The sequence below is a fragment of the Paenibacillus pectinilyticus genome, assembly GCF_001700435.1.
Lineage (GTDB): Bacteria > Bacillota > Bacilli > Paenibacillales > NBRC-103111 > Paenibacillus_E > Paenibacillus_E pectinilyticus.
This window is the reverse complement of the sequence record NZ_LYPC01000027.1, coordinates 461,750-577,092: the sequence shown is the minus strand read 5'-3', so window position 1 is coordinate 577,092 and position 115,343 is coordinate 461,750. Positions and strand designations below refer to the sequence as shown.

General features: G+C 44.7%; 98 protein-coding genes (1 of these 98 cut by a window edge). 25 read left to right on the top strand and 73 right to left on the bottom strand.

Going from position 1 to position 115,343, the window contains the following annotated elements; genetic code table 11:
* From A8709_RS24310 to A8709_RS24295, 4 genes are all read right to left on the bottom strand, one after another.
* Window positions 1-2,072, bottom strand: the beginning of a protein-coding gene (locus A8709_RS24310; RefSeq protein WP_065856014.1) for an Ig-like domain-containing protein. 4,663 nt of this gene lie to the left of the window's left edge; 2,072 of the gene's 6,735 nt are visible here — the first part of the coding sequence; it begins with the start codon at window positions 2,070-2,072; the stop codon falls past the left edge of the window.
* A gap of 94 nt (window positions 2,073-2,166) precedes the next feature.
* On the bottom strand, window positions 2,167-3,720 hold the full coding sequence (locus A8709_RS24305) for a DUF3502 domain-containing protein (protein WP_065856013.1): 1,554 nt from the start codon (window positions 3,718-3,720) through the stop codon (window positions 2,167-2,169).
* A gap of 72 nt (window positions 3,721-3,792) precedes the next feature.
* Window positions 3,793-4,701, bottom strand: a complete 909-nt coding sequence (locus A8709_RS24300; RefSeq protein WP_065856011.1) for a carbohydrate ABC transporter permease — start codon at window positions 4,699-4,701, stop codon at window positions 3,793-3,795.
* A 12-nt stretch (window positions 4,702-4,713) separates the two neighbouring features.
* Entirely contained in the window at window positions 4,714-5,616 is a 903-nt protein-coding gene (locus A8709_RS24295) for an ABC transporter permease (protein WP_065856009.1), read from the bottom strand.
* Window positions 5,617-5,885: 269 nt separating this feature from the next.
* On the opposite strand from A8709_RS24295, the gene A8709_RS24290 reads away from it, so the two are divergent.
* Complete coding sequence (locus A8709_RS24290; RefSeq protein ID WP_065856007.1) at window positions 5,886-6,737, top strand: helix-turn-helix transcriptional regulator; 852 nt, start codon at window positions 5,886-5,888, stop codon at window positions 6,735-6,737.
* A gap of 30 nt (window positions 6,738-6,767) precedes the next feature.
* On the opposite strand, the gene A8709_RS24285 is transcribed toward A8709_RS24290, so the two are convergent.
* The gene (locus A8709_RS24285) at window positions 6,768-7,805 is read right to left on the bottom strand and encodes an SGNH/GDSL hydrolase family protein (protein ID WP_065856005.1); all 1,038 of its coding nucleotides are present in this window, start codon (window positions 7,803-7,805) and stop codon (window positions 6,768-6,770) included.
* A 249-nt stretch (window positions 7,806-8,054) separates the two neighbouring features.
* Here A8709_RS24285 and A8709_RS24280 point away from each other — a divergent pair, with 249 nt between their 5' ends.
* From A8709_RS24280 to A8709_RS24270, 3 genes are read left to right on the top strand one after another with little or no spacing between them, the layout of a single operon-like run.
* Complete coding sequence (locus tag A8709_RS24280; RefSeq protein ID WP_065856002.1) at window positions 8,055-10,388, top strand: glycoside hydrolase family 2 protein; 2,334 nt, start codon at window positions 8,055-8,057, stop codon at window positions 10,386-10,388.
* A 12-nt stretch (window positions 10,389-10,400) separates the two neighbouring features.
* Window positions 10,401-11,051: a D-sedoheptulose-7-phosphate isomerase gene (locus A8709_RS24275; protein WP_065856001.1), complete on the top strand. Its 651-nt coding sequence runs from the start codon at window positions 10,401-10,403 to the stop codon at window positions 11,049-11,051.
* The gene (locus A8709_RS24270; RefSeq protein WP_065855999.1) at window positions 11,048-12,010 is read left to right on the top strand and encodes an ROK family protein; all 963 of its coding nucleotides are present in this window, start codon (window positions 11,048-11,050) and stop codon (window positions 12,008-12,010) included. Before A8709_RS24275 ends, A8709_RS24270 begins: the two co-directional genes overlap by 4 nt.
* 23 nt (window positions 12,011-12,033) lie before the next feature.
* Here the strand turns inward: A8709_RS24270 and A8709_RS24265 are convergent, their stop codons facing one another.
* The 5 genes from A8709_RS24265 to A8709_RS24240 all read right to left on the bottom strand — a co-directional run bounded on the left by A8709_RS24265 (window position 12,034) and on the right by A8709_RS24240 (window position 17,821).
* The gene (locus tag A8709_RS24265; RefSeq protein WP_065855996.1) at window positions 12,034-14,385 is read right to left on the bottom strand and encodes an AraC family transcriptional regulator; all 2,352 of its coding nucleotides are present in this window, start codon (window positions 14,383-14,385) and stop codon (window positions 12,034-12,036) included.
* Between the two features lie 165 nt (window positions 14,386-14,550).
* Window positions 14,551-14,880, bottom strand: coding sequence for a hypothetical protein (locus A8709_RS24255; protein ID WP_065855992.1), 330 nt, complete (start codon window positions 14,878-14,880; stop codon window positions 14,551-14,553).
* Window positions 14,881-14,974: 94 nt separating this feature from the next.
* Entirely contained in the window at window positions 14,975-15,769 is a 795-nt protein-coding gene (locus A8709_RS24250; RefSeq protein WP_065855990.1) for an SDR family NAD(P)-dependent oxidoreductase, read from the bottom strand.
* A 63-nt stretch (window positions 15,770-15,832) separates the two neighbouring features.
* Window positions 15,833-16,861: a helix-turn-helix transcriptional regulator gene (locus tag A8709_RS24245; RefSeq protein WP_065855988.1), complete on the bottom strand. Its 1,029-nt coding sequence runs from the start codon at window positions 16,859-16,861 to the stop codon at window positions 15,833-15,835.
* A 564-nt stretch (window positions 16,862-17,425) separates the two neighbouring features.
* Window positions 17,426-17,821, bottom strand: coding sequence for a (R)-mandelonitrile lyase (locus tag A8709_RS24240; protein WP_065855986.1), 396 nt, complete (start codon window positions 17,819-17,821; stop codon window positions 17,426-17,428).
* A 165-nt stretch (window positions 17,822-17,986) separates the two neighbouring features.
* On the opposite strand from A8709_RS24240, the gene A8709_RS24235 reads away from it, so the two are divergent.
* Genes A8709_RS24235 through A8709_RS24220 form a run of 4 tightly spaced genes read left to right on the top strand, consistent with a single transcriptional unit; the run spans window position 17,987 to window position 21,423 of the window.
* On the top strand, window positions 17,987-18,901 hold the full coding sequence (locus tag A8709_RS24235) for a decaprenyl-phosphate phosphoribosyltransferase (RefSeq protein ID WP_065855984.1): 915 nt from the start codon (window positions 17,987-17,989) through the stop codon (window positions 18,899-18,901).
* Window positions 18,902-18,924: 23 nt separating this feature from the next.
* The gene (locus A8709_RS24230) at window positions 18,925-19,284 is read left to right on the top strand and encodes an SMR family transporter (RefSeq protein WP_065855982.1); all 360 of its coding nucleotides are present in this window, start codon (window positions 18,925-18,927) and stop codon (window positions 19,282-19,284) included.
* Entirely contained in the window at window positions 19,271-21,028 is a 1,758-nt protein-coding gene (locus tag A8709_RS24225; protein ID WP_065855981.1) for a hypothetical protein, read from the top strand. The genes A8709_RS24230 and A8709_RS24225 overlap by 14 nt, the downstream gene beginning before the upstream one ends.
* Before the next feature lie 5 nt (window positions 21,029-21,033).
* Window positions 21,034-21,423, top strand: coding sequence for a divergent PAP2 family protein (locus A8709_RS24220; protein ID WP_065855980.1), 390 nt, complete (start codon window positions 21,034-21,036; stop codon window positions 21,421-21,423).
* Window positions 21,424-21,466: 43 nt separating this feature from the next.
* Here A8709_RS24220 and A8709_RS24215 read toward each other — a convergent pair whose 3' ends face one another.
* Window positions 21,467-22,348, bottom strand: a complete 882-nt coding sequence (locus A8709_RS24215) for a hypothetical protein (RefSeq protein WP_141692636.1) — start codon at window positions 22,346-22,348, stop codon at window positions 21,467-21,469.
* A 194-nt stretch (window positions 22,349-22,542) separates the two neighbouring features.
* Here A8709_RS24215 and A8709_RS33815 point away from each other — a divergent pair, with 194 nt between their 5' ends.
* The gene (locus A8709_RS33815) at window positions 22,543-22,653 is read left to right on the top strand and encodes a YjcZ family sporulation protein (protein ID WP_079412561.1); all 111 of its coding nucleotides are present in this window, start codon (window positions 22,543-22,545) and stop codon (window positions 22,651-22,653) included.
* 212 nt (window positions 22,654-22,865) lie between these two features.
* Window positions 22,866-22,976 carry a YjcZ family sporulation protein gene (locus A8709_RS33810; RefSeq protein WP_079412561.1) on the top strand — a complete coding sequence of 37 codons (111 nt, stop codon included), beginning with the start codon at window positions 22,866-22,868 and terminating at the stop codon, window positions 22,974-22,976.
* An 82-nt stretch (window positions 22,977-23,058) separates the two neighbouring features.
* Here the strand turns inward: A8709_RS33810 and A8709_RS24210 are convergent, their stop codons facing one another.
* Window positions 23,059-24,723: a bacteriocin maturation protein gene (locus tag A8709_RS24210; RefSeq protein ID WP_065855976.1), complete on the bottom strand. Its 1,665-nt coding sequence runs from the start codon at window positions 24,721-24,723 to the stop codon at window positions 23,059-23,061.
* A gap of 182 nt (window positions 24,724-24,905) precedes the next feature.
* Between A8709_RS24210 and A8709_RS24205 the strand changes: the two genes are divergently transcribed.
* On the top strand, window positions 24,906-26,804 hold the full coding sequence (locus tag A8709_RS24205) for a TOMM precursor leader peptide-binding protein (RefSeq protein WP_065855974.1): 1,899 nt from the start codon (window positions 24,906-24,908) through the stop codon (window positions 26,802-26,804).
* 112 nt (window positions 26,805-26,916) lie between these two features.
* On the opposite strand, the gene A8709_RS24200 is transcribed toward A8709_RS24205, so the two are convergent.
* From A8709_RS24200 to A8709_RS24185, 4 genes are read right to left on the bottom strand one after another with little or no spacing between them, the layout of a single operon-like run.
* Window positions 26,917-27,363, bottom strand: coding sequence for a hypothetical protein (locus A8709_RS24200; protein ID WP_065855972.1), 447 nt, complete (start codon window positions 27,361-27,363; stop codon window positions 26,917-26,919).
* 30 nt (window positions 27,364-27,393) lie between these two features.
* Window positions 27,394-28,770, bottom strand: a complete 1,377-nt coding sequence (locus A8709_RS24195) for an FAD-dependent oxidoreductase (RefSeq protein ID WP_141692635.1) — start codon at window positions 28,768-28,770, stop codon at window positions 27,394-27,396.
* A 26-nt stretch (window positions 28,771-28,796) separates the two neighbouring features.
* On the bottom strand, window positions 28,797-29,801 hold the full coding sequence (locus tag A8709_RS24190) for a 2-hydroxyacid dehydrogenase (RefSeq protein WP_065855968.1): 1,005 nt from the start codon (window positions 29,799-29,801) through the stop codon (window positions 28,797-28,799).
* Window positions 29,798-30,967, bottom strand: coding sequence for a glycerate kinase (locus A8709_RS24185; RefSeq protein ID WP_065855966.1), 1,170 nt, complete (start codon window positions 30,965-30,967; stop codon window positions 29,798-29,800). The genes A8709_RS24190 and A8709_RS24185 overlap by 4 nt, the downstream gene beginning before the upstream one ends.
* Window positions 30,968-31,119: 152 nt before the next feature.
* On the opposite strand from A8709_RS24185, the gene A8709_RS24180 reads away from it, so the two are divergent.
* Window positions 31,120-32,217: a CdaR family transcriptional regulator gene (locus tag A8709_RS24180; protein ID WP_084225383.1), complete on the top strand. Its 1,098-nt coding sequence runs from the start codon at window positions 31,120-31,122 to the stop codon at window positions 32,215-32,217.
* Between the two features lie 24 nt (window positions 32,218-32,241).
* Here the strand turns inward: A8709_RS24180 and A8709_RS24175 are convergent, their stop codons facing one another.
* The 10 genes from A8709_RS24175 to fucU all read right to left on the bottom strand — a co-directional run bounded on the left by A8709_RS24175 (window position 32,242) and on the right by fucU (window position 41,583).
* Window positions 32,242-32,574, bottom strand: a complete 333-nt coding sequence (locus tag A8709_RS24175; RefSeq protein ID WP_065855962.1) for a hypothetical protein — start codon at window positions 32,572-32,574, stop codon at window positions 32,242-32,244.
* A 170-nt stretch (window positions 32,575-32,744) separates the two neighbouring features.
* Complete coding sequence (locus A8709_RS24170; protein ID WP_065855960.1) at window positions 32,745-33,524, bottom strand: SDR family oxidoreductase; 780 nt, start codon at window positions 33,522-33,524, stop codon at window positions 32,745-32,747.
* Window positions 33,525-33,605: 81 nt separating this feature from the next.
* On the bottom strand, window positions 33,606-34,220 hold the full coding sequence (locus tag A8709_RS24165; protein WP_065855958.1) for a polysaccharide deacetylase family protein: 615 nt from the start codon (window positions 34,218-34,220) through the stop codon (window positions 33,606-33,608).
* 31 nt (window positions 34,221-34,251) lie between these two features.
* On the bottom strand, window positions 34,252-34,482 hold the full coding sequence (locus A8709_RS24160) for a hypothetical protein (protein ID WP_065855957.1): 231 nt from the start codon (window positions 34,480-34,482) through the stop codon (window positions 34,252-34,254).
* Between the two features lie 366 nt (window positions 34,483-34,848).
* Window positions 34,849-35,067, bottom strand: a complete 219-nt coding sequence (locus tag A8709_RS24155) for a hypothetical protein (protein ID WP_065855955.1) — start codon at window positions 35,065-35,067, stop codon at window positions 34,849-34,851.
* 81 nt (window positions 35,068-35,148) lie between these two features.
* Window positions 35,149-35,577, bottom strand: a complete 429-nt coding sequence (locus A8709_RS24150; RefSeq protein WP_065855953.1) for a GNAT family N-acetyltransferase — start codon at window positions 35,575-35,577, stop codon at window positions 35,149-35,151.
* Window positions 35,578-35,606: 29 nt separating this feature from the next.
* A complete protein-coding gene (locus A8709_RS24145) occupies window positions 35,607-37,133 on the bottom strand; it encodes a TolB family protein (protein WP_065855951.1) in 1,527 nt (508 codons plus the stop codon).
* A gap of 232 nt (window positions 37,134-37,365) precedes the next feature.
* Window positions 37,366-40,068 (bottom strand): UxaA family hydrolase, encoded by a 2,703-nt coding sequence (locus tag A8709_RS24140; protein WP_065855949.1) that lies wholly within the window; start codon window positions 40,066-40,068, stop codon window positions 37,366-37,368.
* A 60-nt stretch (window positions 40,069-40,128) separates the two neighbouring features.
* Window positions 40,129-41,106, bottom strand: coding sequence for an aldo/keto reductase (locus tag A8709_RS24135; protein WP_065855947.1), 978 nt, complete (start codon window positions 41,104-41,106; stop codon window positions 40,129-40,131).
* Window positions 41,107-41,163: 57 nt separating this feature from the next.
* Window positions 41,164-41,583 (bottom strand): L-fucose mutarotase, encoded by a 420-nt coding sequence (gene fucU, locus A8709_RS24130; RefSeq protein ID WP_065855945.1) that lies wholly within the window; start codon window positions 41,581-41,583, stop codon window positions 41,164-41,166.
* Between the two features lie 146 nt (window positions 41,584-41,729).
* Between fucU and A8709_RS24125 the strand changes: the two genes are divergently transcribed.
* Window positions 41,730-42,749 (top strand): LacI family DNA-binding transcriptional regulator, encoded by a 1,020-nt coding sequence (locus A8709_RS24125; protein ID WP_065855942.1) that lies wholly within the window; start codon window positions 41,730-41,732, stop codon window positions 42,747-42,749.
* Window positions 42,750-42,828: 79 nt separating this feature from the next.
* On the opposite strand, the gene bshB2 is transcribed toward A8709_RS24125, so the two are convergent.
* The 4 genes from bshB2 to A8709_RS24105 form a co-directional block, all read right to left on the bottom strand.
* Window positions 42,829-43,485, bottom strand: a complete 657-nt coding sequence (gene bshB2 / locus A8709_RS24120; RefSeq protein WP_065857324.1) for a bacillithiol biosynthesis deacetylase BshB2 — start codon at window positions 43,483-43,485, stop codon at window positions 42,829-42,831.
* A 23-nt stretch (window positions 43,486-43,508) separates the two neighbouring features.
* Complete coding sequence (locus A8709_RS24115; RefSeq protein ID WP_065855940.1) at window positions 43,509-43,853, bottom strand: YojF family protein; 345 nt, start codon at window positions 43,851-43,853, stop codon at window positions 43,509-43,511.
* 121 nt (window positions 43,854-43,974) lie between these two features.
* On the bottom strand, window positions 43,975-44,646 hold the full coding sequence (locus tag A8709_RS24110) for a GDSL-type esterase/lipase family protein (RefSeq protein WP_065855938.1): 672 nt from the start codon (window positions 44,644-44,646) through the stop codon (window positions 43,975-43,977).
* Window positions 44,643-45,326 (bottom strand): TetR/AcrR family transcriptional regulator, encoded by a 684-nt coding sequence (locus A8709_RS24105; protein WP_065855935.1) that lies wholly within the window; start codon window positions 45,324-45,326, stop codon window positions 44,643-44,645. Before A8709_RS24105 ends, A8709_RS24110 begins: the two co-directional genes overlap by 4 nt.
* Window positions 45,327-45,468: 142 nt before the next feature.
* On the opposite strand from A8709_RS24105, the gene A8709_RS24100 reads away from it, so the two are divergent.
* Both A8709_RS24100 and A8709_RS24095 read left to right on the top strand, forming a co-directional pair.
* The gene (locus A8709_RS24100) at window positions 45,469-46,821 is read left to right on the top strand and encodes an MATE family efflux transporter (RefSeq protein ID WP_065855933.1); all 1,353 of its coding nucleotides are present in this window, start codon (window positions 45,469-45,471) and stop codon (window positions 46,819-46,821) included.
* Between the two features lie 98 nt (window positions 46,822-46,919).
* On the top strand, window positions 46,920-48,125 hold the full coding sequence (locus A8709_RS24095) for an FAD-dependent oxidoreductase (RefSeq protein WP_084225381.1): 1,206 nt from the start codon (window positions 46,920-46,922) through the stop codon (window positions 48,123-48,125).
* Window positions 48,126-48,377: 252 nt separating this feature from the next.
* Here A8709_RS24095 and A8709_RS24090 read toward each other — a convergent pair whose 3' ends face one another.
* On the bottom strand, window positions 48,378-48,596 hold the full coding sequence (locus A8709_RS24090) for a helix-turn-helix domain-containing protein (RefSeq protein ID WP_244163299.1): 219 nt from the start codon (window positions 48,594-48,596) through the stop codon (window positions 48,378-48,380).
* Window positions 48,597-48,840: 244 nt separating this feature from the next.
* Between A8709_RS24090 and A8709_RS24085 the strand changes: the two genes are divergently transcribed.
* The gene (locus A8709_RS24085; protein ID WP_244163298.1) at window positions 48,841-49,200 is read left to right on the top strand and encodes a helix-turn-helix domain-containing protein; all 360 of its coding nucleotides are present in this window, start codon (window positions 48,841-48,843) and stop codon (window positions 49,198-49,200) included.
* 3 nt (window positions 49,201-49,203) lie between these two features.
* Here A8709_RS24085 and A8709_RS24080 read toward each other — a convergent pair whose 3' ends face one another.
* The 8 genes from A8709_RS24080 to A8709_RS24045 form a co-directional block, all read right to left on the bottom strand.
* The gene (locus A8709_RS24080; RefSeq protein WP_065855929.1) at window positions 49,204-49,893 is read right to left on the bottom strand and encodes a metal-dependent hydrolase; all 690 of its coding nucleotides are present in this window, start codon (window positions 49,891-49,893) and stop codon (window positions 49,204-49,206) included.
* Window positions 49,894-50,018: 125 nt separating this feature from the next.
* Window positions 50,019-51,314 carry an ABC transporter substrate-binding protein gene (locus tag A8709_RS24075; protein ID WP_065855927.1) on the bottom strand — a complete coding sequence of 432 codons (1,296 nt, stop codon included), beginning with the start codon at window positions 51,312-51,314 and terminating at the stop codon, window positions 50,019-50,021.
* Between the two features lie 83 nt (window positions 51,315-51,397).
* Entirely contained in the window at window positions 51,398-52,987 is a 1,590-nt protein-coding gene (locus A8709_RS24070; RefSeq protein WP_244163332.1) for a response regulator, read from the bottom strand.
* A gap of 18 nt (window positions 52,988-53,005) precedes the next feature.
* The gene (locus A8709_RS24065; RefSeq protein ID WP_065855923.1) at window positions 53,006-54,847 is read right to left on the bottom strand and encodes a sensor histidine kinase; all 1,842 of its coding nucleotides are present in this window, start codon (window positions 54,845-54,847) and stop codon (window positions 53,006-53,008) included.
* A gap of 51 nt (window positions 54,848-54,898) precedes the next feature.
* The gene (locus A8709_RS24060) at window positions 54,899-55,711 is read right to left on the bottom strand and encodes a carbohydrate ABC transporter permease (protein WP_065855921.1); all 813 of its coding nucleotides are present in this window, start codon (window positions 55,709-55,711) and stop codon (window positions 54,899-54,901) included.
* 12 nt (window positions 55,712-55,723) lie between these two features.
* Window positions 55,724-56,644, bottom strand: a complete 921-nt coding sequence (locus A8709_RS24055; protein ID WP_084225377.1) for a carbohydrate ABC transporter permease — start codon at window positions 56,642-56,644, stop codon at window positions 55,724-55,726.
* Between the two features lie 82 nt (window positions 56,645-56,726).
* Window positions 56,727-58,043 (bottom strand): ABC transporter substrate-binding protein, encoded by a 1,317-nt coding sequence (locus A8709_RS24050; RefSeq protein WP_065855919.1) that lies wholly within the window; start codon window positions 58,041-58,043, stop codon window positions 56,727-56,729.
* Window positions 58,044-58,322: 279 nt separating this feature from the next.
* Window positions 58,323-59,963, bottom strand: coding sequence for a 3-keto-alpha-glucoside-1,2-lyase-like domain-containing protein (locus A8709_RS24045; RefSeq protein WP_065855917.1), 1,641 nt, complete (start codon window positions 59,961-59,963; stop codon window positions 58,323-58,325).
* Between the two features lie 401 nt (window positions 59,964-60,364).
* On the opposite strand from A8709_RS24045, the gene A8709_RS24040 reads away from it, so the two are divergent.
* Window positions 60,365-61,714 (top strand): MATE family efflux transporter, encoded by a 1,350-nt coding sequence (locus A8709_RS24040; protein ID WP_065855915.1) that lies wholly within the window; start codon window positions 60,365-60,367, stop codon window positions 61,712-61,714.
* Window positions 61,715-61,815: 101 nt separating this feature from the next.
* On the opposite strand, the gene A8709_RS24035 is transcribed toward A8709_RS24040, so the two are convergent.
* On the bottom strand, window positions 61,816-62,910 hold the full coding sequence (locus tag A8709_RS24035) for a threonine aldolase family protein (RefSeq protein ID WP_065855913.1): 1,095 nt from the start codon (window positions 62,908-62,910) through the stop codon (window positions 61,816-61,818).
* Between the two features lie 79 nt (window positions 62,911-62,989).
* On the opposite strand from A8709_RS24035, the gene A8709_RS24030 reads away from it, so the two are divergent.
* The 3 genes from A8709_RS24030 (at window position 62,990) to A8709_RS24020 (ending at window position 65,545) form a co-directional block, all read left to right on the top strand.
* Window positions 62,990-63,301 (top strand): Rieske (2Fe-2S) protein, encoded by a 312-nt coding sequence (locus tag A8709_RS24030; protein ID WP_244163297.1) that lies wholly within the window; start codon window positions 62,990-62,992, stop codon window positions 63,299-63,301.
* A gap of 80 nt (window positions 63,302-63,381) precedes the next feature.
* On the top strand, window positions 63,382-64,734 hold the full coding sequence (locus A8709_RS24025; RefSeq protein ID WP_065855911.1) for an amino acid permease: 1,353 nt from the start codon (window positions 63,382-63,384) through the stop codon (window positions 64,732-64,734).
* 49 nt (window positions 64,735-64,783) lie between these two features.
* Window positions 64,784-65,545, top strand: a complete 762-nt coding sequence (locus A8709_RS24020) for a MerR family transcriptional regulator (protein ID WP_065855909.1) — start codon at window positions 64,784-64,786, stop codon at window positions 65,543-65,545.
* A gap of 171 nt (window positions 65,546-65,716) precedes the next feature.
* Here A8709_RS24020 and A8709_RS24015 read toward each other — a convergent pair whose 3' ends face one another.
* The 3 genes from A8709_RS24015 to A8709_RS24005 form a co-directional block, all read right to left on the bottom strand.
* A complete protein-coding gene (locus A8709_RS24015; protein ID WP_065855907.1) occupies window positions 65,717-67,099 on the bottom strand; it encodes an MATE family efflux transporter in 1,383 nt (460 codons plus the stop codon).
* Between the two features lie 79 nt (window positions 67,100-67,178).
* The gene (locus A8709_RS24010) at window positions 67,179-68,198 is read right to left on the bottom strand and encodes a Gfo/Idh/MocA family protein (protein WP_065855905.1); all 1,020 of its coding nucleotides are present in this window, start codon (window positions 68,196-68,198) and stop codon (window positions 67,179-67,181) included.
* 1 nt (window position 68,199) lies between these two features.
* The gene (locus A8709_RS24005) at window positions 68,200-69,042 is read right to left on the bottom strand and encodes a sugar phosphate isomerase/epimerase family protein (protein WP_065855903.1); all 843 of its coding nucleotides are present in this window, start codon (window positions 69,040-69,042) and stop codon (window positions 68,200-68,202) included.
* Between the two features lie 151 nt (window positions 69,043-69,193).
* On the opposite strand from A8709_RS24005, the gene A8709_RS24000 reads away from it, so the two are divergent.
* Complete coding sequence (locus A8709_RS24000; RefSeq protein ID WP_065855901.1) at window positions 69,194-70,102, top strand: AraC family transcriptional regulator; 909 nt, start codon at window positions 69,194-69,196, stop codon at window positions 70,100-70,102.
* A gap of 603 nt (window positions 70,103-70,705) precedes the next feature.
* Here A8709_RS24000 and A8709_RS34200 read toward each other — a convergent pair.
* The 10 genes from A8709_RS34200 to A8709_RS23950 all read right to left on the bottom strand — a co-directional run bounded on the left by A8709_RS34200 (window position 70,706) and on the right by A8709_RS23950 (window position 81,767).
* On the bottom strand, window positions 70,706-70,972 hold the full coding sequence (locus A8709_RS34200; RefSeq protein WP_141692634.1) for a hypothetical protein: 267 nt from the start codon (window positions 70,970-70,972) through the stop codon (window positions 70,706-70,708).
* A 64-nt stretch (window positions 70,973-71,036) separates the two neighbouring features.
* Complete coding sequence (locus A8709_RS23990) at window positions 71,037-72,746, bottom strand: hypothetical protein (RefSeq protein WP_065855897.1); 1,710 nt, start codon at window positions 72,744-72,746, stop codon at window positions 71,037-71,039.
* 46 nt (window positions 72,747-72,792) lie between these two features.
* Window positions 72,793-74,103 (bottom strand): efflux RND transporter periplasmic adaptor subunit, encoded by a 1,311-nt coding sequence (locus A8709_RS23985; RefSeq protein ID WP_065855895.1) that lies wholly within the window; start codon window positions 74,101-74,103, stop codon window positions 72,793-72,795.
* Between the two features lie 12 nt (window positions 74,104-74,115).
* A complete protein-coding gene (locus tag A8709_RS23980) occupies window positions 74,116-77,229 on the bottom strand; it encodes an efflux RND transporter permease subunit (protein ID WP_065855893.1) in 3,114 nt (1,037 codons plus the stop codon).
* Window positions 77,230-77,335: 106 nt separating this feature from the next.
* Entirely contained in the window at window positions 77,336-78,730 is a 1,395-nt protein-coding gene (locus A8709_RS23975) for a HAMP domain-containing sensor histidine kinase (RefSeq protein WP_065855891.1), read from the bottom strand.
* The gene (locus tag A8709_RS23970; protein WP_065855889.1) at window positions 78,727-79,404 is read right to left on the bottom strand and encodes a response regulator transcription factor; all 678 of its coding nucleotides are present in this window, start codon (window positions 79,402-79,404) and stop codon (window positions 78,727-78,729) included. The genes A8709_RS23975 and A8709_RS23970 overlap by 4 nt, the downstream gene beginning before the upstream one ends.
* A gap of 37 nt (window positions 79,405-79,441) precedes the next feature.
* The gene (queC, locus tag A8709_RS23965) at window positions 79,442-80,137 is read right to left on the bottom strand and encodes a 7-cyano-7-deazaguanine synthase QueC (RefSeq protein ID WP_065855886.1); all 696 of its coding nucleotides are present in this window, start codon (window positions 80,135-80,137) and stop codon (window positions 79,442-79,444) included.
* 120 nt (window positions 80,138-80,257) lie between these two features.
* Window positions 80,258-80,938, bottom strand: coding sequence for a 7-carboxy-7-deazaguanine synthase QueE (locus A8709_RS23960; protein WP_065855885.1), 681 nt, complete (start codon window positions 80,936-80,938; stop codon window positions 80,258-80,260).
* Window positions 80,938-81,411, bottom strand: coding sequence for a 6-carboxytetrahydropterin synthase QueD (gene queD / locus A8709_RS23955; RefSeq protein WP_065855883.1), 474 nt, complete (start codon window positions 81,409-81,411; stop codon window positions 80,938-80,940). The genes A8709_RS23960 and queD overlap by 1 nt, the downstream gene beginning before the upstream one ends.
* Before the next feature lie 74 nt (window positions 81,412-81,485).
* Window positions 81,486-81,767, bottom strand: coding sequence for a hypothetical protein (locus A8709_RS23950; RefSeq protein ID WP_065855881.1), 282 nt, complete (start codon window positions 81,765-81,767; stop codon window positions 81,486-81,488).
* Between the two features lie 213 nt (window positions 81,768-81,980).
* Here A8709_RS23950 and A8709_RS23945 point away from each other — a divergent pair, with 213 nt between their 5' ends.
* A complete protein-coding gene (locus A8709_RS23945) occupies window positions 81,981-82,610 on the top strand; it encodes a nitroreductase family protein (protein WP_065855880.1) in 630 nt (209 codons plus the stop codon).
* Window positions 82,611-82,680: 70 nt separating this feature from the next.
* Here A8709_RS23945 and A8709_RS23940 read toward each other — a convergent pair whose 3' ends face one another.
* Window positions 82,681-83,772 carry a hypothetical protein gene (locus tag A8709_RS23940; RefSeq protein WP_065855878.1) on the bottom strand — a complete coding sequence of 364 codons (1,092 nt, stop codon included), beginning with the start codon at window positions 83,770-83,772 and terminating at the stop codon, window positions 82,681-82,683.
* Between the two features lie 149 nt (window positions 83,773-83,921).
* Between A8709_RS23940 and A8709_RS34195 the strand changes: the two genes are divergently transcribed.
* The gene (locus A8709_RS34195; RefSeq protein WP_208607738.1) at window positions 83,922-84,014 is read left to right on the top strand and encodes a YjcZ family sporulation protein; all 93 of its coding nucleotides are present in this window, start codon (window positions 83,922-83,924) and stop codon (window positions 84,012-84,014) included.
* Window positions 84,015-84,079: 65 nt separating this feature from the next.
* Here A8709_RS34195 and A8709_RS23935 read toward each other — a convergent pair whose 3' ends face one another.
* The 7 genes from A8709_RS23935 to A8709_RS23905 form a co-directional block, all read right to left on the bottom strand.
* Window positions 84,080-85,516, bottom strand: a complete 1,437-nt coding sequence (locus A8709_RS23935; protein WP_065855876.1) for a glycosyltransferase — start codon at window positions 85,514-85,516, stop codon at window positions 84,080-84,082.
* A complete protein-coding gene (locus tag A8709_RS23930) occupies window positions 85,513-87,300 on the bottom strand; it encodes a hypothetical protein (protein ID WP_065855874.1) in 1,788 nt (595 codons plus the stop codon). The genes A8709_RS23935 and A8709_RS23930 overlap by 4 nt, the downstream gene beginning before the upstream one ends.
* A 128-nt stretch (window positions 87,301-87,428) precedes the next feature.
* Window positions 87,429-88,229 (bottom strand): Cof-type HAD-IIB family hydrolase, encoded by an 801-nt coding sequence (locus tag A8709_RS23925; protein WP_065855872.1) that lies wholly within the window; start codon window positions 88,227-88,229, stop codon window positions 87,429-87,431.
* A 114-nt stretch (window positions 88,230-88,343) separates the two neighbouring features.
* Window positions 88,344-94,838, bottom strand: coding sequence for a PKD domain-containing protein (locus A8709_RS23920; protein ID WP_065855870.1), 6,495 nt, complete (start codon window positions 94,836-94,838; stop codon window positions 88,344-88,346).
* A gap of 35 nt (window positions 94,839-94,873) precedes the next feature.
* Window positions 94,874-96,085 carry an S-layer homology domain-containing protein gene (locus A8709_RS23915; RefSeq protein ID WP_065855868.1) on the bottom strand — a complete coding sequence of 404 codons (1,212 nt, stop codon included), beginning with the start codon at window positions 96,083-96,085 and terminating at the stop codon, window positions 94,874-94,876.
* Between the two features lie 232 nt (window positions 96,086-96,317).
* Complete coding sequence (locus tag A8709_RS23910; RefSeq protein ID WP_065855866.1) at window positions 96,318-97,070, bottom strand: pseudouridine synthase; 753 nt, start codon at window positions 97,068-97,070, stop codon at window positions 96,318-96,320.
* Window positions 97,071-97,075: 5 nt separating this feature from the next.
* Window positions 97,076-98,605, bottom strand: a complete 1,530-nt coding sequence (locus A8709_RS23905; protein ID WP_065855864.1) for an RsmB/NOP family class I SAM-dependent RNA methyltransferase — start codon at window positions 98,603-98,605, stop codon at window positions 97,076-97,078.
* 175 nt (window positions 98,606-98,780) lie between these two features.
* Between A8709_RS23905 and A8709_RS23900 the strand changes: the two genes are divergently transcribed.
* Complete coding sequence (locus A8709_RS23900; RefSeq protein ID WP_065855862.1) at window positions 98,781-99,290, top strand: thioredoxin family protein; 510 nt, start codon at window positions 98,781-98,783, stop codon at window positions 99,288-99,290.
* A 66-nt stretch (window positions 99,291-99,356) separates the two neighbouring features.
* On the opposite strand, the gene A8709_RS23895 is transcribed toward A8709_RS23900, so the two are convergent.
* From A8709_RS23895 to A8709_RS23860, 8 genes are all read right to left on the bottom strand, one after another.
* Window positions 99,357-99,776: a DUF309 domain-containing protein gene (locus A8709_RS23895; RefSeq protein ID WP_065855860.1), complete on the bottom strand. Its 420-nt coding sequence runs from the start codon at window positions 99,774-99,776 to the stop codon at window positions 99,357-99,359.
* 3 nt (window positions 99,777-99,779) lie between these two features.
* The gene (gene yjbM, locus A8709_RS23890; RefSeq protein WP_065855858.1) at window positions 99,780-100,577 is read right to left on the bottom strand and encodes a GTP diphosphokinase; all 798 of its coding nucleotides are present in this window, start codon (window positions 100,575-100,577) and stop codon (window positions 99,780-99,782) included.
* Between the two features lie 26 nt (window positions 100,578-100,603).
* On the bottom strand, window positions 100,604-101,701 hold the full coding sequence (locus tag A8709_RS23885) for a quinone-dependent dihydroorotate dehydrogenase (protein WP_065855856.1): 1,098 nt from the start codon (window positions 101,699-101,701) through the stop codon (window positions 100,604-100,606).
* 157 nt (window positions 101,702-101,858) lie between these two features.
* Window positions 101,859-102,692, bottom strand: a complete 834-nt coding sequence (locus tag A8709_RS23880) for a PRD domain-containing protein (protein ID WP_065855854.1) — start codon at window positions 102,690-102,692, stop codon at window positions 101,859-101,861.
* A gap of 37 nt (window positions 102,693-102,729) precedes the next feature.
* Complete coding sequence (locus tag A8709_RS23875) at window positions 102,730-104,148, bottom strand: PTS transporter subunit EIIC (protein WP_141692675.1); 1,419 nt, start codon at window positions 104,146-104,148, stop codon at window positions 102,730-102,732.
* Between the two features lie 146 nt (window positions 104,149-104,294).
* Entirely contained in the window at window positions 104,295-105,134 is an 840-nt protein-coding gene (locus tag A8709_RS23870) for a carbohydrate ABC transporter permease (RefSeq protein WP_065855850.1), read from the bottom strand.
* Between the two features lie 40 nt (window positions 105,135-105,174).
* A complete protein-coding gene (locus tag A8709_RS23865; protein ID WP_065855848.1) occupies window positions 105,175-106,080 on the bottom strand; it encodes a carbohydrate ABC transporter permease in 906 nt (301 codons plus the stop codon).
* Window positions 106,081-106,167: 87 nt separating this feature from the next.
* Window positions 106,168-107,523, bottom strand: coding sequence for an ABC transporter substrate-binding protein (locus A8709_RS23860; RefSeq protein ID WP_065855846.1), 1,356 nt, complete (start codon window positions 107,521-107,523; stop codon window positions 106,168-106,170).
* Between the two features lie 368 nt (window positions 107,524-107,891).
* Here A8709_RS23860 and A8709_RS35500 point away from each other — a divergent pair, with 368 nt between their 5' ends.
* On the top strand, window positions 107,892-108,026 hold the full coding sequence (locus A8709_RS35500; protein ID WP_279615892.1) for a hypothetical protein: 135 nt from the start codon (window positions 107,892-107,894) through the stop codon (window positions 108,024-108,026).
* A 173-nt stretch (window positions 108,027-108,199) separates the two neighbouring features.
* Here A8709_RS35500 and A8709_RS23855 read toward each other — a convergent pair whose 3' ends face one another.
* The 4 genes from A8709_RS23855 to A8709_RS23840 form a co-directional block, all read right to left on the bottom strand.
* A complete protein-coding gene (locus A8709_RS23855) occupies window positions 108,200-109,729 on the bottom strand; it encodes a L,D-transpeptidase family protein (protein WP_065855844.1) in 1,530 nt (509 codons plus the stop codon).
* Window positions 109,730-109,859: 130 nt separating this feature from the next.
* Window positions 109,860-111,482 carry an NHL domain-containing protein gene (locus A8709_RS23850; protein WP_244163296.1) on the bottom strand — a complete coding sequence of 541 codons (1,623 nt, stop codon included), beginning with the start codon at window positions 111,480-111,482 and terminating at the stop codon, window positions 109,860-109,862.
* A gap of 28 nt (window positions 111,483-111,510) precedes the next feature.
* Complete coding sequence (locus A8709_RS23845; RefSeq protein ID WP_065855840.1) at window positions 111,511-113,310, bottom strand: FecR family protein; 1,800 nt, start codon at window positions 113,308-113,310, stop codon at window positions 111,511-111,513.
* Between the two features lie 26 nt (window positions 113,311-113,336).
* A complete protein-coding gene (locus tag A8709_RS23840) occupies window positions 113,337-115,184 on the bottom strand; it encodes a CHASE2 domain-containing protein (protein ID WP_084225375.1) in 1,848 nt (615 codons plus the stop codon).
* Between the last annotated feature and the right edge of the window lie 159 nt (window positions 115,185-115,343).

Sequence of the window (115,343 nt, the reverse complement as noted above, 5' to 3'; positions counted from 1 at the left end):
AAGGACTGGAATTCCGACGGCGTCGCATAATAACCGAAGTTCAGGCCCCAAGCTGTATCATCTCTGCCCATGCTCAAACCAGGGATAATATCGATGGCGCCGGCATCCTTCTCCTGCGTCATTTTTAGTTTCTGAAACTCCGGATGGCCGCCGAAGGAGCCCCAGGAATACGCATACACGCCATCAAAACCGACAGCCTTGCGGTTCAACAACTGCTGTGGGTCTGTTCCGTTATAAACATTGAGCAGGATTATATCCGCAAACCCCGCTTTTTTCACTTCGCTTCGCAAGTAGTCCAGTTCCGTCTTAGCGGTCGAAATGCTGTTACCAAAAGCTTTTATCATCTCCTCATAGTTATAAATGGTGAAGACTGGTTTGTTATCAATCTTCAAATAACGCGGATCTTTAAAATAATATTCAATCCAGTACGGAATCAGATTCGTTCGGAAATCTTCAGCATCCTTGACCTTGGAATTGAGGTTTTCAAACATAATTGCGAATTTGGTTTGATCGCTATACGCACCATTAAAATAACCGTTATCCAAAGCATGGGATAAATACGAATCTTTTATCGGCATCCGATTGGTGTCTCCACCAAGTGGCCTGAACCAACAGGACATCTGGAAATCGATCCCGTGCTCTTCCAGCCATTTCGACTCCCAATCCGCCGTTTCCGGGTTGCCTTCATCATAAAAACCAAGAAGAGGTGTCCGATCTGGGTACGGCTGAATCATATCCCACCCCAGATGATGCCCTTCCCGCCACATCGGGCAGCTTTGGACGCCCACAAGCGGAGCATCCACGCTCTTACTGACCGCAACAGGAGCCGGCACATAGTCGGCTGGGAGGGGAACTGTTTTATACAAGAGAATGTCATCCAGCCACATCTCCCCCCGATACGCAGAGGAGGTCGTGAACTTGAGGGTGTCGACGGAAACCGCGCCCGGAGCCAGTGCTACAACTTCATCGCTGCGCTTATCGTTGATATAGATATCCGCTGTAGCCGTCGCCCAGTTCACTTTGATCTGAATGTGCGTCCACAGATTCGCTAAATACTTGTATTTCAGCGAGACAGTTTGCCCGCTGCTGTTGACATAAGCCAAGTCATCGCCCGCAGTCGTTAGTTTGATGACGCTCGTCGTTCCGCTTTTTAGCTCAGCTTCTAATCCATCCGCCTTCTGCTTGTAAAGAACCTTGAAGTCGTAGGTAAAATTATCCGCTATTTGCGATATCGACTTCGACAGACTCATACTGCCGGTGCTACTAGCCGCACTCAGCTTCATGCTGTTGATATCTGGCTGCGGGGAACTAAGCATACTGCCCACAGTGATTGCGCCGCCTGACGTAACCGCAGTCCAATCCTGCGGAATCGCGCCACCGTCAACGACCGAAATGAGCCTTTCATTGACGACGTACCCTTTGTAGATTTTCAATGGACCAAAGTAGAAATCCCCCATGGAGGCGTCGCCTGTTTGCACTTGAAACTGGTTTAGTGATGTTACCGCATTTTTGAACGATGCTCCGTTTGCCTTCTTTACACCATTGATGTACACATCCGTTGTATGCGCGTTCAAGTTGATGACAACCTTAATTCCATACTCTATGTTCGCTGCATAGGTTTGCAAGGGCAGCACGGTGTTTGCGGAAGTCTCCAGACTAAGCGTGTTATTTTGCGTTATTAGGCTCACGCCTGCAACATCGTTACTGAGCAGCTGCCATTTCAAACCGTCAATGATCGACATAGGCTTTATCCGGAATTCCATGGTTAGTGTACCTTCGTTTTGCGCAACAAATTTCTTTTTCATAGAAACGGGCAGCACCGTGCTCGTATCGCTGATTTTGAAATTTGTGTTATACAGGCTGACCAAAGCCCCTCCTGCAGCGCGAACATCCCACCCGGACGGCTGACTATTCCCTGGTGTCAAGGAGGATAAGAACGAGAAATCCTCATCGATTACATAAGCTGTATCAGGTCTGGTGGCTTCCGCGCTAACATCCGCTGACTGAAAAACAAATATGAAAGCGCACACAATAAATGAGGTAAGGAGAATACCTAATCGCTTTCTAACCATCATTACACTCCCTTTTCCAATGGATTTGCTTTTTGGAAACAATGACACTGCCCTCAGTCAGCAGTGTCATTGTGTCATAAGATCATGTCATTATTTAATTTCCAGCTTTCCAAGCATCATATTGCTTCTGAATCTCTGCCATTATTTTATCTATACCTGCATCAACCAGTTTCTTCTTCGTATCCTCAACATACTTCGCGTAGTCCGGCATGGATCCCGTTGTAAAGATCGGATTCGCCTCTTTATTAACAGCACCGATTTGAGCAATCTCCGTTTTGACAGGTTCATTATTAAAGACAAATCCGAGCAGACCAGATGCCTTGCCGTTTTCATTCGTTTTTCTCATCGCTTCCAAAGCTTTCGTTGAATTCCAGTTGGAATCCCATTGATCCCAAAGAGGCCCGAGCCAGTTATGCCAAATCGCCCATGTTTGTTCAGCACCGGTTTTGGCTTCGATCGTTGGGTTAGGATCTTTAACCGTACCCGATTTAACCGTGTAATTTTTACCTTCCACGCCATAAGCAAGTGTATTCAATAAGTACTTATCACTCCAAATATAATCGAGCAGCATCATAGCTCTTTCTGGATTCTTCGAAGTTGCACTAATCGCTGTCGCAGCAGCCGTCATGGAAGCCGTTGAAATGGTCGGCTGTGAGCTGAATGTTTCAACGGTTGGGAATCCATACGTGCTTGTCGATTTCGACCCATCCTCGGTATAACCGCCTGAATCACGAAGTACGGCATATTTCCCTGATTTCGCTTCAGCCAGATAATCCGTCTTGATTGCGGCATCTTTGGCAATATAGCCTTTCTTATAGAAATCATTCATGATTCTATAATTTTCATAGTTTTGCGGGATATCAAGGGTTTTGACGAATTTCCCTTCCTTCTCGCTGAAAGATATGCCACCTACGACGGTTGTATAGTCGGGTAACCCTACGCCAGAAGTCGCTCCATTGGCCGTTGCAATGACTGGAATCATGTTCGGCTCATTTTCCTTAATCGTTTTTAAGAATGGCTCTAAGTCGCTGAGACTCTTGACATTCTTATAATCGAATTTATATTTCTCAACTAAATCTTTCTTAAATACATACGCAGATGCCGGACTGTAAGGTGTCTGAGCAGGAATCGCCATGATCTTCCCTTTGTACGTAACAGCTTTCCAAGCACGCGGATCTACTTTCTTCAAAATATTTTGCCCATACTTCTGCAGTAAGTCATCAAGCGGCATAAAGGCGCCTTTTTGCACATTCGCATTTAAATTATTAGATGTGTTTGAGGTAAATACGAGATCGTAGGGCTCGCCAGCAGCTGACTTCAGCTTGATCTTATCTTCCCAGCCCGCGTTATCAATTAAGTTAAAGTGCACATTTGCATTAATTTTTTCCTTGATCAGTTTGTTCGCTACCGCTTCAACCGCTTCTTGATCCTTCATGTTGTCGATCGGTTTTGGCATGAACCAGCTAATATCAACGAAATCTTTCGTCGGATTCGTAGTTGCCGCCGCCGTACTAGCAACTGGGCTAGCGCTAGCGCTTTCATTCTTTTTCTCAGTTGTGCTGCAACCGCTAATTACAATCGTTGTTGCAAGCAAGACGGATGTTCCTGGTCCAAACCATTTTGAAGCTTTTACTTTTTGACCTTTCACGTGGATGCCTCCCTTATATCGTCTTTATATATAATTTACAGACGCAGCGTGTTTTTCCTGCATCTGAAACTATCAACCCTTTACCGAACCTACCGTTATCCCCTGCACAAAATACTTCTGAAACAGTGGGAACACAAGCAGCATCGGTCCTGCAGCCAAAATACACATCGCCATGCGAGCACTCAAGGAAGGCACTTGCATACCTGGTTTCACCAGTCCATATTGAATGGCCTCGCTCGAGTTCAAATACTCCATATTTTTGAGAACACGAATTAGTAAATATTGCAGCTTCATCAAGCTATTCTGATCCATATAGAGCAAGGTCAGCCACCAATCATTCCAATACTGGAGTGCAAAGAACAGACCTAATGTAGCCAAGGCTGGTTTGGATATCTGCAGCACAATTTGCGTGAAAATCCTGAGCTCCCCTGCGCCATCCATTTTCGCTGACTCAATGATCGCATCCGGTATGGTCTGCAAGAAGCCTTTCATCAGCAGCACGAACCAACCGCTAATCAAATATGGCAAGATGAGTGCCAGGATATTATTTCTGAGGCCCAGCCATTTCACCATGAGGATATAGGAAGGAACCATCCCGCCATGGAAGAGCATGGTGAAAAATATGAAAAAGGCAAGGAACGAACGGTAGGAATAGTCTTTGCGCGAAAGCGCATATGCGTAGGTCGTGGTTACCCACATCCCGATTAAAGAACCTACGACTGTCGTACCGATCGTAACCAGATAAGAATTCAGCAGAACCTTAGGATCGTGCAGGATCACCTTATAGGCATCGAATGTAAAATTTTTAGGAATCATGGAATAGCCATATTTAATAATGTCATTTTCCGTTTGAAAGGAGGTTCCTATAATGACAAGAAAGGGAAACACACAAACTGCGCATAACAAGATAAATAGGATATGAATGACTAATTTTCCCGCTGTAATTGGCGGCCGTACACGAATTGATCTTTGAGGATTCATAGACGATTCTCCTTAGAAAAGTGAGTTTTCTGGATTGATCCTTCTTACGATGAAATTGGTTATCAGTACTAAGCAGAATCCAACAATCGATTGGAAAAAACCTGCTGCTGAAGCCATGCCAATATCACCAATATCAATAAGAGATCTATACACGAATGTATCAATGACATCTGTTGTCTGATAGATCAAGGATGAATTCAACGTCACATTGTAAAACAAACCGAAATCACTGTAGCAGATACTTCCTATTTGAAGAATAACCAACATAATGATCATCGGTTTAATCATAGGCACGGATATGGAAAACGCCTGCCGAATTTTACTGGCTCCATCAATTTTGGCTGCATCATAATACTCAGAATCAATGCCCATGAGAGCAGCGTAGTAGATCACTGATCCATAACCAAGTCCCTTCCAAACCGCTGCAGCCACTAGAATGTAAGGCCAATACTGCGGCTCGCTATACCAAAGGATCGGCGCTTTACCCACTGCAACTAAGACACTGTTGATAACGCCATGCTCCATATCAAACAACGCCCTAAACGCAAAGCCAGCAACCACCCAAGAAATAAAATAAGGAATGAACAGGATCGTTTGATACACCTTCACAAATTTACGGCTGAGCTCAAATAATAATAAGGCAATAATAATGGAGAGGAACGTCCCCAATATAATGAAAACAGCGTTATACAGAAGCGTATTACGCAGAACGCGATACAGCACATTCCCATTAAATAAGAAGCCGAAATTGTCTAACCCGACCCAAGGACTGTTCCAAATGCCAAGATTGTACTTATAATTCTTAAAAGGAAGCAGCAATCCGTAAAGTGGTACATAATTAAAAAGTAAAATCAACAGGAATCCAGGCAGTGCCAGCAGGGTCACTCCGAAATTTTTCTTGAAAATCCTTACCATCCATTCAACACATCCTAGCCTTTAATTTTGACTGCCATCTTTGTTAATAACCCAACTTTAGGCGATGGCTTAGGGATTGTATATTGTAATCTAGGTATTTTCCTTCAAAAATGTGTAGGTAACTGCTTTACCATGAAGTTTAAAAACTATAATTCTAAGTAGTTACTCTAACCTATGTGTTTATCATGGAAAAACCAAGCTGCATCCTCCACCGAATTCACTTGATATTGTATACTGGACAAGAAGAATACACGGAGAGGAGCGTAGTCATGCGAAGAGTGCAAATGCCCTATCGATATATGATCGATGAATTCCTCTCCCCATCCTTCCATTTCAGTATCTCTGAGTATGAGGTAAGTCGAATTCACGAATTGCACGGCCATGAATTTTTCGAGATGGAGATTATATTATCTGGTAGTGGCACACAAATAATGAACGGAGAGTCATCCCTGCTTCTCGCAGGATCGGTATATCTTTTGACCCCCGTCGACTTCCATACGATTATTCCTGATCCAGGCCACCCGCTTCGTCTCATCAATATGAAATTTACCGAGGAATGGCTCGATGAGGAACTGCGACTCTTGCTCTTCCAACAGCCGGATCGCTTGTCGATCCGCTGTGATAACTCGTTACTGGCTTACATGGAATTGGAATGCCGCAGGTTAATGAAGGAAAGCTCGGAATCACGAATAGGTACAAAACAAGCCATCCGTGCCACGTTAGATAGGATGCTTGTCGATATCCTGCGTATGATTCCAACGGAACCTCAAGTGACGTTAGATACATCACTTAGCGAAGCGCCTGAACGAATAAAGCTGCGTAAAGCTTTGAACTATATCGATTTCCATTTTCGCGAACCCATAACACTCCAACAGGCTGCAGCGCATTCCTCATGGAGCCCCAATTATTTCAGCGAAAAATTCAGTCATATCATGGGCCAATCGTTTCAGCACTATGTCCAGGAGCACCGACTTCAATTTGCGCATAGGCTGCTGTTCAATTCCAACTTACCTGTTACGGAAATAGCCTTGGCTTCCGGCTTTAATTCCTTACCATATTTCATCCGTTGTTTTAAAAGAAAGTACGGGTTGTCACCCCACGCAGGACGGCGGGTTTTATGAAGGCGTTGAATGACAAAAAAGCTTGATTTCTCAAGCTTTTTCCGTTTCGGTTATCTTTTGGTTTTCCTTCAGCAGCGGGATGAAAGCTTGGAAATAAAGCCAGTGGCCATAATCATTCGGATGATTGATGTTATTCAGGAGCAGACTTTCCGCCGATTTGCCTGCGGCCAGTTCCTGCTCCCAAATCGCAGTGACGTCAGCTACGCCGATACCGTATTCCCGGCCCAGCCGGCGAATGATTTCCGCATACGTGCCCGTCGATCCGCTGGCATACCACCATTTCGGATTTGGCATACAAGGCGTCACGAGCACAAGATCGCTGTTGTCCAACTCCTTGACAGCCTCAATCATTTGACGTAGATTGCTTTCAAAATCCACCGGCGAAACGCCAACCCCTTCCCCATATTTGTTCTGATCGTTCATACCGAATCCGATGATCACGAGATCTGGTTGCAAAGGAATGACATCGCGCTGTATGCGATTCTTTCCAGCTGTGCTCGTTTCACCACCGACTGATTTGTTTATCAGACGGATTCGGCTGTTCGGGTAGTAGTCATTGAGAAATTGATGAACCCGATTGAAGTACATAAACTTTTCTTCGCTCGCTTCCCCTCCTGCACTAATGCTGTCACCAAAAACAACGATGGAACGCTCCTCGCTGGTTTGCAATTTGGAAAGCCATCGCTCCACCCCAGCTCCTTTTCCGCTATCATGGGCAACGAAGCTGTCCGTAAATGGATCGTTATCATACACATAATCCCCATACACCGTAAATTCACGATTACTGCAATTTTTGAACACTGTATGATCAAACACCGTTTGACCGTATAATTCGTGACGGGACCAATCTGGAATCAGGCTTTGTTTCGTCCGGCGTACGACACCGCGATCGTAATCGACAACATAGTCTATTCCCTCTGCGTAAATGATATTGTTTGGATGATTCTCATCCGCATGACTCCTTACTACCATAACCTCCTTGGCTAAAGGACGGTATCGGATAGACATGTTCTCTTCTTTTACAAAAATGAATGCTTCCGCAGTCTGTCGGCGGCTCTTTGGATTCATGGGCACGCAACTCCTTCCATTATAAAAACTTGTCACACTTCAACATTAGGCCATGGTAACGATAAAGTATATTGCACATTAGGCATTTTTCTTCAAAAATGGATAGCCTCCTAACTTTCTACTCACTCTGAGTTATCAGAATTTACGATTATCCGAAAATCGTGCAACTCGTCTGAACATACGATAAGTTTTAATACGAACTCCTTTATACAATAGGTGCAGTATGTACCATTACAAGGAGGTTTCTCTATGACAAATGAATTGTGCCTAGACGGACAATGGAAGCTTTTTTATTTTCCGCAAGGAGAACGGCATATTCACTATCCAGATGAGTTGAGTCGTTTGCAAATACCTTGGATTCATGCTTCTGTACCGGGGAATGTGGAGCTGGATTTGGTCCGTGATGGTCTTCTTCCCGAACCTTTCGTGGGAACGAATATCAATGAACTCCGTCCCTTCGAGTTATATGAATGGTGGTACAGCCTAGAGTTTACTGTACCGTCAACGATGGAAGGCAAACGAACTGAGTTGCTCTTCATGGGGGTGGACTGCTACGCAACCTATTGGCTGAATGGCGAAGAAATTGGCTCGAGCGACAATATGTTTATTGAAGTTAAGCTCGCGACAACGAATTCTTTGATACAGCATGGGGTGAATAAGCTATTCGTCAGGTTGCGTTCCCCCATCATAGAAGCTATGGAACGCAGCACGGATGCGATTTGTTATGGTCCCATTACCAACGGAGAGCAATTATTCGTAAGAAAGGCTGCTCATAGCTTTGGCTGGGATATTATGCCCCGTGCGGTTTCGGCAGGTATTTGGCGATCCGTCTCTCTGGTCGTATGTGAGGATCATGCTTTGACCGATCTTTATTTCTACACCTTATCTGTAGATAAGAATCTTCAGGCCGCACAGATCGGACTGTTTTACAGAGTGGCAACAGATCCCGCGTATTTTTATCATGGATTGGAGATTAGGGTAACCGGTAAGTCGGGAGCATCCGAGTTCCAAATGAGTAAGCCAGTCTTATTTCATGTTGGCAACCTGACAATCTCCCTTGAGAATCCTCATCTCTGGTGGCCGAATGGGTATGGAGAATCTCCTCTATACGAGGTTACAACTGAATTGATCCATCAGGGATGTGTCCTGGCTTCGCGTACAGAGCGGGTAGGCATTCGTCACGTCCAATTCATTCGTACCGAAACGACAACCGCGGAATCGGGAGGTGAATTTCTTTTCAAAATTAACCATACTCCGATTATGTGCAAAGGCTCCAATTGGGTGCCAATGGATGCATTTCATAGCCGAGATGTCAGTCGATACGAACGTGCACTTCAGCTGTTCTGTGAAACAGGGTGCAATATGGTCCGCTGCTGGGGAGGAAATGTTTACGAGGACCATGCGTTTTTCAATTTTTGCGACAGTCACGGGTTGATGGTTTGGCAGGATTTTGCAATGGCCTGTGCGGTCTATCCACAAACACCCGAATTCAGCGAAGCCATGAGAAGCGAAGCCAGCTCCGTTGTGCGCAAACTACGGAACCATCCCTCTCTTGTCCTATGGTGCGGCGATAACGAATGTGACGAGGCGTATCAGTGGTTTGGTCTGCCTGACCCTAACGTAAATCGGATCACCCGAACCGTGCTTCCGCAAGTTATCCAGCAATATGATCCTCACCGGGCATATTTGCCAAGCTCGCCCTATCTGTCACCTGAAGTTATCCAATCAGGGAACATGAACTTAGCTCCCGAACGACATCTATGGGGGCCGCGCGATTATTATAAAAGCAGCTTTTATAAGACGAGTACAGATCATTTTATCAGTGAAATCGGTTATCATGGCTGTCCTAATTTATCTTCTATCCAGACATTCATCGAACCCGAGTATCTATGGCCATTCGATAGCCAGAACGAACAATGGATTACTCACGCAACTGAAGTTAGTGGTTCACAAGGGCATAACGCGACGCGCATTCAATTAATGGCGAATCAAATAAAGGAACTATTCGGCGCTATTCCTGAATCTATGGAGGACTTCATCCTCGCTTCGCAAATTTCCCAAGCTGAGGCCAAAAAATTTTTCATCGAGACGGCCCGACTCAAAAAATGGCGAAAAACAGGGATTATCTGGTGGAATATGATCGACGGGTGGCCGCAATTCTCAGATAGCGTTGTCGATTATTACTACGGAAAGAAGCTCGCCTTTCACTATATTAAGCGTGTTCAGCTCCCTGTCTGCATCATGATCGACGAACCTGCGAATTGGCATGTCAGGGTAGCAGCAGGTAATGATTCTAGAGAATTCGTTGCTGGTACCTTTCGTATCTGGGAGGCAGATTCGAATGAAGCGCTGTTAGAAGGGAAGTTTGATGTGGAGGCTAATGGAACTTCCGAGTTAGGCCAAATTCCTATTTCTCATGCCAAGCAGCAACTATTTCTTATGGAATGGAACATTGATGGACACACCTATGGGAATCACTACCTTCTTGGTTTCCCTGCCTTCTCTTTGGATACTTATAAACGTTGGCTGCCTCAAATTGCTGCCATTACTAACGATTTTCAAGCCGATGCGATTGGTCGATAGGGGGATTTTACAATGGACAAACATGTATTGGAAAACTATATGCATCAACTCGTAGAGCGTTATCCAGAATTGGAAGCATGTACTTCTGATATTCGTAAGGCGTTCCAATTATGCGCAGATACTTACCATTTATCTGGAAAAATACTATTGTGCGGTAATGGGGGCAGTGCCTCCGATTGTGATCATATTGTCGGGGAGCTTATGAAGGGTTTTCTATCCAAAAGGCCTGTCTCCTTATCATTCCGCGATACCTTAGTCGAACAATGGGATCATAAAGTGGGAACTTACTTAGCTGATCATCTGCAGCAGGCGCTTCCTGCCATCTCCCTAACCAATCACTCCGCATTGATAACCGCCTTTGCCAATGATGTAGAACCGGAGATGATATTTGCTCAACAAGTGTATGGTTATGGTCAAAAGGGGGACGTCCTTATGGTTCTCACGACTTCTGGGAATTCCACGAATGTGCTTCGCGCTGTTCAGACTGCGAGAGCGCTGGGTATGCACACGATTGGATTGACCGGAAAACACGGTGGCCATGTAAAAGCGTTATGCGACGTGACCATCACGGTGCCCTGGGAGCGAACGCCGGATATTCAGGAGCGTCACTTACCGATTTATCACATCCTCTGTACGATGCTGGAAAAGGAGTTTTTCGGATGAGTATGCTTGCCGGCCTCGATATTGGAGGAACCAAATGTGCCGTAACAATCGGAACAAAGTTGGATCAGGGAATTCGAATACTTAGTAAAGTTCAATTCCCGACACCCAAAGACCCGCATGAGACCATTCAGCATCTGATATCTACCTTAGAACAATTATTGGCAGAGCAAGAAGGTTTACTTGCAGCGATTGGCATCAGCTGCGGTGGGCCGCTGGACAGTAAACACGGCATTATCCTTTCACCGCCGAATTTGCCTGGTTGGGATCATGTCCCTATTGTTACATCAATTAGGGAACGATTTGGTGTTCCTGTTGGCTTACAGAATGATGCCAATGCCTGCGCCTTGGCGGAATGGCGGTGGGGAGCTGGCATCGGAACGCGCAATATGATATTCCTAACTTTTGGTACGGCCATGGGCGCCGGTCTTATTTTGGATGGCAAACTATACGCGGGGACGAATGATATGGCTGGTGAAATCGGTCATATCCGACTTGAGCCTGCTGGACCCATCGGTTACGGCAAGGAAGGGTCCTTTGAAGGATTCTGTAGTGGAGGCGGCATTGCCCAATGGGGACGAATGAAAGCGATGGAGGCTTTGACGCGCGGGCAGCCTCCAAGCTTTTGCCAATCGGAGTCGCACTTGGAATTAATCACCGCTCAGAAAATTGCGGAGGCTGCTCAATCAGGGGATCTTACAGCTCTACAGATGTTTCAAATTGTCGGAGTTCAGCTTGGGAGAGGTTTAGCTATTCTGGTAGACCTTCTGAATCCAGAGCTGATTGTCATTGGCAGCATTTATGCCAGGCAGCGCGACCTGCTTGAAGCTTATACCCTACAGGAATTTCAAAAGGAGGCGCTTCCTCACGCTTACCGCGTATGCCAGATAGTTCCTTCTGCATTAGGAGATCAAGTTGGCGATTACGCCAGTCTGTCCGTTGCCGACTATCAGATTATGTGAATTAGCTGACGGCTTTCCCCCTTTCACTTAGGATTCAAATTAGTCATATTTCTTCGCAAGGCATACTCTTTCGGTGTGACCTTGTATTTTTTTTTGAACATGCTGAAGAAATAGGTTTCATTCAAGATTCCGACTTTTTCCGTAATTTCATAAACACTTAGATTATCTTGAATTAGAAGCTCTGCCGCTCTAGCTAATCTATATTCGTTGATAAAATCAGGGATCGATATGTGCGTTGCTTCCTTATATATTTTGCTTAAATTTCTTGTGGAAATTTTCATAATAGAAGCGATCGAAGTCAGACTCAAAGAAGGATCATGAAAATGGTTATGAATGTATTCCGTGACCGCGTCAACCAAAAAGTAGTTCAGTTTATTGGCATTTCCCTCGTAATCTTTTTTGAACGAATCTTGAAGCGCAGCTAAAATAATGCTATGAATATCGACAATCGTCTCCTTCTCTAGCATATTGCGGCTGATGGAAGAAAGATGCAAGGATGGTACAACCGTAACTTTCATCGCTTCCAGCTTCTCTATAACAGCATCGACGAGCCTAATGATCGAGACTAAGGCATTGTGATAATTTAGCGTGGCCACCTCCTCGAAAATGTTCGCCAATACCCCCTCCATCGCTGTAATGTCGCTCGACTTCATGGTTTCTAGCAACAAATCCTCCAGATTTTTGGGATATCCTGTTTTTTTGCTTTCCATATTCTTCTTCACCGTTTCGTACGTAATGACAGAGGCATGCCCTAACACTAAGCGATACATTGCTTGATCGAGCGCCTTATTATATAAACTGTGAAGACCCGTCATTTGATTCGTCTGATCACTGATGGATGCCGTGAAGGACACCTTGAAAAATCTGGAAACATTCTCTTGCGCTTCTTGAATAAGCGGAACAATATGAGAAGGAAATTGGTCGTCGTCATCTGGAATACTTACGATTAATACGACATGATCATCCTTCATATCAAGTCCTTCATTCGCATACTTTCTGCCCATTATTTCAGAAGCAATGTTGATTAAAGCAAAGCGAATCGTATCTTTATCCTTGGCATGGAACGTATGTTGAAATTCCTTATAGTTATCAATCTTCAATAAACATATCGCATAGGAGCCGTTCAAAGATAAAGAAATCCTCATTTCTTTAAAAATGCTTTCTAACTCAGATCTGCCAATAGATAAACTCTCCGTAAGCAGCCGACTTAACCAGTAATGCTTCATGACATCTTTATATTGGACCTTTTCCTTATCAAAATGATCGAGCATCTCCATAGATTGTCTGTATACCGTGTTTAAATAAGAGATCTCATCGACGACCTCGTCTTTATCCGATCTACGGATCCGATCCAACATGATCGAGTTCACAAGTTTCCCTACTGGCTGATATATTTTCCGGGAAATACCTACGGACATCACTACAGCCATGACTAGGAAAATCAGTGTGATGAGGATAATACTTGTTTTTAAACTGTTGATATATTTATAGATCTCAAGGACTGGCTGCGTTTTTAACAGCGTCATCCCAGCGCTATTGACATTGGTATACGTGACTAAGTATTGCGTTCCATTGTGCTTGCTCTGAAAAAAACCATCTCGATCTGCCTGTGGATGCTCCTTTTTATATGACAAAAAATCAGCTTTCAGCCAATCCTTAATAGCAGGGTCATTCGTTCCATCATCCAAGTATTCGCCATTCTGGTCCAGAATAAAGACATTATCTCCCTTTCGCTTATCAATCATATTAATTTGGTTAATATTCTCAATCAACCACTGTGGTTTTACGTTAATGACGACGACACCATCTGGCTTCATCTCATTCGATGTGGTTTCGTAGATGAAATAAGAGAAAACATACTCAGACTCGGTTACGCCATTAACTAGTTTTTTGATATCACGAAAAATTGGTTTCAGTTTAGGCAGTGCTTGATTCGAATTAATAAAATCGTAAAGCATCTGATCTTTGAAAAAGAGTGGAAATCCCAAGCTGTACGATTGATCCAAATTCCGATTATAAATGCCAATAGAATGAATATATGGATTCGCTGAGGTTACAGAACTGACGAGTTTCGTCATGTGGCCTGAAACGGCAACCATATCTTCTGATTTTGCATACATGATAGCGGTTACATCACTATTTAGATAAAGGAATTTAGATAAGTTGGAGATCGTCTGATCCATGAATTCCATATTGTACTTGACTTGATAAAGTATCTTTTGATTGGACGCATATTCATTTTTGACCAACAGATTCTGTGAATTGATATACACCACAGTGGAAAGAACGACAACAAGAATGAGAATGGCCATACTTATCCATAGCACCATTTTAATAAAATAAGCCTTAGCTCCTAAAAGAGATCTTAGATTCATGTATGTATGTTCTCCTTTATTCGGAATGAAAGAGACTGGCTTGCACCAGTCCCTGTTGATCCAGAGGCTTCTGGAAAATGACGGTAGGAAATCAATCAAATTTCTAACTTATATTTATACTCTAAATGTAGTTCTTCTCAGCTCTAAAGTAAACTGTAATATCGGTCATTTCCTATAAATACGGTACGCTTGTAGTGGGTTGGGGTCAACCTCCCCATAATCCCGAGAGATATTAATGAATTTCAGTTGTTTCATCCCATTGAGGAAATGAGGCTTCCGATCGATCATACACATGCCCAAGTTCAAAATTCGTAAATGCTTTAGCTTCTCTAGCTCGAGCGGCAGCTCATTAATCGAGGTGTATTGAATGATAAGCTGGTCCAATTGCTCCAACTCGCCAATCTCAGGTGGAATACGGTTTAAGCTAATCTCTTCCTTCGGCTTAGCTCGCCAAACGGGTGTCGGCCGATCTGAGCTCGCACATTGGATGGACATCACTCAAGAAATCCCACCATGCAGGTTGCATGATGGGATTTCTTTCATTCCGCGCGATACTGGATACTTTTTCAATAACTAAATCTAAAAAATATTAAAAAATAGTTGGTACCATGCCCCCATCCATTCGGATTGGAGAACCTTTAAAGGCGGATGCATAAGGACTACACACAAATGTAGCTAATCTGCCAATTTCACTAGGTTTGATAAACCGCTGTATTTCAGACTGAGGTAGGTTTGTCGTCATAAATCTTTTCTCTTTTTCTGCAAAAGTCATATCTTCGTCAGAGTACATACTCTCAATGATTTGATACACATTTTCAGAGAGTGTTGGTCCTGGCATGATCGTATTGATAGTAACCTCTGTTCCTATGGTTAATTTTGATAAGCTTTTTGACAAGGATAATAGCATAGATTTGGTCATCCCATACTGAGGCATTAATCCTGAAGGCATGACAGCTTCCTCACTCGCAATAAAAATCATGCGGCCATACTTATTTTTCAACATATGAGGTAAATAATATTTAGATAATCCATTTGCAGTAAGCACATTCGTGCGGAAGTATTTTTCCCACGTGTTATCGTCAATATTCTCATACTGCATTATTTCATAAATCCCCATATTGTTAACCAAAATATCAATCGAAGGAAATTTCTCAAACAAAGCTTCTCTTTGCTCAATATCTACCAGATCGGCTGTAGCATTTTGAGGAGATGTAGCCGGAAAATCCGACTTTATTTCATTTAGAATGCGTTCTACCTCTTCATAGTTTCGTCCATTAATAAGGACATGAACACCCTCTTTGGCAAGTTCAATGGCGATAGCTTTGCCAATACCTTTCGTTGATCCTGTAACTAATGCTGTTTTATTCTTTAATCCCATATCCATAACATTTCTCCTTTTCTCAAAGCGCCTTGTGCTCCGGATAGAGATCATATTACCTTGTCTGGATCAGTCAGTAACTAGCCTATTGCGCCAAATTTCTTGTTTAACACGCCAAGTTGAAGGCGTATCACCTTCCCATAGGCGAAAGGCGCGGTAGAACGAATTCTGGTCTTCATATCCAATCAAGAAAGCCACTTCTTTAATATCAAGCGAAGGGTCTGCCAAGTACTCTCTTGCCTGCTCATGTCTAACTTGTGTTAGCAGATGCTTGAAGCTTGTGTTTTCGTCAGTGAGTCGGCGTTGCAAAGTACGATCGCTCATACCTAATTCCTTCGCTACAGACTGAATGTCGGGGTGCCCTCCGGTAAGACTGCGTTTCATGATCCATTTGACCGCCTCGACAATTGAGGTACTGCGATACTGTTCATCCAACGATCGGTCCATAATGGGCGTCAGGATCTCCAGCAATTCTTCGTTGTATGTGACAAAGGGTCGGTCCAGATCTCTTCGATTCAGCGTCAATCGGTTACATTCTGCACCAATGCGGACACGACAACCAAAGTAATCTTCAAGAGCTTGCACATCGCCCATTGCACTTGAAAATTCGACGGACCGTGCCGTCAAAGATTGACCTGTGCCCCGACGGCCAAGCTCCAGAAGAAACGCCAGTGTGATACCAATCAAAATCGGTGGAACCGGTCTCACGGTATTCAGAAACTCCAGTTCGATTGTACAGTGCTCACTCTCCTCGATGATTCGCAAGCTTTCAGGGGGGCACATTTGTTTGTAACGAGCCATCCTGTGTAAAGCGTCGCGGTAGTCACGAGCGTGGTAAGTTGCTAAAACAGCCGGTGGGTACTTCGCTGTTTCAAAGACGGTCGCAAGCTTGATGATTCCTGTGGCTATCTCACCAATTAGCTCCGAATAAGCCTGCCAGATCGCGAAATATTGCGCGGTGGTGATTACGGGTTCCGTAATTATTGTGAGTGGCAATCGTGCTTTACGAGCTACATCGTGGGCTGCTATCCCTAATTGAAGTAATCCTGTCCAAAACCCAGGAGGGATTTTTATTCGGTCAGAGGTATAAGACTTCATACATACATGCCTCCTTTAGGAAGGTATTTTCTCATAAATTATTTTATAAGTATACGCAAATAACGTAATTTGTTTTATCTATATAACGGCCGTACAATAACACCTGTAACTAGAAGATCAGTATACAGGAGGCCAAATACATGGAGAAACACATTTTAATTGTTGTCATCGATCATGCAGTGTGTTATGTCCCATAGAAGTCGACGGAAACTTGTTTATCAAGTAAGACCATCAATCTGCACCTGCTGTCACATATGCATTATTAGATAAATTAGGTGAATAATACAAGTAAAACTGATTGGAGGGCTCATCATGACCACCGCAACAAAAAATTTGGCCCCTCACACTGGTCCGTACCTGGCGTACCAAATGAAAAGCCGAAATTCGCCTCATCTGAAGATATGGATTGATAAACTGAAAACAACAGTTTGAGCCTCTCACTTGTTCATACGTTAGATGGAAAATCCCATAAATTCCACATAAAAAACTGCACCTTCGTTGTTAGTTAAGACTAACAATTGAGGTGCAGTTTTTCATTCTACACTTTTGCCATACCCGCGTTGCTTAAGATTGGTATTGATCCTCGCTGACTTGTTCCATCCATTCGACTGCCTTGCCGTCAAGACGTTCTTGAATGGCTATATGTGTCATAGCAGTTGTGGGCGAGGCCCCATGCCAGTGCTTCTCGCCAGGCGGAAACCAAACCACATCTCCAGGACTAATCTCCTCGATCTGACCTCCCCAGCGTCGAACCCGTCCTTTGCCCGCCGTTACGATCAGCGTTTGACCCAGTGGATGTGTATGCCATGCTGTCCGTGCACCTGGCTCGAACGTAACGCTGGCTCCAGCTACGCGTGCAGGTTCGGCTGCTTCAAACAATGGATCGATTCTAACTGTGCCGGTAAAATAGTCAGACGAACCTATGCCTGAAGGTTGAGATCCAATTCTCTTAATTTCCATTATTAAATGCCTCCATTCGTGTTGCGTATTTGATTTCGTGGTTTATTGCCATCATTTATAGTTTCGTTTACAAAACCATATTATTATTCATCCTAAAATTAATATTGGCATTACAATTATGAAGTAATGTTAAATAATCCCAATCCTACTAAGGAGTTGATTAACATGCTTCCCACTCAAGAAACACTGCCTGTTCGAACTTCAACATCGACCTTAGAAAATATGAAACTAGTGTTTTTGCAGCTTCGCCCCAAACAATGGAGCAAGAACTCACTTGTCTTTGCCGCTTTGATTTTTTCCATTGATAAAATAAATCTTATGAATCTACAGCTTACTTTCAGTGCATTCCTCCTTTTTTGTCTAGTCTCGGGATGCGTGTATATTTTGAATGATTTTATGGATCGAGAAGCTGATCGGCAGCATCCAGAAAAACGTACACGCCCTATGGCTTCAGGACAGTTACATCCGGTTGTTGCGCTCACTGTTGGAGCTATTCTCTTCCTAAGTTCCATGATTATTGCTTTTAGGATGCAGCCCTTGTTTATGTTATTGCTTCTCATTTACTTTGGCATGAATGTCGCCTATTCCATTCGGCTTAAGCATATCGTAATCCTTGATTTAATGATTCTTGCTTCGGGATTTGTGATTCGCGCCATCTGTGGAGGCGTTGTAGTCGGCACGAAATTCACGCCGTGGTTCCTACTTTGCGTGTTTCTATTATCTTTGTTTCTTGCGATTGGCAAGCGCCGGCACGAACTCCTACTTCTGCAGAATAACAAAGGCTCGCATCGCAAAGTGCTCGATTCTTATTCAGAGCCGTTGCTGAATCAAATGTCAATGATCGTAACAACGATGGCCATTATGTGTTATTCCATGTTTACGTTTTTATCAGGTCATTCAATCTATTTGATGTGGACAATACCGCTGGTTATTTACGGCATTTTCCGCTATTTGTATTTAATACACGTACTTGGCAAAGGCGGTAAGCCTGATGCACTTATTTTTGAAGATAAAGGTATTTTGGCTTGCGTTGTGCTTTTCGGCATTACAGTTATCGTCGTTTTGCAGATGTTTGGGTGATCATCTAGAGAGGAGCATGACTGATGCAAGCTTATATATTCGTCTCTTCATCGATTGTTCTCGGCGCGATCGGGCAAGTTCTGATGAAGCTTGGTGCTACGAAATTGAACACAACAGCTTCAACGACACTTTTCACAAAACTGCTAATGATGTTTACACAACCTTTCATTATTGAGGGGCTGGTTTGCTATGGTTTATCCGCTATCTTTTGGATTTTCGGGTTGACCCGTCTCCCGCTTTCACAAGCATATCCGATGGTAGCGATTGGCTATATCCTTGTTTTTATTCTTGCTGTGCTCATTTTCAAAGAAACCGTTTCATTGGCAAAAATAAGCGGCTTAATGATCATCGTGGTGGGAGTGATTGTTCTTGCCAAATCCTAACGCTGCATTATACAAAGAACCTGTTCGATCTTTAAGTATCCTGATGACAGGGTTAGAGGAATGGGCAGTCAACGTTTCGTTAGGATTGATAGGTAGTCTTGGAATCTTGTATATGGCCGCTTATACCATTCTTCTTGTCCATCTACCTTTTCAGTCCATCACCATAATCTCCTTCTTTGCCCTATTATCAATTTTGCTGCTTTTATTTATTAAATTCGCTAAGTTTGATCGTTGGCGCTCTCTTTGGTTAAACCTTTTCCTTGTCGGAGCGGTGATTCTAGTATCTATCTATTGTGCTGGATCTATTTACGATACATCTTTCGATGGGCAAGGTTATCATCAACTAGCAGCATTTAGCATACATAATGGCTGGAACCCACTCTATCAAACTAATTTTTCAGATTCCCTATGGGTCGAGGATTATCCGAAAGGAGCTTGGCTGTTATCAGCGGCCATCTATACGTTAACTGGTCATTTGGAATCGGGCAAAGCTATTAATCTGATTCTTATGGTCGCTGCCTTCTGCTCAACCTTAGGTGCATTATTACAAATCTGTAGCACTTTCGGAACGAAAACATTAAGTAGAAAACCATGGATCACGCATATCCTGCGTACCATTCTAGTAATCCTTATAGCCGCTTGTGCAGCTTGCAATCCGATAACCATTGTACAATTGTTTACGAACTACAATGACGGTCTCATCGCAAGTCTTTTGCTAACGTTAATTAGCACGGGTGTTTACTACGTATTAACTCATGAACGTAGAGTACTTGTCCAATCTGCCGTGGCCATCGTCCTTCTGGTCAATATTAAATTCACAGCCATTGCCTATGCCGGATTAATTTGCGGTTGGCTTGTCATAGCTATGATGCTTATTCAGTTAAAAACGGGCGAAGCAAAAATGTGGAAATCCCCTCACATTACTCGTGCCATACTCGTTTTTCTTGGAAGCGCATTTATCGGCATTCTTCTATTCGGTTGGAATCCCTATGTAGTTAATACATATAAACATGGACATCCTTTTTATCCACTCGCTGGGAAAGATGCCATTGATATTATGACCCTAAACTCTCCGGATAACTTCATTGGAAAAAACCGTCTAGAAACGTTTCTGATCTCCTATACATCCAAAACGGAAGATGCCGTAACGCCTATGCACTCAACTCCAGCTGAGTTATGGCCGATAGCTTGGAAGGACTATCGCAATGTGAATGTCGATACCCGTGTGAATGGATTCGGACCCTTATCACCTTGGATATTCATCCTGTCTGTATGTCTCTGGGTCATGCTCCTCATTTGGCGTTGGAGAATTGGCCTTCTTTCAACTTTACTGATTTTAGCGCTCTTATCGACCGTGTTCATCAATCCCGAGCCCTGGTGGGCTCGATATGTGCCACAATTGTGGCTTGTGCCACTTCTTCTAGTGACAGTAGGCTGGTTAACACACCGACGTCTTGTTCAAATGCTTGCCATATTGGTATTGATCGTCTGTGGAATAGGTGTGTTTAAAACCGCTGATTCCATCATTCTACTGCAAGTTGAGCACAGCGAATTAGTGAAAACTCAGTTTTCGGAGCTTTATGGCAAACAATTGAGCATAGACCCTCAAGGATTTATTTCTCCGCTCGTGCATTTGGCGGAAAGAGGAATTACATACAAGCTAGCGGACAAAGAGGCGCTTTGCAGCTCCACCGTACAATTTGCCTTTACTCCAGCTCAATATTGCATACGAACAGGAGAGTGAGAACAATGTATGCTGTAGCCCCTTTTCTTGCTTGGTTAATAGCAGGAGTATTCAAATTTGCAGTTAACCACATTCGTTACGGAGACGCCAAAGCACGAATTGGCAATGGTGGTTTCCCTAGCAATCACACAACAATTCTGACAACGACCACCATGCTGATCGGTTTCGACGAAGGCTTCGGAAGCGCACTATTTGGCCTTGGAACGGCGATCACTTTTATCGTCATCATCGATGCAATGGGACTGCGTCGTCATGTTGGCCGCCATGCTGAACGTATTAATACCATCCGTCCGGAAGGCGAGAAATTACGCGAAAGTATGGGACATACGCGACTTGAAGTTACAGGTGGGTTAGTGCTTGGTAGTTTACTGGGGTATGTGTTATCACAGCTATAAAAATTAGCAGTACTAGGCATTTGATTACACATGCACCATCGAGTTATTTGGTTTTTCTTTCTTCCCCATCATCTTCTTTAACCTGCTCAGCTTTATATGTTTTAACCAGTTCCTCCAACTTAGATGAGGTTATTTCATGGCCTTTGACTTGATCACGTATGATATTTCGAATCCTACCGATATGTATCATTGCACTTGGTTTGTTTACATCAAAGTCATTTTCTGAAATGTACTTGGTAATAATTCCTTTTACTTTTTGATCAATTCCTAGCTTCTCTTCGTCCTCTTTCGAGGTGATTACATCCTCATACGTTTGCGCTTCCTTATCCGAGTAAATCTTCGCATTACTAATATGAAGCATGAACTTTCCGGCTAATTCATTAAAAGAATCATCCACGGTTCCTTGGTCAGCACCGATTTTAGCTCCGCTATCAATATCATAGAATCTTCTGCCTAATACAGTAGTTCCGCTGTACTTGGTTACGTGAAATTCGGATGCAAATTTATCACTAACAAATTCATGACCTCTAGGATTATAATCATTGTCATCTGAATAAATCGTCACATGGAAATTTGGATCCCCATCGTGCCATTGTCCGGCGTGACCACTTCCTATATTTTTAATGTCCGACTTCAATCTTTTTGGCTGAATAACATTTTCTGTTGTTTCTAGCGCATTGCGTTTTTGAATTAACTGTTGCACGGCTCGGTTACCAATCGTTCTTTGTAGTTGAAGTATTTGAGAGGAATTTGAACTTCTGTTTTGCAAAACCTCTACATTGTTCAGTTGCCCTTCAGGCTTATTTTTGTTCTTATACCGTTTTTCCAAATGCTTATTCGCACCTCTTTCAAGAAAAATCAAAATTTCTGAAGAAATTCCGTGTGCATTCCGTATCCATGCATCGCATTCTTTATTAACAGACATTTAGTTCTAGTATAGAAGAGTAATTGTTAAATGGGAATATTTATATATTGCCCTTTGTTTAAAGCAAAAGAACTCTTTTTTAAACAAATGCTTGTTATTCCAATTCCAAAAATAGGGCATACGTCCAATCAATCACTACTCAACAGACATATTTTATACCGTAGTGACAAATCACCAGAGGGGAATGAGTGCACATGGGAGCAGTAGGTTACGGTGGAAGTTGTGCAGGTTACGGTAACAGCGCAGCAGCAATTTTGGTTCTTTTTATTCTTTTGGTTATCATCACATCCGCTTTCGTATGGTAATTTCTTAATCTAACCCATAAGAAACAATGAGAAAAACGGCCGTGAAATACAATGCGGACCGTTTTTTTCGTTGAACTATGAGTTGAGTTAATTATTTTTTTCCGAGTGCGGGCTAGTCCAACAATAAATGTGGGGCAAACGTCCAATCAATCCCTGTATAACCAACATATTTTATACCGTAATAACAAATCACCTGAGGGGAATGAGTGAACATGGGAGCAGTTGGATACGGCGGTAGTTGTGCAGGTTATGGTAACAGTGCAGCAGCAATTTTAGTTCTTTTTATTCTTTTAGTTATCATCACATCGGCTTTTGTTTGGTAATTTCTTAATCCAACACAAAGTAATACAAGAAAAAAGTCACCCTTCATCTTAGGGTGGCTTTTTTCTGATACATGAAGGATATTCACTGGGACTCCACATCTCGTAACAACACGCCAAACACGCCTGCTATTTCTTCTTTCAAAAACGGTACTACGGCTAGATCCACGACCACTAGTCGCTTAGCGTTCTGTTTCAAGACCTGCAAAGCGGACTGAAGAACATTCGATTCTAACGTCACTTCACATGAAGGGATTTCAACGCACAGCGGTAACTGTTCAGCTATATGCACGGACGAAACTTCGAACACTTTCGATGTAAGATGCGCCGATACGTTTTGTACCTCGAATAAAGCCTGCTGCAAAGCATTCCGCAAGGCCAGGGTCACATTCAAGCCGACACCGCCGTACCAGCGACCACTTGTGCCGACCCAAATCACAGGGAATCCGGATATTTCCTCCCCTAAACCAATCATTGGTGCACCCTTCATCGTCGTCAGAGCCTGCAAATAAAACTGGCAGTGATTGTCTTCAATTGTAGACAACTGTACTTGAATAACAGAAGGCAACTGACATTCAAGTCGCTTACCTAGTAACTCCGCCAAATTTCGTTGTAACCCTCGACCAATGCCTTCGGCAACTGTTTCTCCCGCTCCAACACCGATATATGCATGCGGGTCTATCTTGCTGTCCTCTGATTCCTCGTAGGATGGAAGCGTTGAAAGGAGCAGGCTGGCCATTCGCGATACATACGCTTCAATCCCTACCAACCCCGCTTCCCGCCTTGCTCCCTCATGTGTTAAATCTGTACAAACAATGTCTGGCAGAAGCCTAGCCGGCCCTTCCGATAGCGGATTGACTGCCTGAACCCGGCACTGAGCGAGCGGTAACTGCTTTAAATCCCCCTCCTCCCAAATATGAAAAATTCCCGATTCAGCCGATGTCAATTGGTTAAAGTAAGTAAACAATCCGTTCTCACTTTTGCTTGATCTCCGTTCGAGTTGAAGCTCGAAATCGTGGATCCACTCAACTGCGGTATGCCCAGTCACAAGCGGATGGGGCAAGAACGAATGCCATTTCCCTTCCAATGTATTCAGATCAAGCAGGAAGAATGGATTACTTTGATCCGACTCGTTCGCGCCCGTCATCTTTTTAAACAATTGGAACACGATCACATTCGCTAACAACGCTCCCGCACTGGTAGAAAAGGTGTGCAGTTGAGGGTCTTTGCTAATCGCGACTTCGTGAATACTGCGAAACGCTGACTCCCAACAGCCCTCAGCGTCTGGATGCACTAGCGGCCCCGCCAGCCCCACCTGTTGCAGACATACTGCGGGAAGAAACAGCTTTCCCTCCTCCCTACAAACCGTGTGAAGACCCCGCAGTTGCTCGACATCCCCATCCTGTGACACATACACAATGGAATCAAACGGCCTCACAACCTCCCCCCAACTACGAACGCCTTCCTTCTGCAGGGTAACTTCGTCTATTGTCACCTCAGGGTCTATTTTACGAGCATCTGCCGCCAGTTCTAGCATTCGTTGCCGATCAGTCGTCCCTGAGCCAGAGACTAGCACGTGAATCTTGGACATACCAGATACAAGCAGCGCAGAAATGACCGAGATTAAAAACGGGCCAGAGCCGACCGTCAATACTTTAGCCTGACGATAGGACTGAAACAAGTCAGCACCCGAATTCCCGCCATTGTCCAAAAAGGCATTCAGTCGCATCGAACGGTTCAAATTTGTCATTTTATCCTCCCCTGTAATTCCCGATCTGTCTCGACTCTTCATAAGTCATTTTATGTGCCGCTCTTTGTCCCTCATGTCTTATACTTCAGGATCCGTGCATATACTAGTCATCACTCCTATATAATGGAACCATCTTATAAGTAGGTAGATATGGCATATTGCAACAAGATGAGGTGACCTGCGTGAATGAAATCATATCCGTTGTCGGGGAAGGTAATTTGGCCGACTTCGTATGCAGTGAGTTATTGGACCGTTATCAGCTCGTTCGACAAACAGATTTCACTACAGACATACCGAAGACGGCGAAATTGGTTTTGGTCCTGGACGATGACTGGCCTCCCTCTGGCTACTTCGAGGCTGAAGAGGTTCTGCAACTGGCTGGCATTCCGTGGTTGCGCGGCTTTATATCGATGGGTGAGGGCATAGTCGGGCCTTTGGTTCGTCCGGGTACGCCAGGATGCTCCCAGTGCGCGGATAACCGTCGTTTCACAGCATCCCCTGGACACATACAAAATGTAAGAACTTCGCCCTCTGGACTTTGGCATACAGCTCACCTACTGATTGCCGAAACGCAGCGCATACTGCAAGGCACCCGAGCTCATACGCAGGAGCATATATATATCGTTAACCTAAACACACTGAATAGCTCGCTCCATTCCATCCTGCCTGACCCCCTCTGTGAGGTGTGCGGCCCTTTGCCCGATGATTCATTGGAAGCGGCCAACATTTCGCTCAAGTCTAGACCAAAGTTAAGCGCAGACAGTTATCGCTGCCGTCCGTTAGACGATCTGAAACAACATTTGGTCATAGACTATATGGATTCCCGTACCGGCCTTTTTAATGCTAAGATGCTTGATCTCACTTCTACGTTTGCAGGGGTAGGTGTCAACCTGCCGTCGTTTCTGTTGGGAGACGAGGTAACGGGAGGCCACAGTTTCTCATATGCGGAAAGCGAATTAACTGCGTTATTAGAAGGATTGGAGCGTCACTGCGGTATAACCCCACGCGGCAAACGGACCATCGTTCATGACAGTTTCAACCGTGTTGCGGATCATGCGCTCGACCCCTCCAAGGTTGGATTATATGCAAAAGAACAATACGCGCAGCCAGATTTCACATTCGAACCGTTTGATCCCGACCTCCCGATTGATTGGGTATGGGGCTATTCGCTAATGCAAGAGCGTCCAATCCTTGTTCCGGAGAGTCTCGCTTATTACAGTTCGGGATTCGGCAGCAGTTTTGTTCAGGAAGGCTCCAACGGATGCGCGTTAGGCGGAAGCTTGGAAGAAGCTATCTTCCACGGAATTTTGGAAGTTGCGGAGCGCGATTCGTTCCTGATGACTTGGTACGCGCAGTTGCCTCTCCCGCGCCTGGACCCCTATTCCGCTAACGATCAGGAACTGCTGCTCATGCTCGAAAGGCTGCGGGCAATCGCCGGTTACGAGGTACATTTGTTTAACATGACCATGGAGAATGGGATTCCGGGCATTTGGGCGCTCGCGAAAAGCTTAAGCCCTGAAAAGATGAATCTTATCTGTGCGGCGGGAGCGCATCTAGATCCGATACGGGCCGCAAAAAGCGCTATTCACGAGTTAGCCGGCAGGTTGAACTTTCTACAAGAGCAATATGAGGAAAACGTGGAACATGTGAAGCAAATGCTCGACGATCCGTTTCTCGTCATGCAAATGGAGGATCATGCCCTACTATACGGTTTACCGCAAGCCGAAGAACGGCTGCAATTTTTGCTAGACGGACAGCGTCCCCTCAGAACATTTGACGAGGAGTTCGAACGTAAGGCAAGTCATGCGGATCTGACCGATGATCTGAAAGAGTTGATCGAGGTGTTTCGCCGCTTAAACCTCGATGTGATCGTCGTGGATCAGACGTCGCTGGAAACGCTGCGAAACGGGTTGCATTGCGTAAAAGTTCTGATTCCTGGTATGCTTCCGATGACGTTCGGACATCACTTACAACGCTTAACGGGGCTTCAGAGAGTACTTCAGGTGCCGACTGAGCTTAACTATACGGATACGTCACTGACGGCCGGGCAACTCAATCCGCATCCGCATCCGTTTCTGTAAAGCATGATGGGGATAGACAATAGCTCGCTTTGTCATTTTTCACAGAAATAAACCGGATTCCTTTTTGCTTAGGAATCCGGTTTATTTGATGAGCGATTTTGTTCCAATTTTTCTATTCCTGATCGAAATCCAAATCCATATTACCTAATTCTTCATGAAAATAGCAAACCCCATTGCTGCATCCATATGTAATTTTATTACCAAAATCATGATAAAAAACGATCTCTTCATAATCACTTGGCTTCGTCTTTTTAATCTCGTCTATCAAAGCTGCAGCTACCTTCTCAGTTTCCTTATCGCCTATACCGTTATAACCAATTGCTGTTCCGCTAGGCCCTTCGTAAATCGTGAAAATCCATGAATTTTGACTATTATCTTTAACTTGAATCACATATGTATAAGCATTGGAAGCATCATCTGTTTGATAGACTGGTGCTGCAAATAAAGTAATTAATGATCCCCTAAACTTTGCACTTTCGTTGCCATATTCAACTCCAGCATGTGTAAAGAATGAACTGTTTAACAAGTTTTGATCATTAAGTGCGATATAAGTATACATATTATTCCTCCTACTCTGTCTTACATCGATTTATGAACGTGTCATCTCCGAACTAAGTGTCGTCTGAGGCAGGAAAGCATTTTCTTTTCGCAGCGTATCCACCAATTCTTCCGTATCCAGTGTACAAGCTGTTTGTCCTGTATGTATCGCTTGGACTGCTGCTGTGCCTGCGGCTTGTCCCATCATGGAACACGCAGGCTGCACACGGATAGAACCATGCACCAAAACATCGCTCGACACACAACGTCCGGCAACCCACAGATTTTTCCACCCTTTAGGCACTAAAATCCCGTATGGAATGCCGAAGTACTCTCCTTCCTTCAACTTGAAGCTGTTTTCTTTCTCAATTAAATGGCGTTGATAGGATTCTTCCGAATAATCGTATGGATGGACATCTACAAATTTGTTAAAAACAGCGATCTGGTCTGGAAATTCCCTTTTAGCCATATAGTCCTCGATGTTCAGCTCATACTCACCGACAATACGCCTCGATTCACGAACTCCGATCAGCGAGGCGGTCGTTACGTGCTCCAGATTCTCGCATCCTGGTATATAGGTACGATAAAAGTCCAAGTACTCCTCGGCAATTTTTCTGCCAAACATCATGCCTTGGGTCAGATCCTCAACACGTAAGGCATTTAAATTAAATAAATGACCACCGTTCAAATAGCCAACGTTATGACCAACCTTTGACATTCCGACCAAAAACGGATCCGGTTGAGTAAAATGGCCATCCTTAATCGCCTGACGCACTTCAATGCCTAGCTGCTCGTTGATTTTCCGTTTCTTCTCCCAATCAATACCAACGAACAACGACGCCAGCGTAGCCGGCATAATGTTAGGCGTATCCCTTCCCGCTTCACGACAAGCGGCACCACTTAGGTCAGCCAAGATAGCGTCCCCCGTACAATCTATAAATGCCTTCGCTTTAATAAAACGGTAACCTTCAATATTATGGATGACGACGCCATTTACCATTCGATCTTGAGCTGAGACGTCCACATCGATCAGACGAGTAAAAAACCGTACCTCCACTCCCGCTTGAATAACCAATTCATCAAGTATACGTTTATAGCCTTCCACTCGGAAAGGTGACCAAGTGTGGTACTTTTTTCGCCAACAATTGGGGTCGATTCCCGGGCTCATATAACCACGCGTATACATAGTCTCGACAATTTCTCTCATTATGCCGCCAACCAGCATTTGTTCACCATTCGCCATTGGATCAAAAGCGGTCACTAGACCTGAAGTTCCCATTCCCCCCATACATCCAGTGGCTTCAATTAACAACACTTTAGCGCCTAGTCTTGCTGAGCTTATTGCCGCCCCAACTCCCGCTGGACCGCCCCCTGCTACAACTAAATCATAGTGATCCTCAATAGGTACCATTCTTTCCAATTTATACATTGTTGTATCCGCTTTCATTCTGCTGATCATTCCTTCCCTTGTCCCGTGTTCACATCTGACCATGCCGTTGGGTTCACCACAAAGTTCGGACGCTCACCGGCCAGCCCCTTCATTAGATTCTGCGCAGCAATCAATGCCATTTGCATACGGGTCTGTATGCTAGCACTGCCAATATGCGGAAGTGTCACTACGTTTGTTAGTGTAAGCAGTGGATGATCCAATGGCACTGGCTCAGTGTCAAATACATCGAGTCCCGCCGCCCAGATCGTCCCCTTTTGCAGAGCATCATACAAATCAGTCTCGTTTACAATACCTCCACGCGCTACGTTGATCAGGATTGCACTTGGTTTCATCAGTTGCAGCTGCTCTTTGCGTATCATGTCTGCCGTTTCCTGTGTGTACGGTGCCAAAACGACAACGAAGTCAGATGCTTGGAGAAGTTCTTCCAGTCCAGCGTACGCCATGCCGAGGCGCATTTCCGCTTCTGGCTTCTGGTTCCGATTATGATACAGTATCTTCATATCAAATCCGCTAGCTCGCCGTGCGACCGCTTCACCGATCCGCCCCATTCCGATAATGCCTAACGTGGCACCATAGACTTCCTGGCCAGTCATCAGCATCGGTGACCATGTTTTCCACTGTCCCTCTCTCAAAAAAACGGATGCTTCCACCAAACGGCGCGCCGTAGCTAGTATAAGTGCGAATGCCAGATCCGCCGTAGTCTCGGTCAGCACCTCGGGTGTATGGGTCACTAGGATACCTCGTTTACTAGCAGCGGCTACATCAATATGGTTGAAACCGACGGCCATCGTGCTGATTACTTTTAGCCGGTTAGATCGAGCGATCAAGCTTTCATCAATTTTATCTGTAAGTAAGCAGTACAAACCGTCCACTTCACCAATCCATTTCTCGAGAAAAGATCGAGGGGCCGGTTCCTCCTCTTCCATCCATTCGATTAATTCAAACGCTTCCTGTAGGAGCGCGCGAGCGATTTCCGGCACTTTGCGAGTAATCAAAACGATTGGTTTCATCTCGAGACCTCCTCACTACTTTTCAGCGTGTGCATTGCGTTTAACATCCTGATGATGTTTCTTGTGCAATCAAATAAATTCTGTTCTGCTTCCGCTATGCATAGCTCCAAAGTCGATGGACCCTGAATGATTGAGAAACATGCGGTAAACATATCATAGAGTTCCTCATGAGCTTCTCCAATACTGCCAGAGATCAGCAGCACCTTCTTATCCGCTTCCTTCGCCCACTGTGCTACGCAATAAGGGAGCTTTCCAAACAGAGTTTGATTATCGCTTTTTCCTTCCCCAGTCAGCACCCAATCTGTCGCCCGAATGTGATCCTTCAGTTTGGTCATTTCCCCGACGAGTTGGGCACCCGGAACGATCTGAGCGCCGATCGCAAGCAACGCGAATCCAAGACCTCCAGCAGCACCTGCTCCAGGGGAATGGCGAAACTCGTTTACAAGCACGGTCTCCACCACCTCTGCATAACGACTCATAGCTTCATCTAGGGCAACTACCATTTCCGACGTTGCGCCTTTCTGCGGACCATATACGTATGTAGCACCATTTATACCGCAAAGCGGATTAATCACGTCACTTGCCACGATGATTTCACATTCAGTCAGACGTGTATCTAGACCACTAAAATCCGCGAATGCTACCTGTTCCAAATCTCGACCGAATCCAGGGAGTAGCTGACCCTGCTGGTCTTTAAACTGGACGCCGAGGGCTGCCAACATCCCCAAGCCGCCGTCATTCGTTGAGCTCCCTCCGAGTCCGATCACCAGACTCCGAATACCCTGATCCAGCACATGCCGAATAACTTGGCCCATGCCTATTGTTGTCGTATGTAACGGATTTCTGTGCTCCATTGGCACCATCGTCAGACCGAAAATATTCGCCGCCTCTATAATCGCCTTTGACTTCCCATCAGACTCGCTATCGATAAGACCGTAGTATGTTTCGGTAAGTTCCCCAAGCGGTCCGGTTACTTCCAAGGGAACAAACTTCCCGTTACAGGCGGAAACAAGCGTCTCTACCGTACCTTCCCCGCCATCAGCCATTGGAACGACCTTCACACTCGCATCAGGCATTTCCAACAGTATCGCACGCGTCATAACTTCTCCAGCCTTGGCTGCCGACAGGCTCCCTTTAAAGGAGTCCGGTGCAACTACAAATCTCATTATGGAGTCTCCCTCATTTAAAAAAGTAATTTCTTTTTCCATTATAACCGCATTTGGAAAGATTAACTTCGTTTTAAATATCTATAATTCAATTGAAATTCAAGCTAATATTTGTGTAAAATATACAATTATGCACCTTGGAGGGGATAGCCTTGCTTACATCTGATTTGGCTGGGGAAATCGTGAACGAAACGATGCAGCGTCTGAATCGAAATATCAATATGATGAATGCTTCCGGCATTATCATTGCAAGTGGCAATCCTTCTCGTATAGGGCAATTTCACGCTGGTGCCGCAGAGGCCATCCGTACGAACAGCATCTTCATCGTTACAGAGGGAAACCGACAGGATTGGAGCGGAGCGCAAAACGGCATTAATCTACCCGTCCGTTTTCACAATCAAGTTGTTGGCGCCATTGGTATTACGGGAGACCCCGTTGAAGTAGTTCCGTTTGGCAATTTGGTACAAATGACCACAGAGCTCATGATCCGTCAATCACAGCTCAAGCTTCAGGCCGAATGGAAGCAAATGACCGCGGATTTGATCGTTGAAGAGTTGGTCCAGCCAACACCTGATTTTGCCCTCATTGAGCAGCGCTTAGCCGCACTACCTATACGCTTACAATCCCCGTTTCAAGTCGCTGTCATTACTTATCAGGAGAAGGGCCATGAATCAGGGAGCCTTATTAATCGGATTCAAAATCTCCCAGATATGAACGGTGTATTAGTCAGTAAGTACCGTCCGCAGAAACTACTCCTCTTATTTTCGCTTGCATCCGAGGACAAAACGAACCAAAAACTCCACCGTTTAGCGGAGCTACTCGAACCGCATGCTGTGTCGCTTTGTATCGGCATCAGTTCACCGGTTCGTGAGTTAACTGGTATCCGTCTCGCTTATCTGGAAGCTAAACTCGCGCTAGAGCTGAGAGAAGCCGGCAGCGGTCCCGTCATATTCTTTCCCTCCGTGGAGGGCAAAGCACTCGTCCATCAGATTCCGCTTGAACATCGCGACCGCCTTATCGGCAAGCTGCTCCCGTATTGGAATGCTCGGACACACGAAACGTTGAAAGCCTTATTCGCATGCGACCTCAATATGGCAGAAGCAATTAAAACGTTATCGATCCACCGCAACACGCTCATTTATCGGTTGGAACAATTCAAAAAGCGTTCTGGCTACGACCCGTTTCGCTTTCGAGACGCTATGTTATTACAATTCATGATTTGGTTCATGGAATCGGAGTTTGGCGGTTGATGCGTACTATCATCCCTAATTTCATCAGAGAGGTCCAATTAGGTATGCTTTAAAATACGTATCATTCACTTTATATGCGATTACGTCTTTTGAGTCTTTCCCTGTAATTTCAAACAGTAAACTCCCCACTGGCTTATCGTTGGAATCCCCATTTTGCGACGGCCTCGGAGTCTTTTTTCGTTTTATTTCCCCAATTTCTTTGCCAATGTTACTAGGGGGAACTTCCTCTGCGGAAGAACCATAAAGTTTGTCATTCCAAGCGATAGCACTCGGATAGTCAGAGATTGTTTTCTTATGAGTTATAGTGCAACCAGTTAAAACTGCGATGAAGAACACAATGATAAGTAAGTACTTCATGTGCAATCCCCCTCTCAATGATCCTAATAAAAGACAGTCACATTTCAACTGTGATTCTCTTCCAATAAAAGACGTAATTGGAATTACATTTGTTGCGTTAACAAAATGTAGAACCGCCATAACAACAAAAAACACCAACCAACTCGTGGTGGTGTCTGATAACTTTAGTGCTATTTGCTCTGGTTCAACATATTGTCCACAGTTTTACTGAGCTGGCCAAAAATAAAACTCGGTGCTATCCGGTTCATCATTTTTAAAGCGTTGCTTTGACCCGGGCGGATTTCGTATTGGTCACTCTTCATTCTTTTAATCGCAAAACTCACCATATCAGTGACTGGCATCGCCTTTGAACCTGCCATATCTGCAGAGTCAAATGTATCCACCAGCGGAGTTTCTGTCAACGGTGGAGCCAACTCAAATACTTTGATATTGGTTTTTTTCAACTGTGCTCGGAGCGAAAGCGTATAGGAATGAAGGCCTGCCTTCGCTGCGCAATAAATTGGCGAGATTGGAAGAGGCACGAACGCAAGACCTGATGAGACATTGAGGATCGCAGCCGATTCTTGCATTTTCAAATGCGATAAAAATTGCTGCACCATCCAGATCGGACCACTGAGGTTCGTTTCGATCTCGCTGTTCAAATCCGCCAGGTCGTTACCTGCAGCATGGAGATTTATTCTTCGCATAAAGCCAGCGTTGTTAATCAGGACATTGAGCTTGGGAAATTGCTTCACCACCGCAGTATACAGGGTTGCAATGGCCCCAGGATCTCCTGCATCGCTCTGAAACGTATGTATCGTTGGCAGTTTTTTCTTAGCCGCATCCAGCCTCGCTTGATCCCGCCCCGTGATAATAACGGTATTCCCCAGCTTCAACAACTGACTTGCAAATTCGAAGCCAATGCCGGATGACCCACCCGTAATAAGAACCGTATTGCCGCTTATTTTCATCAGATTCTACCTGACCTTTCCATCTCCATAAGTATGTTACTTTCTACCAATATGTGTAGTATCATGAACACTATTTATGGACTATGACTCTGCCATTTGCAAGAGCTCACTAACCGTTACAAGCTGATAACCTTCTTCTGCTAATTCCTTGGTCAAAATCCGAACAGCTTCGATGGTTTGGGACCGATCCCCGAAACCGTCATGAAAGAGAAGAATGCTCCCGCATCCAATCTGCTTTCGGTTTACCTCAAGAATATGTTCCACGCCAGGCATCTCCCAATCCCTTGCATCTCCGTTGAGAGCACCTATGACAGGATACGCAAATTTGGCCGTAATGGAGTGAACTTCCAGGTTGTAATCCATGTAAGGAGGACGCATGACAACTGGCCGGGTTCCTGTTACCTGGGTAATTATTCTGTCCGTATCGAGAAGTTCTCGCTCGCATTCTTCCAAGCTAATTCGGGTCATAAATGGATGGGAGTAAGTATGATTCCCTATTTCGTGTTTCCTGACATGGACATCTAGAACGGTCTCGGGGTAGAGTTCAATTTGTTTCCCCATCATAAAAAAAGTAGCACGACCGGAAACCTCATCGAAAATATCTAACAATTGCGGCGTATATACGGGGTTAGGGCCATCATCGAATGTAAAAGCGATAGCTTTCTGTGTTGTAGAAACGTGACGAATAATTTCCATATTTTAACCACCTTTTCTCAACGATTTAATCTTAAATCAATCTCTTCATACCCCGCAACCACTCATAAAAGCCATCATCGAAAAAGAGATCGGGGATGTACGTCTGCGTGTAATTGCAATTAGGGCAAAGAAGAACTAATCCTTGCTCAAGAATCTTTGGGTATAATTTCTCGTGTTTACTGTCGAGACCGCAAGTAAGCGGGTGTACACCATCTGCCTGCTGGTAATCTTTAATACGTTGCTTAACATCCTCTTGGTTCATTGTAATCCCCTTTATTTGTTCAGGTCAGCATTATTCCAACATCTAGCGTTTCAACTCATCCAACCATGTACATTTTCAAATCGTATTTCACATCATACGCTAATTATTATACAAGATGTCCTCATCTACAACACCAAATTTACTTGAATGAACAAATAGAGGAACTTCTGCGATACCATAAACAAAAGCCCAGAAATGGCAACCCATTCCCGAGCTTTTTATCAAGCAATATGAATATTTAAATCTCCAATTATTAGTAACGGAACCAAGACAAACATCGCTTTAAAAATAAACGGAGGTCCATCCATCCCCATCGACATATCAGCAGCGCTCCTCAAACTGTAAAATTTTTGTGTGAACTATATGCTAATTTGTTATCTTATTAATCTGATCTTGGGTTAATTCGACATCCCATTTTTGGAACTTAGCAAAATTGGTAAGTGTCTCAGAAACAGCTGTCCCCTCCATATCATATTCCAGCGTATTTGGAACGATAATACTCACCTCATATTTGCCAGGTATAACCGGTAGACCGTTTTGATCCTTAAGATCCCAAGCAGGAAGGTACGCTTGATACCATGACATTGCAGGTATTTCACCCTTAACGCGGATAGTTAAGCTTGAGGATTTTCACCTAATTTACTATGGGCTAACAGAGCTACTTATTTAAAAAATAGTTTTTTTGAAATAGAAATGGCTACTCCCTATTGGTGCGTCTTCTAAAACCGCTACTTCAATGTAACCATTCTTGCGATAAAAATCTGGTGCTTGAAAACTGAAAGTGTTTAGCTTTATAAATGTACAGTTTTTCTCCTTGGCAATATTCTCAATTTGCCCTAACAATTGACTTCCGTAACCCATACCTCTTAGTGATTCATCAATCCAAAGAATATCAACTTCAACCCAATTCCAACAAAGAATAGCAAGCAATCCTCCAACAACTTGCCCCTCACCATTCTTTATTGCTAGATTAATTTCTTCATAACGTGAACTCATATTTTTGGGGACATGCCTTGAATTAAATTCAATCAATCTTCTTCTGATATATTCACTCTCTTCCTTGCTTCCGCTATCGATATACATTTCAATGCTCATAATTTCCTCCTAAATGGAATTCCTCATCGCTACTCATTTAGCTCATACTCTGCAATCTCTTCTTCATTAGTTTGAAAATTAATCTTTTGATAAACCAATTTTCGCTCACCAGACCAACCCAAAGGGACGTAATCCAATTTATCGTCTGGATGGAACAGTACCTTTATCTCTTTCGTATCGAGATTGAGCAATGAGACATTATGAGAATTTCCAGTTTCCGTCATTTTGTACATGGACTGAATCTTCTCTACCCCGCTAAAAAGTAAGTAGTGTGAATCTGCCGAAAAATAGGGCAGCGATACATTAGATTTGCGTTGTATACAGAAACAATGGACGGACTCCATTTTCCCTGTCTGGGTATCAACAAAATAAATATCTTCTTCAGAGGACATCCCATCGTTAAACATAAAATACCGACTATTATTTGACCAGACAATCTGATTAAACATTCGCTCTTCGAATACCTGAGCAGGCTTATCCTCGCCTACCTTCCACATCCAGACGGAGCCGTGACCTTCTTTTTTATTGCCCTTTGCATATGCTACGCTTTGTCCATCAGGTGACCAAACATCACCAAATACATCTTTTTCATTATAAATTGATAATCGAATATGACTGTATTGATCATCTGTTGTAGGGGATTTCTGAGTAGGGTCAACTTTAGTCAGTTGATTGCTTAAATCATACGTGTATTTTACTACTTGATCGCGTAGATTTTTATTCTCCGCACTGTACGTAGTTAATCGATAACTAATCGTATTATCGTTTAACCAACCGATTGCGATATAATCTTGCGTTTTTGTTCCTTTAAACAGGACTGTATTTTGATGAGTCTCCATATTATAAAGGACTAAATCAAATGGCTCCGGAGGGTCAACGTATTCACTTTTAATGGTTTGGATAGGAGAATCATACATTCCATCCGAATAAACGATATATTTACCGTTCGGGGAAAAATAGACATGTTCGAGATAACCGAAAGTTTGCACAACTTCCAGCGTTTTAGCCGAATACAAACTTCCACTGCGAGTTACGTAAGTACCGACATCGACAAAAACATAGTCACTATTCGGTGACCAAAACACATCACCAACTGTAGGTAATGCTTCTCCTGTTGCAGCTCTTGGTCTACTCCCCCCTACATTCCAAATGTACAATGTCATGGGATCATAGTCTGTACCTGTTTTGCTCACCATGTAAGCGACTGCTTTCTTATTAGGGGACTCAATAACATCGAAAACATTTTTATCGTCTTTTAAGACCCCTTCGATTTTGTCCAGCGAATATTGGCTTAATGTTCGTTGGTTAGTCATGTCAATGGGTGTAGGTGAAGCCTGGGTATCTACTTGTGATTTTACAGGCTGCGTAGAAGCTTTTGAGGATTCAGTGGGAGTTGCTGTGCTAACTAACGAAGGCTGTTTTTCTAATTGACTTGGTAATGGTGTTTGAGCGATTTGAGGTGTTGGCTGTACTTCTACTATTTTTTGGTTGCTTTCGCAACCCGAAAACACGAGCATTCCGAAAAGAATTACGCATAATGCTTTTTGTTTTCTCAAAAAAAATCCCCCTAATACTCAGAGATAAATAGTAAGTATATATCTTCCATATTTTAACACAAAAGAATAGTCTTTTGTTTCATAATATTGTGTTATCATCCACCTTTGGTCGGATTCAGAAGATCTATCATTTGATTCGTATTCTTTAACATGGATGAAATTAATAAGCGTAAAAAAAGAAGAGTGATCAGGGAATTAACCCTGCCCACTCTTCTTTCAATAGAAATAAAAATCACAACGAAACACCCAAGAAGCCACGCGTTAATTGGAAATCAACATTTCCCTGCTGGTAGAGACGAGGTGTATACGTATGCTCAATGACTTGTTTGACGCGCTCGAGAATCCTGTTCGTCCAAGCACTCGGATCTCCAATGAGCATCAAATCCAGATCATTCTCATAGTTTTGCAACATTTCCGTTTCCGATGCTATTTGCAGCATAGGAACGAACGGATGCGTCTGCATCGGACGATTGCCGACCAATGCGATAATTACCTCTACACCCGTGGCAGCTAGGCCTGTAACCGTCTCCACCCAATGCTCAGTTGGGGTCTCCATGATGTGGAAGCCATTGCGGCGGACATGCTCACCATAGGCAATTGATGGCAGGACCTTATTTGAAGTTAATATATTTTGGCTATAAGAAGCTGTGGAAAGTAGACCGCTGTTCTCGGGAACAACCACTAAACCGCCTGCGCTCACAATCATTTTGGACAGCTTCACTAGCTGCTCCCCTACATCCTCGGAGATGTAACCATCGCTTAAGATGCCAATACGCAGCCCTTCCAGACCGACTGTCTCTTTCTCAGTTGTTCCAGCTGCTGCTAACTGATCAGCAAACCAGGTTTCCACCTTCTGCGTCACCTTCGTAATTCCGCCGTCAAGCTGAATGCTGGCAAAACCAAGATGGCTCGTTTCAACACCCATCTCTTCCATCAGATGTCGCATATAGTCATTGTGGGTTTTCTCACAGCCATGCTCCAGCAGTAGACAATGTTTCACCATCGGATGCGTAATATAGCCGATCATCGTTCGACCAAGCATTTGTTCGGCTTGCCCTCCCGAATTCCCGCAACCTTCCGTGTGAGCCAATGCCACAAATCGCGAGACCTCGGGTTGCCCTGCATCCTGGTTATTCAACTGATTCGTAATCATATTGGCCACCTGTCCGGCGCAAAGACTTGTCGGTATGATCAAGCCGATGTTATCGCTGGCCACGCGGTCTCGATGACGAGTCAGATTGAATTGGATAGAGCTAACCGCCGCTTCAGTGTCCTCTTGGATTTCAATAGGCTCTCCCGCCGGCACAGGGGGATGAAGCAATGTCTCCAGCTGGCTCGCATCATTTTGCTGCCAGTTGCGCCAAATCTGCACCTGGGCATGCCCCGCTTTCTCCCCTACACTTCGCTGACCGGAGGCAATTTGGATGGTAAGATCGAAAACCTCTTTGCCGAGCTCATCCATAGATTTGCCTTCCAAATACTGCCCTGCGTTGACATCCATATCATTGGACAATAATTGAAAACGGCGTGAAGTCGTAACAACCTTGACCGTCGGCAAGTAAGGGAAATTCGTGATCGAGCCGTTGCCGGTGGTAAAGAAAATCATATTGCATCCTGCAGCTACCTGTCCGGCGATGCTCTCGAGGTCATTGCCTGGACTGTCCATGAAATAAAATCCGCCATCTTTCATGAGTTCCCCATACTCAGTGGCGTAATCGAGGCGAGTGATCGGATCTTTCTTCTGGGCAGCGCCAATGGATTTGAGATAAATGTTATAAAGGCCACGATAGATGTTGCCACCGGATGGATTGCCTTCCGCACTAGTACCATGCCAAGACGTGCGTTCCCTGAATCGTTGCACAAGCTCCAAAAACTTACGAGCAGTTTCCACGTTGCGCACCTTCGAGAGGACAAACGCTTCTGCGCCAATCAATTCATCGGTTTCAGCCAGACTGGCTGCACCGCCGTAGCGTACTAATTCTTCTGAGATCCAGCCTAGAAGCGGATTCGCGGAAATGCCGGAAAAAGCGTCCGAACCGCCGCACTGCAGCCCGATCTTAAGGTGGCTGATAGATTCAGGCGTCCGTTGCATCGCATTGACCGTGGGTAGCCACTCTCGTACAATCGCTTCGCATTGTATCAGATTTTCTTCAAAGCTGCTCTGGAGCGACACAAACTTGTGCAGCACTTCATCGATCGGGTAGCCATGTTCGCGCAAATAGGCTTCAACCATCTGGTTGGTTACCGGTTCATTGCCATAATCGACAGCCAATACCGCACCCACGTTAGGGTTTACCATAAATCCGGAGAGCGTCCGCAACAGCAAGTCCAAGTTATTCGGATTTTCCGTGCTTCCCTCCGTGTGAGCTACTGGAACAATCCCTTCCACATGAGGGTAGTTCTTCAGTTCGCCTTGCAAACGAGCAGCAAGCTGCTTCACATAGCTACCTGTTCGGGAGGTGGTCCCAAGCAGGACGATGTGGTTGCGGGTACCTACGCCGCGTGATTCATGACGGCGATACCCCATAAAAGTACGAGTTTCCGAATAAACCGGCGATGCCGGGGCAGGCTGGAACTTTTCCTCATCTAGCACATAAGGATGAACTTGATCCGCAAAATTAGGCGCCTTCGGCAGAGCGAATTTCAAATGACGCACGCTAAGTGCGTCCAATACCGCCTCATTGATCACATAGTGACCGGGCTGAATCGCCTGCAGAGCCACGCCAAACGGCATTTCCCAAGAAAGCAGCTCTACACCTGGATCAATTGTCTTCACCGCAAACCGATGACCTTCCATAACCGTATAATCTATGATCAAGGTTTGCCCTTCATAATGAATGGCGGTCCCAGCGTCTAAATTCCGAGTCGCAACGGCGCAGTTATCCCCAGGTAATGGGAGTCTAGCAACTTCATCAAATTGGTAAATTTCGTCCATTGATATCTATCCCCTTTTTGAACATTACTCATGAAATACGAATCGTCGGAAAAGAGAACATTAAGCATGTTTTTCGAATCTCTCTGATTCGGGATCCTCTGTAAAAAATTCAATCTCGTCAAGTGCAGACCAAAGCTCTGAAGGAATTGGATAGTTAGCAAGCTCCAACGTCTGTGCTACGCGTTCCGGCTTGCTCATGCCAACAACCGTACTCGCGACGCGGGGGTCACGCATGGAGAATTGGAGTGCAGCAGCAGCTAGGGGCACATTCCATGCCTGGCATGCTTTCATTAAGGAATGTGCACGTTCAAGCAATAATGGCGGAGCATCACTATACGCATATCGTGCGTAAGCATCCGGACCTTTTGCCAAAATACCGCTGCCATAAGGAGCTGCATTAATGACGGCAACTCCCAATTGATTAGCGATGTCAAGCAATGGCTCTGCTGATCGATTAAGCAATGTATAGCGGTTGTGGGTCTCAACGGCGCTAAACTCCCCAGTCTCTACATATCGAATAAGCATGTCGATAGGCCCGCCAGATATGCCAATGTGATCGATGACCCCCTGATCCTTGAAATTTTTCAACACCTCAAGGGGCCCGCCTGCTCCCATAATATTTTCAAAGGTGGAATGTTCCGGATCATGGATATAAACATATTGTAGACGATCTAGCCCTAACCTAGTTAGACTTCCTTCGATGGATCGTTTTATTTGCTCCCCACTGAAGTCACCAGTCTGTAAACACCGGTCTGCTTTGGTGGCGAGCACATAACCCGATGGGAGTCCGCCGTTCTCTTTAATGACCTTACCAATGCGGCGCTCACTCTCGCCATCCCCATAGGCAGCAGCAGTATCAAGGAAGTTAATCGGACTTGCGAAGGCAGCGCGAATTGTTTCCAGCGCGGTTGCTTCTGGTGCACTGAAAGTAAAGATTTCCGGCATATCACCGAATGGAGCTCCACCAACACAAAGCGGAGATACAAGCAGGCCTGTTTTGCCAATTGGCCGATTCGAGTAAAGGGATTCAGTTGTCATAAGGTTTCCTCGATTCTTTTGGAGTATTAACTAGAGTTATCGATAAATTAATTCGAATTAAATTACGCCTTTTTTCAAAATAATATTAGCATAAAGCGCCTTTTCACTCGTTGCTACGATCGCATATGCCTTCTTCGCCCGCTCATAGAAAGCGAACCGTTCTACGTACTCAATAGCTGGTGTTTCGTATTCACTAATTAATCCCTCATACTCCCCCCAAATTGGTGTTGCAACAGGATCCCCAGGAACGACAGCCATAAGCGCAACAGGTCGGTCGCTGTAACTATCTAGTGGAAACAGGGATAAAACCGCTTTCAACAACTCAGGTATGCCATGACCATCACAGCGCAGCAGTCGGTTCGCATGACTGGCAGCTGGGAAATTGCCATCTGCTAAGATGATTTCATCGCCATGCCCCATCTCCATCAACACCTTAAGAAGCTCAGGGGAAAGAACCGAAGGTATCCCTTTTAACATCATCAACATCTCCTATTTCAATATATGTTATCGGTAACTCAAAATTAACAATTATATGTCTTGCTGTCAATCCTTTATTTCTATACAATACAAAATAAACGACTACACATTGAACAACGACTTGTCATATAAAAGGAGAATATCACGTGATAACAATCTATGACATCGCCGAAAAGGCCGGTGTTTCCGCTATGACGGTTTCCAGAGTCATTAATAACACAGGCCGGATCAGTGAAGAGACACGTAAGCGAGTGCGGAAAGTCATGGAAGAGCTCCACTACATCCCGAATGCTTTGGCACGCAGCTTAGTTTCACAGAAGACGAACCTTCTGTCCCTGCTTATTACGGATATCACGAATCCATTCTATACAACTTTAGCGCGTGGCGCCGAGGATGCTGCGAAAAAGGCAGGTTATCGCTTACTTTTTGCCAATAGTGATGAGGATTATGTGAAAGAAAAGGATTACGTCGATATGATTCTCTCCACACGCGTGGACGGCGTTTTATTCGCACCTGCAGGTGATCGTTCCCTCGAAAATTTACAGCAGCTGCAAAAACATCAAATCCCATTCGTTGTCTTAGATCGTGAAATTCCAGGCATTGATGCAGATGTCGTGCTGGGTGACAGTAAAGAAGGTGCACGCAATCTGGTTGAACACTTGTTCGCATTAGGACATCAACGCATAGCCTTAGTAAATGGATCGCTAGACGTTTCGACAGCACGCCTGCGGTACACAGGCTATAGCGAGGCACTTCGGCTAAATAGCCTGACTGTGGACGATTCCCTGGTTATACATCTAGGTTTTCGCGACTTCCATGATGACTCTGCCTTGGATGAATTGCTTGCGCTTGAAGATCCGCCTACGGCTATTTTCGCAGCAAACAATATGTTAGCTCTTGGGGTCATTCAATCCCTGAGAAAGCGTGGTTTACAAGTACCAGGCGATATTTCTGTTGTTTGCTTCGACGACTTCGGACCTGCTGGTGCGATTAACCCGTTCCTCACGGTTGCTGCCCAGCCTGCGTATCAATTCGGCCAGCTTGGGATGCAGCTTCTAATCGACCGCATAGAAGGAAACGCTAGCAACGAATCTCGCAGAATAATGCTGCCATCGGAACTCATTATTCGTTCTTCCACACAATCCATTTCGACCCCCGTGTCCTAGCAATCAAGTTATGCCTGTGAATAATCGGAATGCTAAAGAGCCACCCCGCAATGAGGTGGCCGTTCATGCATTTTACTATTTATGCGAATCTATAGGTCCAAAATCGTTCCGTTCCGAAGCGTGCCTGGATTTCCTGCTCCGATAATTTCTTGCTGCCTAACAATTCGGCGGCTTGGAACTGGGACTTATGGGATTGAATCGATGCCATCTTCTGTTTCAGAAAACCTTTAACGTCATTCATGATATCAGGCTTGCCGATCTCTTCCTCGTGATTTTTGGCAAATGCCAAGCAATGCACGGTTGGCCTTCGGTCGGCAGGCATTCTACCTATCGTTCGGATTACAGCCGCCCCGCATGCGTTGTGATCGGGATGCACACTTAGCGTCGGGTGAAAAGTAATGACCAACGAAGGATTCAATTCTTTCATGAGCGCTTCGATGCTTCCGTCCAACTGCGCTTTATCCTCGAATTCGATCATTTTATCATGAAATCCGAGCATTCTGAGATCCCGGATACCGATGGCAGCGCATGAAGCTTCCAGTTCCTGTTTGCGTATCGAAGGTAAAGTGACCCGATTGGCGAAAGGCGGTATGCCCATGTTCCGGCCCATTTCTCCTAGAGTCAAACAAGCGTAAGTAACTTCCGATCCTTGGCGGAGATGCATGGCAAGCGTCCCTGACGAGCTGAATGCTTCATCGTCTGGATGCGGTAGCACAACCAGGATATGGCGTTCCATTTTCATTCGAATCCCCCTTTATCTTAGAATAGTTCCCGGCTCAGTTGCAACGCCACGACGAGTTTTCCCGCCGTATCGTGACCTGCAAGGATGAGCCTATCGGAATCCGTCTCTTCATGGTGGGTAAGTCCCTCGGAATAAATCCAGCCTTGCTCCGTTTTCAAGCCTACGCGATAAGGTCCGTCCCCAGTAATTAAGCCGTGAGTATAACGAATAACGGCGTTCGAAATAAAGGTCGCGGCTGGATGTTTCGTTTGATCCAGATGCGCGGCGTAAGCACCCGTCGTCATCTCGAGATGGATATATAAATCCCGATCGATAAGGATATCGATCGATTGCTGGACTTTCGTTTTGTCGATGAGCTGCATATTCTTACCTCCAATCGCGTTAATTCTATCGTCCAGATCGGCTTGTCCGATATGACATCATTTTAGCATATCTGAACATCGAATCCACGTTATTACGTGCCGCAGCTACCAAATATATGATTCATAAATATTTTTTCATATTCCCAAGCACAACTTCATACCCAGCAGGTAACATGTGACCCCCATCAAATGTAAGCTCTTGCCGCAAATTCCCGTCAGCGTCGGATAGGCCTGCATTGACATTGATAAATTCGAAATGATACTTTTGCGCCAGCTGCGCCACCTTGTTACTTGCTGATTCAAGTATTTCATTGGTTCTCCTCGCAAAAAGCGATTCATGCTCAGCTTCTGACTCACCGAAATCCTCCACCGGATTGACCGGATAATAAGCCATCACAAACACCTGTGCATTGGGCAATTTCCCCTTTATTTGCTGCAAGATTTCGTCATAATTTCCTAGAAAAGTGGCTTCAGGAACGCCGAAGCCCAAGTCATTTGTGCCAATATTGATAAAAATCTTGCTCGGCGCTAAATCAAAAATGCAAAGATCCATCGACGTCAGCAGATCTGCCGTCGTCGTTGCGCGAATCCCCCGATTATAGATCAGCATTTCCAAGCCAAGGCTTTGTTGCATTTTTTCAATCGGGAAAATTTCCATGGTGGAAGATCCGACGAAAACAATTTGTCCCTTTTTGGCCGTTTTATTCTGCTCTTCATAACTTGCTCGAATGGTGCTTTGCACTTGCTTGATGGCGGGGTTCATACTCGTTAGTGATGTTGATTGTTCTGTCATAAATTCTCCTTTTCTTTTATCACTTGCTCAATACCTAATAGGATCAGCTTCAAGCCGAACTCAAACGATCGGTCGGTCCCCATTAGCTCGAATAGCCCACTCTTGAACATCCTTCGGAATAGTCCCGCATCCGCCTCACTCATGGCGTCCAGAAGGCGATCCATCTCCCCAATTGGAAGCTCTCCCTGCTCTTTAAGGATAGCGGATACATTCCGCTGATGCTCATAATCATCCAGAACAAAGTAGAAAACATAGTTCATAATTGTAATGATCGCTTGTAATTGATGCTCTTGTTCAAGCGGCGTCGATTCCATGCAGAGCAGCATACGGTTGGTGAACCGGATAATATCCGGCTCGTGGGGAAGCGTAAGCATCATGAGCTGCGTGGAACAAGGGTGCCTGCGCAGCACACTCCGTGTTGTTATTGCAAATCCGGTTAACTGCTCCTTCCAATCTCCCTCGGACTCGAATTCCTCCAGGGTGATTTTTGATATCTGGTTGGCCAGACGTTGGTAAAGGTCTTGCTTGCTCTTGAAGTACCAATACAGAGAGGGAGCCTGAATGCCTAGTCTATCGGCCAATCGTCTCATGCTGAATTTCTCGATGCCCTCCTCCCCTAGAAGCTCCCACGATGCATTCAAAATTTTTTCCTCAGAAATCTGTGGCTGCTGCTTTTTCATCGATATCTATCCTCTCCATCTAACAGTGTAAGTTTTATCTTTACAGGTTCATAGATTCATGATATCATCTAACACTGTAAGGCACAACCTTACACCGTTAGATTTGGATCGAAATAAACGAGGAAAGTAGTGAGAATACGGTATGGATACAGAAAATCTTCATTACTTTGAAAAAGCACCTATCGCAAAAGCTGTAGCTCATTTCGCAGTACCCATGATGTTAGGTACTTCAATGAGTGTTATCTATTCTATCTTGAACGCCTATTTCCTGGGCACGCTCCACAATACGGCTATGTTAACTGCACTCGCACTAACCTTGCCGTTATTCGCGGTCATTATGGCATTAGGCAACTTGATTGGGATGGGAAGCGGTACATTTATTTCCCGTTTGTTAGGGGAGAAAAAATACGATGATGTTAAGCATGTGTCTTCATTCGCCTTTTACAGCAGTTTAATTCTCGGTCTTATCGTGATGGCTGTCAGCCTTCCGTTGATCGATTCAATCGTTCATGGTTTGGGAGCAACACCTGAATCCTTCGAATTCACAAAGGACTATGTCACGATAATGCTTATTGGTTCGCCAATCGTCGTATTATTCTTCACGTTAGAGAATATCATTCGCTCGGAGGGTGCCGCAATCACGTCGATGACGGGGATGATTCTCAGTGTTGTCGTGAATATTATTCTTGATGCGTTGGTTATCTTCGTGTTCCATTGGGGAGTGAGTGGCGTTGCTTCTGCTACTGTCATTTCAAACTTGATTGCGATTGTATTCTACGCCTTTCACATGAGAAATAAGAGCCAATTTTTAACGATCTCCGTTAAATGGTTCAAGGCTACCAAGGAGATTTTGAGTAATGTATTCAAAATCGGAGTTCCCGTCTTTATTATGAGCATCTTCTTGGGAGCGATGTCGCTCATCTTTAACCATTTTCTTGTTGAATATGGGGATCAGGCCGTAGCGGCTTACGGAATTTCGTCGCGTCTATTGCAATTCCCCGAATTTATTCTAATGGGATTATGCGAGGGCGTCGTGCCCCTTATTGCCTTCTCTTATACGGCGAATAAATTACGCATGAAGCATACGATAGGATTTACGATTAAAGTGATCGTGGCGTTGGCCACCGTGTTCGGCATCTTCGTCTATCTAATCTCCAACCACTTAATCGGATTATTCACGAATGACCCCCAATTAATCGAGATGGGTAGTTACATCTTACATGTAACGTTCTTATCTCTATTCATTACGGGAATGACCACGTTGTTTACGGGGATCTTTCAAGCAACGGCACAAGGAACCGCCGCATTCATTATGTCGATTATTCAAGGCATTACTCTAAGTCCTGTGCTCTATTTCGCCAATCGAATGAACGGCTTCTCGGGTGTAGTCTGGTCGCTCGTCATCGCGGATGCCGTCGCGTTCCTTGTTGGTGCCATTATGTTGTATGTTTTGCGGAACAAATTGCAGCCGGATTTAGAGAGTTTAGTACAGTAAAATAACGAAGGAAAGTTTCTGCAAATTATGCCGATCAATTACTTCCGGTAGGTTCCGTTTTTTTTACAAATTCAAATTCAACGAGCGAGGTTCTAATCATGATAAATCAACTGAATCCATTAAACAGCACAACAAGTCATCTACAGAAAATGAACCGTATTGCCATTATAGGAGGCGGCCCCGGAGGGCTAACCCTCGCGCTAATCCTGCAACGCCATGGCATCGATTCCGTCATCTACGAGCGTGAATCTGCTGAATCTATTCGAGATCGTGGAGGATCACTAGATCTCCATAAAGATTCCGGCCAGCTGGCTCTTAAGGAAGCCGGACTGCTTGAAGCATTTCATAAGATAGCAAGATACGAAGGAGAAGACCTTCTGCTTGTTGACAAACATGGAACCGTGTATCGCAAAGAAGTGGACGAAACCGGCAAAGAGGGAGACCGTCCGGAGATCGATCGTGGAGATTTGTGCGAACTCCTGCTTCATGCATTGGATCCACAACGGATCCGTTTTGGTTATAAATTTATAGAAGCGATTCCTCTGGCGGACGGCAAGCATGAGCTCCATTTTGAGAACGGGCATGTCGATACAGTCGACCTTGTCGTCGGAGCTGATGGGGCATTTTCAAAGCTTCGCCCACTTCTCACAGATGCTTCGGTCGAGTATTCGGGACTAAGCATGGTGGAACTAAACATTGAGGATGCGGCTAATCGACACCCTGATCTATTCTCGTTTAATGGCCGCGGCTCAATGATTGCTTTGTCCGACAACAAGGGAATTTTGGCACAAGTGAATGGTGACGGGCGAATTAGAGTTTATTTAAGCTTCCGTGCCGATCGGGATTGGGTAGACACGAATGGCATCCCGCTCGATAAGCCTCAAGTGGCGAAGCAAGCGTTCTTGAAATTATTTGATGACTGGGACGAAATGTTGAAAAATTACATTCGATACGCTGAAGACAAAATGGTAACAAGAAGAATCTATATGCTTCCCATAGGGCTTACGTGGGAATCTCGAATAGGGATTACACTCCTTGGGGACGCGGCCCATCTCATGTCTCCTTTTATGGGGGAAGGCGTAAATCTCGCCATGTTAGACGCATCAGTACTTGCGTTGTCCCTTGTCCAAAACGGTGACCTCGAAGAATCTATTCGCTCCTATGAGCAAAAGATGTTCGAGTATTCGTCGCCTATGGCGGAAATGTCGGACGACAATCTAAAGCTCTTCTTTGCTGATACCGGTGCATCGGGAGTCCGCGATTGGTTCGATCAATTTGAGCAAGGCCACCAAGAAGAAGATTAAGTGATCACTACCCAAGTTGGTTTAAAACTAGCGAGATTTGCTTTATTCAGCTTTAGTTTATTAGATGTGCGTTAACGGACACGTTTATTTGATAAACCAGCAGCAGTCTAGGACGTTATTTTCTCGTCCATAACTGCTGCTGTTTCATTTTTCGGGTCTACTCTTGTTATGTCATCCGAAAGCCCAACGTCAGGGTCCACCCATCTAATAAACAAAAGCCCAGAAATGGCACCCCATTCCCAAGCTTTCTGATCAAGCAATATTAATATTAAAAATCTCTTCCAATTCCTTCTCTAGCACTTCACTCAATCGCTTCGCTGTGGACGGTCCAACAGATTTGATGGAACGTTCCAGCAAGCTTATGTACGCATGACTTAATCCAGAGTGCCTTGCCAATTCACGCTGAGAGTAGCCCTTCGTCACCCTCGCTTTGATGAATTCATCTGTTTTGGCCATAATTTTAATATGCATATCGTCGTTCTCAGCCCCCGTTCTCACATGCCCAATATCTGCATTATAACAGGAAGTCATTCACTTAAGCAACTATAAATGTTTACTATAGCAATCACCAATGTGAATGACGATTACCTGTAAGCACTGACGTAATTGGAGATTGTAATTACATTAGTAAACTGTTAGTATTAAATCGTTTACTAATGTTTACTACACAATGTGAGGATGAACAGGTATGTACTTCTACGATAAATTAAAAGATATGCGCAAGTTGAAAGGTTTCACCATTCGTGAATTGGCTGACCGCTCCGGTGTTTCCGCCGCTTATATTTCGCAATTGGAGAATGGCAACCGCGGCATCCCTTCCCCCGACGTACTAATGAAGTTGTCGGAAGGACTGAATACGTCGTATTCCGAACTGATGGATATCGCGGGCTACCTCGAGTCCTCTCAAACAAACCAAAATTTCCAAAGCAACCCGGTGAATCTTCGTCGTTTTCTGCGCGAGAATGAGTTGATGTTCGACGGCTTCGTCTTAACTGCCGAGGATAAGGAATGGGTCGAGCGTATGCTCACGGTCCTCTTTTGGAAGGATCGTCAGGCTAACAAAGGGGCTGAGTAAACCTTACAGCTCGATATTTTGCCCAGGCGCCATAACAAGTCCAGTAATGCCTTCTGCCGCCAAGCTCGCTACGAACGCGTTCGGATCCTGCTTAATCACAGGGAAGGTATTGTAGTGCATAGGAACAACCGTCTTCGCTTGTAAATACTGCGCAGCAATCACGGCATCTTCCGGACCCATGGTGAAGTTATCGCCAATCGGCAGGAACGCAAGGTCAATCTTGTTTAATTTGCCGATCAATTGCATGTCGCTGAATAGCCCTGTATCCCCTGCGTGATAGATGGTTTTGCCCTCAACCGTTATCAGGAAGCCGCTCGCCATCCCTGTATATATGTTTTCTTCTGTTCCATGCGGATTATACGAGGAATCGTGAAGCGCCAGTGTCATTTTCACCTTGCCAAAAGGAAACTCGAACGCCCCGCCAATCCCCATCCCGTGTGTTTTAGCCCCTTGAAAGCCGAGATACCGGCTCAGATCATTCGGTGCAATCACCGTCGCATCGTTGCGCTTAGCAATGGGCAACGTATCGCCAACGTGGTCATCATGACCATGCGTGACAAGGATGTAATCAGCCTTAATGTCTTCTTCTTTGACTGTCGCTTGCGGGTTATGTGTTAAGAACGGGTCGATAATCAAGGTATGTTCTTTCAATTGAATTTCGACACAGCTTTGTCCGTGGAAAATAATGTTCATTTGTTTTTTTAGCTCCTTTTCGTTGTAATGCGATCATTTTAACACACCTAACTAGCCAAATTGAAATCCTGCGCTAAACGCAAAATCCCCCTCCGAAATTCAACGGAAAGGGATACGAATACTGCCTAATTGGCTAAGATGCTGTTCATTTTTTTCTCAAGTAGAGCAAGTCCCTCATCCGGATCTAGCCCTCCCATGACGATGCTTTGAAGATCTTCCGACAGGGTCGTGAAAATGGTCGCATACTTATCGGTTTGCGGTGCAAATTTGACGTTATGCTGGGCCGCGATGAACAATTTCCTATACGGAAGCTGTTGGTATTCCTTGCTTTGCACGACCGCGCGATTCGTTGGCACATGTCCAGCCTGCCCCCACACCATCGAGCCGACTTTGGAGAAATACGCCATGAAAGTCATGGCTGCAAGCTGCTTCTCCTTCGTCACGTATGAGGGAATCACAAGTGTATGTGAGCTGCCCCACTGTGCCGAGCTGCCGAACAGCGCGGGAAGCGCCATAATCCCGACCGGAAGTGACGCCTCGCCTAAATGATAGCCCGCCTCCCACACGCCGCCAAACCATAGTGCGGCTTTACCATTGTGGAAGCTGTCCCACGGCGTTTTGTCATTCACATCGGCCAGTTTGCCCGCATACAGCTGCTGATAAAACTTCAACACGCGCAGCGCTTTGTCATTATGGATCGCAGCCTTCGTCAAGCTGCTATCCAACAAATCACCGCCCGCTTCATAGTACATATTCAGGAATGGCTCCTGAAAATAGGGCGTATTCACCGCCAAAGGCTGTACATTCGGTACCTTGGATTGAATTTGCTGCAGCATACGAATAAAGCCTTCAGGTGTCGCTTCCCCCAGTTTAGGCGTCTCATCTTCGTTCAATAGATCCGCTTGCTTCAGAATAGCTTTATTATAATACATCATGTGAAAATGCGTATCTAGCGGCAGTGCGTACGGCTTACTATAGTAACTCACACTCTGCACATTACTCTCTTCCACGTCTTTGAAGTCAAATCCAATCTCCTTAGCCAAGTCATCGAGCGGCATAATCTGTTTGGCCTTCACGAATGGCGACATCCGATCCACATGCGCAACAGCTACATCAGGACCTTTGCCGGACGAAAGGGCTGTGCTCAGCTTCACATAATATTCGTTCGATTCTAATCGAAGCTGCTTTACAAAAATCGCCTTCTGCGAATTGTTAAAGCCCTGCACAATCCGTTCGACGAATTCCCCTTCCCCGCCGCCGAACGGATTCCAGAATGAAATTTCCACAGGAGCTACAGCGCCAGCTGGACTTTTCGTCACGTTATCTTTAGAACTACTAGGTGTGAGCGAGCATCCCGTCAACACGACGATAAGCACACAACCCAAGCCACGGATGAGGTTTTTCCCTTTTTTAACCAACAACCTGACCCCCTCCTTCTGTCTCCCTTACCAATCCAACCACCACGAAATGTAAAGCGTTTACAATTCTAGGTAGAAGACATGAACTAATTGTCTCCTCGTACACGGTTCCGATATTCGGACGGGGAAGAACCTGTAATCTTTTTGAACACCTTCGAGAAATATTTAGGGTCAGGAATGCCGACCAAATGCCCGATATCCGCAGTCTTGAGTTCACTCGTCAAAAGCGCTTTCGCTTTCTCAATACGAATCCGTGTCAAATGCTCCAGGAAGCTTTCACCCATTTCTTTCTTGAACAAGTTGGCAAAATAGTTCTTACTTAAATGTACCAAGTTGCTGATCGATTGCAGCGAAATTTCTTGTTGGTAGTACTGCTGCATGTATTGTGCTGCCTTAATAATCCCGTTACGATCGCTGTTATAAATGCCTACCATATGGGCAATGAGCGCCTCAAAAGCTTGCAAAAACCATGATTTACTCATCTGAATCGTCTCTAATTTAGATAACTGCTCATAATATTGCTTCTTCAACTGGAGAATACGCTGCTGATCGCTTGCTACCTCAGACCATAGCGTCGTGAGCAAAATAAGCAGCTCCAATGAAATAATTTCCACGATATCATAGTCCTTGCGCGCCGTAAGCTGCTCGAAAATATCCTCCAAATACGCATGTAATTCTTTCGTCTGAAACGCATACACCATCGAATGGATGTGCGTTGTGCTCACTTTAATATTATCGGCCAACTGACTACTGGCAGGCACATAATCCACGCCATAGAGAATCGGTCGCTCACTGCCAATAAACATTTTATATTTAGCCGCAGCTGTCGCTTGCTCATAGGCCTGATGCAGTTCCGAACAGCTTGATGTAGGGCTGCTGACGCCAATTGTGCACGATATGCTGTAATGATTCTTGAGATACTGACGCACCGCCTGTGCCATTAATCTTACCTCATCTTTACCAGGAACAGCCATCCTACGCTCAAAAAGAAGGACATTCATTTCCCCTTGCCGATCTGGAAAAGCTTCATAGACATCCTCCGACTCTGATGATGCCGTCATCACTTCACCAAGTGCTGTTCGGATCAGCGCCTGACCTTCCTCGACACTTAGCGCCCACTCATTCTTGGCAATATGAAGCATATACAAGGGCAGCTTAACGTCAGCCAACCCAAGACTCTCTAGAATTTCCTGCCTGCGCACAGGGTCAAGCTGTTTCCCTTCAACAAGCTCCAGCCATCGCTTTTCTCTGACGATTGGCTCCACAACGACGCTTTGCATCAGCTTGTTTTCACTGCTGGGAGCTCCCTCGACAATGGCTTCCTTGACCCGCAATAAAGTTGCTTCCAAGTCACGCGGCATCATATCCGATTTGATCATATATTCGGATACCCCGTTACGAATCGCTTCTTTGGCATACTGGAAATCTTCCAGATTACTGAGAATGACGATTTTCATATGAGGGCGAAATTTACGAACTTCTGTAATTAAGGTGATGCCGTCCATAATCGGCATTTTGATATCGGTAATGAGAATATCTGGCGGGCTCTCGCGAATAAGATCCAGTGCTTCCTGCCCATTCGCTGCTTCCCCACTCACCATCAAGCCCAGCGATTCCCAATCGATCATCGAGCGAATGCCGAACCTAACAATATATTCATCTTCTACAATGACCACACGAAACAAGATCCTCACCTACTTCATTTCTGGAAGTCGAATCCGAATGCACGTACCCACTCCGGATTCACTTTGAATGTCTAATCCATACGGCTTCCCGCAAATTAATTTGATCCGCTCATCCACATTCGCTAAGCCGATCCCACTGACTTTATCCGCGGAAGGAGCCTCATGGCGATTTAAACTCTGCACCACAGCCGGTTCCATCCCACGACCATTATCCTGAACCTCGAAGCGAATTCCCCCATCCGGATGCAGGCCGCAACGAATATGAATTTCCCCCGTCTCACGCTCGGTAAACGCATGGAGTATCGCATTCTCCACAATGGGCTGAAGGATCAGTTTCGGCGTGCGATAGGTTCGAACCTCTTCATCCATATGGACAAATGTCTCAATATTAAAATTAAAACGGAACTTCTGAATACCGAGATAGCACTGAACATGCTCAATTTCTTCTTCAACCGTGACCGTTTCTTCCCCTTTACCTAAGCTAATACGAAGTAAACGCGACAGCAGGCTGACCATTTCAGCCGCATGGTTCGCTTTCTGAAGCAATGCCGTCCATTTGATGATATCCAAGGTATTATAGAGGAAATGGGGGTTTATTTGCGCTTGTAATGCCTTCAACTCGGCTACACGCTTATGATTTTGTTCCTCATAGACGGTTTCGAGGAGTCCATCAATACGAGTCACCATATAATTAAAATTTTCGCCTAAAATATCAAATTCATCATTCCGCCGTTTCGCTTTGAAACGGACCGTCAGGTCACCTGACATGACTTGTCGCATCAATCGAATCATCCCTAGAATCGGCTTCGAAATCGAGTTAGCGAGCAGCATCGCCGTCACGATGGAGAATAAGATACAAATGAAAGCGATCACCAAAATAATTTGCAGCAAGCGATTCGAATCTTTATACAGAGAGGCTTCCGAGATGACATTCACAACGATCCAGTCGTTCGTATGAAGCTTTTTATAATTCACAATCAATCTTTCGCCTTGATATTTCAGAGGGAACACCGATTCCTCCGAAGCCCCACGAAACATATCCGTATACCCATCTTCGCCTAGTACTTCCTTCACGCTTTGTCCTAAGAAACGATTGTCCGGATAAGATATGATCTGACCACGGCCATCAATGACAAAGCTTTGGATATCCATGTGACTCTTGGTCGTTCGCGCACCGATTTCTTTCAGCACATCCTCCCGAATATCGAGAACCGCAACGATCCCAACAGGACTATCGTCCGACATCTTATAAATTTGCTTCGCAAGGGAGAACACAGGAACCGTTTGGGTGTTTAAGCTATCTACATAGGTGCCTATGCGCGTGGAAAACCAACGAAAGTTACTGCCATCTTCTAACGTTTGCAGGAACGGGGATACCTTCTCATTAGAACGATCGTTCCACCGATAAATTCCTTTGATAAAATGATCAGGAGAAATAAATGAAATCGATTGCAAATCCTGATTGATCGCGATAATCGTAGACAGCTTCGTCGTTAATGAGAGACTATCGAGATCATATTGGGCAGGATCGGTGCGATCCAAAGCTCGCAGCATTGAGACAATATCGTTGTTGTTCACAACCTGCATCATCATATCTTTATAAATCCCAAGCCTCGTGTCAATATTCTCTGCAGTCTGCTTCAAGAGCTGTTCCGAGTATTCCGTCACTTTGTTGTTGATCGTTGATTTCGATATCGAATAAGAAATAAACCCCAATGCAAGCAGGGGTGTTAAGGAAAAGAGGAAAAGCAGCAGCATCCACTTGTAGCGAATGCTGCTGGTCCATTTATACATCCATGAAGGGAATCGTTTCCGGTGCTTGGGACTAGCTGCTTCTGATGTCTGGGTCATACGTTACAACCCTTTCTGGGAGAGAATCGAATGTCAACAAGTCCTAGTGTCTTAACCTTTAATACCGGACATCGCTACACCTTGCACGATTTGACGCTGCAGGAGAGCAAACACGAGAATCGTCGGAATCGCCGCAATCGCACTGGCAGCCATGATTAGATTCAAGGACATCGTATTATTCGACAAAAAGGTCGGTAGTCCTGCCGAAAGGATCATGTTCTCTTGAGAAGTGATGGAGAGATACGGCCATAAGAAGTTATTCCACGAGAGAATAAAGTAGAAAATACCGACGGAGAACATCGCTGATCGAGTTAGCGGTAAACAAATGCGGTACCACAAGCCGAAGTTGCGGCAACCGTCAATCTGAGCAGCTTCAATATAATCTTTCGGGACGCCGTCCATGAACTGCTTCAGAAGCAGAATCCCGATAGGATTCGTTAAGCCAGGTAAAATAATGGCCCAGATGTTATCAATCAGCTTCAGATGAAGCGTTGTTTCATAAAGCGGAATGAGTATCGCTTCCGTTGGAATTAACAAACCTGATACGATCAGCAGATAGAAAACACCTCTAGACTTGAAGGGCAGCTTCGAGAAGGAAAACGCTGCTAGAGAGCTGATCATGAGCGAAATGATCGTGGTCAGAAAACCTATCACTGCACTATTCCAGGTCCATCGCAAAATCTGCGAATCCTTGATCACTTTCGTATAGTTGTGCAATTGTAGATCCGAGAATTTCACCCAGTCGCTTAAACCGACGACATAGACACCATCGGGCTTGAGAGACACGAGCAGCATCCAAATCAGTGGGAATATAAATATGAGGGCAAGTATCACCGCGATGATGTTAATCGTAAACCGTTTCATGGTCAACCTCCGTCACTCTTTTCTATCTGATAATTTAAACTGAATGACTGCGATGAGCAGCATGATGAGGCAGAATACGATAGACTGTGCTGAAGCAAGTCCGAACATATCCTTTTTAAACCCCGTCACATAAATGTAGCGAATCATGGTATTCGTGGAGTCCCCTGGACCTCCGCCCGTCATAATCTGAACTTGCCCAAACAGCTTCAAACACGAAATAATTTGATAAAATACTTGTATTTGCATGACCCTCGACAATCCTGGGAGCGTGATATGAATGAATTGCTTCCACGTGCCAGCGCCATCTATTTTCGCAGCTTCGTAATGATCCGTTGGAATTTCTTGAAGACCAGCTAAGAACAACACCATAACAAAACCTACCGACCACCAATCGGTCGTCATTGTAATGGCCCACCATGCGAAATGTTTATCGGTCAGCCAGTGAATATCCCCTGGTAAACCAACTAGGTGCATCAAGGCATTGATTGGACCGTGTTTTGAGTCGAACAGGCGCAGCCAGATGAAACTGATCACCGATACGGACAGCACATATGGCAGAAAAAACATCGAACGAATGAACGTTCGGAAACGAAGCTTCTGGTTAATTAAAAGGGCTAACCCTAGGCCTAACGCAATAATGGTCGGTGTACAAATGAGAACAAAATAGATCGAATGCCACAAATACAGATAAAAATCGGTATCGCTGAAAATCTTTTTATAATTCGCCAAGCCTACATATTTCTGCATCCCTTGAATGTTCCAAACGTGCAAGCTCATCCAAGCCCCTCGCCCAACTGGCCACAGATAGAAGATGGCAAAAGGGATCAAAAACGGCAACAGGTACAGAATCGCCTTCAATTCCAAAGCTATGCGTAACGGTTTACGTTCGCGGAGGACCCAAGTCCGATCACGTTCACTCACTTTCGTCTCCATGTGTTCCTCTCCTTGTTTCTCTATATAGGTGGGTGAAGCCTCACCGTTATGGTGAAAGCTTCACCCGTTAGAGCGTGTAGAATTAGTTCGCTAACACATCGTTAATTTGCTTATCGAGTGATTTCAAGCCTTCTTCTGGCGTTTGTTTACCGAAAAGGATGTTCTGCAACGACTCAGAAACGGTTGTAATGATCGTTGTGTATTTATCTGTTTTCGGTGCGAATTTCACTGTTTTTTGAGCTTCAATAAAGAAATTGCGGTAAGGCAGCTTCTTGTATTCGTCGCTTGTCGTTACTACGCTGTTCGCTGGCACGTGACCTGCTTGACCCCATGTTTTGCCGCCAACCTCAGAGAAATACTTCATGAATTTCGCTGCAGCTTCTTGCTTCTCAGCTGTGACGTAAGACGGTACAACGAGTGTGTGTGAGCTCGCCCAGTGTGTTTGTGACCCAAAGATTGCAGGCAGCGGCATTGCGCCGATATTCAAGGATTTATCTCCAAGGAGTAATCCTGCTTCCCACACGCCCCCGAACCATAGCGCCGCTTTCCCATTGTGGAAGGAATCCCATGGTGTTTTGTCGTTTAGGTCACTGTATTTTTTCTTATATAGATCCATGTAGAAGTTCAATACGCTCAGTGCTTTATCGTTGTTGATCGCCGATTTATTCAAATCCGCGTTGAGCAGGTCGCCGCCCGCTTCATAGTACATGTTCAGGAACGGTTCTTGGAAATAAGGTGTATTAACCGCAAGTGCTTGCACATCCGGTACTTTCGCTTGAATTTGTGCCAATGTTTTCTCGAAGCCAGCTGGTGTTAACTCACCCAACTTCGGCGTGCCATCATCATTAAGTAAGTCTGCTTTCTTCAGCAAATCCTTGTTGTAATAGAACATATGGAAGTGAGTGTCTAACGGAACAGCGTATGGTTTGCCATCGTAGGTTACACTTTTGATATTCGAGTCCGAGATTTGTTTCAGATCGAAGCCTACTTTGCTTGCCAGTTGATCGATGGGTACGAGCTGCTTCGCCTTCACAAAAGGTGAAATGCGATCCACGTGAGCGACAGCTACGTCTGGTCCTTTGGAGGAAGAGAGTGCCGTACTCAGCTTCGCATAGTACTCATTGGATTCAAGGCGAAGCTGTTTCACGACGACTTCCTTCTGAGAGTCGTTATAGCCTTTGATGATTTGATCGACGAAATCGCCTTCGCCGCCGCCAAACATATTCCAGAAGGTGATCTCAACCGGACTTGTGGATTTCGCAGTCGCTGCAGCTTTCGCTGTTTCCGTCGCAGATGCCCCTGCTGTTTTGGTATCGCTTTCTTTTGTGCTCGAGCAGCCTGTTGCTACCATGGCAAGTGCAATACTTGCAGTTAGTAAGCTAGTTAATTTCTTTTTCATTGTGATGAACAACCCTCTCTCTTCATGATTAATGGTTTTTGCGAAAGCCCTTTCACTCCGATGTAAGGGCTTTCCTTGGTTCTAACTTTACAGGGATTCCCCTCGCGTCATAACCGATAAAAACCTCAACTTTAGGGAACAAACGTAAGAACTCCACGGAACACGTTGATGGCAAAAGGGGAAGATCTTACGATTGGGGAACAATCGTATGGTGGGCGTGGAGCCCTGAACAACGCAAAAAAGAGCCCGAAGGCTCTTTTTCTACACACATCTATGCATTTAATTCACTGTTATATTATCAAAGCTCACGCTATTGCTGAAGCCACCGCGCACCCCAATGGTACCATTCGCATACGTCGTATCGGTGTAATTGATCTTCGGAGTCGTCATGTCGCCAACGTAGACCTTGATGTTCCCCTCATTCACGACAACTTTCATGTGATACCAGGTGTTTGTGCTTATTGTCGTGTTGACAAGACTCAGCTGTGTCCAGCTGTTGTTAAAACGTCCCAGCCACACTTGCCCCGCCGAATCAATGCCTGCGCCATAGCCTGTTTGAGCATCGGCGCCCGTTCCAGGGTTCGTAACATTGAAAATAAGACTGCCTTGCCCGCCAGTAGTAAGCTTAATATCCCCTTCGAGGGTATAGTTACGTTTAGATGGATACGGGGTAAGAATGGATTTGTCCGCACTAGTTGAAGTTACATTGTACGTGCCGCCAGTCAGATTCCAAGTGCCACCATAGTGCACCCATCCATTCTCATTGGCAGCAAAATCATTCCCATAACTAGACGTCAACGTTCCGAATTTCACTTGTACATTATGGCCACCGCTAGTGCGGTTCACAGAATCAATGAAAGCTACTTCATTCGTGCCGGTTTGATAAATAGATGACCATAACGAGTTACCAAACGCGGTAGAATCATTCGTGTACCACGTATTTCCGTAATCATTTGAAATCGACATGACATTGGCATTCGAGGTTAACAGGATTCTGCCGTCCGTTAACGAAAGCAGGTACGGTCCGCCTTGCTGGCTTGGTACTTGTGTACCAATGCCGCTCGCCCATGTTTTACCATCCGAACTCTTCTTGGTAAAAATATTACAACTCTGCGTGCCGCACACTTCGAACGTTACAATGTACTGGCCGTTGGCCATTTTCTGCCATACTGGCATTCCTGGACGTGCACCTGAGTTCGAAGGATCCCAAGCCACATAGATTTCACTTCCCCAGCTAGCGCCACCGTTGGTCGACAGCTTCTCCGAAACGATCTGGCTGTAGGATGGACTTTCGGTAACATGCTTCTCATTGGCATACATCACCGCTAACGTACCATCGCTCAAAATTTGCATATGCGGCTCATATACGCCTTTATCCGGATTCCCCAATGCGCCTGGCGCACCATTGTTCTCATCAATCGTACTCAAATAACTCCAATTCGATCCACCGTTGGTGCTTTTATACACCTTTAACTGATAAGACTCCTGCCAACGAACCGAACGCATCGCAAGCAAAATGTCCCCATTAGCCATTTGCGCAAATTGACCGTTATCTAGATCACGTCCATCTTCCCAAAGCGTCGCTGCCAAGGACCATGTCCGGCAATTATCCGTGCTTAGGAATACCTGCAGACGAGTTCCGCCCCAAGACACCTTCGTGTAGCCGTTATTATCATAAATAGCTGCTACTGCCAGCCAGTTCCCATTCGCCAGCTTAATCATTCGCGGATACTCCGAGCCAAATGTGCCTGGACTAATACCCCGCGCGTCCGTCCCCGCATCCGTAAATGTGTTGATATTCGTTACGGTGACCGATGATCCCCACGTGATCGGCCCGTTCGCTGCAAAAGCCGGAAGTACCCCGAACATCATTATGATGCAAATCATACTGAGTAACGTAGCTAGACTCTTTTTAAACATGTCATTTCCCTCCAATAGTATGTAAAATAACGTCCTTTTCACTCACTTGCAACAGTTCTGTAACCGTGGCCTGCTTGCTCCATCCCTCCTTCTGACCAGTGGTTATCACTCACAAATGTAAGGGCTTACTTTTTGAAGTATACCGATTCTTCCACTTCACCAACACCTACAATCTGACGAACTGAGGTGAACAATCGTACGATTTCATGTGAATGACGGTGAATTACACAAACAGAGGTGTCAAAGTTAAGATTTGGCACGTGCCTATCGATCAGAAAACTCCAATCATTGGAGTCAATATACGCAATCATTTGCCCACATTTTGCAATGAAAACGGTTTCGTTATGCCCCAAGATAAAGAGGAGATCCATATCGAGTCGTATCGAAGGAGTTCTTTCCCCATGACAGTTCCTAAGAATCTAGGTTTATTTGCCATTACATGGCCTTTATTTATTGAATCATCACTCCAAGTGTTTATGCGAACCTCGGATACATTCATCGTGAGTCATGTGTCGGATGAAGCCGTTGCAGCGGTTGGTGTTAGCAACCAACTCATCATTTTTTTATTCTTGCTGCTTCAAGTGGTTTCAACGGGTTCGGCGATCGTCATTTCTCAACATATAGGCGCGAATAAAAGCAGAGATGTCAAGAAATTTGCGGCTGGAGCCATCTCGCTAAATTTTGTTTTCGGTTTCTTGATAAGCATATGTATCGTTTGCTTTAGCAAACAGCTGCTTCAACCCTTCGGCTTGGAACCAAATACACTGGATCAGGCGCGCATTTTCCTAACTATCGTTGGCAGCGCCTTATTTATTCAAGCCATCAATCTGACCATTGCGGCCATAACGCAGGTGCATGGGTATACAAGGTATACCATGACGGTCAGCTTGGGCATTAATCTCGTAAATTTGACCGGCAGTATTGTAAGCATTTTCGGTCCTTTCGGGCTGCCCAAGCTCGGCATTCCCGGTGTTGCTCTATCGGCGGTATTCAGCCAACTACTCGGGCTAGTCATATACAGCATCCTTTTATCAAAAGTCGTTCGATTGAACTTATCTTTCAGCGACTTTTACAAGGCAAGATTTGCAGATTTGAAGAAAATATTGACGATCGGTATTCCCACAGCCGGAAGTCAGCTCGTATACGCTATAAGTCAACTGATGACGACCTATTTTATCACGCAGCTTGGCGCTGAGATGCTTTCTACACGGATTTATACCCAAAATATCATGACATTCATCATGGTGTTGGCCATCTCTTTGGGACGTGGGACTCAAATCATCATTGGTCGACTGGTGGGGGCAGGTAAAAAGGAGGAAGCCTACAAGCAATTGTTTCGCAGTTTGTTCCTTAGCTTATTACTTTCCATTGCCGCGGTCACAATGACCTTTTTATTTAGAAAGCAATTGATCGGAATGTTTACGGATAACGTCGAGATCATTACTTTAGGGGCTTTTTTACTGACGTTTGGTTTCCTTCTAGAACCAGTTCGCTGCTTAAACATTGTTATCGGAGAAGCTCTTCGAGCTGCAGGTGACGCGCGATTCATTCTTATCATAGGCGCATGTGCCATAATGGGGTTGTGTGTCCCGCTCACTTATTGGATAGGCGTACACATGGGGTACGGGTTGGTAGGAATGTGGGGCGTGTTCATCATGGATGAAGGCTTGCGAGGGATTATTTTATTATTCCGCTGGAGAAGTAGAGCATGGGAGAAGAAAGTGTTGGTGAACAGTGAGGAAATGGCCTAATTTGATCTGAACAAAAAAATCAGGGGCATCCCGCATTTCTACCCCAGCGGAATATCCCTGATCTTGTCATCTCACTGTCACCTACTTACGCCATTTCTACCTTACTTCGCCTCGCTCAAAACCGCATCCAACCGCTCGAACGCATGCTTCAGCACATCCTTCGGTATTTTCGCATAGGCATCGCCGATACTCACTTCAAAGGAACAAACCCCTTCGCTCGACTCTCTCAGATAGTGAATCAATCCCACGCCTGTTTCTGCATATAGAGCGGTCAGGATGGGTTCCAGCTTCTCCTTCGGCAGCGCAATGTGCACGTGGAACATGTTCGTCACAGGGACGTGCGGCAAAGTCGTCACAAGATGACAGCTATTAAATAACGCTGCAAGCTCAATCGCTTCCCCATAATATTGCCCCATCTTATGCGCGCGTTGCTTGAAATAGTAGCTCGCGCTCAGGAAATACGGATAGAGGCTGATTAAATCGCCACCGTGGCGTCTTTTCCACACCTTCGACTTCGCTATGAAGGCTTCATCCCCTGCTAAGATAGCACCAGCGACCCCGCCAATTCCTTTGTAGAACGATATGTAGACACTATCGAATAAGGCACACAACTCCGCCGCGGTCTTCTGATAAAAGGGAAGCACCTCGTACAACCGAGCTCCATCCAAATGTAATTTAATCCCCTTGGCTCGGCAATGCGCCGAGATCGCCACAAGCTCTTCATACGGCGGCAGCTGCCCGCCAATTTCCCGCTGAGGGAGCTCAATCAGCAGACATGCGATGTCTGCCTGCATCTCCAGAATTTCATCCAAACGAATCAGGCGGTCCTTCTCACCTAACAAAATCGATTCAATCTGATGAAGCTCCTTCAAGCCATCCTCTTCATGAATTTCCAAATGACTTAACGGATGATAGGCAACCTTCCGGATTCCCTTTTCATCGCACCAGATCCGTAAAGCTATTTGCTGCGCCATCGTACCGCTGGGGAAGAAAATAGCCTTGTCCTTGCCTAAAAAGGCAGCCATTTCTGCTTGAAAGCTCTCGATGCCTTCACCTGTTCCATAGTTATCGCTCTCAAGCTTGTCATCAAGCTCATTCAAAACCTCTTTTAAAACCTGCATATTCCTGCGGCCATGCCCGCCAATTGGATAAGCCGCCTGGCGAAAAGCTGCCACGAATGGGGAAAGTGTACTCATGTGCGTTATGCTCCTTCGTTTTTTGCCATCTGAGTGGAGATCGTGTTGTGATTTGGATTATAATTTAGAAGAATACCCTATGAAACGGAGCGTCCTTATGAATGAAATCCTAATTGGTTCTAAAGATCAGTTTACTGCAAGTCCCGCCGAAGTGAAAGTGAACGGCAAACGATTTTTTCTAACCGAAGAAGATGGCGTATATACGCTTCTGTCCAGCCGCTGCCCTCACGCAGGCTTTGCAGTTGAGCTTGAGAATGGCGAACTTGAATGCCCGATGCACGGCTGGACCTTTGAACTGCATACAGGACGCTGTCATAATGTCCCTAGCGCAAAGCTGCAATCCTACGAGGTTAAGGATCGGGAAGGCCAATTATTCGTACAGATGGACTAGCGTGACTCAGTATATTTTACCAATGGACAAGCGATACTATATGGGCTGTTGTTTAACTCTTTTGCATCTTAGGAGGCGGCATGCCCACCAAAGCAACCAAAACAGACCCACTCACAACCGGCACAATGAACCTATGGCAGCTATCACTGCTCGGCGTCGCTTGTACGCTCGGAACCGGCTACTTCCTCGGTGCAGGCATTGGACTCACCATGGGTGGCGCTTCCATGCTCATCTTATTTCTGCTCGCCGCTGTTGGTACCTACTTCGTTCTTGACGCTTTGATTCAAATGACAAATGCCAATCCCCAGCAAGGCTCTTTCCGAGCTTACGCGCAATTAGCCTACGGCCGTTGGGCCGGCTTCAGCTGCGGTTGGATTTATTGGGGCTCACAGTTAATGATCATGGGGAGTCAGTTGGCGGCACTTTCGCTTTTTACCCGCTTCTGGTTCCCTGCGGTTCCTATGTGGCTGTTCGCTGTCATCTATGCCAGTCTCGGCGTTGGTGTGATTCTGCTTGGGGCCAAAGCATTTGAGCGGTCTGAGCATTTTTTCGCCCTCATTAAAGTCTCGGCGCTGTTGATGTTCCTCTTAATTGCCGCTGCCGCGATAGTAGGCTGGATCTCAGGGGGCTTACATCCACTTGCCTTTCCAATTACGCATGCAACCTTTTTGCCATCAGGGCTCAAGGGATCTTGGTCATCCTTCATTTATGCCTTCTACGCCTTCGGCGGTACGGAAATGATGGGTCTATTCGCTATGCGTTTAAAGAAACCCAGCGAAGCTTCCAAGGCGGGCACCCTCATGATCCTGCTTTTAGCCATCCTCTACATCATTTCCCTTTTCCTCGTCCTAACCCTGCTTCCTCTACATGCCCTACATGAGAAAAAAAGCCCCTTCCAAGTCAGCTTGGAAAGCTATCCACTGCCTTTTGTACCGCATGTGTTCAATGCGATCCTCATTATTGCGGCCTTTTCGACGATGGTCGCGTCCCTCTTCGCGGTTACCGCCATTCTCGTTGCACTCGCGCAAGATCACGATGCGCCGCTGATTTTCGCCCGCAAAACCAAAGGAGTGAGGCAAATCCCTTATGCGGCTCTGGCTTTTACAACCGGTGGCATGGCTGCTGCCGTGGTGTTAGCACTCATTTTGCCAGAGAATCTATATACGTTTATATCCACAGCTGCTGGACTCACTTTACTCTTCATTTGGCTGTTTATCCTGCTTTCTTCGGGACGCCTTCTACCGCGCTCTTCATCACTTAGCTTCAAAAGATGGTCAGGCATTCTCCTTATTCTCTGCGCGATATCCGGTGCTGCTTGTCACCCGACGACACGTCCGGGATTCTGGATTAGTTTGCTTTTTATCCTGCTTATTGCCCTAATCACATACGTCTTACATCTCACTTGGCGTCCTAACTCCAAAAAAAGATATTGACATTCACGCTACGTAAAGCTTTACAGTTAAGGTGTCAGGAGGTGAACAGATGGAATATACGGTACAGCATCTGGGAAAGTTGGCAGGGGTCAGTACACGAACACTTCGGTATTATGATGAGATTGAGCTTCTTACGCCGGCAAGAATCAACTCATCTGGCTATCGCATCTATGGTCAACATGAAGTGGATCGCCTGCAGCAAATTTTATTTTATCGCGAGCTGGGGGTACCTTTAGATCAAATTAAAGATATCATGACATCTCCTTCTTACGACGGAACCAATGCGCTGAGAAACCATCGGGACCAACTCCTCGACAAGCGAAGACAACTGGATCAGTTGATCGCGAATGTGGAACAAACGATTGCCTCCAAAGAAGGGAGAATGACGATGACAGATCAACAGAAATTCGAGGGCTTCAAACAAAAGCTTATTGACGATAATGAAGCGAAGTACGGCAAAGAGATCCGCGAGAAATACGGCGATGCGTCTATCAATCAAAGTAATCAAAAAGTGAAAAATATGACGCAAGAACAGCACGATGAGGTTACTCGACTAGCCCAAGAGGTTGCCGATACGCTGGCCGAAGCTTTTAAGCAAGGTGATCCGGGGAGTGATCTAGCTCAAAAAGCTGCAGACCTTCATAAACAATGGCTATGTTTCTATTGGACTACTTACAGCAAAGAAGCCCACGCAGGGCTTGCCGATATGTATGTGGCTGATGAGCGATTCAAAGCTTACTATGATGTGAATCAACCAGGCACGGCTGAATTTCTACGAGATGCTATTCATATCTATACAGGGGGACACTAGCACTTTTTCTATGATGACTACCAAACATCCAATTCTTCTGTAAAGTTCTGAATATAGTAAGATTACCAGCCGCCAGCAGCATGACTCATGTCACCTCTTTAAACATAAGAAGCACAAGCCCCTCTGAGAGAGTCTTGTGCTTCTTCGTTTTTCGTAAACATGATGAATACATTAACCCGCGCTCGCCAGCTTCTCTACGTTGTGAGTAACCAGTGATTTACTTTGCCACACGCGGCTTCTCCAGCGTAAATACATGAGCAAACCTCTCGTCCATTCATCCACTGTAAAGGCAATCCATACACCTAGCAAGCCCATGCCCATATGAATTCCGAGCCAATAGGCTAGTGGAACAGCGATCCCCCACATGGAGACAACGCCCATCATAACGGGGAATCTAGCATCCCCCGCAGCCCGCAAGGAATTGATTACAACAAGGTTGAAGGTCCGCCCTGGTTCAAGAATAATAGAAAGCAATAGAATGGTCGATCCCATCGCGATAATATCCGGATTATCTGTGAAGAGCCCGAGGAGTTCTCTACGGAAGATGGAGGTTATACCGACAACAACGAAGGTAAGTACAAAGGTAATTTTCAAGCTTCGTATCAATTTATCATACGCCTCTTTAAAAGCACCCGCTCCAACCATATGGCCTACGATAATTTCCGTCCCCATCCCGATCGCCATGCCCAAAGCCATGAAATAATTGGTCACATTCATCACGTACACGTGGGCACTCAACGCCGTAGCGCCAATAAGATTAATAAAGCCGAAGATCATAAGATATTGGGACTGCCAAGAGATGTGCTCACCCGCAGACGGCAATCCTATACTTAGTATTTGTTTCACGATGCGTCGATTGAAGCTCACATAATGTTTCAATAGAATCGGCACTTGTAAACGTCGATACAGAATAACGACAAGCACAATTAGACCAAGAAGACGACTAAGTACGGTTGAAACCGCAGCTCCGGTCACGCCTAACTCAGGGAAGCCGAGATTACCGAAGATTAAGAGACTGTTACCTACAATATGGATCACATTGACTCCTAGTGTCACGTACATAACATCCCGCGTATGACCATTTGAGCGCAAAACTGATGAAATCGCATACGATAACGCTTCAATCCAAATAAAGCCGGAAATTAAGTTTAAATATTTCTTGGCTATTCCGATTTGTTCTGGAGCCAAATTCATGAGATGCATCAGCGGTTCGCCGAAAGCTACGAGTGCAATGCTCACGACAATTCCGAAAATTAAGTTGATCGTGATCGCTAGCGCGGAGATCCGACTAGCTTCCTTCACCTTGCCTGCACCCAAATGCTGCGCGACAGCTACACTAGTTCCGATTCCAACGAATCCGAACATCAGGATACAAAACACGATTATTTCATTGGCCAAGCCGACTGCCCCGGTCACTTCATCTGAAATTCGGCTTAGCATAAACACATCTGCGGTTCCCAACATCATACGTAACACAGAGTCGATAAAAATAGGCCATGTGACTGCGAATAGACGAAGCTTTTGCCAAGATGCTGTTGAATCTTTGTCTTTCATTCGTATTCACCTCTAGTTGCAAATGCTATAAGTGTAGAATACGAAAGCGATTGCAGTCAATTGATAATACTGGATGTAATTACTTTACTTGTACCCAAGCACCTTTTTGATCCGCAGATGCGATTTCAGCCACTGCAATATCAATCGTATCCTTCGTGCTCTCAGGCGCTGCAGTTGTAATGGTTCCGCCGGCAAGCAGTGTCTCGATAAAATATTTCAACTCTAGGTAATAGCCCATCTCAGCTGAAATCTCAGGACGGAATCCCGCTCCAACGTTCGGGTTCACTTGTAAACCATTCGCGTTGAAAATTAAGTTTGCCTTCTCAAAGTTGACCCGATACAGCATTTCGAAGCCGTAATCGCCTTCTAGCGTCCAATCTGCTTGGGCATTGATGACTTTGCCATCCTCAAACAAATAGTTCGTGGACACCACATCGTAGCCGCTGCCAGGAACAACATTGCGAGCCAAACAGGAAACAGAATCCGGTTTACCGAACAACCAGTTCACCATATCGATATCATGCACATGCATGTCGAGCAAAGCTCCGCCGCTCAACTCTTTTTGTGTAAGCCAAGGTCCCCAAGTCGGTGTTGCGCCGCCGCGGTAGAAATAACCGCCCGTCACTTGACCATAGGTACCGTTCTCCACCACTTCTTTTAAATACACATACGCTGGCCAAAAACGTAGACATTGACCAATCATCAATTGCTTGCCATTCGCTTCAGCAGCTGCAATCATTTCTGCACATTCTTGCGGATTCGATGCCATTGGCTTCTCACAAAGCACATGAAGCCCTTTATTTAAACATTCGATCGTGATGTCACGATGAAGATACGTCGGAAGAGCCAAGTCCACATAATCCAGCTGTTCCTTTTCGATCATTTCGGTCACGCTGGTGTATTTCTTATATTTACTGAAATCGATGGCCGAGTCGCCAGTATCGATATTACCTGCAACCGCGTTGCCTTCAAGCTTGTCAGGGTCAATATCACATAAAGCCACAACTTGAATGGCAACACCTTCATTTTCCATGCGAACGTAATTCTCCAAATGTGTTCTACCCATGAAGCCTAAACCAACGAGTCCAATTCTTAACATGTTATTTCCTCCCCAAGATCGCATCCATCGAACCGGATGTGTTATAAACAATTTGTTCACCGTGATGCGTATAGCCTGGAATCATTTCAGCGATAACGTAGTCATCATAGCCAATCGCTTGTAGGGCGCTCACAACGGCTGGATAATTGACATCACCTGCAAGCAGATCAACGAAACCATGTAAACCGCCTGCTGCGCGGCGATAATCTTTGAAATGTACTTTTTTGATACGATGGCTCAAAATAGAAATCCAATGCTCCGGGTACCCCGAGAATAACACGTTCCCTACATCGAAAAACGCACCAACGTATGGAGAATTTACTTTGTCTATGAAATCACGCATTTCTAGCGGCGATAATAAGAATTTGTTCCACACATTCTCGATCCCAATCGAAACTTTCAAAGCTTCAGCTTCCTTCGAAAGCTCTTGAAAAGCCTCTAAAGAATAGTCATAAGCTTGATCATAGGGAACGACTTCGGAATCAGGGATAAAATCAACACCGACTGCTCCTGGTACAACCAGAATCGTATCAACACCTAGCGTCGCAGCGTGTTCCAGCTGCTTCTTCACGATGTCTTTGGCCTTCTGACGCGTTTGCGGTGCAGAGCTTGTCAACGAATAAGACCAATATAAGCCACTAGCTAAGCTGCTTAGCTCGATGCCTGTCTCATCCGCATGCTGACGATACGCGCGTACTTCCTTTTCTGAACTCTCCAGACTAAGTTCACCTGTTTCATTCAAAGCCAATTCTATACCGTCAAAGCCTGCTTTTTTCGCAATTGTAATCGTTTCATTTACTGGCATGGAGCCTGGGAATGACCAAATATTGATCCCTTTTTTCATTGTTATCTCCTCCGTCTCTTTCCTTTATTATAGAAGAAGGGCATGGGATATGATTTATCTAATCAGCCGAATTATTTGCACTTTTCCCAAAATGGATATGGTAAAATAGACGGTAATAGAGCCAACATTCACCTTAGAGAGGACGGACAGCATGGAATTCCCTCGGATTTACTTACAGGAATCACTTACAATCGAGCACCTGATGTCCTTTCATTATTTTGAATATGCCAAGGGGTATGTATTTGATGGTGAACAACATGACTTCTGGGAAATTCTCTATGTGGACAAAGGGGAAGTCGAGGTACGTGCAGACGATATCGTGCACACGCTCCAACAAGGGAGCATGATTTTTCATAAACCAGAGGAGTTTCACACCGTTCACGTCAGACACGAGCATAAGCCGCCTAATCTCATTGTAATCGCTTTCGAATGTCATTCTGAGGCGATGTCGCACTTGGAGAATAAGGTCGTATCCTTAGGTGATAGAGAACGCAATATCCTATCGATCATTATGCAAGAGGGATTTCATGCGTTTCTCCCACCATTCGATTTGCCATCTGTTCATCTGCTAGATCGAAATCAGGAAGCCCCTTTTGCTAGTGAACAGCTCATCCGAGCTTATCTGGAAATTCTTTTCATCACGATCATTCGCAAACAAGCGGGGACTGCAACTCCGGAGCCGAATAAACTCAAGCAATCCTCCCTGCAAAAAGAGAAAGCGGAGCATCTGCTGGTCCAGCAAATTAATAACTATTTAAGGGATCATCTGGCTGATTCCTTTACCTTAGATCACCTCTGCCAAACTTTCCATCTCGGCAAAAGCCGTATGAAAGAGCTGTTCCAATCCCAGAAGGGAATGGGCGTGATGGAAGCTTTCAAATCCCTCAAAATCGAACAAGCCAAAACGTATATGCGCGAGGGTTCCCATAATATTACTGAAGTTGCAAGCCTGCTTGGCTATACGAGCATTCATTATTTTTCGAGAGACTTTAAGAAGACCGTTGGCATGTCCCCCTCCGACTATGCGAAATCGGTTAAAGCGCGGGTGCAGAGTTCTTAGTCGCGAAACAATTTAGGTAGGGGCGGGGGGTTCGGTTAAATCCAAGTGGAAGGGTTGGGAGCGCTAGAAATTAGTCGGGTTTTCTGGTTAAAAGGTTACCGGGAGGTCCGTTTAGTCAAGAGTTAATCGGGTTTTCTGGCTAAAATCCAGACGAAGGGCTTGTTTCGTCAAGAGTTAGTCGGGTTTTCCGACAATAAACCAAACGAAGGGCCTGATTCGTCGTGACTTAGTCGGGTTTTCCGACTATTAACCAGACGAAGGGCCTGTTTCGTCATGACTTAGTCGGGTTTTCCGACTAACAGCCTGTCGAAGGGCCTGTTTCGCCATGACTTAGTCGGGTTTACCGGCTAAAAACCAGACGAAGGGCCTGTTTCGCCATGAGTTAGTCTGGTTTTCCGACTATAAACCAGACGAAGGGCCTGTTTCGTCAAGACTTAGCCGGTTCTTCCGGCTAAGTCTTGTTGTCGTGCCCATTCTCCTGCGTATGTCCATTTCTTCGACTTACGTCCTCCTCTAGCTTCCGATTCACCTCTGTATATCGATTTCTTCGACTTGCGCCCCCCTGCAGAGTCCAATTCTCCTGTGTATGTCGATTTCTTCGACTTACGCCCTCCCTAGCTTCCGATTCTCCTGCATATGTCGATTTCTTCGACTTACGCCCTCCTCTAGCTTCCAATTTTCCTGTGTATGTCGACTTCTTCGACTTACGCCCTCCTGCAGCGTCCGATTCTCCTGCGTATGTCGATTTTTTCGAATTACTCCCTCCTGCAGCTTTCGATTCTCCTGTGTATGTCGATTTCTTCGACTTACGCCCACCTGCAGCACGACCCACAGCGCCTTATTCGCCTTGGCACTCCGTTTTCGCCCCACATGAAAAGGCTATCCCTCAGGTCAAACACCTGTGAAATAGCCTCATTCATACATATTTACGTTTTTATTTAATCACTTTCACTAGACGCTTAGCAGTACCCGTAGGCGTATCTACCGTCTCATACACATTTACGGTATACGGAGAGGTGAATTGATCCGCGCTGACACTGGATGCGTCCAACGACGTTTTACCGCTGGTTAATTTATTGACCCCAGTGAGAGCAGCATCTTTGGAACCGACGACTCGTCCTAAACCATCCACAACTTCGAAGCGTAGTTTGGAGAAGTTATTGTCCACAACGACATTTTCCTTCTGTGTAATCGTCAAATCGAGCTTAAGTCTATACGTGTAGGCCCCCGCAGCATATTGCATATTCGTTGTGATATCATTAAACGTCACATCAAATGGATACAAAGAGATCGTAGACGATGAGCCTTCCGTTTGCACATCCGTTTTCAGCGCAGCAATTGTTGTTGTATATGGTGCTGCCGCTTGTGCATCTAAGAGGTTCAATGCGAAACTATCGCTATCCTCGGATTGTGGAACGATATAGGAATAGCTAACCACATAGCTCAATCCAGGGTTCATCATCGAAGTCACGTTCGTTTGACGCGCGCCTTGATAAGATACGCCTTGTTTATCTACGAGTTCGGAGAGAAATGCCGGTGTTGCAATAGGCGTTGTTCCTGTGTTCGTAACTTTGAACTTGGCAACCGCCGTTTTGTAACCATCTCCTGCATTATCATGTACATGTAGTTCCATGAGGGACACTTGAGCTGATTTATCAATCACCTTGGTCAAAGGATCGAAAGCGATCGGCTGACCAATCGTGTAGGTTGTCGCCGCTACATTGCCCTGCTCTTTGGGCCATTGAATAGCCAATTTCGCTGTTGCTAAGTCGGTAGCTGCGCCACCTTCTTTGGGCACAAAAGTATCTGTCGAGAGAACAAGCAGATTAGTTAACGACACGCTGCTGTCAACAGGAATCGCGTAGTGGATGTAAGCTTTCTCCCCTGCTCCCAGAATCACTGGAGCCACTTCCGTACGTTTGCCTTCGAAGTTCTTCTGTTCCGACTGAACGTCCACACGGAACGCCGGTACTGTTTCTCGACCCGCTCCTGGGTTCGTCGCCAGCAACGTGACCACCGCAACGCGGCCAGTCGCCGTGTTCTGGATCGAAGATTCTACCGTCGTATAGGTTAGGCCTGAATTCACACCTGGAATTGTGAATGCTTGACCCCATTGCGAGCTAGCGATGCTTTGCATAGCGGCACTGCCTGTGCCGCCATACCAGACATTATTGGCTGGCATCGTCAGCAGTGTCGTTTCCACTTTAGGGTAGCTGTACACATCCACATTGACAAAAGAAAGCCCTGCAATGGTTCCGATTTCCTTCGAATCGATCGAAGCCAAATATACGAGCTCTGTAATTTCCTTCGGCTGCAGCGAAGCTTTATTGCTTGCGCTCGGTTTCAACGTATACGTGAGGCCATCCGTGTTTTGTACACGCAGCTCATGCTCAGGCACACGGTTCGGCGTAGCCCCGCCGTTGTACAAACGGACCGTTACAGCCACCTGTGTCCCGGACGCCGTTGGCGTCACAGCAACACTTTTGACAGCTGCGCGAATGTCTGAGGTCAAACCATAATTAACAGATGGTGCCGCTACCGTCGGTGTAGAAGGCTCCGCAGCCCATGCCGCGGTCCCTCCTTGTACGATCATTGCGCCTAACATGATGGCTGTCAGGCTTGATTTCCATGGTCTTCTTTTCATATATCATGATCTCCCTCATAATGAATTTCACTGTTGATTAATCCCTTTATTTCGCTGCTGGTGTTGGTGTCGCTGTTGCTGCAGCCTGCGTTGAAGCCGCTGGAGCAGTGACCTTCTGGCCATCCTTCAATGTGCTTTGTCCAGAAACGACCAGTTGTTCGCCCTCTTTAATGCCTTCCAACACTTCTTGGAACTCACCGCTGATGCGTCCAAGTTTCACTTTCCGTTTCACGTATTGATCGCCTTGTTGAACGAATACAAACGTATTGGATTCCTCACGAATCACACTTAAAGTTGGCACAACAGTCACTTTTTCCTCGGACTCCGTCGTCAATTGAACCATATAACGATTTCCAGGCGAAAGCTGATGATCCGGATTTGGAACCTCAAGTTCCAACGTGTACGTTTTCGTTGCTGCACTCATGATTGGTGCTAAATAACTAATCTTAGCCTTCCCTTTCTTGTCTGGGGAGTCCGGGTTATAATACACGAGCTCTTGTTTACCTTTTACCAGCTGATAATTGGTTTCCGTAAGCTCTGTTTTAATTTTGATAGGATCGATCTGCTGAATTTGTCCAACTTTCCCTGCAGCTGCAGAAACCGTTTGACCAACAACGACATTAAAATCTGTCAAAACGCCATTCCCAGCCGCTTTCACTTGATAATTATCCAACGAGCGTGTTGCATCATCTAAGGTTAGCGTCGCGGATTCTGCTTGCGTCACAGCAGCTGAAATCGAATCCGTGTTGTCGAATGCTGCTAATTTATTTTGCGCGGAATCCAAGCTCATCTGAGCATTGTCCATGGCCTGCTTTAATTGATCAACCTGATGCTGTGTGACTGTGCCCGCTTCAAAATCATTCCGAATTTTGTTGTAATCCTGCTGAGCATTCTTCAATGCCGTTTGGGCACGTGTCACGCTATCAGCCAAATCCTTCCGATTGTTCACTTTATTATCTCTGGCTTGCTGCAAAGCATCTTGTGCACTCTTCACTTGAAGTTGACTTTTGCGTTGCGCGGACAAGGCATCCTTATTATCAATAACGAAAAGTACATCGCCTTTCGTGACATACTCGCCGCGATTCTTCAAGACCTCGGTAACTTCACCGTTGGCTTTGGAGATCACATCAAGTGTTGTTCCCGCTGCAACATCTGCCACTTGCTCGATCGGATTACTTATCGTTTGCAGCTTAATTGCTTCCGTTTTAATCGCTTTCGGTGTTAATTGTACCGTTGCCGCCCCTTTAGCTCCTGGAGCTGAACAAGCTGTAGCCAGAACAGTCGCTACCGTTATCATCGTAATGACACCCATTAGGCGGTGCGTGCTCTTCTTTCTGCGTGAACCCTGGTTAATCATTCGTGTGCCTCCTTATATATCTAACGAACTTGTAGTCATTTTTTCGTTGCCCTTTTTGCGGTTAAATAGGCGACTAACCCTGTTTTTCATGCTTTCAATTAACTCATAAACAATCGGAACCACTACAAGCGTTAAGACCGTTGACGTGATTAACCCACCGATAACAACGACGCCAAGACCTTTCCCGATTAAGCCGCCTTCTCCCGAAATCCCTAGAGCTAAGGGAACCAGTGCCATAATCGTCGCACCCGCTGTCATGATAATCGGACGAAGTCTCACTTTTCCTGCCTCAATGAGGGCATGACGTACCGTGTATCCTTCATCGCGCATTTGCTGCGCACGGTCGATTAAGACAATCGCATTCGTAACAACGATACCGATAAGCATGAGGAACCCAATCATTGATGTTACCGTTAATGGTTCCCTCGAGATTGCGAGACCTAGGAGTCCACCGATGACGGCAAGTGGCAATGAGAACAGAATTGCAAATGGTGCGCTCGCATTACCAAACGCCAATACCATGATTAAGTACACTACGAAAACCGCCGCCGCCATAGCAACGAATAGCTGTTTAAAGCTGTCATTCACGTCCGAGGAAACACCTGTAACTTGCGGTGTAACACCTTCGGGAAGCTCGATGTCTTTCAAAGCTGATGACAGCTTTTTGCTCACACCGGTTTTATTATCCGAATTGATTTTGGCTGTGACTTTGACAAGCTGTGCCTGATTCTCACGCGCAAGTGAGGCTGCGCCTTGTACCTCGCTGATCTTCGCAACTTCCTTCAACAGAACAGCTGATCCGTTGGAGGCAGTCAATGGAATATTGCCTAGCTTTTCAAGTGAATCTTTATCAGTTTTATCTAGAGATACGGTTGTTGTGTAAACAACATTGTCGAATTTCATATCCCCGAGACTTTGCTTTTGAATCCATGCTCGAGCTGTATCTCGAACTGTTGATGCACTTAAGCCGTATGCTCGTGCTTTATTCTGATCAACAGCAATTTCAATTTCGGTCTTCGCATCACTTAAATTATCAGCAATTTCAGCAAGTTCTGGGAAGGTTTTGAGTTTATCTTTCACAATACCTGCTGCCTTAGCTAATTGAAGTTGATCGTCACCTTTCAATGTGTAAGCAAAGTCAGTGCTTGAGACGCCGAAGCCGCCTCCCATTTCCTTCGGTTCAACTTCAGAACCACTTGGTAAATCGGATAAAATATACGCTTTCGTCTGTTCTTGGACTTGCTTCACATCCACGTTATCATTCACTTGCACGAAAATCTGTGAAGCGTAAGGCGTCTGTGCATCATCCTTGCCTGCATACCCGACAAGAGCTTCTACGAATTTAAAGACAGGCTCGCCTTTGGAATCCTTTAAATCTAACAATACATTCTCAATTTCCTTCGTTTTGGCATCTGTCGCCTCAAAAGAAGTGGCATATGGCAATTTCAATTGGAAATACATCGTTGTCGCTGCTTTCGAACTTGGCAAGAAAGCAACAGAAAGGTAAGGAATCGTACAAACCATAGTCACGATGAGCATAATCAGAGAAAGGAGCAGCGTTTTAATCCGATTTTTCAAGCTCCATGTCAACACTTTTTCATAGAACATCGTAAGTTTCGTAGGTTTCGTCTCATCATGCTGCACTTTGCCTGGCTTACTGCGTAAAACAAGCAATTTGGATAGCATTGGAATAACCGTTAACGCAACGATTAATGAAGATAGAAGTGCACAAGCAATCGTTAAAGCGAATGGTCGGAAGAATCCACCAACGATACCTGTTACCAAGGCTAAAGGAGCAAATACACCTACGGTTGCCAACGTGGATGACGTGATCGCCATCGATACCTGTTTCGTTGCGAGCGCAATAACGGATTCTTTGCGTTCTTGTGCTTTTTCTAATGAAGCGTAAATGTTCTCAATAACAACAATCGAATCATCGACGACGCGCCCGACGGCTATAAATATACCGCCCAATGTCATCGTATTAAGTGTAAGTCCTAGTTGGGACATTAGTAATAATGTGATTAGAATGGAGAGTGGGATAGATACGAGAACGATTAATGTCATTCGTACGTTACGTAAGAAGATCAAGATCATTAAGGATGCTAGAATCGCCCCTACGATCCCCTCACGGACAAGCCCTGAGATCGATTTCTTAATTTCATCTGAACTATCGAACGTGTTCTTGAAGGTGACGTTTGGTAGTTCCGCTTTCCATGTCTTGATTTGATTCTGAATGTCATCGGAGAAATCCACCGCATTTGCACTGCCAGCTTTATATAAAATCATCCCAATCGCTGGTTTGCCATCTAGACGTCCATTGAAATCAGATTCCGATATCGCTTTAATGTTAGAAATCTGACTTAGTTTAACAATGGCTCCCTTAGGCGTTGTAATCTCTAAATTTTGCAGTTCATACAAGCTGCTTAAGTCGCCTGTTACACGTGTCATCTTGTTATTACCTTCAATTTCAACAGCACCGATTGGCGTTTTGGTTGCAGCCGCATTAATGGCTTGGCTCACTTGACCTGGTGACAATCCATAGACGTTAAGCGCAGATGCATCCAGCTCAATATCGAGTGATGTATCCCGAGCGCCGATCACATCCATGTGGTCAATCCCTTTGATGCTTTCAAGACCTGGCTTAATGGTATCTTTGAACGATTTATCAAGCTCTGTTTGGCTTACACCTTCATTTGCATACGCAACTAAATAATTGGACGGCATGGATGCTGCACCAAATGTGGATGCCTTAGGTGCACTCGCTGTTGCTGGTAACGTAACACCCGACAGGATGTCCTGCACCGCTTGCTTCTTTTTGTCGACATCGACATTTTGCTTAAATAAAATAATAATCGTGGAGAAATTGTCCGCTGATGTAGACTGTATCGAATCCAGATCCTCTAAATTCGCCATTTTCTTCTCAATCGGTACGGTTACTTCGTCCATAACATCCTTAGGTGCGCCTGTATAGGTTGTTGTCACGACAACAACGGGGAAGGACACGTTCGGCATGTTCTCTTCTTTGAGCCCGCCTGCTGAATACAAGCCGCCAACGAAAAGCATGATCATGATAATGAATAACGCGGAAACGTTTTTCATCGAAAACTGTGTGAGTCGATTCATTCCTGTACTCCCCTCAACTATTGAATATGAGATAAAGATACAGGGTCAATATGAACCCAATATGAACAAAAATAAAAAACTTGGCGAATATCACCAAGTTTCATCATTAACTCTTTTTAGGTAAGGAAGGTGTGCTTGGCAAGGTGATGAGAAAAGCGGTTCCCTTCCCTTGCTCACTCTGTACCTCAATGGTGCCCTCATGCATTTCAATGATTTTCCGAACGATCGCAAGTCCCAAACCGCTTCCACTATCTCGCAGCCTGGCTTGATCTACTTTATAGAACCGATCAAAGATGCGACTTTGCTCTTCTTCAGGAATCCCTATTCCGTTATCCTGTATCCATATTTGAACCCGATCACGTAAGGAAACAAGTTTAATATGAATATCACCCTGTTTTGGTGTGAATTTGATCGCATTGCCAATGACATTCATCCACACTTGATTAAGCTGATCGGCATCCGCATTGATTTTCACGCGCGGCAGTGCCAAATCCATCTCCAATTCCTTAACGGACCATAATGGCTCAAAGAACACAACCACGCGTCGTAACTGTTCGTCCAAGTCATACGTAGACGGATGGAAAGGATGATGCTCCGATTCCAAGGATGCTAATTTCAATAAATTATCACTTAGGCGTGATAGCCGCTCGCTCTCCCGTTCAATGATTTCCAAATACTTCGTGCGATCAATCTCACTCAGCTCGGAATCCCTTAAAGCTTTGGAAAAACCCCGGATCGAGGTGAGGGGCGATTGAATCTCATGGGACACATTAGAAACGAAATCCTGCCGCATTTGCTCTAGCTGCTTCAGTTCTCCAGCCATGTGGTTGAAGCTCGCGGCTAATTTGCCTAATTCATCCTTGTTATTGACACTCACATTCACATTGAAATTACCGCGAGCAAGCTTCTCTGTCGCCAATGTCAGCTTTTTCAAAGGATTCACCAGATAACGCGAGGCAATTAGAATAAACATACTGCCTACAGCAAGAACAATGACGAGTACGCAGATGATGATGGTTTCAACTTGCCTTTTTCCGGTCTCTGTAAAATTCGTATGTATAAATAACGCATAATTCTTGCCATGCACCGTTAGCGGTATGCCGATTTTAATCGTATTAATCGCATTGATCGGAAGATGGATATTTTCACTCTTATAAATGTGGCCCTGTAAGACTTCTGCAACTTCAGCAGGTTCAATTCGCCGCTTTCCCATTTTGTTCGTCGGGATGTCTTCCTGCGTATCACCGTTCGCATCAAATAGTGTGAATTTGTAACTTTCATTCAGCCTGTTGCTGCCGACAATAAACGCATCCAGGTTTTTGGGTTGAAATTCCGTGCTTAGCGCGACGATTTGATTGCCAACGGCCAGCATCTCGGATTGAAATTGCGTCGAAATGAGGTTGGTAAAGAAGTACATTGACAGTGGAAACGCAACGCCTACACTGACAAGAACGATTGTTAGGAACGTAACAACGACACGCAAATATAGCGTTTTGATCATATTTTAACCTCAAACCTGTAGCCCAACCCACGTATCGTCGTTATCATAAAAATATGGGAATACGCCTCGAATCGTTCTCGCAATCGTTTGATATGGACGTCCACTGTGCGTTCGTCGCCTTCGTAATCCATTCCCCATATTTGTTCGATAAGTTGTGTACGGGTGAAGATTTGTCCTACATGACTCGCGAACTTATATAAGAGCTCAAACTCCTTCAACGGTAGCGTCAACTTCTGATCTTGGCCTCGCACTTCATAAGTCGTCCGATCAATAGCCAGTCCGCCAATCAGAATCACTTGAGAAGAATTGATTCGATACCGCTTGAGCAGTGCCTTAACCCTCATCACCAGTTCCACAGGATCAAAAGGCTTCACTAAATAATCATCGGTTCCTAGCTGGAAGCCTTTCACCTTATGGACCGACTCACTCTTGGCCGTCACCATCAGCAAGGGAAGGTCTGGATAGTGCTTGCGCAACTCGCGGCACAGCTCCCAGCCATCCATCAGAGGCATCATGACATCTAACACAACTAAGTCAGCAGGAGTGGCTTCCATCAAATGCAGGGCCTCTTGCCCATTACTTGCTTGTACAACCATGAGGCCTTCCCCTGCCAAATAAACACGAATCAACTCTCTGATATCCGCGTCATCATCTACAACTAAGATGCGGGTCATGCCAGCACCGCCTTTCTAATGGGCGATAAACGTTCTGTTATAGATAAGCGATCGGATCCTTGGAGCCCGCTTCTTCAAACCCTTTCAAACGCAACCGACAGCTGTCACATTCTCCGCAAGCTTCCGCTTTTCCATTATAGCAAGATGTTGTTAGCTCGTAAGGCACTCCAATTTTCAAGCCTTCCTCTACAATCTTCGCTTTCGACCATGAAATCAAAGGTGTTTCAATCGTGATGCCTTTGCCTTCTACACCAACCTTAGTAGCTAGCGCAATAACCTCTTCCACTTTATGAATAAACTCTGGACGGCAATCCGGATAGCCACTGTAATCCAAGGCATTCACTCCGATATAAATCGCTTGAGAGCCCGTTACTTCTGCATAGGATGTTGCAATGGATAAGAAGAGTAGATTACGCCCCGGCACATACGTCACTGGGATTTCTTCAGACTCAGGTCCATTCACCACATTCGGAACATCAATCGTATCGTCCGTGAGGGCACTTCCACCGAAATCGCGCAGGAAATCCAGCTTAATAATTTTGTGACGCGCGCTTACCCCATAATGCTCAGCAACTTGCTTGGCATTCTCGATCTCAATCTTATGTCTTTGTCCATAGTCAAAAGAAATCGGGAACAAGTCATAGCCAGCCTCTTGGGCTAGTCCCATGCACGTTGTGCTATCTAATCCGCCGCTTAGAATAATGACGGCTCTTTTTTTATTGTTTTCACTCATATTTAGCACCTCTTTATTAAAATAGTAAATCACAATGGTCGTTCATAAATTATCGACTTTCATGCATTTCTTGTGCAAAATGGCATTGTACACAAAGCGTACAATGCCTATGCCCGCTGGCTAGACGCCCCGCATCGCTGGATCCCAAATGATTTTGTGCAGCTGCATATTCAGCTTCACCTTCGATAGACCTGCTGCTAGCATCAGGTCTACTAGCTTGCGCGGCGGCATCGTTTCCCACACCGGGCTAAACATCGGCAGCGCCTTTGTCGGGTTCTGCGCGAGGACATCAACCGCGGTTTGGAAGTCGAGATCGCTTCCGATCACGAACTTCAACTCATCCTGTTCACGCAGCAACGGGAAATTGCTGTAGATCATCTGATCCATTTCTCCGGAATCCGGCAGCTTAAAGTCCATGATATAGCGCACCTTCGGTGATGAGACCTGCGCGATGAACGGTGCGAGGTCGATCGCGCCGTTCGTCTCGATGTGCAGGTCATCGATCTGCTCCAGCGCCGCGAGCGCCTCGATCAGCGCAAGCGATTTGTCGCCGTACAGAAGCGGCTCGCCGCCTGTTAGGCAAATATGTCGGGAGCGGAACGACTGAACTTTGCTGACAATTTCAGCAATGGTCATGACGTTCTCCGCTTCCGCTGGAGGGTAGCTGTACTTGGTGTCACACCAAGTGCAGCGCAGGTTGCAACCAAAAAGACGGACGAAGATGGTCGGGAATCCGGCACGGGTTCCTTCCCCTTCAACCGTCTCGAAGATCTCAACCATAGGAATGCGGATGTCTCGCATTACACGTCCTCCTCCATCATCGAGCGCGTGATGGCTGCGTAACTGGTCGGCGTTTCCCATAGGCGAATCTCTTCTAGCGCAATCGCAGGATAAAGCTTCTCCTCCAGCAACGCTTGGTGAATTTCTTCATAGATCCAAACCACCATATTCTCAGCCGTTGTATTCATTGGCGGCAAAACATCGTTCAAATATTTATGATCCAAACGATCAATGACACGCTCTTTCGTAATCCTCTTAATATCTCCAAAATCAATCGAGATTCCTCGGCTATCCACTTTTCCACGCATAATCACTTGCAGTTTATACGTATGACCGTGTAGACTTTTACATTTTCCCTCATAACAATGCAGATGATGTGCACTGTCAAACGTAAATTCTTTGGAAACCAAAACGGATTTATGGTGATATTTCAATTGGTTCTCTTGGATGTCACGCCCCAATTCTTGCACGTCTCTTGGGATTTCATAGCTCATTATTTATCACCTCATAGATTCAAAAAAAAACAGTACTCTACATTATATCATAAATAGACGGTTTGTCACTCTACTTACATTGGCATGGAAGAATTTCGTTCTTTCTTTTGCATCCAATCCAAATGACCCCGAATTTCTTGCATTCGTTCATTCTCATCACGAAGATCACCTTCAATTAAAGCAGTAAGCCGCTCGATCTGTCCAACAACAGATTCAGGAAGTTCGATTTCTTCGAGGGATTTCACAATATAAAGAAGGCACTGCAGCGTTTCGTCCATGAGACTCTTCTTCTTCCCTGTCAGTACGACTTCGCTCAAAAAAACAAGGTGATTCAACTCTTTTTGTGTTAATTTCAAGAGGAACAACCCCTTTCTTTTTCCATTATCCAACATTTTACGACATGGCGAAAGACTCTCTTGACAATCACAACTATAACATTTATGATTACAGTATATTGTTACAAAGTTGTTTACAGTTCATCGTTCGTTTACCAATGACTTACTCACATGTTTTTTTGCAGATGAACAACAATAAAGAGAACTTATTCTAATCCTCGGAGGGATACCGTAATGAGCACACAAGTACAAAATGAAGTTTTGAAAGTAATCGAAGATCGTCATTCCGTTAAGCAATACCAAGCTGGTCACCAATTACCAAAAGAAGATCTTGAGCAAATTTTGAGCGCAGCAGCCCAAGCTCCATCTTCTTGGAATCTTCAACATTGGAAACTAGTTGTCATCGACGACCAAGCACAAAAAGAAAAATTGCTTCCAATCGCTTACGGTCAAAAGCAAATCGTTGAGAGCTCCGTCGTTATCGCTGTTCTTGGTGATCTTGAAGCGAACAAAAATGCACAAGCGGTATTCGGCCCTGCAGTTGCTGGCGGTTTCTTGCCACAAGCGGTAATGGACCAACTAGTTGGCCAAATCGAAGGCGCGTACCAATACCCGCAAGTTGCTCGTGATGAAGCGATCCGTAACGCTTCCTTGGCAGCTATGAACTTGATGCTTGCTGCAAAATCCCTTGGCTACGATACATGCCCAATGGGTGGTTATGATGCTGCTAAATTCGTTGAAGCATTCAACGTTCCAGCGCGTTATGTACCTGTTATGTTGATCAGCCTTGGTTTGGCTGCTACGCCTGCTCGTTCAGCTGGCCGTCTTCCTTTGGATCAAGTTACAGTATCTAACTCTTTCTAATATACAAATAAGACCAAAAGGCATGTCTCTCATTCTAAATGAGGGATCATGCCTTTTTTGTGTGCTCAGCCTAGTGATAATGCTCCGTTTCGAACATAATTTCATCAATCAGCTTATTCCGATAAAGCATAGAGACATTAAACGTTTCGTATTCCTTCTCTTTATCCAACTCTTCCAGCAACAGCGTGGCAATCAATTCCCTGTCATCGGAATCCCCCAGTTCACGAAAGTCAATGAAGCCTGTAACCTGCCGTGAGCTAATGTCCACCGTCGCTGTACCGATTGGCAAACCGCCGTGTGTTTGTTGATAAATCTCATACGATAACGTATCTGGATCATCTCTCACTAGAACGATGTCGTAGTCATCTCGTCTCGGTATCCACATGTCGGATTCCGACTGGATGTCATCCATCAAATCCAACATATCAATATGCGTTAATTCCACCGTGTCAACCGTTTCGCCATTATAGATCATATGAAATACAAACGAATCTGTTTGTTCTTCATTGAAATCGGCCACAATTAACTCCGTAACGATATCCATTTCCTCATCAAACGGATCAAACTTCCACGAGATGTCGCCAATGACCTCTGATCCATAAATATGCAGTGAAGCCTCGGCAATCAATTCTGATTCCTTATCATACACATGATACTCTACACTGCTGCGCGTTTCGCTAACAATGACTAACTCATACCCATGTTGTTGCTTTAGCTCCTCCACCATATTTAACGGCTCAGTAGCTACGGGGAGATAGGTATCCTCATCCTGCAAAGAAATATCTTCTCTCAGCCACGAATAGTCCAACTCATCATCATGTAGAAGATCCACATTCGAGATAAAATCTTCTTCAAACGTAGTAGGCGCTATCGCATGATCTGTCGCAATGACAAAATCATAATCACTATAGCTCACCGTCACCTCACACTCAATGATCCCAAGTGCATCAATGGCATCTTGAATGTAAGATTGCGCATAATCGTAAACCGCCTGCTTGTTCACCGTCGTGATAGACTGTTTTTCCAGATGAATCGCGCCTTTGAGACGATCCGATTCTCTGTAGACTAGCGTTAACGTACCGACAAACTCCCCATTGTACATAATATCGCAGACTTCACCGCCTGCTGTTTTCAGGTCGGGTCTTAGCATAATATCGGCCATGACTTAGTCGCCTCCTCTACAGATCTTGTGTCATTCTTCTGTAGGATGCCCAACATTGTCCAAAATATGTATACCCCCGGGTAAACGTCTATACACTTCTGCCCCTACTTACATATCTTATCTTATAACATTCACCACGAAAGGAGGGAATGTCCATGTCAGGAGTTGTTGGTTCCTCATCGGCTGCGATTTTAGTTCTTTTCATCCTTCTTGTTATTATCACTAGCGCATTTTTCATCTAATATTTGATTTAAAAAGCAAAAGACGATCTCTTCGCCCTTGAGGCCTGGAGATCGTCTTTATTTATCTAGGATGGCTTGGCTTGGTTAAGCCGCTGTCGTTCCTCTTCAATGACTGTGAGCTTTGCCGTCAACATTTCCGTAGCACCAGGCTTATTCTGAAGCTGCGAGAAAATCTCTCTTGCCCTTGCCAGCTTCCCAGAACGCATCGCCAGTTCACCAAGTGACGTCGCTGCTTTCCACTCGCCAATGTGGTAATCCGCGCTAACACTACCGCGGTAATTAGGCAAGCTGGTCAGGGATTGCTTGATGCTGGTTTCCGCTAACTTCAGTAGCTCATCTGCTTGTCTCATTCGCACTTGTGCTAATAAGTAATGGGCATCTGGAAAATCAGGTGCTTGGGCCAAGGCTTTATGGCAAAAGACTTCCGCTTCCGAATAATCTTTACGTTGCATCATGATTTGAATGAGAAGCCTGTAAATCTCGGACATTCGGCCGAATAGAGAGGTTTGCAACCCTAGACTCTCTGCTTCAAGCAAGGCCTCTAGTGCTTGGTCTTCATAGCCAAGTCCAAGGGATTCACGCCCGTAAAACAGCCAATGGCCCGGATTCTCCGGTTCTTCTTCCAGCATGAGCTTCAATAAGCGAAGATTCCGTTCGAGCTTGCCTTTGCTTTGTAGAACCGTTGGTTCATAACCATGATGATCCAGTCTGATCTTGACCGCTCGACGATACGTATCGCGTTGGTAAATACCTTGATCTGTACCGATTTGCTCATGGATACGTCCGTAGTAACGCAGACCTCTTTGTGCTGGGAACATGCGCACTTGGGAGAAGTCGTGTTGGATGGTGCCGTTCATCCTATTTAATTGCCATATAATCAGGACCGGTATTATTTCTAATGGATTAAAAATACTTGCAATATCCCTTATTGCTTTGACATCCTCTGGAATTAGCACCTCGTCTGCATCAATCCAAATGACCCAATCTGTTTGTACATGTTGGAGGCCTACGTTTCGAGCAGCTCCGAAATTATCTTCCCACTCAATAGGAACAACCCTTACCTTCGGATATTGCAGTGCAATCCTACGAGTCTCATCCGTCGATGAATCCACAAGTAGGATTTCATCGACCGCACCTTGTAGAGCAACGATACAACTCGCTATGTTCTCCGCTTCATTATGCGATAAAATCGCCGCGGTCACCGTCACCTTAGGAACATACAGAAGATCCTCAATATCTGGCCGTTGATCCCCTTGTGGCATCTGCTCTATTCGCTTGTACATATGGTTGACCCACTTCGCCTGCGGATCTAGCAGCCACGCACGGTCGAAGACCCGCTTCGCTGCTCCTGCTTGTTGTTGCAGGAGCAACGTTTCACCGAGCATCACCCAGAGCTGTGCTTCCAAAGGAGCTACGCGGATGGCTTTCAGGAGTTCCTTTTCGGCTTCTTGAAGTTTGTTTGATTGGATGAGGCTAATGATGTGGTTATGGTTTATCTTCATTTTTTGAACGGAATGTAAAATACGCTTGTACCATTGTACGGATCAATCTTCACGATCTCACCAGTTCCTTCAGATGCATCATCTTGGTAGGTCGCAGTCATAGTTCCAGAAGCAAACCCAATATTAATTTTAGTCGGTGTGTTAAGTGTGACATACTCACTGATGTGAGAAGAAAAGTTATTCCAGTAATCATAATTATTTATTGGGTATAATTGACTAAATTGAATCGCTGGTTTCGCATCGAACCGCTTCGTCTGTGAGGTCGAGACTAGGTTAAAATTAAAATCATCAAGGTACAAATGAGCAGGATTTGAATCATGTGCATAAACCTTCATACTCGTTGTCCAATCCACTGCCCCATATCCAGCATCAAATTTCAGATAATGATTTTGATAGACAGCGGCTGTAACTCTGCTATACGCCATATTCTGTAAATCTGAATTATTAATAGTAATCGACGAGTCATTAAAACCTTTCGCACTTTGGTAATCCAAAATATAACTGCTTGTACCCACATCTTGAATGGATTGATACAAATTTAAAACGGTGGGGAAAGGATCTTTATCTGTACGTTCAATATCTACATTTAAAGTAGCAGATGGCACTTCAGAATTTGAATTATCATACGCAAGAATTTTAGTGATTTTAGTGATACCATATTGCAAATAACTAAGCGATTGCCATGTGAAAAAGTTATTTCCAATACTCAGATCGGTTTGTTCAGTAGTATCACCTGACGCATATTCAACTGACAATTTATAAACCTTTGAAACATTATCAGGATTATAAAATATTTCTGATAAATTAATACCTGCATCATTAGACAAGTATAAGACCGGATTATTTAGTTCTGGTGACAGAAAATGTTTAGCAAGCACGCTAGTCGAATTGAAAACTCGATCAATATGTATAGGTATATGTCCCTTCGTAAACCCGCCATGGTGATCCGTAACTACTACATCAAGATTCACGTCACCATCATGCAAAGGAGTTATTGTGTAATTAATAATTCGATTCCCCTCTTTTTGCACGGATACACTAAAATCTGCATTACTTTCAACAGAGACAAGTCCGATTAGATCTGATGGACTTTGCTCACTTCCCTCAGGAATATATCCATCATAATCATCAAAGTAGTTGTATATCTCATCTCGAATTTCATTAATATCTAATGGAACTCCTAATTTCCCAGAAATATATGACGAGGAAGGATAGATTTGATAAGGAGGTATATTGCCATTTTTGTAAGAAAAAGGATCCGAATTGTTGACAGAAATCGGGCTAATATTCTTAAGCAGATCTGTTACTTGCTCCTTTGAATAAATGGATTGGTTCAAAAGCTTATTAATGTTATATACATCAAACTTATAATTGTCTGGATCATCATTATTTTCTACAACAATGACTTTAAAATTATCGACCTCAACATCTCCTCCATTTTCACCTTCATTATGGCCAATAACCGTAAAAGTAGCACTACCAATACTATTGGCTGTTATTTCATATATCCCATTCCCTTGATACGTAAATAAACCAGTTGCATTGGTATCAGTTGAATTAACTTCCAAACCCCAAGTTTGATAAAGTAAATTAAGATCTATATATTTCTTACCGTGAAGTGGTAACACAATCGTTTGTATTGCATCAATTGCCTCAACATCTTTATTTATTAGTGCATAACTATGAGGCCCTGGCACCATCATCAAAGGTGCAGCGATCGCAGTTACACCAGCTATTGTCCCTATGAATTTCTCCTTTTTTCTTGAACCCTTCAATTTCCCCATTCATGCACCGCCATCGTCTAATATTCTTTCTCTCATTCTATCATAGGCAATTTATACTAAAAACCCCTCAAACGACAAAAAACCTCAAAAATCGAGGTATTTTATCGAAATTTTATATTTGTACTGGTTCAAAAGAAATACTTTCGTATAGCTTCATGAACACCATTATCATTATTAGATAAAGTCACAGCATCTGCGGCTTCTTTGACATCGTTTGGCGAGTTCTCCACAGCGATTCCTAGCCCAGCAAAAGCCATCATTTCCAAATCATTATAGTAATTCCCAATGGCAACAATCTCTTGTGGCTCAATTTCCAATGTCGCGGCCAACGCCTTCAAAGCATTTCCTTTATTGGCTTCAGGACTCATCACATCAATAAACAATTCACCACTGCGAATCATCCGTAGATCGCCATAAAGCTTCTGCTCTTCCCAATCTTGCTGAACGCGATCTAACACCTCTGATTGTGCAAAAAGCGTAAACTTCACGATACGCACGCCTAGCTCCGAAACTGAGGTCACCAGCTTTGGACTAATAAGAAACTTTTTATACATTTGCTTCTCATACTCACTAATTCGTTCAATATACATGTTGAAGGCTGTACACACATCGAAATGTATCCCTTCACGACGAGCATACGCCAACATCGGCTCAATATCTTTCATATCGAAAGCAAACTCATTCACTAACGACTGCCCACGCTCATCCGCATGAACAGTCACGGCACCATTGTGCGTAATCATCGTTCCTTCTAAGCCCAACTGCTCTAGAATCGGTAATGTACTTGCAGGCGCTCTCCCCGTACATAACACAATATGACAGCCTTGATCATGGACCTCTTGAATGGTTTCAATCGTAGGATCCGTCAACTCATGATCATCATTGAGCAAAGTTCCATCAACATCCAGCGCGATTAATCGATAGTTCAAGGTGGTTTCTCCCCGTTCGCATTTTTATCGACTATTGTACCATAGGTGGGTATGGAGGTCATCGCTTTTACAAAAAAGACAGTTATCCGTAGATAACCATCCCTCATAAAACAGTTATTGAACGCGATGTACGCCAACAGACTGCTGGACATTCCCAATGATTTCGATAGGAATATCTTCTTTTTTCACAACACCATTGCTGTATCGAATTTGAAAATGCACCGTCTGTAGGCCTCGGGGTAATCCTTCCGTGAAAGATTGAAACTTCTGATCAAATAACTCTCCAGTAAACCGGGTTGGATCCCCCAGAACAGGTATTAGCTTTTCAGAAACGTATAACGAATAACCGTCAATACTTACCGTATCCATCCAAGCGGTCACTTCCTCGACGGACGTTAAAGCACTCTGACTTTTTACAATGAAGATCTCACCAGAATAAAATTGTTTAGGAGCTGCCTCTGTTTGATGTCCCTTATCCTTATGGATTGTCAACCACTTATCGGTATATGTCACATCGGAATGTATCGTCAAGGGCAGGGCTGTAATCGTTTTGATAACCGTTGAAGATACTAGGACATCCGAAGCGGTGAGTGTCACTTTATAATCACCTGGCACATTAAACTTGTGCGTGAAATTGTTAGATGTAAAAGACTTCTTCCCCCCGCCTGGCTCTTCCACCAGCCATGTATACGAGAGCGCATCACCATCTGGATCCGTCGAAACATTGATGCTTTGCACCATATCACCTTCCCAGACGGGCTTAGGTTGCCAGTCAAAATCAGCAATCGGTGCTCGATTGATATATAACCAGGTTTGTGGCGAATAATTTGACCATGAGATGCCGTCGAAAACCCTTACCCTGACACGAAGCTTTTGACCGGCTGGCAGATTTTGATTTACGGTCCAGCTTCCTAAATTCGAAGAAGTTCCTTGCCAATACTGACCTGAATCCATAATCATCACCGTATTGGCTTCATTCGTAATTTGTATTTGAAAATACTGAAAAGTCGTCCCAGGATCAGGATCAGACTGGTTCCATCGTAACGTTGGCCTCACCGTATTAACTATATCCGGTGCATCTTTTGTCCCATTCGGAACCGTCATGTTGGCTGAAGGAGGACTATTCACCTGCATCCAGCCGATATTCGACCAAGCTGACCAGTTATAGATATCTTCCACACGCACCTGGACTTGGTATTTGACTCCAAGGGTTAAAGCCAGCGGTACATCCCATGACTGCGAGCCATTATATTTATTCTGACTAACCATCCCACTGGCAGTTACAGGCGCTCCATACTCGTCCAGAATCCGCACTTCATAGCCCGTTAAGTTAAATCCGTTCGGATCAACTTGATTCCAAGTAATGGTTGGATGTACGCCGACGATGGTGGGAGCTATCTGAGTACCATTTGGAAAAGTTAACGTCGCCACTGGCGGCAATGCTGGAGCAACAATCGTTGTTGCTGTAAAAGTGGTTGAAACCGGCTGGCTCAGTGCGCCATACTCATCCATGACCTGTAGATATACCGTATATGTTCCCGATATCGACGGCCGCGACGGTTTTCCCTGCGAGTAGTTTCCGTTAGGATCTACAAATGAGTATTGTCTCGACAGCACACCATGATTTGCACAATAATCTAGTCCAGTTACATCGGGGGCTGAACACGTGGGAGGCACTGGTTGATAGCGGTCTGGATCATAAGCATCATCTGTAAAAACAACCGTTCCATCACCTTGCACCGTGCTCGTAAAATTGGGAATAACCGGTCTGCGATGAACGACAATAGAAGCATGGAACGTATTGGAAGCTTTTCTGTATAATTCAAAAAGTACGCTGGGATAAAGAAATGCTGGGTTTGGATCATCTTTGGCAGATAAAGATATCTTATACACCCCTACCTTATCGAAAGTGGTCTGTGAGCCGCTGAACGTTTGTCCATCAAGTACAGAGATCCCTTGATTATTTAGAAATTTCGGAGTGTGCTTGTAATACCACTGATACGAACCGCTTGCAGGATCATTCTCAGAGTCGGTATACGAAATGTGATCATACTTAACAGCAGCAGTCGCAGAACCGCCTTCCCAAAGGGCATAACCCGCATACCAAGCCGTTTGAGGTGACGTAATTGCTTTCCGCGTTATGTTCGAGAATGTCGCGTACGATTTATCCGTAACCGGTCCAATTGTACCGCTTAGCCAAGTGCTATCTTGTACACTTAAATATGGAACACCATTTAACTTAAGGCTGATCTTGCTGCCTAGCATTTCTAAGCTAAATGTGTAATCCGTATTATCAAGGAACGGGTAATTCGCACTAGACAAAATTGTTGGTACGCCATTTACATACTTTGTTAAAAAAACTGATGTTCCATTCGTTTCGACCGCATAGCGATTTCTAGGATCTTGCATACGGAAAGAAAAGCCTGTTTTATTACTACTTGCTTTTGCTTTTACCAGGTTAAGCGTGAATTGTATTTCTGCATCAGAAACTGTGAAATTTGAAACAAACTGACCTAACCTCGTTGGATAGCCAACAAGAGCAGAGTTACTTGGTGTACCAATCGCTAGCCATGGCACAAAATTATGACTGTCGTATCCGGCATTTTGCGAACCCAGAAGCGCCATCAGCATGCCATCCCCTACATATTCAGTCCCAAAATTGGTAGTAGTCGTTGCGGCATAGGGACCATTTAGCGCTAAGGTTCCTCCAAAAGAAATGGAACCCAGTGTGGTTCCAGCCTCATTTTTAACCATTGCACCTGTTGTGCTATAACCATCAATGGTACGAACACCAGTCGAGTAGCTCCCATCCCAATTAATGGTTGGTTGAGAAGCATTGGTCCACGCAGCATAATCGGTTGTTGATGAACTTCCGGTGGCCTTGTCCAGTGATTCGTAAAACGAATCATATCCGTAACCATTCGCGTTGTAGCTCCGTACAAGCATTTGATTTCTGGCAGGGTTGTCAATCATCAGCTCAATCGCGTCTGCATGATCACCAAAAGCATAAGCAAAAGTACCCGCATATGTGAGGAGACTGCCTTTCAGTTTGGTTCTCCAGCCAAAGGAAAGATCCGCATTTATTTTGATAACAAATGTACCAACATTCGCACTGTAACTTGAGCCTCCATTTGTGTAAGAGCAACTGGCACTCGCATAGAAATAAAACTCACCATCTGCCCCTCTAAAGCTTTTTCGGATATTATCATTACAAACGGAATTTGAGCTGATTGAAGGATCATTCCAAGTAGGACGCAGGACTTGAACGGATTTTACCACTTGCCCTTGCGGGTTAATTTGACGTAAAGTTTCATCGCCATAATAACTCATCCCCACCATATCAACTAAGTCGTTACCAATACTTTGCGGAGGGAATACATTGGCTGGGGTCATTTCACCTTGATCGGACGTACTACGATTATTTGCCATAAAATCAAAAGGACTATTTCCATTCTGTAAAGAACTTGAAATGAATTGTCCATTCGTCACATTATACGTTCTAAGTTCGACAGCCGTATTACCTAGATAACCGTAGCCACTTTCCGTGTTGTAAGCATAACCCCACTGATCATTCCACAAAACTTTCATGTAGAGAATTTGCCCAACGACTTTATAGCCGAGAATGCCTACCTTGGAAAATGCGCGATCAACAGGCGGGTAAGCTCTTGTATAATTTTTGTCGATTGCAGCTTGAACATCATAAAAGGTCGTATTCTTATAAGTGGCCACAGGACCCGCGTTACCAGATAACAAATTGGCAGGTGTAAGTATATAGTCATATGGAGAACCATCAAGGTATTTATGTTCCCACGTTGCAAAATAACATCCATTACACACAGCCGTACCCGAATATCTGCCTAGCTTTTGTTTGTTAAGACTATAGAACGAATAACCGCCCATACTTGCAACACGGTAATCCCCATAGTAATCCGATAACATGTAGGGAGCACCTGCTCCAAAGTAAATATGATCTTCTGTCGTTTGAAATACAGGTGGACCTTTCCCCCAACTTACAGGCTGCCATACACTGCTATCACTTACACTTGGAACTAGAATAGGTTGTGTGTTAATTCCGCTTAAATTAGCAAAAGACCGGTATGGTGATTGTCCATTCGCACCTAAACCAAAATCTTGAGCTGGCGTAATAAACTGTCGATACTGAGTACTATTGCTTTGTTCATAGTTGAAGTTGTAGTAGTCAGGACTTCGCTCATTTCGCCCTAAACCAGCAATTAATTGATTGGAGCTTCCGGCTGACCAGCCCACCCCTTTACCAATTGCAATGCTTGTGTTCGTTTGAAAAAGAATCCAATTCTTCAGTATATCTCCTGCGTTATATTTGGTGGCTGGAACTACCGTAGGTTGCGTATTTTCGCCTGCAATTTCAAAACTTACCACAGGTCCATCCTTGTTTACGACATCTAGCATAATTTCAGAAGCGGCCTGAGAGCTGTTGTCTCCGCAACGTCCAAAGTCCTCACACACTTTTACATTGAACAAATATTTTCCAACCGCGCTAGGTGTAAAATCAATCCCAGCCACATTTCCGCCGCTTACTGTTTGCCATGCATCATTTTGAAAACCATCGTTATTTACATCGTATTTGTAGGTATAAAAGGCAGAAACAAGAGAATCACCATCTGTTGAGTAAGATTGGTTTTGGATGTGCGTAGACGTGTTTCGAAGGCTAAATGAGGGGACTCCCAGTTTACCAACTGGTGGTAGATCAGGGTGTATAGTGATTTGACAATCACTTCCTGAAAGCGAGGTTAAACCTGCTGAATCAGTGACACTTTGAAGTGTGACCGTTATGACAATATCCGAACTGCTGCCATTGACATAGCTTGTCTTTAAGTTCGTCCATACATCTTTAGTATGATCGATGGTACGTCCAAGTGGACTATAACTAGCTAAGCTATTGATGGCTCCTGATGTGACTGTTCTATTTTCTTTTATCTCACTAGGAGCTTTACAAACAGGCACTGGATTTGGGGGTACTACCTCAATCATGGCTTGTCTGGTTGTTGATAAGCCCCATTGATCGTGGAATGACGCGGAGACGTAATGAAAACCAACGGTGTCCATCAAAACATTGTGATACCCGTTCGTGTATTGACCAACCCCGCTTTTACTTGGAACGGTTTTAGTCCATGTATCTGCAGTGTTGAAGTTGAAATTATCCCAAAAGATGATGTCTCCGTCTGGATCGCTTGGAGTTGGAACCGTTGGGTCTTCAATATAAATTAAGTCGAGTGTCGTGCCTACGACGGCGGTAGATAGAGGGAGTTTACGGTTGGATGGGTTTACCCAGGCAACTTTGAAATCTGGAGGTCCATTTGCTGAAGGCCCATTAACGGTGAGTGTTTTGGTAGCAATAAATCCAGATGAGCCGCATGATGCTTCAATCATCAATGAAATATTATGAGAACCTACTGCAATGATTGAAGGGTATGAGCTATAGATAAAAACAGTGTCTTGCGTCTTGCTATAAACTTTGGGTGTATACACGTAGTTGCCGCCACGTTCAATTTTGTAATAATGGTCTGTGTAAGAGCAACTTGAGGGTATTGTAAATGGGAGGGGGTGAAGTTTGAAAGTATCCCTGTAGTTTATTGTTGATGGGGCTAGTTGAAAGTCGCCGGTGATGCTGATTGGCGGTGGTGTTGGGCTTGGTGTTGGAGATTGTGTTCCTCCAGAGTAGGTGACTACGATATGATCTGGGTACATGAATGTTTTAGAAGTAATTGTCACCTTAAAAGCCGCAAAATAAACCATTACCTTTGCTCCATTTGGAGGTGAATTAAGCTCCTTGTTGTAAATGCTGATATGATCAAATCTTTGTGTGTACTTGACTGTAAAACTATCTGCTGTATTAATATTAACGCTCACTGGCGTGGTGGTTCCGTCAGATTGTCCGTCGAGATCAAGCCCGGGTGGTCCGCTGATGGTGTCCCCATTATCAACTGTAGCAGTAGCTAGGGCGCCGACTTCGGCTACAACGCTTGAGGACAATACAATTGAAGGGGAGTCCACGGCAGTGTAGTTCTCCGCTCGGTTCGCAGACAATTCCAAGTTAATATCTCCGGAACAACCAGGATATTTCGGCATGTTATAGCCATTAATAGATTCTGTAAGTGAACCACCGCAATTAATGGTTCCAACATTAGGTAAATCTGCATACCAATTGACTCCTTGTGATCCGCCTGGTATGTACCTGTACCATGCATAATATCCTTTTGCAGAGTAGTTATCCCTAGACTCCACTGCCCTAACTGAACCCCAATAGCTTAATTGGCCAGTCCAACTACTTTGACCAACTGCTGCTGGTATACTATCAACTCGAATTCCATCACGGAATACACCTACATCTAGGATAGTCTTACCGCTGACAGCGGGAATGGTTACAATGTCAGTTGTTGCACTCGAATCCTTTTTATAGACTGATTGAAACCCTGGTATAGAGTTGGGATATGTTAGATCTATTAAAGCATCTGCATCTGCAGCTGCATTGGCAGATAACCAGCTAAAACCAATATATTGAATCGGAAAAATTTGAATTGTTAATAAGGCTATTACCAACAAGCCTATTCTTCTTCTAGCGTACCACATACAGTACCTCCTTAATGTTATCTACCCTCTGGTCCCTATTTAAGTTTAGTTTGAACTCGAACCACAGTTTGTGGGTTGCTATCGTATGGTGGGCGAGCTGGAGAGCTGAGAGACAAAGAAAGAGCAACACCTAGTTTTGCATTCTTAGGTATAATAAATGCTGGTACATCGCCCACTTTCTCTGTATATATTGTTGCAGCTTGATTTAAATAGTGTGCAACTAAATCCTGCGAGGTTCCTTCAAAACCTGTTAAGGAATAGCGTGGCATTTTAGCTTGTGTGCTGTAGATGCTCTCATCTCTGTTATAATCTACATGACCTTTAAAATAAAGAACATAACTTTTCATAAAACCATCTTTAATGAGCGGAGAGCTTTCATATGCCATTAAGTCAAACCAATGTAATTTATTAAAATCACCTAACATGTACAAATTCGGGTCACTTGGATCCTCTAAATCAATAGCAATGATTTGATCAATACTACCTTTCCAAAGACCATCCGGAGTTTCAACTGTCAATTTACTAGTATCCCAGTTAGCACCACCATATTGAACACCACCAAAGAACTCTGGCATTTTGCTGAAAATATTTGTATGCTTTAACACTAATTCCGCGTTATTAACAGCAGCTTGATCAACCTCAAGCTTCCCCCCACTTTTAACACTCAAAATCCGCTCTATTATCGTTACGGATTGCGCCCTTGTAGTTGCTTCATCCTCTCCAAGCTGCCCACCAGAAAGACCTTGAATCAACCCTAATTTAGCCGCGTTGTACATAATCGATGGATCGTTCGTAATTGCCTTAGAATCTTGGTAATCTTTATTCGCTGAGCGCAGCGCTACTCTGGCCATCTCCAATCGCGTCATCGGCTGATTCATATCATCCAAGCTAAAATCCGAGCCTTTATATATCCCAAGCGTTGCTGCCGCAGTGGCAAAAGGCACATACCACGTCGAACCCGTCGTGTCTCCTTGAACAGGCAAGTTTAGGGCAGTTACTGCCATTTTGATAAACTCCGCTCGGCTCACGTTACTATCAGGTTTAAACGTATGGTCTTCATACCCATCGATATAGCCTTTTTTGATCGCGGTTTCGACGGAACTTTTGGCCCAGTGGTCTGTAATATCCTTAAATTGAATGGATTGAACACTACTTGGACTACTCGTGGCAAACGTTTCAGTAGCATTACAACCAGTTAATGTTACAAATGTTAATGAACTTACCAGTGCAAATATCTTTTTTTTCATATGCTTTCGACCCTTCTCTATTTAATTTCTAGTTAAAAATAGCTTCATCCCTTAAAGTTAACCAATTATTGGTAGTATCTCATTTCGCAACTGTAAATGTCTACCTATTTTCCCCAATAACAGCAAAAAACCACCCAATTATCGCCATCAAAAAGCGATATCTGGGCGGTTCCTCCGCACAAAATTCTTCTACTGAGAATAAAATACCATATTCTAGTATTTTTGTATATTGTTATTTTTGCGCCTCGTGTGCATGACGTAGAGCGTGGAGTTCTTCCTCACTTAACTCTCTCACTTGCCCCAAGGCTAATGCAGGATCTAATGCTAAGGGACCCATGGAGAGTCTTTTCAAAAAGACTACCTGCTTCCCTACGGCTTGAAACATTCGTTTCACTTGGTGAAATTTCCCCTCCATGATGGTTAATTCAATCTCTGAAGGGACACCTTCGGATTCATTTCCTGATGTTAAAATAGTTAGAATCCCCGGCAGCGTCTCGTAACCATCGTCCAAGGTAACACCTTGAGCAAAAGCTTCGCGATCCTCTTCGGTTACTGCCCACTCTACTTTCGCAAAATAGGTTTTGGGTACGTGTTTGCGCGGCGAGAGCAGATTGTGGGCAAGCTTTCCGTCATTCGTAAGCAAAAGAAAGCCTTCTGTATCCTTATCTAATCGTCCTACAGGGAATACCTCGAACGGTGCATATGCCTCGTCCAAAAGATCTACAACCGTCTGATCCCGATTATCTTCGGTCGCGGAGACAACCCCCTGGGGTTTGTTCATCATGAGATAAATAAATTCACGATAAGTGACTGTTTCCCCATTCACGGCGATGATATCTTTATCCGGATTGACTTGCATTCCGCTGTCTTTGATTTTCACACCATTAACATAAATAGCGCCTTCTTTGGCGAGACGTTTCAGCTCCGAACGTGAGCCTACGCCAACATGGGCGAGTATTTTATCTAATCGTTGTGTTTGTTTCATGACCGTTAGGTCCACCTCCAGCCGGGCGGGTATTCGTTTTTCAGCATCCCGTCCAGCCACTTGCCCCAGCCGACGGGATGGTCGTCAATGCAGACCAGGCAGTAGCCTTTGGCTGCCTTGGTCTCTTGCGGATCGCGGAGGATCTCGCTCTCCGCGACTTCGAGCGTCTCGCCCTTCAGGTACCGAAGGGCTCGCTCGTCGCTCGAAGCCAAGCTCAGTGCTCGCTTGGCCTCGCGCAAACGCAGTCCCATGGCTAGCGCATGGGACGGTTCAAATCGGCCGCGGTGCAGCGCGCCGATGTACCAGCCCGGCCGCACGACTTTCAGTCCGTGCAGCTCGGGCAAGCCCGCCGGCGACGCATACGCGTGCTCGCCGTAACAGACAAGCCGCCTCTGGGCGAAAGGCTCGCTGCGCAGCAGCTCACCGGAGAACGCCTCCAGCGGCTCCAAGCTCACCCCCGTGCTAGGCGGCGCCTCAGCACGGCCCTTCCCGCGTAGCGCATGACGGCCGCTACGCTTCCCAGCTGCCGACACAAAGTCGTCAGCCCCCGCACTTGACTTTGCACTTGCCTTTCCACCTGCACCCAAACTCCTTGCTTCCAACCCCAAAACCGCCACAAAATGCCCCTCGCCCCGCAACCGATGCGGCCACAATCGGGCCGTACCCGCCACTGCGGCCTTTGCGCGCTCTGAGTAAGCATCTGCCTCACACCATGGCTCACGCAACCAATCTGGCCGTCCACTGCTAAATCCATCCACAGGGATCACATCGAATGCAGGGTGCTTGTCCAAAAACTCGGCAATCTGCGCCTCATTCTCCTCCGGAGAGAACGTACACGTCGAGTAAACAATCCTGCCACCTGGCGCGAGCATCAGCGCAGCTTGTCCTAGCAATTCCCGCTGCATCGCAGCGAATTCTTGAACCGTGTGCCGCTCCCATTGCCCCATCATTTCTTCTTCCTTGCGGAACATGCCTTCACCTGAGCAAGGTGCATCAATTAATATTTTATCAAAATAACCTTCGAAAACGTTTAACATCTTCTCCGGTTTGTCATTCAAAACGACGGCATTTCGTACGCCAAGCAGCTCCAGATTTTTAACCAAAGCTTTCACACGATCTGAATGGATATCATTCACAACGAGCACGCCTTCACCTTGAAGCTTCGCTGCAATCTGCGTCGATTTCCCGCCTGGTGCCGCACATAAATCAAGTACCCGCTCCCCCGGCTTTACCGCAAGCAGCTCAACAGGTGCCATCGCGCTCGGCTCTTGGATATAATAAAGCCCCGCATGATAATAAGGATGCTTTCCCGGACGTTCTCCTTCTTCATAATAAAAACCCTCCGAAGCCCAAGGAACAGCCGTCAAATGAAAGGGACTTTTCGCCACAAAATCATCGCGTTCAACCTTTCCCGTATTCACCCTTAAACCAAATGATCGCGGCTCATCATACGAAGCTAGAAATTGTTCAAATTCATCTTCACCTAATAAATCAATCATTTTCTCCCTAAAAAGAGGAGGTAATTGCTTCGTCATTCGACATCTTCGCTTTCTTTATAATTTCCAAGTTTTCATGCTCATCTGTAGATCAATGTAACGGTATTATAGCTGACTTGTCACGAAACAGCCAATATTTTTCCGAATTTCAACAGGATATGCTATACTTTTTATAGAAAATAATAGATAGTAAATAGACTAAAGAGGTGCATTCATGAAGAAGTTGCTTATTTATTTAGGCATTGTTGCTATTTTATTCGGTGGTTTATATTTCGTTAATCAGCAATCTACCAAATCTTCGGACAAAGCGAATGAAGGTAATCCTTACGGTGTTGCTGCATCCAAGTTAAATCCAGAGACTGTGAAACAACTGTCAGATCCAAACTACCAGAACTTAATTTTACCGAAAGATTTGGATCAAAGATTGAAAAACAAGGAAACATTCTTCCAGTATTTCTATGCATCTACTTGCCCACACTGTAAATTAACGACACCTGTTCTCGTTCCTTTGGAAAAAGACCTAGGTATCGATGTAAAGCAATTTAACTTGGAAGAATTCAAAGATGGTTGGAATACATACAAGATCGACTCCACCCCAACCATTGTTTACTATAAAAATGGTGTAGAAGTTGATCGCATTGTAGGCGGCGTTCCTGAAACAGGCGCAACGGGCGGCAATACGCCAGATATGTTTAAAGCTTTCTTCCAAAAATATAAAGGTTAATATGGTTAATTAACTTAACAAAAGGACTTCTTCACCATACGGTGAGAAGTCCTTTTCGCACTAAAACTATGAATGTTCTTCAACCTGCGGTGGATCCAATCTTAACTCATCCAGCAGATCCATCAGCTCCTGCTCTACAATTTCGATGTCCAAATCATAGGGTAGAAACGGGGCCTCTGCTAAATTCAGTAGTTTTCCTACATAAACCTCGCTGTCCTTCACTAAACGGCCTAAGTTAATACCTAGAATACGCTCAGGATAAGGCGCTAGTTTCTCGAGCCCCGCGGTAAACAATTTAATAGAACCGCTTGGATTTCCGTTCCCATGATGATAAAGGCCTACTGCAATTTGCAGCAGACCTTGATATAACGGATTCCGGCCTTCCTCCAGCCAAAGCTCCTCCATCACTTCATGACACTCGAAATAATCCCGTTGATCGTTAAAATAGTACAAAAAAGCGACATACAACCGGTCATATCCGTGCATGAATTAGTTGTTATCTCCTTTTTTGGCTCTTGAAATGGCAGCTTCAATATCCGCAGATAGATCGCTTAGCCCTTCTTCCGTTTCCCAGATCTCATTGAATCTCAACTGAAACTGGACCGCTTCTCGAACACGATGATAGAAATATAACTCCTGGATGTTATTCAGAACACGATTGATAAGATTTGAGTTGTCTTCGAACATTCGTTGAGAGGCTACAATCTCGCCACGGATACTCGACATTTCCTGATCTAATTGATAAGCCGCCTCTGCTGCTTTACTTAATCGTGCGCGAACATCTGCTGGTAATTGTTCTTTATATTTATAATTCAAGGAATGCTCAATCGTCGCCCAGAAATTCATCGCTAACGTCCGAATTTGCACTTCTGCTAAAATTTTCTTCATGCCTAGCGCCGTTTGGACAGGATATTCGATAATAATATGAAAGCTTCGATACCCGCTTGGCTTTTTATTCGTAATATAGTCTTTCTCATAGACAACACTCATATCTTGTCTGCTGCGGATGAGTTCCGCAAGACTCTCTGTGTCTTCTACGAATTGGCACATGATTCGAATACCTGCAATATCCTCAATACCAGACTCTAGTTCATCCATCGGAACATTCAAACGCTTCGCTTTCTCCAAAACGCTTGAAATTTTCTTAACACGTCCCGTTACAAACTCAATCGGTGCATATTCTTCTCGACTTTTGAGCTCTCCACGTAATGTTTTGAACTTTACTTTCAACTCTTCTACCGCTTGCTCATACGGCAACAGAAATTTCTTCCAGTCTCGTCCATCCATCCATGTATCCTCCATTCTGAATGAAGTTAATGCGAATCTACGCCAATTGCCTGGGAAATATGTGTGAAGCCGTCACGCGCTAACAACGCCTGTAACCCTTTATTAATGCGGCCTAGCAGACCTGGACCTTCATAAATTAATGCTGTGTAAACTTCAACCAAACTTGCACCTGCACGAATTTTCTCATAGGCATCCTCCGCGGTAAAAATCCCCCCGGCACCAATAATCGGAAGCTTGCCCTCCGTCAATTGATAGACGCGTCTAATCACTTCCGTTGACTTCTGCGTTAGTGGAATCCCGCTTAGACCTCCAGCTTGCTCTCGGTTCGCGTGACGCAACCCCGTTCTGCTCAGCGTTGTATTCGTTGCGATAATACCAGATATTCCGCTATCCATAATGATCTGTACGGTGAGAACAAGCTCCTCATCTGTCAGATCTGGGGCGATTTTAACAAGCACAGGCTTCGCGGCATTGCCATGCTTCTTATGTTGCGCCTGCATCTCATCTCGTACCGTTGCTAACAGTCGCTTCAAATCATCGCCATGCTGTAAATTACGCAAATCAGGCGTGTTTGGTGAGCTTATGTTCACAACAAAGAAGTCACCATATGTATATAACGCCTCAATACAAGCCCGATAATCTTCTTCGGCCTGCTCGTTTGGCGTAGTTTTGTTTTTACCGATGTTTACCGCAACCGGAATTGAACTTTTCCCTGTCTTGGCTAGATTGTGTGCCATCTCAGCCGTACCTACATTATTAAAGCCCATGCGGTTAATTAGCGCCTTGTCTTCTGGAAGACGGAACAAACGTGGCAACTCATTTCCCGGCTGCGGCTTTGGTGTAATCGTACCAACTTCCATGAAACCAAACCCAATTTGTGTAAACCCTTTAACTGCCTTAGCGTTCTTATCAAGGCCTGCAGCCAGACCTACTGGATTACCAAAGTGTAATCCCCATAATTCCTGAGATAATTGCGGTGAATCCGGCACTCCATACATGGATTTAAGCAATTGCTTTCCACCTGGTAAATTCCCTACGACACTGAGCCCGTCGATCGTCAAATGATGCGCTTTCTCGGGATCCATCCGGAACAAAATCGGCTTGGCTAACTTCTTATAAAGCATGTCCTATGCACTCCGTTCTCTAAGTACTCTACAAGTCAGTTTAGCTGACAATGTAGAAATATGCAATCCACATGTCGTTCTAATGCTCGTATTCACACAAAAAATCCCTGCTCCGCAAAGGTTGCAAGGGAATGCTTCATGCTATTCTTTTATCTAACTAAGCCTCTGTTCGTTGTAACAACCGCTCTAAATGCATCGTTAAGTATCCTGTCTCATCATCGGGCACTTCTAATTGCAGCGCATCACTTAGCATCAGCGACAATACCTTAGCTTTTACATACGTATCGCCATACTCTTCTTTTATTTTGGAAAGAAGGGAGTTCTGAAGTGTCTTCTTCTGCTTCACACGCTCAATGACCCCTTTTAAATGGCTGATAAATCGAAGCGTTGAAAAGGAATCATCAAAATTAAAGCCCAGCTCTTTCGCTGATTCGATAGTCTGTGATACCACGCGGACAACAGCAAGAGAATCGGATGCTTGTTCTTTCTTCCGTGCACTGTTGAAATGCATCGTCAAGAAGGCAACTTCGTCCTCAGGCAATTTCACATCCAGATGCTCATTTAGGAACTCTACGGCCTTCTTAGCTACTTTATATTCCTCTGGATACATATACCCAATTTCATAGGCAAATGGGTTCGTGATAAAAATCCCGCGTTTCTGACGCTCCACAGCAAAGTTAATATGATCAACTAAGGAAGCATGAATCGTTTCTGAAAAATCGCCTTCGAGCATGCTTTGTGCATAGGCGATAACTTCTTCCGTGATCCCGATAATTTTCACATCAACGGCATTTAGTATTTGTTCGTAGTTTTTGAGCACTTCTGAGGTATGTAGGAGGAATTCCTGTGTGATTTCGCCTTCGCCAATCATCATGCCCGGTGTTTTCTTGAAGCCAATCCCTTTACCAAATGCAATGGAATTCTTGCCTGAGCTCAAATGTGCCATCACGACATTGTGGGAAAGAACATGTATAATCGACCGTTCAATCATAAGACACCTCCGAATTCTTAGGCTTGTCCTGATTCTTCTATTTTGAACTGAGCATAGGTTTAATGCTTTCGCGAATTTGTTCCGACTCTGTCCCGAAGACAACATGTACGTTGCCTTTTCCTAATCGGATCACACCAATTGCACCCAGTTCCTTAAGCTCATGATCCTTGATAAGTGTCTCTTCATTCACTAGCAAACGGAGTCGTGTAATACAGGCATCAATGGATATAATATTAGAAGCGCCGCCTATATATCGTAGAATGCTTGCTGGACGATCTTCTTTGGCCGTGATGATTGGAGGTTGTTCATCTTCTACTTGTTGTTCGGTGTCATCCCTACTCGACACTTTGATTGGAAAGAATCGAAGATAGGCTAGAAAAGTTACATAATATAGGATAAAGTAACCTGCACCTATGATCAGTATCCAGAATGGTTTCGTTGCCGAATGCCAGTTCAGTACAAAGTCGATAAACCCTGCCGAGAAACCGAACCCCATTTTAACCTGAAGGATGTTCATAATCAACATCGAGAAGCCAGTTAATAAGGCATGAATAACATAAAGACCAGGTGCTACAAACATAAAAGCAAATTCGATCGGTTCCGTTATTCCGGTTAAAAAACTCGTCAAAGCTGCGCTTAACATGACTGGAGCTACAAATTGTCGTGTTGTAGACGATGTGCTGCGAACCAATGCTAATGCTGCTGCAGGTAAACCGAACATAATCACAGGATAATAGCCGGTCATGAACATCCCTGCCGTAGGATCACCAGCGAAGAACCGTGAAATATCTCCATGTACCATTTTACCTGCAGGCGTGACGAAATCTCCGATTTGAAACCAAGCTATATTATTGATCACATGATGAAGCCCCGTAGGTATGAGAAGTCGATTCATCATCCCATAAATGAAAACCCCAATATTTCCATTGTCAACGATCCACAATCCAATCTCGCTTATACCTCGCTGTACAGGGGGCCAGATTAGCCCAATTAATACCCCAAGAAAAACCATGACAAGGGATGTAATAATTGGAACAAACCGCTTACCACCGAAAAATCCAAGCGCTTTTGGCAATCGTATATGCTGAAATCGATTAAAGAATGTGGCTGATAACATGCCTACTAGCATACCGCCAAGCACACCTGTATCCAAAGGCTCAGAGCTGCCCGAAACCATTTGGAAATGTTTAAGTACGTTGTCAAAAACCAAATATCCGACAGCTGCCGCAAGTGCAGCTATGCCGTCACCTGACGTTAGCCCAATCGCAATTCCTATCGCGAAAATAAGCGGTAAGTTATCAAAAATTGCGCTTCCGCCAAGTTCAAATATTTGAGCTACATGAATAAGGAATGGATCATTAAACGTCATTTTACCAATACGAAGTAGAATGGATGCTGCCGGCAGCACCGCAATCGGGATCATTAAGGATCGACCCATCTTCTGAAAAGCGTACATTACACTCATCTGATTCACCTATAGCCCACAAGTTTGGCCGTTCCTTGTATGCTTTTACCTATCCCCATTATAGTAGAAAGAACACCCTCCCGAAAGGATAAATTCCTCTAGGTTAAGGTGCTTTTTCTATTCATTGCCATATTCCGTTATTTCACGGCACCTGCCGTAATCCCACTTGCAATTTGGCGTTGATAAATCATATAGACGATCAAAGTTGGCAACGTTGTGATCAGCAATCCTGCGAATAATGGACCCCATTCTACGCGATATTGCATCTCAGCTTGCATAACAGCCAAACCAATTGGAAGCGTGTACTTCGTTGGTTCGTTCGTCAGAACAACACCAAGGAAATACTCATTCCAGTTATTTAGCATGTTCGTGATCATAACCGTGATCAATCCTGGCTGCGATAATGGTAGCATAACGCGGAAGAAAGTACCATAGTGTGAAGTTCCATCGATGATCGCGGCTTCTTCAATCTCTTTCGGAAGTGACTTATAGAAGCCTACCAGCAAGAAGATACCGAAAGGCAAATTAAGTGCAGCGTATACAAGGATCAGTCCTAGCCACGTATTGATTAAATGCAAATCATTAAGTAAGAAGAATAACGGGATTAAAGCAAGGGCAAACGGAATCATCATGGAGGAGATATAGATCGTCAGGAGAATTTTATTCCCTTTAAATTGATATCTCGCCAAAATATAAGCCGTCATTGCCGCGAGAATCATCCCTAGCAGCGTACTTCCTACTGTAACGATAATCGAGTTCATGAAATAGGTACCGAAATTATATTTACTCCATACATAGGAGAAATTCGACCATAGTAATGGCATTTTTGGTAATGCCCACGGTGCATTCAAGAAGAATTGCTCGTTATTTTTGAGTGCATCAAGCAGCGTCCACACAAGTGGATACAGCACGGCAACACTCCATATGATTAGAATGATCCAAACTAACATCTTACCAATTGGACTTTTAATGGCCATATGATGGTTCCCCTCCCTCAGTATCTTTGTCTAGTTGACATTAATGCATTTCGATTGTTTCTTGGCGCATGACACGTTGCAAGATAAGTGTTGTAATTAGTGACACGATGAGGATCATGACACCAATGGCTGCTCCATAACCGAAATGATACTGTTGAAAAGCCATCCGATATAGATAAGAACCCATTACTTGCGTCGTATTATCCGGTTGTCCGCCATTGGTCATTAACTGAACAATGACAAAGGATCCGTTGAGTGTTGTAATAACGATATTAACGATGGAAACCTTAATCTGCTCCCAAATGAGCGGCATGGTGATATGGCGGAATTGCGACCATTGACCAGCTCCGTCTATATTAGCTGCTTCATAGTAGGAAGCAGGAATATTCACGATTGCAGCAATCATCAGGATCATGTAGAAACCAATACCTGCCCAGATTGTAGGTGGTAGAAGCATCCAGATCGTATGCTGAGGAAATCCTAACCAAGTAATGTCAACCTTTTTATCGGTAAAGAGAGACAGGAAAGCATTCAAGAAACCAATTTGCGGGTTGTAGATGAAGTTCCAAAGTACACCGATAACAACGACTGAAATGACATTCGGGATAAAGAAAATGGCGCGAAAGAAGCCAGAACCCTTCAAGTTAAATCTTGTTAACGCAACAGCGAAGAAAGTCGCCAGAATCATAATACCAATAACCTTACCTACGACTAGGAAATAGTCATTTCCAATGGCTCTAAGAACAATCGGATCTTTAAAGATTTCAACGAAATTATCAAAACCAATAAACTCGCTATTTTCAGACATTCCTGACCAATCATAGAACGACTTCTGTAATGCCTGGATAACGGGGTAAATCGTAAATACGCAGAAGAAAACAAAAGTCGGAATGATGAATGAAGCGATGAACAAATTCCGTTTTAGTGTTTTTGAGTTGGTCTTCATTCTATCGTCACCGTCCTATCATTAAAATGGCGGAGAACGCCTTGGCAGCTATGCCTGCGTCGTTCTCCGCACTGCCTCATTCAGTTCCTATTTCTTTTGTTTTGCAACAACGTCAGTCACGCGAGTTACCCATTGCTCAGGTGTAATTGTTCCAATAGTCAAAGCAACTGTCGCATCTTGCATCGCTTTGTCAACGTCAGCCGCGAAGGAAACCGTTGGTACAACTACAGTGTCAGGGGAAGACAAGAATTTCGCTGCATCTTTAACGAAGTTAGGCGCTTTGGATGAAGAAATGTCACCTTTAACGTTGGATGGAGCACCACTTAACTCAGCCCATTGGGAAGCTTGTGTTTTGGAGAATACGAATTGCATAAATGCTTTAGCAGCATCTTTGTTTTTCGCTTTTTTCGCGATACCGAAAGTCGCAGTGGACGTGTTTGCTACAACTTTTCCACCTTTATCTTGTGTGATGGATGGAATGAATCCGAAGTCGAATGTTGCTGGAACGTCTTTTGCCATTTCGTTTGGCAACCATAGACCGTTCGGGATGAACGCGTCTTTGTGTTGTAGGAACAAGGATTGGGAATCCGTGTGATTGATTTGTACGGATGCTTTGTCGATGTAACCTTTATCGCGCATTTGAACGATTTTGTTCAAACCTTTGATAATAGCTGGGTTTTTCCAAGCTTCAAGATTGTTTGTGGACATATCTTGCAGCAATTTGTAGTCGTTGTTGTTCGCAGATACGATCGCTGGAAGCAATACGCCACCGTTGATGTAGTACGGATATTTACCAGTGTGAATGAAAGGATTAATGCCAGCTGCTTTAATTTTCTCACTTGTAGCCATGAAATCTTCGAAGTCTTTTGGCTCAGCCCAACCTTTGTCTTTGAATAGAGCTTTGTCATAGAAAATACCCCATGAGCTCATTACAAAAGGAATGTTGTAGATTTTGCCGTCAAACTCTTGTGGCTTTTGAGCAAGCAAATCAATAATTTTGTCGCCGTCAACGTTTTTAGCATCTTTGATCCAGTCAGTCAGATCTTCCAATTGTCCATCTGTAACCATTTGACGGTCAAACAATTCAGGTCCATCGATGTATACGAAATCAGGTGGGTTACCAGCGATCCAACGGGGTTTCATTTGTTCGTTGATTTTTGGTCCCGCACTTTCCTTAATTTTCAAATCAGGGTTTGCTGCTTGGAAGTCAGCGATTACTTTTTTCCACCATTTGTCGCCGTATCCGCCAACAAAGTATTGAATTTCGAAATCACCAGTTAGTTTTGCTTTTGTTGCTGTTGTTGGAGCTGCAGAAGCCGCTGTTGTCGGTGATGCGGATGCTGCTGGTTTAGTTGTTTCAGTTGGAGTCGCTTTGCCGCAACCTGCAGCAACGAGTACCATGGATGCTGCTAAGCCCATTGTTGACCATTTCTTCATGTTCATGTGATCATCTTCTCCCTTTTTTAATTCATCTAGTTATTTATTGGTGAAACGTAAACCCGAATGTTAAAACTCCGCTTTAGTTTGCGCTACCAACCCCTTTCATAATTCACTTTTTGGAAAAATAAAAAGGGCATAGTTATAGAAGAAATCTTGCATTCCTTCTAATAACTAATGCCCTTGCGGTAACATGTTATTAAAACTGACATATTCAATTGTTTTGTGTGTTCCGTGTGATTAAATCTTACAATATATTGACATGAACGTCAATACTCTTTTTTTGAACCGCTTATTTTTCGTATTCATTGAATGGGCTTACTTATGATATGATAGAATCATCTCGATTAATCCTAATGGAAAAGGTGATTCTTATGGCGAAACGTAAACCAACAGTTGTTTCACGCAGACAGAAAAATGAAGTAAATATGAAAGCCATCTACTGGACCGGATCAATTTTCCTAGTTGTTATCATTGCCATGACATTACTGCTCATTTTGAACAAATGATTGAAACAAACTGATTGAAAACTTCACATTTTGAATTGTAATCGCTTTCTGTTTTCTTGTCAAGAGAAATACTTTTACCTTTCATACATAAAAGGAGAGAGCATGATCGATTCTTGCCCTCTCCTTTTTTCTGTTACATTCGTGACATAATAGGCATGTCTTGTTCAGATATACTAATCCAACCACTTATACCGCTTGTTTGGGTTATTGTCCTTCGTCTCCAAAGGCAAGCTCAACGTCCGGTTCGGATTACCGCCTCCAGCACCAATCCCACTACCTTCACCGCTCCCCGCTGCAGAAGGTGGTAAGTCCCCCTTCCCTATCGTCACTTTCGTCATCTGCGGGACCATGTTATATAACTCTTCCACATCCGCTTGCAGCATGCGGACACATCCATGGGATTCATCCTTTCCGATACTCGACGGATTGTTCGTACCATGAATCGCATAAAGGGAATCAGACAAAGTCATCCCGCGGCTGCCAAATTCGCCATTTGATTTCCCATTTGGATTACGGACTTTTTCACTAATGATAAAATCACCTTGCGGTGTCTTAGCCCCTCCCAGGCCCACTGGATAACGCCTGAGGATGAACTGACCGCTTACTACCGCTAATTGATGCTGATCTGTATCGATGATGATTCGAAGAGGTTCCGCAAGCGGAGCTGCAGAAGATTTAGGTTGACTGCTGCTGGCAGCAGATTGTGCCGAAGCATTCGTTGCAGGCTCACTGACAGGGACTTCTTGGGTTGGCGTCTTTGTCCCATCACCTTTATTCGCTGCAAGCTTAGCAACTCGCTGCACTGCTTCAGGAAATGCCTCTTTCATCTGCGGGGTAAGACCAGGAAGAAGATTATCCGGGTACGGTTTCGTCAATTGCTCCGGCTTGTCAGGAAGTTGGCCATTTTTCATTTGGTACGCTTGAATGGTGCTTTGCAGGACACTAGCTTGTTCACGATCCTGCACCCAACTCGAAATAGCGGGGGTTACCTTGGAACTATCCGCTACCTGACAGGAACAGATTTGCGCTTGATAATACTTCAACACAGCCTCGTTCTCCGTGTTTCCTGAACCTTCCACACTTAGCAGTGGACTAACCTTGCGATTCCACTCCATCCATTTCCCGTCTGAACTCGCAGGAGCTTCCATGAGAATCGTTTCACCCGCCCCCTTCGAGGAGGTGGATAGAATCTCTTGAAGTTTCTTGCCCCAATTTCCTTCCGAGAAAACTAGTTTCATGGCTGAGGAATCACCTACTTGACTAGGAGGCCCGATAGTTTTCGCGGTTACCGGTTGGTCGTCAACAGCACGGTCATGGACATCTGATCTTGCCAAATCCTTCCCAGCGGGCAACGCAAGCAATAAAAACATCACTAGAAACAGCAGAAGCCGCCCTCTCATACCGGAATATTTCTTTACAGGTAATGTTTCTTTTTGCAGCATAGAGGCAATTGCAGAGCTTGGTAATGGGCCATCCAGCTTTATTTTTTGCTGCTCAAAAGCTTCATAAATTTCACCCGCTTGCGCAAAACAATACGCCGCTTTGCCCTCTTTACCTTGAGCTGTATATTCTCTGCCTAATAAATACCAAGCCATTTTATGATCAGGATGCTCTTTGACATACTTCTTGAGATAGAGAGGATCCTCAATCGGATTATGCTGGAAAAAGCGCTCCAATTGATCATTTCGCTGATTCGACTTCACGCTTACCGCCTCCAATCCACTTCGAACTACTCTCCGTTAGTTATCGGCAAAACAAGCCCAAACTTGAAGTCCAAACCAAAAAGGCTTGCACAGGAGTCTCCTCCTGCCAAGCCTTAAGTAAACTTACATGCTATTTCACAAAGGATTTCGTACGTAAAATGGCCGTCTGATGAGCAGCATCCCATTGAACATCTAACCCGATTTGTTCTGCAAAGAAACGGACAGGGACATAAGTACGATCCTGCTTCACATAAGGTGCTACATCGGTCTCTATTTTGCGATCTGCCGCCCCTGTTTGCTTCTTAACAATACCAGTTTCACCTATGGTTAATTCCACTGTCAGATCGTCCTTGGAGAGCTGTACGACGGATTTACCGGCGCGTTCAACATAAGTCACCTTATAACCAAATGTCTCACTAATCGCACGCACAGGAACCATGGTACGACCGTCTTGAATTTCAGGCTGCGCGTCAAAAGAAATCAGTTTCGTACCGCTAACTACCTTGACCTTCCCATCATTCGAGATACTGCTAGGCAACTGGTAAGGCGTTATTTTGCGAATCTTATTATTCGATGCATCCGCTACGATAAGGTTCCCTTGCGTAGTAACAAGCACATCAGTCGGATTGTAGAACTGTGCCGCTTGCTCGACACCGTCCGTTTCACCTGTTTGCAAGGTGCCTGCAAGTGTCGTTACTTTACCGTTCAGCAAATAGCGAACGGAGTGATTTAGACTATCTGCGATGATGAGTCCGCCCTCAGATGTCACTGCAAGTCCTTTCGGGAAGTCAAATTTCGACTTCAGCGCTTCACCATCTGCGAAATCACCTTCCGCATATAATTCGTTTTTCCCATAGATTGACGATGTTGTAACAGTTGGTGTAGAGCCAGCGACCGTTGTTACAAGTCCCGTCCCAAAATCAATGTATCGAATACGTTGGTTCCCTGTATCACTGACGAATAAATTCCCTTTGCTATCTAACGCTAGCCCTGAAGGTTCATTAAACGCTGCCTTAGCAAGGGCACCATCGTTAAAGTCGCCAGCAAAAGATGCCTCACCTGGGCGAATTTGAATAACGCGAGAAGCTGAAGCAGTAAGCGTCGTCACTTGACCATCTGTTGTGATTTTACGAATAGCATGATTAAGTGAATCCGCTACATAAATGGTACCATCCGCTGTAACAGCAATATCACTTGGGTGATTGAAACTTGCTGCCGCACCCTTACCATCCTTATTGCCCGGGACTCCATTACCAGCCACTGTGGATACCATGCCACTCGCATCAATCTTCCGAATCGCATTGTTCCCTGCGTCGGCAACATAAACATTGCCTTTCGCATCTTGAGCGAGTCCTGAAGGCTCATTAAAGAATGCTTCAGATGCTTTTCCATCTAGAAGTCCACCCGTCGGGAAACCTTGGCTATTCTTCAAAATAGCAACTTCTGGTCCTGCGAAAGTGATCACTTGACCACCGTTCACTTTACGGATTACGTGATTACGTGTATCTGCAATTAGCAAACTGCCATCAGTCATCTGCAGCACACTGCCGGGAGCGCGGAAAGCCGCTTCTAAAGAAGCGCCGTCCGTATCTTCAAATTCACCGATTCCCGCTAGGGTCGACACATCGGATAAGATTTGACCATTACCAGTTTTCAATGCATCCGCATCTAAACCTGCAGCCCATGCTGATGAGCTCCCAAGTAATGAAGCGACAATTATACTTGAAAAAACTATTTGTTTTAAGGGTTTCATCGGGATCTCCTTTTGTATCTAATGAGCATTATGCAGGTCCAGGTGTTTCTGTACCTACTTGCACTTGATTAATTGTTGGAACTTCAATTTTTTGAACAGTCCCGTCCGCATTCTTACTTACGATCACAATTTTACCAACGCTAATTTGATCAAAAAAGCGTGCAAACACTGGAATCGTCACAAGCGACGTAAGATTCTTCACTTCAATATTCTCTTCACTCCCAAAGTTCGTAACCGCGTAAATAAGTTCCTTACTAAATTGTGAATTAACAATTTTATATGAATCAGCGCTTGTAGCAGGATTGAAAATCCCCTTAACTAAATGCTCACTTGACAAGTCAAATGCAGTTTGGGAACCAGTCAGTAAATGAATTTCTACTCCATAAATTTTCATAGTGTCAGTAAAGCCACTTAAATTAATGTTTAATTTATAATTGTAATCTCCACCACCACTAAATGGTGTTACGGTCATACCAACAACAGGTTTAGGAGCAGGGGTTACCGGAGTTGTTCCTCCTTGATTACTTCCTGTATCAGTAGGAGGCGTCCCACTTTTCGGCTGAGCATCCAAATCAAATTGCTTCTTCTCTAGATCACTCATCGTCGCCTTCAATTTAGCTTCCGCATCCGCTTTCGCCTTCGCTTCAGCTGCTTTCTTCTCTTCTTCAATTCGTTTCTTTTCGTCTTCAAGCTTTTTCAGCGCATCTGCAAGCTTTTTCTTCGCATCTTCGGCTTTCTTATCTGCTTCAAGCTTCGCTTTCAACTTCGCCGCTTCAAGCTTCTTCAACTCTTCTTGCTTCTTTTTCTCTAGCTCTGGATCCACACCAGCCGTCTTATCAAGAGGAACGACTTTGGATAAATCAAGTTTTTTGTCCGCATCGGTAATCTTTTTATTCGTTTCAATAATTATTTGATCGAGCGCCTTTTGATCTAACTTTTTCTCAGCTAACGCTTCTTTGGCAATATTCCCAATCAAGTTATCTAAGTTTTGTTTAACTTTATCTAAGTCAGATTGATTCTTAATACTAAGGGAAGTTTTATCCCCTGTGAGAGAACCTGACTCTATTTCTTTTTGCTTTTTGGCAATGAACTCTGTATTTTCTTTATCAATCTCCGCTTTATTCAAGAGTAACTCTTTAATAATTTCTGGAGACGCTTGTTTGATGAAATCCTCCAAATCGAAGAACTCTACTTTCAAATCCAAATCATTCGTTTCATCTCTGGAATCTAACGAAATTTGTTGCGTCGGGTTTACGTATGTAATTGTTGTTGATTGTGTGTCATCGGAATTCGTCGTTACCGTCGAAGCAGACACGCGTCCAGCACCTACAGCCATTTTCGTTTTACCTGACACCGGATCTACGGATACAAAGAATTGTGTTCCACGAACCCCCATCACGGCTGTCGGTGTTTCTACTTCGAACTCATCATCTGCACCAGCCAATGATTTCACTTTCACCCACATGGAGCCCGCCCAAACTTTAAGCTTGGACTTCTTATTTCCATTCGAGGAATTAAGATCGGACACATTCAACTCTGCATTGTCACCTAATGTGACATCAGCATCTCCACTAGCTAAGTTAAGCGTGACTGAAGAGTCACCCCCCGTATAAACCGTGTCCCCTTGGTTGAGACTCATGTTTTCATACGCATCATATGACTTAGAGCCGCCGCCTTTTTTAACCGTCACATCACCGGACAATGCCGAAACAATTGCGACACGGACCGTTTTCGCATCCACAGGCTTAACCAACAGCACGGACAGTAAACTGAAGATCAAACTAAAACTTAAGAATAATGATACAAATGATTTCTTAGTCATTCCCATTCTGCATGCCTCCCCAGCAACCTTATTTACAAATGCCCGATAACTTCGTATACAGCAACCGGTTTTTCTTTCCCTTTTACTTTAATCTCACCAATCGACTCGATCTTGAATAAGTCTTTCACCCGCTCATAAGTCTGTTCGCTAATTAAAATTTGTCCAGGTTTGGCGTTGGATTCGAGACGAGCCGATAAGTTGACCGTATCCCCAATCGCCGTATAGTCCAATCGAAGGTCCTCCGAGCCGATGTTCCCAACAACCGCAGGCCCACTGTTAATACCTAATCCAAACTTCACGCCGATACCATAATTCTTTATCAATTTCTGTTCAAGCACATCGGCTTGTAACTTCATTTCAATCGCTGCGCGAACAGCCATTTCTGGGTGATTATCGTATTCGATCGGAGCACCAAACATCGCCATAACCCCATCACCAATGAATTTATCCAATGTGCCGTTAAACTTGAAAATTGCTTTAGTACACACATCCAAATACTCATTTAACACTTGAATGACTTGTTCGGGCTCAAGCTTTTCTGACATCGGTGTAAACCCGCGGATATCCACAAAAATAAGTGAAATATCCTTTCGACTGCCACCTAACTTGACATCTTCACCTGATTGAAGAAGCTCGTCCACAACGGTTTTGGAGACGAATCGACCGAAAATGCCAGTAACGCGATTCCGCTCTTTCCGCTCGTCTAAGTAATGACTGACTAAAGACCACACATAGATGGTAACAAGCGCAAATTGCGGGTATACAAGCGGCAGGAACAGAGAGCCAGCTGTATAAAAACCTAACCATATACCACCATAGATCACGAACATACCTATGAAGATAAATAGTGCCGTTTTCCCGTTAAACTTCTCAAATAAGAAAATAGCAAGTAATGAAAATAGTAGAATAGTTGCGATCCCCGTTGACTTCGCAGCATCTTTATAGAAAATACTGTCCAACAAGGTTTGAATCATATTGGCATGAATTTCAATCCCAAACATCTTCACTGAGCTGATCGGAGTTGGGTATTCGTCTTGCATCGCCGTTACGAAGGGCCCAACTAGTACGATACTTCCCTGCAGTGGAAGTGGCTTCTTGCTGTTCAGCACATCTACAAATGAAAGCAATTCATAACCTGTAGCAGCATCTACCTTTTGCCTAGGAAGCGTGAAGAATTCGGTCGTGACTTGATTTCTTTCATTGGTAGGCATCACCTTATTGCCACGCATCCACTCGCCAGTCACTTCATCACGCTTGACCTTATCCGCATCGTCCAGCACTAAATTTGCAAGCGCGACACTAAATGCCGGTATGTATGTACCTTTCTCATCAGGTAAACCCACTGGAAGCTTACGGGCTTTACCATCCTTATCAACGAACACATTAATATGTGCCATTTGGTCTCTTTTGGTCGTTAGGGTAGAGGAAGGGTAATCAATCTTCTCAGGCGTTAAATCGCCTGCTGACTCTTGTTTGGAGGGGTAGTTGATCTGTACAGGCAAAATAATATTCGAGTACTTCGCTAACACATCAGCGAGTGCTTTATCATCATCAGGATTTTTGGATGGCTCCGCCAAAACAACGTCGATCCCTATCGCCGCTGCGCCTGACTGCTCCAGTTTCTCAATGACTTGTGCATATGTACTTCGGTCCCACGGAAACTTCCCGATGGCCTTTAGGGATTGTTCATCGATCTTAACAATTTTAATTCGATCATCTGGCTGACGCTCATCGACCGATTTCGCTTTACGTAACGTATCTTGGAGAGGGCCTTCCACAAAGTAAAATAAACCACTTGTGTTCACCGTGTAGAAATATGTCGAAAACGCCATTAACATTAGACCTACTACGAAAGTCTTAATCCATTTCTTCTTACCCATATAATCCTCCCCGAGTTTACTCCTTTCATTGTAAGTTGCCCTGTACAAATTGGCAATAAATTGTTACAAATTTCACACTTTTTCAACAAAAAAAGAGCTCGTTTCCTGATTAGGAAGCGAGCTCTTTCGACATTTCATGATTTTCACACAAAATGAATT

What these genes read in the sequence shown, in the direction of transcription:
- A8709_RS24300 (WP_065856011.1), bottom strand. Translation starts at nt 4,701, where the DNA reads ATGAATCCTCAAAGATCAATTCGTGTACGGCCGCCAATTACAGCGGGA.
- A8709_RS24295 (WP_065856009.1), bottom strand. Translation starts at nt 5,616, where the DNA reads ATGGTAAGGATTTTCAAGAAAAATTTCGGAGTGACCCTGCTGGCACTG.
- A8709_RS24290 (WP_065856007.1), top strand. Translation starts at nt 5,886, where the DNA reads ATGCGAAGAGTGCAAATGCCCTATCGATATATGATCGATGAATTCCTC.
- A8709_RS24285 (WP_065856005.1), bottom strand. Translation starts at nt 7,805, where the DNA reads ATGAATCCAAAGAGCCGCCGACAGACTGCGGAAGCATTCATTTTTGTA.
- A8709_RS24280 (WP_065856002.1), top strand. Translation starts at nt 8,055, where the DNA reads ATGACAAATGAATTGTGCCTAGACGGACAATGGAAGCTTTTTTATTTT.
- A8709_RS24275 (WP_065856001.1), top strand. Translation starts at nt 10,401, where the DNA reads ATGGACAAACATGTATTGGAAAACTATATGCATCAACTCGTAGAGCGT.
- A8709_RS24270 (WP_065855999.1), top strand. Translation starts at nt 11,048, where the DNA reads ATGAGTATGCTTGCCGGCCTCGATATTGGAGGAACCAAATGTGCCGTA.
- A8709_RS24265 (WP_065855996.1), bottom strand. Translation starts at nt 14,385, where the DNA reads ATGAATCTAAGATCTCTTTTAGGAGCTAAGGCTTATTTTATTAAAATG.
- A8709_RS24255 (WP_065855992.1), bottom strand. Translation starts at nt 14,880, where the DNA reads ATGTCCATCCAATGTGCGAGCTCAGATCGGCCGACACCCGTTTGGCGA.
- A8709_RS24250 (WP_065855990.1), bottom strand. Translation starts at nt 15,769, where the DNA reads ATGGATATGGGATTAAAGAATAAAACAGCATTAGTTACAGGATCAACG.
- A8709_RS24245 (WP_065855988.1), bottom strand. Translation starts at nt 16,861, where the DNA reads ATGAAGTCTTATACCTCTGACCGAATAAAAATCCCTCCTGGGTTTTGG.
- A8709_RS24240 (WP_065855986.1), bottom strand. Translation starts at nt 17,821, where the DNA reads ATGGAAATTAAGAGAATTGGATCTCAACCTTCAGGCATAGGTTCGTCT.
- A8709_RS24235 (WP_065855984.1), top strand. Translation starts at nt 17,987, where the DNA reads ATGCTTCCCACTCAAGAAACACTGCCTGTTCGAACTTCAACATCGACC.
- A8709_RS24230 (WP_065855982.1), top strand. Translation starts at nt 18,925, where the DNA reads ATGCAAGCTTATATATTCGTCTCTTCATCGATTGTTCTCGGCGCGATC.
- A8709_RS24220 (WP_065855980.1), top strand. Translation starts at nt 21,034, where the DNA reads ATGTATGCTGTAGCCCCTTTTCTTGCTTGGTTAATAGCAGGAGTATTC.
- A8709_RS24215 (WP_141692636.1), bottom strand. Translation starts at nt 22,348, where the DNA reads ATGTCTGTTAATAAAGAATGCGATGCATGGATACGGAATGCACACGGA.
- A8709_RS33815 (WP_079412561.1), top strand. Translation starts at nt 22,543, where the DNA reads ATGGGAGCAGTAGGTTACGGTGGAAGTTGTGCAGGTTACGGTAACAGC.
- A8709_RS33810 (WP_079412561.1), top strand. Translation starts at nt 22,866, where the DNA reads ATGGGAGCAGTTGGATACGGCGGTAGTTGTGCAGGTTATGGTAACAGT.
- A8709_RS24210 (WP_065855976.1), bottom strand. Translation starts at nt 24,723, where the DNA reads ATGACAAATTTGAACCGTTCGATGCGACTGAATGCCTTTTTGGACAAT.
- A8709_RS24200 (WP_065855972.1), bottom strand. Translation starts at nt 27,363, where the DNA reads ATGTATACTTATATCGCACTTAATGATCAAAACTTGTTAAACAGTTCA.
- A8709_RS24195 (WP_141692635.1), bottom strand. Translation starts at nt 28,770, where the DNA reads ATGTATAAATTGGAAAGAATGGTACCTATTGAGGATCACTATGATTTA.
- A8709_RS24190 (WP_065855968.1), bottom strand. Translation starts at nt 29,801, where the DNA reads ATGAAACCAATCGTTTTGATTACTCGCAAAGTGCCGGAAATCGCTCGC.
- A8709_RS24185 (WP_065855966.1), bottom strand. Translation starts at nt 30,967, where the DNA reads ATGAGATTTGTAGTTGCACCGGACTCCTTTAAAGGGAGCCTGTCGGCA.
- A8709_RS24175 (WP_065855962.1), bottom strand. Translation starts at nt 32,574, where the DNA reads ATGAAGTACTTACTTATCATTGTGTTCTTCATCGCAGTTTTAACTGGT.
- A8709_RS24170 (WP_065855960.1), bottom strand. Translation starts at nt 33,524, where the DNA reads ATGAAAATAAGCGGCAATACGGTTCTTATTACGGGTGGGTCATCCGGC.
- A8709_RS24165 (WP_065855958.1), bottom strand. Translation starts at nt 34,220, where the DNA reads ATGGAAATTATTCGTCACGTTTCTACAACACAGAAAGCTATCGCTTTT.
- A8709_RS24160 (WP_065855957.1), bottom strand. Translation starts at nt 34,482, where the DNA reads ATGAACCAAGAGGATGTTAAGCAACGTATTAAAGATTACCAGCAGGCA.
- A8709_RS24155 (WP_065855955.1), bottom strand. Translation starts at nt 35,067, where the DNA reads ATGTCATGGTATCAAGCGTACCTTCCTGCTTGGGATCTTAAGGATCAA.
- A8709_RS24150 (WP_065855953.1), bottom strand. Translation starts at nt 35,577, where the DNA reads ATGAGCATTGAAATGTATATCGATAGCGGAAGCAAGGAAGAGAGTGAA.
- A8709_RS24140 (WP_065855949.1), bottom strand. Translation starts at nt 40,068, where the DNA reads ATGGACGAAATTTACCAATTTGATGAAGTTGCTAGACTCCCATTACCT.
- A8709_RS24135 (WP_065855947.1), bottom strand. Translation starts at nt 41,106, where the DNA reads ATGACAACTGAATCCCTTTACTCGAATCGGCCAATTGGCAAAACAGGC.
- fucU (WP_065855945.1), bottom strand. Translation starts at nt 41,583, where the DNA reads ATGTTAAAAGGGATACCTTCGGTTCTTTCCCCTGAGCTTCTTAAGGTG.
- bshB2 (WP_065857324.1), bottom strand. Translation starts at nt 43,485, where the DNA reads ATGGAACGCCATATCCTGGTTGTGCTACCGCATCCAGACGATGAAGCA.
- A8709_RS24115 (WP_065855940.1), bottom strand. Translation starts at nt 43,853, where the DNA reads ATGCAGCTCATCGACAAAACGAAAGTCCAGCAATCGATCGATATCCTT.
- A8709_RS24110 (WP_065855938.1), bottom strand. Translation starts at nt 44,646, where the DNA reads ATGACAGAACAATCAACATCACTAACGAGTATGAACCCCGCCATCAAG.
- A8709_RS24105 (WP_065855935.1), bottom strand. Translation starts at nt 45,326, where the DNA reads ATGAAAAAGCAGCAGCCACAGATTTCTGAGGAAAAAATTTTGAATGCA.
- A8709_RS24100 (WP_065855933.1), top strand. Translation starts at nt 45,469, where the DNA reads ATGGATACAGAAAATCTTCATTACTTTGAAAAAGCACCTATCGCAAAA.
- A8709_RS24095 (WP_084225381.1), top strand. Translation starts at nt 46,920, where the DNA reads ATGATAAATCAACTGAATCCATTAAACAGCACAACAAGTCATCTACAG.
- A8709_RS24090 (WP_244163299.1), bottom strand. Translation starts at nt 48,596, where the DNA reads ATGCATATTAAAATTATGGCCAAAACAGATGAATTCATCAAAGCGAGG.
- A8709_RS24085 (WP_244163298.1), top strand. Translation starts at nt 48,841, where the DNA reads ATGCGCAAGTTGAAAGGTTTCACCATTCGTGAATTGGCTGACCGCTCC.
- A8709_RS24080 (WP_065855929.1), bottom strand. Translation starts at nt 49,893, where the DNA reads ATGAACATTATTTTCCACGGACAAAGCTGTGTCGAAATTCAATTGAAA.
- A8709_RS24065 (WP_065855923.1), bottom strand. Translation starts at nt 54,847, where the DNA reads ATGACCCAGACATCAGAAGCAGCTAGTCCCAAGCACCGGAAACGATTC.
- A8709_RS24060 (WP_065855921.1), bottom strand. Translation starts at nt 55,711, where the DNA reads ATGAAACGGTTTACGATTAACATCATCGCGGTGATACTTGCCCTCATA.
- A8709_RS24055 (WP_084225377.1), bottom strand. Translation starts at nt 56,644, where the DNA reads ATGGAGACGAAAGTGAGTGAACGTGATCGGACTTGGGTCCTCCGCGAA.
- A8709_RS24050 (WP_065855919.1), bottom strand. Translation starts at nt 58,043, where the DNA reads ATGAAAAAGAAATTAACTAGCTTACTAACTGCAAGTATTGCACTTGCC.
- A8709_RS24045 (WP_065855917.1), bottom strand. Translation starts at nt 59,963, where the DNA reads ATGTTTAAAAAGAGTCTAGCTACGTTACTCAGTATGATTTGCATCATA.
- A8709_RS24040 (WP_065855915.1), top strand. Translation starts at nt 60,365, where the DNA reads ATGACAGTTCCTAAGAATCTAGGTTTATTTGCCATTACATGGCCTTTA.
- A8709_RS24035 (WP_065855913.1), bottom strand. Translation starts at nt 62,910, where the DNA reads ATGAGTACACTTTCCCCATTCGTGGCAGCTTTTCGCCAGGCGGCTTAT.
- A8709_RS24030 (WP_244163297.1), top strand. Translation starts at nt 62,990, where the DNA reads ATGAAACGGAGCGTCCTTATGAATGAAATCCTAATTGGTTCTAAAGAT.
- A8709_RS24025 (WP_065855911.1), top strand. Translation starts at nt 63,382, where the DNA reads ATGCCCACCAAAGCAACCAAAACAGACCCACTCACAACCGGCACAATG.
- A8709_RS24020 (WP_065855909.1), top strand. Translation starts at nt 64,784, where the DNA reads ATGGAATATACGGTACAGCATCTGGGAAAGTTGGCAGGGGTCAGTACA.
- A8709_RS24015 (WP_065855907.1), bottom strand. Translation starts at nt 67,099, where the DNA reads ATGAAAGACAAAGATTCAACAGCATCTTGGCAAAAGCTTCGTCTATTC.
- A8709_RS24010 (WP_065855905.1), bottom strand. Translation starts at nt 68,198, where the DNA reads ATGTTAAGAATTGGACTCGTTGGTTTAGGCTTCATGGGTAGAACACAT.
- A8709_RS24005 (WP_065855903.1), bottom strand. Translation starts at nt 69,042, where the DNA reads ATGAAAAAAGGGATCAATATTTGGTCATTCCCAGGCTCCATGCCAGTA.
- A8709_RS24000 (WP_065855901.1), top strand. Translation starts at nt 69,194, where the DNA reads ATGGAATTCCCTCGGATTTACTTACAGGAATCACTTACAATCGAGCAC.
- A8709_RS23990 (WP_065855897.1), bottom strand. Translation starts at nt 72,746, where the DNA reads ATGAAAAGAAGACCATGGAAATCAAGCCTGACAGCCATCATGTTAGGC.
- A8709_RS23985 (WP_065855895.1), bottom strand. Translation starts at nt 74,103, where the DNA reads ATGATTAACCAGGGTTCACGCAGAAAGAAGAGCACGCACCGCCTAATG.
- A8709_RS23980 (WP_065855893.1), bottom strand. Translation starts at nt 77,229, where the DNA reads ATGAATCGACTCACACAGTTTTCGATGAAAAACGTTTCCGCGTTATTC.
- A8709_RS23975 (WP_065855891.1), bottom strand. Translation starts at nt 78,730, where the DNA reads ATGATCAAAACGCTATATTTGCGTGTCGTTGTTACGTTCCTAACAATC.
- A8709_RS23970 (WP_065855889.1), bottom strand. Translation starts at nt 79,404, where the DNA reads ATGACCCGCATCTTAGTTGTAGATGATGACGCGGATATCAGAGAGTTG.
- queC (WP_065855886.1), bottom strand. Translation starts at nt 80,137, where the DNA reads ATGAGTGAAAACAATAAAAAAAGAGCCGTCATTATTCTAAGCGGCGGA.
- A8709_RS23960 (WP_065855885.1), bottom strand. Translation starts at nt 80,938, where the DNA reads ATGCGAGACATCCGCATTCCTATGGTTGAGATCTTCGAGACGGTTGAA.
- queD (WP_065855883.1), bottom strand. Translation starts at nt 81,411, where the DNA reads ATGAGCTATGAAATCCCAAGAGACGTGCAAGAATTGGGGCGTGACATC.
- A8709_RS23945 (WP_065855880.1), top strand. Translation starts at nt 81,981, where the DNA reads ATGAGCACACAAGTACAAAATGAAGTTTTGAAAGTAATCGAAGATCGT.
- A8709_RS23940 (WP_065855878.1), bottom strand. Translation starts at nt 83,772, where the DNA reads ATGGCCGATATTATGCTAAGACCCGACCTGAAAACAGCAGGCGGTGAA.
- A8709_RS34195 (WP_208607738.1), top strand. Translation starts at nt 83,922, where the DNA reads ATGTCCATGTCAGGAGTTGTTGGTTCCTCATCGGCTGCGATTTTAGTT.
- A8709_RS23935 (WP_065855876.1), bottom strand. Translation starts at nt 85,516, where the DNA reads ATGAAGATAAACCATAACCACATCATTAGCCTCATCCAATCAAACAAA.
- A8709_RS23930 (WP_065855874.1), bottom strand. Translation starts at nt 87,300, where the DNA reads ATGGGGAAATTGAAGGGTTCAAGAAAAAAGGAGAAATTCATAGGGACA.
- A8709_RS23920 (WP_065855870.1), bottom strand. Translation starts at nt 94,838, where the DNA reads ATGTGGTACGCTAGAAGAAGAATAGGCTTGTTGGTAATAGCCTTATTA.
- A8709_RS23915 (WP_065855868.1), bottom strand. Translation starts at nt 96,085, where the DNA reads ATGAAAAAAAAGATATTTGCACTGGTAAGTTCATTAACATTTGTAACA.
- A8709_RS23910 (WP_065855866.1), bottom strand. Translation starts at nt 97,070, where the DNA reads ATGAAACAAACACAACGATTAGATAAAATACTCGCCCATGTTGGCGTA.
- A8709_RS23905 (WP_065855864.1), bottom strand. Translation starts at nt 98,605, where the DNA reads ATGACGAAGCAATTACCTCCTCTTTTTAGGGAGAAAATGATTGATTTA.
- A8709_RS23900 (WP_065855862.1), top strand. Translation starts at nt 98,781, where the DNA reads ATGAAGAAGTTGCTTATTTATTTAGGCATTGTTGCTATTTTATTCGGT.
- A8709_RS23895 (WP_065855860.1), bottom strand. Translation starts at nt 99,776, where the DNA reads ATGCACGGATATGACCGGTTGTATGTCGCTTTTTTGTACTATTTTAAC.
- yjbM (WP_065855858.1), bottom strand. Translation starts at nt 100,577, where the DNA reads ATGGATGGACGAGACTGGAAGAAATTTCTGTTGCCGTATGAGCAAGCG.
- A8709_RS23885 (WP_065855856.1), bottom strand. Translation starts at nt 101,701, where the DNA reads ATGCTTTATAAGAAGTTAGCCAAGCCGATTTTGTTCCGGATGGATCCC.
- A8709_RS23880 (WP_065855854.1), bottom strand. Translation starts at nt 102,692, where the DNA reads ATGATTGAACGGTCGATTATACATGTTCTTTCCCACAATGTCGTGATG.
- A8709_RS23875 (WP_141692675.1), bottom strand. Translation starts at nt 104,148, where the DNA reads ATGTACGCTTTTCAGAAGATGGGTCGATCCTTAATGATCCCGATTGCG.
- A8709_RS23870 (WP_065855850.1), bottom strand. Translation starts at nt 105,134, where the DNA reads ATGGCCATTAAAAGTCCAATTGGTAAGATGTTAGTTTGGATCATTCTA.
- A8709_RS23865 (WP_065855848.1), bottom strand. Translation starts at nt 106,080, where the DNA reads ATGAAGACCAACTCAAAAACACTAAAACGGAATTTGTTCATCGCTTCA.
- A8709_RS23860 (WP_065855846.1), bottom strand. Translation starts at nt 107,523, where the DNA reads ATGAACATGAAGAAATGGTCAACAATGGGCTTAGCAGCATCCATGGTA.
- A8709_RS35500 (WP_279615892.1), top strand. Translation starts at nt 107,892, where the DNA reads ATGGCGAAACGTAAACCAACAGTTGTTTCACGCAGACAGAAAAATGAA.
- A8709_RS23850 (WP_244163296.1), bottom strand. Translation starts at nt 111,482, where the DNA reads ATGAAACCCTTAAAACAAATAGTTTTTTCAAGTATAATTGTCGCTTCA.
- A8709_RS23845 (WP_065855840.1), bottom strand. Translation starts at nt 113,310, where the DNA reads ATGGGAATGACTAAGAAATCATTTGTATCATTATTCTTAAGTTTTAGT.
- A8709_RS23840 (WP_084225375.1), bottom strand. Translation starts at nt 115,184, where the DNA reads ATGGGTAAGAAGAAATGGATTAAGACTTTCGTAGTAGGTCTAATGTTA.